Source organism: Streptomyces sp. NPDC048521, assembly GCF_043199855.1.
In the GTDB taxonomy this organism is placed as follows: domain Bacteria; phylum Actinomycetota; class Actinomycetes; order Streptomycetales; family Streptomycetaceae; genus Streptomyces.
This window is the reverse complement of record NZ_JBICWR010000007.1, coordinates 1-112,349: the sequence shown is the minus strand read 5'-3', so window position 1 is coordinate 112,349 and position 112,349 is coordinate 1. Positions and strand designations below refer to the sequence as shown.

107 protein-coding genes, 1 pseudogene and 1 riboswitch (1 of these 109 running past the window's edge) are annotated in these 112,349 nt (G+C 72.2%); of the genes and pseudogenes, 58 read left to right on the top strand and 50 right to left on the bottom strand.

Features of this window, described 5'->3' with window-relative positions; genetic code table 11:
- The 13 genes from ACGFRF_RS18485 to ACGFRF_RS18425 all read left to right on the top strand — a co-directional run.
- Nucleotides 1-154: the 3' end of a carbohydrate ABC transporter permease gene (locus ACGFRF_RS18485; protein ID WP_393741087.1), read on the top strand. It extends 782 nt beyond the left edge of the window; only the last 154 of its 936 coding nucleotides appear in the window; its start codon lies beyond the left edge, outside the window; the stop codon is at nt 152-154.
- Complete coding sequence (locus ACGFRF_RS18480) at nt 151-1,035, top strand: carbohydrate ABC transporter permease (RefSeq protein ID WP_393741085.1); 885 nt, start codon at nt 151-153, stop codon at nt 1,033-1,035. Before ACGFRF_RS18485 ends, ACGFRF_RS18480 begins: the two co-directional genes overlap by 4 nt.
- On the top strand, nt 1,032-1,340 hold the full coding sequence (locus tag ACGFRF_RS18475; protein WP_393741083.1) for a hypothetical protein: 309 nt from the start codon (nt 1,032-1,034) through the stop codon (nt 1,338-1,340). Before ACGFRF_RS18480 ends, ACGFRF_RS18475 begins: the two co-directional genes overlap by 4 nt.
- A complete protein-coding gene (locus ACGFRF_RS18470) occupies nt 1,337-2,479 on the top strand; it encodes a Gfo/Idh/MocA family protein (RefSeq protein WP_393741081.1) in 1,143 nt (380 codons plus the stop codon). Before ACGFRF_RS18475 ends, ACGFRF_RS18470 begins: the two co-directional genes overlap by 4 nt.
- On the top strand, nt 2,476-3,321 hold the full coding sequence (locus ACGFRF_RS18465; RefSeq protein ID WP_393741079.1) for a PmoA family protein: 846 nt from the start codon (nt 2,476-2,478) through the stop codon (nt 3,319-3,321). The genes ACGFRF_RS18470 and ACGFRF_RS18465 overlap by 4 nt, the downstream gene beginning before the upstream one ends.
- Nucleotides 3,318-4,826 (top strand): glycoside hydrolase 43 family protein, encoded by a 1,509-nt coding sequence (locus tag ACGFRF_RS18460; protein ID WP_393741077.1) that lies wholly within the window; start codon nt 3,318-3,320, stop codon nt 4,824-4,826. The genes ACGFRF_RS18465 and ACGFRF_RS18460 overlap by 4 nt, the downstream gene beginning before the upstream one ends.
- A 102-nt stretch (nt 4,827-4,928) precedes the next feature.
- Nucleotides 4,929-6,266 (top strand): ABC transporter substrate-binding protein, encoded by a 1,338-nt coding sequence (locus tag ACGFRF_RS18455; RefSeq protein WP_393741075.1) that lies wholly within the window; start codon nt 4,929-4,931, stop codon nt 6,264-6,266.
- Between the two features lie 104 nt (nt 6,267-6,370).
- Entirely contained in the window at nt 6,371-7,168 is a 798-nt protein-coding gene (locus ACGFRF_RS18450) for a rhamnogalacturonan acetylesterase (RefSeq protein ID WP_393741073.1), read from the top strand.
- Between the two features lie 25 nt (nt 7,169-7,193).
- Nucleotides 7,194-8,510: a polysaccharide lyase family 1 protein gene (locus ACGFRF_RS18445; protein WP_393741071.1), complete on the top strand. Its 1,317-nt coding sequence runs from the start codon at nt 7,194-7,196 to the stop codon at nt 8,508-8,510.
- A 73-nt stretch (nt 8,511-8,583) separates the two neighbouring features.
- Nucleotides 8,584-9,705 carry a pectinesterase family protein gene (locus ACGFRF_RS18440; protein ID WP_393741069.1) on the top strand — a complete coding sequence of 374 codons (1,122 nt, stop codon included), beginning with the start codon at nt 8,584-8,586 and terminating at the stop codon, nt 9,703-9,705.
- A 315-nt stretch (nt 9,706-10,020) separates the two neighbouring features.
- A complete protein-coding gene (locus tag ACGFRF_RS18435) occupies nt 10,021-10,818 on the top strand; it encodes an HAD family acid phosphatase (protein ID WP_393741067.1) in 798 nt (265 codons plus the stop codon).
- Between the two features lie 145 nt (nt 10,819-10,963).
- Nucleotides 10,964-11,893, top strand: coding sequence for an EamA family transporter (locus tag ACGFRF_RS18430; RefSeq protein ID WP_393741065.1), 930 nt, complete (start codon nt 10,964-10,966; stop codon nt 11,891-11,893).
- A 440-nt stretch (nt 11,894-12,333) separates the two neighbouring features.
- Nucleotides 12,334-13,782 carry an NCS2 family permease gene (locus tag ACGFRF_RS18425; protein ID WP_393741063.1) on the top strand — a complete coding sequence of 483 codons (1,449 nt, stop codon included), beginning with the start codon at nt 12,334-12,336 and terminating at the stop codon, nt 13,780-13,782.
- A gap of 99 nt (nt 13,783-13,881) precedes the next feature.
- Here the strand turns inward: ACGFRF_RS18425 and ACGFRF_RS18420 are convergent, their stop codons facing one another.
- The 3 genes from ACGFRF_RS18420 to ACGFRF_RS18410 all read right to left on the bottom strand — a co-directional run bounded on the left by ACGFRF_RS18420 (nt 13,882) and on the right by ACGFRF_RS18410 (nt 16,728).
- Entirely contained in the window at nt 13,882-15,339 is a 1,458-nt protein-coding gene (locus ACGFRF_RS18420; RefSeq protein WP_393741061.1) for a peptidoglycan D,D-transpeptidase FtsI family protein, read from the bottom strand.
- 122 nt (nt 15,340-15,461) lie between these two features.
- Nucleotides 15,462-15,932, bottom strand: a complete 471-nt coding sequence (locus tag ACGFRF_RS18415) for a GNAT family N-acetyltransferase (protein ID WP_393741059.1) — start codon at nt 15,930-15,932, stop codon at nt 15,462-15,464.
- A 22-nt stretch (nt 15,933-15,954) separates the two neighbouring features.
- Nucleotides 15,955-16,728, bottom strand: coding sequence for an IclR family transcriptional regulator (locus ACGFRF_RS18410; protein WP_393741057.1), 774 nt, complete (start codon nt 16,726-16,728; stop codon nt 15,955-15,957).
- A 156-nt stretch (nt 16,729-16,884) separates the two neighbouring features.
- Here ACGFRF_RS18410 and ACGFRF_RS18405 point away from each other — a divergent pair, with 156 nt between their 5' ends.
- A complete protein-coding gene (locus ACGFRF_RS18405; protein ID WP_393741055.1) occupies nt 16,885-18,414 on the top strand; it encodes an aldehyde dehydrogenase (NADP(+)) in 1,530 nt (509 codons plus the stop codon).
- Nucleotides 18,415-18,518: 104 nt separating this feature from the next.
- The gene (locus ACGFRF_RS18400; RefSeq protein WP_393741053.1) at nt 18,519-19,127 is read left to right on the top strand and encodes a DUF1349 domain-containing protein; all 609 of its coding nucleotides are present in this window, start codon (nt 18,519-18,521) and stop codon (nt 19,125-19,127) included.
- On the opposite strand, the gene ACGFRF_RS18395 is transcribed toward ACGFRF_RS18400, so the two are convergent.
- Nucleotides 19,087-20,472: an MFS transporter gene (locus tag ACGFRF_RS18395; protein WP_393741051.1), complete on the bottom strand. Its 1,386-nt coding sequence runs from the start codon at nt 20,470-20,472 to the stop codon at nt 19,087-19,089. The two genes, ACGFRF_RS18400 and ACGFRF_RS18395, sit on opposite strands and share 41 nt — an antisense overlap.
- Before the next feature lie 70 nt (nt 20,473-20,542).
- Between ACGFRF_RS18395 and ACGFRF_RS18390 the strand changes: the two genes are divergently transcribed.
- From ACGFRF_RS18390 to ACGFRF_RS18380, 3 genes are all read left to right on the top strand, one after another.
- The gene (locus tag ACGFRF_RS18390) at nt 20,543-21,508 is read left to right on the top strand and encodes a GlxA family transcriptional regulator (RefSeq protein WP_393741049.1); all 966 of its coding nucleotides are present in this window, start codon (nt 20,543-20,545) and stop codon (nt 21,506-21,508) included.
- Nucleotides 21,509-21,605: 97 nt separating this feature from the next.
- Complete coding sequence (locus ACGFRF_RS18385; protein WP_393741047.1) at nt 21,606-22,334, top strand: DsbA family oxidoreductase; 729 nt, start codon at nt 21,606-21,608, stop codon at nt 22,332-22,334.
- A gap of 96 nt (nt 22,335-22,430) precedes the next feature.
- A complete protein-coding gene (locus ACGFRF_RS18380; RefSeq protein ID WP_393741045.1) occupies nt 22,431-23,492 on the top strand; it encodes an aminotransferase class V-fold PLP-dependent enzyme in 1,062 nt (353 codons plus the stop codon).
- Between the two features lie 62 nt (nt 23,493-23,554).
- Here ACGFRF_RS18380 and thpD read toward each other — a convergent pair whose 3' ends face one another.
- The 5 genes from thpD to ACGFRF_RS18355 all read right to left on the bottom strand — a co-directional run bounded on the left by thpD (nt 23,555) and on the right by ACGFRF_RS18355 (nt 28,146).
- Nucleotides 23,555-24,448, bottom strand: a complete 894-nt coding sequence (gene thpD, locus ACGFRF_RS18375) for an ectoine hydroxylase (RefSeq protein ID WP_393741043.1) — start codon at nt 24,446-24,448, stop codon at nt 23,555-23,557.
- 6 nt (nt 24,449-24,454) lie between these two features.
- Entirely contained in the window at nt 24,455-24,859 is a 405-nt protein-coding gene (locus ACGFRF_RS18370) for an ectoine synthase (RefSeq protein WP_393741041.1), read from the bottom strand.
- A gap of 34 nt (nt 24,860-24,893) precedes the next feature.
- Nucleotides 24,894-26,165: a diaminobutyrate--2-oxoglutarate transaminase gene (ectB, locus tag ACGFRF_RS18365; protein ID WP_393741039.1), complete on the bottom strand. Its 1,272-nt coding sequence runs from the start codon at nt 26,163-26,165 to the stop codon at nt 24,894-24,896.
- A gap of 13 nt (nt 26,166-26,178) precedes the next feature.
- Nucleotides 26,179-26,697: a diaminobutyrate acetyltransferase gene (ectA, locus tag ACGFRF_RS18360; protein WP_393741037.1), complete on the bottom strand. Its 519-nt coding sequence runs from the start codon at nt 26,695-26,697 to the stop codon at nt 26,179-26,181.
- Between the two features lie 348 nt (nt 26,698-27,045).
- Nucleotides 27,046-28,146, bottom strand: coding sequence for a pyridoxal-phosphate-dependent aminotransferase family protein (locus ACGFRF_RS18355; protein WP_393741035.1), 1,101 nt, complete (start codon nt 28,144-28,146; stop codon nt 27,046-27,048).
- Between the two features lie 138 nt (nt 28,147-28,284).
- On the opposite strand from ACGFRF_RS18355, the gene ACGFRF_RS18350 reads away from it, so the two are divergent.
- The 5 genes from ACGFRF_RS18350 to ACGFRF_RS18330 all read left to right on the top strand — a co-directional run bounded on the left by ACGFRF_RS18350 (nt 28,285) and on the right by ACGFRF_RS18330 (nt 32,918).
- The gene (locus ACGFRF_RS18350; RefSeq protein WP_393741033.1) at nt 28,285-29,133 is read left to right on the top strand and encodes a transporter substrate-binding domain-containing protein; all 849 of its coding nucleotides are present in this window, start codon (nt 28,285-28,287) and stop codon (nt 29,131-29,133) included.
- Nucleotides 29,130-29,963, top strand: a complete 834-nt coding sequence (locus ACGFRF_RS18345; protein ID WP_393741031.1) for an amino acid ABC transporter permease — start codon at nt 29,130-29,132, stop codon at nt 29,961-29,963. Before ACGFRF_RS18350 ends, ACGFRF_RS18345 begins: the two co-directional genes overlap by 4 nt.
- A complete protein-coding gene (locus tag ACGFRF_RS18340; protein ID WP_393741029.1) occupies nt 29,960-30,754 on the top strand; it encodes an amino acid ABC transporter ATP-binding protein in 795 nt (264 codons plus the stop codon). The genes ACGFRF_RS18345 and ACGFRF_RS18340 overlap by 4 nt, the downstream gene beginning before the upstream one ends.
- Nucleotides 30,755-30,772: 18 nt before the next feature.
- On the top strand, nt 30,773-31,864 hold the full coding sequence (locus tag ACGFRF_RS18335) for an amidohydrolase family protein (protein WP_393741027.1): 1,092 nt from the start codon (nt 30,773-30,775) through the stop codon (nt 31,862-31,864).
- 145 nt (nt 31,865-32,009) lie between these two features.
- Nucleotides 32,010-32,918 carry an SCO1860 family LAETG-anchored protein gene (locus ACGFRF_RS18330; RefSeq protein WP_393741025.1) on the top strand — a complete coding sequence of 303 codons (909 nt, stop codon included), beginning with the start codon at nt 32,010-32,012 and terminating at the stop codon, nt 32,916-32,918.
- 148 nt (nt 32,919-33,066) lie between these two features.
- Here ACGFRF_RS18330 and ACGFRF_RS18325 read toward each other — a convergent pair whose 3' ends face one another.
- On the bottom strand, nt 33,067-33,660 hold the full coding sequence (locus ACGFRF_RS18325) for an NADPH-dependent FMN reductase (protein WP_393741023.1): 594 nt from the start codon (nt 33,658-33,660) through the stop codon (nt 33,067-33,069).
- A gap of 113 nt (nt 33,661-33,773) precedes the next feature.
- On the opposite strand from ACGFRF_RS18325, the gene ACGFRF_RS18320 reads away from it, so the two are divergent.
- Entirely contained in the window at nt 33,774-34,610 is an 837-nt protein-coding gene (locus ACGFRF_RS18320) for a helix-turn-helix domain-containing protein (protein WP_393741021.1), read from the top strand.
- A 211-nt stretch (nt 34,611-34,821) separates the two neighbouring features.
- On the opposite strand, the gene cobC is transcribed toward ACGFRF_RS18320, so the two are convergent.
- The 6 genes from cobC to cobM are packed head-to-tail and all read right to left on the bottom strand — an operon-like array spanning nt 34,822 to nt 41,169.
- Nucleotides 34,822-35,886, bottom strand: coding sequence for an Rv2231c family pyridoxal phosphate-dependent protein CobC (gene cobC / locus ACGFRF_RS18315; protein WP_393741019.1), 1,065 nt, complete (start codon nt 35,884-35,886; stop codon nt 34,822-34,824).
- A complete protein-coding gene (locus ACGFRF_RS18310; protein WP_393741017.1) occupies nt 35,876-36,808 on the bottom strand; it encodes a sirohydrochlorin chelatase in 933 nt (310 codons plus the stop codon). The genes cobC and ACGFRF_RS18310 overlap by 11 nt, the downstream gene beginning before the upstream one ends.
- Nucleotides 36,805-37,392, bottom strand: coding sequence for a precorrin-8X methylmutase (locus ACGFRF_RS18305; protein WP_393741015.1), 588 nt, complete (start codon nt 37,390-37,392; stop codon nt 36,805-36,807). The genes ACGFRF_RS18310 and ACGFRF_RS18305 overlap by 4 nt, the downstream gene beginning before the upstream one ends.
- Complete coding sequence (gene cobJ, locus ACGFRF_RS18300) at nt 37,389-39,083, bottom strand: precorrin-3B C(17)-methyltransferase (protein WP_393741013.1); 1,695 nt, start codon at nt 39,081-39,083, stop codon at nt 37,389-37,391. Before cobJ ends, ACGFRF_RS18305 begins: the two co-directional genes overlap by 4 nt.
- Nucleotides 39,080-40,354 (bottom strand): precorrin-6y C5,15-methyltransferase (decarboxylating) subunit CbiE, encoded by a 1,275-nt coding sequence (cbiE, locus tag ACGFRF_RS18295; RefSeq protein ID WP_393741011.1) that lies wholly within the window; start codon nt 40,352-40,354, stop codon nt 39,080-39,082. Before cbiE ends, cobJ begins: the two co-directional genes overlap by 4 nt.
- The gene (gene cobM, locus ACGFRF_RS18290; RefSeq protein ID WP_393741009.1) at nt 40,351-41,169 is read right to left on the bottom strand and encodes a precorrin-4 C(11)-methyltransferase; all 819 of its coding nucleotides are present in this window, start codon (nt 41,167-41,169) and stop codon (nt 40,351-40,353) included. Before cobM ends, cbiE begins: the two co-directional genes overlap by 4 nt.
- A 117-nt stretch (nt 41,170-41,286) precedes the next feature.
- Between cobM and ACGFRF_RS18285 the strand changes: the two genes are divergently transcribed.
- Nucleotides 41,287-42,015, top strand: coding sequence for a ZIP family metal transporter (locus ACGFRF_RS18285; protein ID WP_393741007.1), 729 nt, complete (start codon nt 41,287-41,289; stop codon nt 42,013-42,015).
- Nucleotides 42,016-42,029: 14 nt separating this feature from the next.
- On the opposite strand, the gene cobI is transcribed toward ACGFRF_RS18285, so the two are convergent.
- The 10 genes from cobI to ACGFRF_RS18235 form a co-directional block, all read right to left on the bottom strand.
- On the bottom strand, nt 42,030-42,761 hold the full coding sequence (cobI, locus tag ACGFRF_RS18280) for a precorrin-2 C(20)-methyltransferase (protein WP_393741005.1): 732 nt from the start codon (nt 42,759-42,761) through the stop codon (nt 42,030-42,032).
- Entirely contained in the window at nt 42,758-44,191 is a 1,434-nt protein-coding gene (locus tag ACGFRF_RS18275) for a cobyrinate a,c-diamide synthase (protein ID WP_393741003.1), read from the bottom strand. Before ACGFRF_RS18275 ends, cobI begins: the two co-directional genes overlap by 4 nt.
- The gene (gene cobO / locus ACGFRF_RS18270) at nt 44,188-44,787 is read right to left on the bottom strand and encodes a cob(I)yrinic acid a,c-diamide adenosyltransferase (protein WP_393741001.1); all 600 of its coding nucleotides are present in this window, start codon (nt 44,785-44,787) and stop codon (nt 44,188-44,190) included. The genes ACGFRF_RS18275 and cobO overlap by 4 nt, the downstream gene beginning before the upstream one ends.
- Nucleotides 44,787-46,787, bottom strand: a complete 2,001-nt coding sequence (locus ACGFRF_RS18265; RefSeq protein ID WP_393740999.1) for a putative cobaltochelatase — start codon at nt 46,785-46,787, stop codon at nt 44,787-44,789. Before ACGFRF_RS18265 ends, cobO begins: the two co-directional genes overlap by 1 nt.
- Nucleotides 46,784-50,434: a cobaltochelatase subunit CobN gene (gene cobN / locus ACGFRF_RS18260; RefSeq protein WP_393740997.1), complete on the bottom strand. Its 3,651-nt coding sequence runs from the start codon at nt 50,432-50,434 to the stop codon at nt 46,784-46,786. Before cobN ends, ACGFRF_RS18265 begins: the two co-directional genes overlap by 4 nt.
- Entirely contained in the window at nt 50,431-51,972 is a 1,542-nt protein-coding gene (locus ACGFRF_RS18255; RefSeq protein WP_393740995.1) for a cobyric acid synthase, read from the bottom strand. Before ACGFRF_RS18255 ends, cobN begins: the two co-directional genes overlap by 4 nt.
- Nucleotides 51,969-52,913 carry a cobalamin biosynthesis protein gene (locus ACGFRF_RS18250; protein ID WP_393740993.1) on the bottom strand — a complete coding sequence of 315 codons (945 nt, stop codon included), beginning with the start codon at nt 52,911-52,913 and terminating at the stop codon, nt 51,969-51,971. Before ACGFRF_RS18250 ends, ACGFRF_RS18255 begins: the two co-directional genes overlap by 4 nt.
- Before the next feature lie 97 nt (nt 52,914-53,010).
- Nucleotides 53,011-53,153: riboswitch (cobalamin riboswitch) on the bottom strand.
- 170 nt (nt 53,154-53,323) lie between these two features.
- Complete coding sequence (locus ACGFRF_RS18245; protein WP_393740991.1) at nt 53,324-53,551, bottom strand: hypothetical protein; 228 nt, start codon at nt 53,549-53,551, stop codon at nt 53,324-53,326.
- Nucleotides 53,552-53,581: 30 nt separating this feature from the next.
- Nucleotides 53,582-54,835 carry an anion permease gene (locus tag ACGFRF_RS18240; RefSeq protein WP_393740989.1) on the bottom strand — a complete coding sequence of 418 codons (1,254 nt, stop codon included), beginning with the start codon at nt 54,833-54,835 and terminating at the stop codon, nt 53,582-53,584.
- Nucleotides 54,836-54,923: 88 nt separating this feature from the next.
- Nucleotides 54,924-55,778, bottom strand: a complete 855-nt coding sequence (locus ACGFRF_RS18235; RefSeq protein ID WP_393740987.1) for a lysozyme — start codon at nt 55,776-55,778, stop codon at nt 54,924-54,926.
- A 501-nt stretch (nt 55,779-56,279) separates the two neighbouring features.
- Between ACGFRF_RS18235 and ACGFRF_RS18230 the strand changes: the two genes are divergently transcribed.
- The 3 genes from ACGFRF_RS18230 to ACGFRF_RS18220 all read left to right on the top strand — a co-directional run bounded on the left by ACGFRF_RS18230 (nt 56,280) and on the right by ACGFRF_RS18220 (nt 59,905).
- On the top strand, nt 56,280-56,948 hold the full coding sequence (locus ACGFRF_RS18230) for a class II aldolase/adducin family protein (RefSeq protein ID WP_393741525.1): 669 nt from the start codon (nt 56,280-56,282) through the stop codon (nt 56,946-56,948).
- 241 nt (nt 56,949-57,189) lie between these two features.
- Nucleotides 57,190-58,317, top strand: coding sequence for an alpha/beta hydrolase (locus ACGFRF_RS18225; RefSeq protein WP_393740985.1), 1,128 nt, complete (start codon nt 57,190-57,192; stop codon nt 58,315-58,317).
- Between the two features lie 319 nt (nt 58,318-58,636).
- Nucleotides 58,637-59,905, top strand: a complete 1,269-nt coding sequence (locus ACGFRF_RS18220; protein WP_393740983.1) for a hypothetical protein — start codon at nt 58,637-58,639, stop codon at nt 59,903-59,905.
- Nucleotides 59,906-59,945: 40 nt separating this feature from the next.
- Here the strand turns inward: ACGFRF_RS18220 and ACGFRF_RS18215 are convergent, their stop codons facing one another.
- Nucleotides 59,946-60,359, bottom strand: coding sequence for a VOC family protein (locus ACGFRF_RS18215; protein ID WP_393740982.1), 414 nt, complete (start codon nt 60,357-60,359; stop codon nt 59,946-59,948).
- A 480-nt stretch (nt 60,360-60,839) separates the two neighbouring features.
- Here ACGFRF_RS18215 and ACGFRF_RS18210 point away from each other — a divergent pair, with 480 nt between their 5' ends.
- The 4 genes from ACGFRF_RS18210 to ACGFRF_RS18195 all read left to right on the top strand — a co-directional run bounded on the left by ACGFRF_RS18210 (nt 60,840) and on the right by ACGFRF_RS18195 (nt 64,730).
- Nucleotides 60,840-61,502: a hypothetical protein gene (locus ACGFRF_RS18210; protein ID WP_393740980.1), complete on the top strand. Its 663-nt coding sequence runs from the start codon at nt 60,840-60,842 to the stop codon at nt 61,500-61,502.
- A gap of 118 nt (nt 61,503-61,620) precedes the next feature.
- Nucleotides 61,621-63,219: a ribosomal protection-like ABC-F family protein gene (gene abc-f, locus ACGFRF_RS18205; protein ID WP_393740978.1), complete on the top strand. Its 1,599-nt coding sequence runs from the start codon at nt 61,621-61,623 to the stop codon at nt 63,217-63,219.
- Between the two features lie 335 nt (nt 63,220-63,554).
- Nucleotides 63,555-63,776: a helix-turn-helix domain-containing protein gene (locus ACGFRF_RS18200; RefSeq protein WP_010355597.1), complete on the top strand. Its 222-nt coding sequence runs from the start codon at nt 63,555-63,557 to the stop codon at nt 63,774-63,776.
- Between the two features lie 150 nt (nt 63,777-63,926).
- Nucleotides 63,927-64,730 carry an enoyl-CoA hydratase/isomerase family protein gene (locus tag ACGFRF_RS18195; protein ID WP_393740976.1) on the top strand — a complete coding sequence of 268 codons (804 nt, stop codon included), beginning with the start codon at nt 63,927-63,929 and terminating at the stop codon, nt 64,728-64,730.
- 114 nt (nt 64,731-64,844) lie between these two features.
- Here ACGFRF_RS18195 and ACGFRF_RS18190 read toward each other — a convergent pair whose 3' ends face one another.
- Entirely contained in the window at nt 64,845-65,570 is a 726-nt protein-coding gene (locus tag ACGFRF_RS18190; RefSeq protein WP_393740974.1) for a nucleopolyhedrovirus P10 family protein, read from the bottom strand.
- A gap of 86 nt (nt 65,571-65,656) precedes the next feature.
- Between ACGFRF_RS18190 and ACGFRF_RS18185 the strand changes: the two genes are divergently transcribed.
- From ACGFRF_RS18185 to amaP, 5 genes are read left to right on the top strand one after another with little or no spacing between them, the layout of a single operon-like run.
- A complete protein-coding gene (locus ACGFRF_RS18185) occupies nt 65,657-66,130 on the top strand; it encodes an Asp23/Gls24 family envelope stress response protein (RefSeq protein WP_393740972.1) in 474 nt (157 codons plus the stop codon).
- Nucleotides 66,131-66,177: 47 nt separating this feature from the next.
- Nucleotides 66,178-66,372, top strand: a complete 195-nt coding sequence (locus tag ACGFRF_RS18180; protein WP_393740970.1) for a hypothetical protein — start codon at nt 66,178-66,180, stop codon at nt 66,370-66,372.
- Complete coding sequence (locus ACGFRF_RS18175) at nt 66,369-66,752, top strand: hypothetical protein (protein WP_393740968.1); 384 nt, start codon at nt 66,369-66,371, stop codon at nt 66,750-66,752. Before ACGFRF_RS18180 ends, ACGFRF_RS18175 begins: the two co-directional genes overlap by 4 nt.
- Nucleotides 66,749-67,387: a DUF6286 domain-containing protein gene (locus ACGFRF_RS18170; RefSeq protein WP_393740966.1), complete on the top strand. Its 639-nt coding sequence runs from the start codon at nt 66,749-66,751 to the stop codon at nt 67,385-67,387. The genes ACGFRF_RS18175 and ACGFRF_RS18170 overlap by 4 nt, the downstream gene beginning before the upstream one ends.
- The gene (gene amaP / locus ACGFRF_RS18165) at nt 67,384-67,974 is read left to right on the top strand and encodes an alkaline shock response membrane anchor protein AmaP (protein WP_393740964.1); all 591 of its coding nucleotides are present in this window, start codon (nt 67,384-67,386) and stop codon (nt 67,972-67,974) included. The genes ACGFRF_RS18170 and amaP overlap by 4 nt, the downstream gene beginning before the upstream one ends.
- 46 nt (nt 67,975-68,020) lie before the next feature.
- Here amaP and ACGFRF_RS18160 read toward each other — a convergent pair whose 3' ends face one another.
- From ACGFRF_RS18160 to ACGFRF_RS18140, 5 genes are all read right to left on the bottom strand, one after another.
- A complete protein-coding gene (locus ACGFRF_RS18160; protein ID WP_393740962.1) occupies nt 68,021-68,776 on the bottom strand; it encodes an SDR family oxidoreductase in 756 nt (251 codons plus the stop codon).
- 4 nt (nt 68,777-68,780) lie between these two features.
- Nucleotides 68,781-70,565, bottom strand: coding sequence for a glycoside hydrolase family 15 protein (locus ACGFRF_RS18155; RefSeq protein ID WP_393740960.1), 1,785 nt, complete (start codon nt 70,563-70,565; stop codon nt 68,781-68,783).
- An 82-nt stretch (nt 70,566-70,647) separates the two neighbouring features.
- Nucleotides 70,648-71,445: an SURF1 family protein gene (locus ACGFRF_RS18150; RefSeq protein ID WP_393740959.1), complete on the bottom strand. Its 798-nt coding sequence runs from the start codon at nt 71,443-71,445 to the stop codon at nt 70,648-70,650.
- Nucleotides 71,446-71,494: 49 nt separating this feature from the next.
- Nucleotides 71,495-71,728, bottom strand: coding sequence for a hypothetical protein (locus ACGFRF_RS18145; RefSeq protein WP_190018425.1), 234 nt, complete (start codon nt 71,726-71,728; stop codon nt 71,495-71,497).
- Between the two features lie 178 nt (nt 71,729-71,906).
- Complete coding sequence (locus tag ACGFRF_RS18140) at nt 71,907-72,890, bottom strand: DEDDh family exonuclease (RefSeq protein ID WP_393740958.1); 984 nt, start codon at nt 72,888-72,890, stop codon at nt 71,907-71,909.
- A 472-nt stretch (nt 72,891-73,362) separates the two neighbouring features.
- Here ACGFRF_RS18140 and ACGFRF_RS18135 point away from each other — a divergent pair, with 472 nt between their 5' ends.
- Together ACGFRF_RS18135 and ACGFRF_RS18130 are read left to right on the top strand one after the other, a co-directional pair.
- Nucleotides 73,363-74,073: a VIT family protein gene (locus ACGFRF_RS18135; protein ID WP_393740957.1), complete on the top strand. Its 711-nt coding sequence runs from the start codon at nt 73,363-73,365 to the stop codon at nt 74,071-74,073.
- Between the two features lie 114 nt (nt 74,074-74,187).
- Nucleotides 74,188-75,237 (top strand): zinc-dependent alcohol dehydrogenase family protein, encoded by a 1,050-nt coding sequence (locus tag ACGFRF_RS18130; RefSeq protein WP_393740956.1) that lies wholly within the window; start codon nt 74,188-74,190, stop codon nt 75,235-75,237.
- A gap of 9 nt (nt 75,238-75,246) precedes the next feature.
- Here the strand turns inward: ACGFRF_RS18130 and ACGFRF_RS18125 are convergent.
- The 4 genes and pseudogenes from ACGFRF_RS18125 to ACGFRF_RS18110 all read right to left on the bottom strand — a co-directional run.
- Nucleotides 75,247-75,585: pseudogene (locus ACGFRF_RS18125) on the bottom strand (hypothetical protein); the annotation flags it as partial.
- 100 nt (nt 75,586-75,685) lie between these two features.
- Nucleotides 75,686-77,062: a CoA transferase gene (locus ACGFRF_RS18120; protein ID WP_393740955.1), complete on the bottom strand. Its 1,377-nt coding sequence runs from the start codon at nt 77,060-77,062 to the stop codon at nt 75,686-75,688.
- 73 nt (nt 77,063-77,135) lie between these two features.
- Nucleotides 77,136-78,659: a S8 family serine peptidase gene (locus tag ACGFRF_RS18115; protein WP_393740954.1), complete on the bottom strand. Its 1,524-nt coding sequence runs from the start codon at nt 78,657-78,659 to the stop codon at nt 77,136-77,138.
- Between the two features lie 78 nt (nt 78,660-78,737).
- Nucleotides 78,738-80,264, bottom strand: coding sequence for a S8 family serine peptidase (locus ACGFRF_RS18110; protein ID WP_393740953.1), 1,527 nt, complete (start codon nt 80,262-80,264; stop codon nt 78,738-78,740).
- 282 nt (nt 80,265-80,546) lie between these two features.
- Between ACGFRF_RS18110 and ACGFRF_RS18105 the strand changes: the two genes are divergently transcribed.
- From ACGFRF_RS18105 to moaA, 3 genes are all read left to right on the top strand, one after another.
- On the top strand, nt 80,547-80,903 hold the full coding sequence (locus ACGFRF_RS18105; RefSeq protein WP_393740952.1) for a DUF485 domain-containing protein: 357 nt from the start codon (nt 80,547-80,549) through the stop codon (nt 80,901-80,903).
- Nucleotides 80,900-82,525: a cation acetate symporter gene (locus tag ACGFRF_RS18100; protein WP_393740951.1), complete on the top strand. Its 1,626-nt coding sequence runs from the start codon at nt 80,900-80,902 to the stop codon at nt 82,523-82,525. The genes ACGFRF_RS18105 and ACGFRF_RS18100 overlap by 4 nt, the downstream gene beginning before the upstream one ends.
- Before the next feature lie 171 nt (nt 82,526-82,696).
- Complete coding sequence (gene moaA / locus ACGFRF_RS18095) at nt 82,697-83,686, top strand: GTP 3',8-cyclase MoaA (protein WP_393741523.1); 990 nt, start codon at nt 82,697-82,699, stop codon at nt 83,684-83,686.
- A gap of 27 nt (nt 83,687-83,713) precedes the next feature.
- On the opposite strand, the gene ACGFRF_RS18090 is transcribed toward moaA, so the two are convergent.
- Together ACGFRF_RS18090 and ACGFRF_RS18085 are read right to left on the bottom strand one after the other, a co-directional pair.
- Nucleotides 83,714-83,929 (bottom strand): hypothetical protein, encoded by a 216-nt coding sequence (locus tag ACGFRF_RS18090; protein WP_393740949.1) that lies wholly within the window; start codon nt 83,927-83,929, stop codon nt 83,714-83,716.
- Between the two features lie 244 nt (nt 83,930-84,173).
- A complete protein-coding gene (locus ACGFRF_RS18085; protein ID WP_393740947.1) occupies nt 84,174-84,569 on the bottom strand; it encodes a DUF3099 domain-containing protein in 396 nt (131 codons plus the stop codon).
- 254 nt (nt 84,570-84,823) lie between these two features.
- Between ACGFRF_RS18085 and ACGFRF_RS18080 the strand changes: the two genes are divergently transcribed.
- Nucleotides 84,824-85,105, top strand: a complete 282-nt coding sequence (locus ACGFRF_RS18080) for a GlsB/YeaQ/YmgE family stress response membrane protein (protein ID WP_393740945.1) — start codon at nt 84,824-84,826, stop codon at nt 85,103-85,105.
- Between the two features lie 112 nt (nt 85,106-85,217).
- Here the strand turns inward: ACGFRF_RS18080 and tyrS are convergent, their stop codons facing one another.
- The 3 genes from tyrS to ACGFRF_RS18065 are packed head-to-tail and all read right to left on the bottom strand — an operon-like array spanning nt 85,218 to nt 89,457.
- A complete protein-coding gene (gene tyrS, locus ACGFRF_RS18075) occupies nt 85,218-86,486 on the bottom strand; it encodes a tyrosine--tRNA ligase (protein WP_393740943.1) in 1,269 nt (422 codons plus the stop codon).
- A 56-nt stretch (nt 86,487-86,542) separates the two neighbouring features.
- Nucleotides 86,543-87,937: a metallopeptidase TldD-related protein gene (locus tag ACGFRF_RS18070; RefSeq protein WP_393740941.1), complete on the bottom strand. Its 1,395-nt coding sequence runs from the start codon at nt 87,935-87,937 to the stop codon at nt 86,543-86,545.
- On the bottom strand, nt 87,934-89,457 hold the full coding sequence (locus tag ACGFRF_RS18065; protein WP_393740939.1) for a TldD/PmbA family protein: 1,524 nt from the start codon (nt 89,455-89,457) through the stop codon (nt 87,934-87,936). The genes ACGFRF_RS18070 and ACGFRF_RS18065 overlap by 4 nt, the downstream gene beginning before the upstream one ends.
- A 250-nt stretch (nt 89,458-89,707) precedes the next feature.
- Between ACGFRF_RS18065 and fabG the strand changes: the two genes are divergently transcribed.
- From fabG to ACGFRF_RS18050, 3 genes are all read left to right on the top strand, one after another.
- The gene (gene fabG, locus ACGFRF_RS18060) at nt 89,708-90,412 is read left to right on the top strand and encodes a 3-oxoacyl-[acyl-carrier-protein] reductase (protein WP_393740938.1); all 705 of its coding nucleotides are present in this window, start codon (nt 89,708-89,710) and stop codon (nt 90,410-90,412) included.
- Between the two features lie 5 nt (nt 90,413-90,417).
- A complete protein-coding gene (fabI, locus tag ACGFRF_RS18055; protein WP_393740936.1) occupies nt 90,418-91,185 on the top strand; it encodes an enoyl-ACP reductase FabI in 768 nt (255 codons plus the stop codon).
- Nucleotides 91,186-91,343: 158 nt separating this feature from the next.
- Nucleotides 91,344-91,694: a hypothetical protein gene (locus ACGFRF_RS18050; RefSeq protein WP_393740934.1), complete on the top strand. Its 351-nt coding sequence runs from the start codon at nt 91,344-91,346 to the stop codon at nt 91,692-91,694.
- Here the strand turns inward: ACGFRF_RS18050 and ACGFRF_RS18045 are convergent.
- Nucleotides 91,672-92,364 (bottom strand): FadR/GntR family transcriptional regulator, encoded by a 693-nt coding sequence (locus tag ACGFRF_RS18045; RefSeq protein WP_393740932.1) that lies wholly within the window; start codon nt 92,362-92,364, stop codon nt 91,672-91,674. The genes ACGFRF_RS18050 and ACGFRF_RS18045 overlap by 23 nt on opposite strands.
- Before the next feature lie 70 nt (nt 92,365-92,434).
- On the opposite strand from ACGFRF_RS18045, the gene ACGFRF_RS18040 reads away from it, so the two are divergent.
- The 4 genes from ACGFRF_RS18040 to ACGFRF_RS18025 all read left to right on the top strand — a co-directional run bounded on the left by ACGFRF_RS18040 (nt 92,435) and on the right by ACGFRF_RS18025 (nt 94,911).
- Nucleotides 92,435-93,766, top strand: a complete 1,332-nt coding sequence (locus ACGFRF_RS18040) for a CynX/NimT family MFS transporter (RefSeq protein ID WP_393740930.1) — start codon at nt 92,435-92,437, stop codon at nt 93,764-93,766.
- Between the two features lie 50 nt (nt 93,767-93,816).
- Entirely contained in the window at nt 93,817-93,936 is a 120-nt protein-coding gene (locus tag ACGFRF_RS18035) for an SGM_5486 family transporter-associated protein (RefSeq protein WP_356823294.1), read from the top strand.
- A gap of 171 nt (nt 93,937-94,107) precedes the next feature.
- A complete protein-coding gene (locus ACGFRF_RS18030) occupies nt 94,108-94,314 on the top strand; it encodes a hypothetical protein (protein ID WP_393740927.1) in 207 nt (68 codons plus the stop codon).
- A gap of 78 nt (nt 94,315-94,392) precedes the next feature.
- Nucleotides 94,393-94,911 carry a SixA phosphatase family protein gene (locus ACGFRF_RS18025; protein WP_393740926.1) on the top strand — a complete coding sequence of 173 codons (519 nt, stop codon included), beginning with the start codon at nt 94,393-94,395 and terminating at the stop codon, nt 94,909-94,911.
- A 69-nt stretch (nt 94,912-94,980) separates the two neighbouring features.
- Here ACGFRF_RS18025 and serB read toward each other — a convergent pair whose 3' ends face one another.
- Both serB and ACGFRF_RS18015 read right to left on the bottom strand, forming a co-directional pair.
- The gene (serB, locus tag ACGFRF_RS18020) at nt 94,981-96,204 is read right to left on the bottom strand and encodes a phosphoserine phosphatase SerB (RefSeq protein ID WP_393740924.1); all 1,224 of its coding nucleotides are present in this window, start codon (nt 96,202-96,204) and stop codon (nt 94,981-94,983) included.
- A gap of 453 nt (nt 96,205-96,657) precedes the next feature.
- On the bottom strand, nt 96,658-98,520 hold the full coding sequence (locus ACGFRF_RS18015) for a streptophobe family protein (RefSeq protein ID WP_393740922.1): 1,863 nt from the start codon (nt 98,518-98,520) through the stop codon (nt 96,658-96,660).
- A 241-nt stretch (nt 98,521-98,761) separates the two neighbouring features.
- On the opposite strand from ACGFRF_RS18015, the gene ACGFRF_RS18010 reads away from it, so the two are divergent.
- On the top strand, nt 98,762-101,368 hold the full coding sequence (locus ACGFRF_RS18010) for an FHA domain-containing protein (protein ID WP_393740920.1): 2,607 nt from the start codon (nt 98,762-98,764) through the stop codon (nt 101,366-101,368).
- Between the two features lie 76 nt (nt 101,369-101,444).
- On the opposite strand, the gene ACGFRF_RS18005 is transcribed toward ACGFRF_RS18010, so the two are convergent.
- Nucleotides 101,445-102,209 carry a transglycosylase SLT domain-containing protein gene (locus ACGFRF_RS18005; RefSeq protein ID WP_393740918.1) on the bottom strand — a complete coding sequence of 255 codons (765 nt, stop codon included), beginning with the start codon at nt 102,207-102,209 and terminating at the stop codon, nt 101,445-101,447.
- 1,218 nt (nt 102,210-103,427) lie between these two features.
- Here ACGFRF_RS18005 and ACGFRF_RS18000 point away from each other — a divergent pair.
- From ACGFRF_RS18000 to chpE, 3 genes are all read left to right on the top strand, one after another.
- Nucleotides 103,428-104,573, top strand: a complete 1,146-nt coding sequence (locus ACGFRF_RS18000) for a GAF domain-containing sensor histidine kinase (RefSeq protein ID WP_393740916.1) — start codon at nt 103,428-103,430, stop codon at nt 104,571-104,573.
- Nucleotides 104,566-105,207: a response regulator gene (locus ACGFRF_RS17995; protein WP_393740914.1), complete on the top strand. Its 642-nt coding sequence runs from the start codon at nt 104,566-104,568 to the stop codon at nt 105,205-105,207. Before ACGFRF_RS18000 ends, ACGFRF_RS17995 begins: the two co-directional genes overlap by 8 nt.
- 170 nt (nt 105,208-105,377) lie before the next feature.
- Nucleotides 105,378-105,623 (top strand): chaplin ChpE, encoded by a 246-nt coding sequence (chpE, locus tag ACGFRF_RS17990; protein ID WP_393740912.1) that lies wholly within the window; start codon nt 105,378-105,380, stop codon nt 105,621-105,623.
- Nucleotides 105,624-105,761: 138 nt separating this feature from the next.
- Here chpE and ACGFRF_RS17985 read toward each other — a convergent pair whose 3' ends face one another.
- Nucleotides 105,762-106,550 carry a hypothetical protein gene (locus ACGFRF_RS17985; RefSeq protein ID WP_393740910.1) on the bottom strand — a complete coding sequence of 263 codons (789 nt, stop codon included), beginning with the start codon at nt 106,548-106,550 and terminating at the stop codon, nt 105,762-105,764.
- A gap of 149 nt (nt 106,551-106,699) precedes the next feature.
- Here ACGFRF_RS17985 and ACGFRF_RS17980 point away from each other — a divergent pair, with 149 nt between their 5' ends.
- The 3 genes from ACGFRF_RS17980 to ACGFRF_RS17970 all read left to right on the top strand — a co-directional run bounded on the left by ACGFRF_RS17980 (nt 106,700) and on the right by ACGFRF_RS17970 (nt 109,066).
- Nucleotides 106,700-107,497, top strand: a complete 798-nt coding sequence (locus tag ACGFRF_RS17980) for an ABC transporter ATP-binding protein (protein ID WP_393740908.1) — start codon at nt 106,700-106,702, stop codon at nt 107,495-107,497.
- Between the two features lie 69 nt (nt 107,498-107,566).
- The gene (locus ACGFRF_RS17975) at nt 107,567-107,998 is read left to right on the top strand and encodes an NfeD family protein (RefSeq protein WP_393740906.1); all 432 of its coding nucleotides are present in this window, start codon (nt 107,567-107,569) and stop codon (nt 107,996-107,998) included.
- A gap of 111 nt (nt 107,999-108,109) precedes the next feature.
- Nucleotides 108,110-109,066, top strand: coding sequence for an SPFH domain-containing protein (locus ACGFRF_RS17970; protein WP_393740904.1), 957 nt, complete (start codon nt 108,110-108,112; stop codon nt 109,064-109,066).
- 111 nt (nt 109,067-109,177) lie between these two features.
- Here ACGFRF_RS17970 and ACGFRF_RS17965 read toward each other — a convergent pair whose 3' ends face one another.
- From ACGFRF_RS17965 to ACGFRF_RS17955, 3 genes are all read right to left on the bottom strand, one after another.
- Nucleotides 109,178-109,684 (bottom strand): HNH endonuclease, encoded by a 507-nt coding sequence (locus ACGFRF_RS17965; RefSeq protein WP_393740902.1) that lies wholly within the window; start codon nt 109,682-109,684, stop codon nt 109,178-109,180.
- 167 nt (nt 109,685-109,851) lie between these two features.
- The gene (locus ACGFRF_RS17960; RefSeq protein WP_393740900.1) at nt 109,852-110,391 is read right to left on the bottom strand and encodes a YbhB/YbcL family Raf kinase inhibitor-like protein; all 540 of its coding nucleotides are present in this window, start codon (nt 110,389-110,391) and stop codon (nt 109,852-109,854) included.
- Nucleotides 110,392-110,435: 44 nt separating this feature from the next.
- A complete protein-coding gene (locus ACGFRF_RS17955) occupies nt 110,436-111,218 on the bottom strand; it encodes a sporulation protein (RefSeq protein ID WP_393740898.1) in 783 nt (260 codons plus the stop codon).
- 100 nt (nt 111,219-111,318) lie between these two features.
- On the opposite strand from ACGFRF_RS17955, the gene ACGFRF_RS17950 reads away from it, so the two are divergent.
- Nucleotides 111,319-111,969 (top strand): DNA-3-methyladenine glycosylase, encoded by a 651-nt coding sequence (locus ACGFRF_RS17950; protein WP_393740896.1) that lies wholly within the window; start codon nt 111,319-111,321, stop codon nt 111,967-111,969.
- The last annotated feature ends 380 nt before the right edge of the window (nt 111,970-112,349 follow it).

Here is a 112,349-nt window from a genome sequence, read left to right as displayed (position 1 = left end):
GACCACGACGCTCCCGCTCTACATCGCCAACACCAGCGTCGACGCCCACAACTTCGGCTACGCCTCCGCCCTGACCACGGTGGCGTTCGTGATCCTGCTCTTCTGCTCGATCGTCTATCTGCGGCTGAGCAAGTTCGGAGGTGAGACCAAGTGATCACCGAGATCGCTCCCGCGCCCGAGCGTGTGGTGTCCGAGCCCGCCCGGCCACGCAAGAAGCGCCGTGCCTGGGACGAGGTCCCGCGCTGGCAGATCTACCTCCCCCTGGGGATCTACCTCCTGTTCACCCTGATCCCCTTCTACTGGATCCTCCTCTTCGCCCTCCGCCCGGCCGGCTCCACCTCGCTCGTGCCGTGGCCGATGACCTTCGACCACTTCCAGAAGGTATGGACCGAGCGCAGCTTCGGCACCTACTTCGCCAACAGCGTCTACGTCGGCCTCGCCACCCTGGTGCTGACCACGCTCGTCGCCCTGGCCGGCGGCTACGCGCTCGCCCGCTTCGACTTCCGGGCCAAGCGCGGCTTCATGCTGGCCCTGCTGTGCTCCCAGTTCGTGCCGGGCGCACTGCTGCTGGTGCCGCTCTTCCAGATCTTCGCCAAGCTGTCGATGATCAACTCCCTCGGCAGTGTGATCATCGCCGAGACCGTCTTCCAGTTGCCGCTGTCGATGATCCTGATCAGCGGCTTCATCCGGAACGTGCCCTACTCCCTGGAGGAGGCCGCCTGGGTGGACGGCTGCAACCGGCTCACCGCTTTCAGGATCGTCGTCCTGCCGCTGCTGCGGCCCGGTCTGATCGCCGTCGGCTCCTTCGCCTTCGTGCACGCCTGGAACCACTTCCTGTTCGCCCTGATGTTTCTGTCCGACCAGAGCAAGCAGACCATCCCGGTCGGCCTCAACACCCTGATGAGCGCCGACAGCGTCGACCTGGGTGCCCTGGCCGCGGGCGGCATCGTCGCGGCCGTACCCGTGGTGATCGTGTTCGCCTTCATCCAGAAGTGGCTGATCACCGGCTTCAGCGCGGGGGCGGTGAAGGGATGAGACGCCGTCCCGTCAGCAGGGTCGTCCTTCGCCCTCCCGACCTGCGCGCCGCCTACGACCGCCTCCCCGTCCGGCGACCCGGCGCCCGGTCCCGGCTCGCCGGCCACGGCGAGGCGATGCTCACCGGCGCCGGCGACTCGGCCACCGGCGACCACGGCAGGCTCCGGGCCACCCCGCAGCCGGGCAGCGGGCGCGATCTGACGGCGGGCACCGGCCGGCCGCCCACCCCGCACGCAAGGACCGACAGCACCGCGCCGGCCGACCGGGAGACGGCGTGCGGCGCGGGTGCGGGGAGGATCCCGTGAGCGTACCCATCGTCCTGACGGGCGCGCGCGGTCACGGCCGCCGGCACCTCGACAACATCCGCCGGCTCCAGGCCCGGGGGCTGGTCCGGCTGGCCGGGATCTGCGAGCTGACCCCGCTGTCCGCCGAGGAGATCCCGGACGGCCTGGACAGGCCCGAGCAGTCCGCCGACCTCGGTGCGCTGCTCGACCGCACGGGCGCCCGGGTCGCCGTGATCTGCACGCCGATCCCCACCCACACCGACCTGGCCCTCACCGCCGCCGGGCGGGGCGTGCACATCCTGCTGGAGAAGCCGCCGGCGCCGTCGTACGCCGAGTACCGGCGCATGGCCGACGGGGTGGCGGAGGCCGGCGTGGTCTGCCAGATCGGCTTCCAGTCGCTGGGCTCGCACGCCGTGCCGGCCATCCGGCGGCTGATCGCCGAGGGCGCGATCGGCGAACTCGCCGGGGTCGGCGGGGCCGGGGCCTGGGCGCGCCCCGAGGCCTACTACCGGCGGGCGCCCTGGGCGGGCCGGCGGCGCCTGAACGGCGTCGACGTGGTCGACGGCGTCCTCACCAACCCCCTCGCGCACGCCGTCGCCACCGCTCTCGCCCTGCTCGGCACGACCCGCGCCGAGGACGTCACCGGCATCGAGACCGAACTGCTGCGCGCCAACGACATCGAGTCCGACGACACCTCCTGCGTCCGGGTCGGCACCCCGCACGGCCCGGTCACGGTCGCCGCGACCCTGTGCGCCGAGGAGCCGGGGGAGCCGTACGTCGTGCTGCACGGCGAGAGCGGGCGGATCACCTTCTGGTACAAGCAGGACCGGGTGCTGGTCCAGCGGGCCGGGCACGGCCCGGAGGAGACCGGGTACGGCCGCACCGACCTGCTGGAGAACCTGGTCGAGCACCTGGCCGGCGGCGCACGGCTGCTGGTACCGCCGGACGAGACCGGCGCCTTCATGAAGGTCGTCGAGGCCGTCCGGACCGCCCCCGACCCGGCCCCGCTCCCCGCGCACGCCTGGCGGCTGCTGCCCGCCGAACAACGCCGGGTCGTGCCCGGCATCGACGGCCTGGTCGCGGCCGCCGCCGACACCCTGGCCCTCTACTCCGAACTGGGCGCCGCCTGGGCCCTGCCGAAAGAGGTGAGCACGCGATGACCTCCCACGACAGCCCGGTCCTGCGGGTGGCGGGCCGCCCGGTCGGCCGGTACGTCACCCGGCCCGAGCCGCCCGTCCGCCTCTCCCCGCGCCCCTATCTGCACCCCGTCACCACCCTGGCCGGCACGGCGGTCACCGAGGCGGCCCCCGCCGACCACGCACACCACCTCGGCGTCGGTGTCGCCGTCCCCGACGTCGAGGGGCACAACTTCTGGGGCGGGCGCACCTTCGTCCGGGGCCGGGGTCCCACCGAGCTGGACAATCACGGCACCCAGCGGCACGCCTCCTTCCAGCTGCGCGACCCCGACGGCTTCGTGGAGGAACTGCGCTGGGTCGCCGCCGGGAAGGAGCTGCTGCGCGAGCGCCGTACGGTCGCGGCCACCGGACTGACCGGCACCGCCTGGGCGCTGGACTTCACGTTCTCCCTGACGAACGTCTCCGCCGGCCCGCTGACCCTCGGCAGCCCCGCCACCAACGGGCGCCCCGGCGCGGCCTACGGCGGCTTCTTCTGGCGGGCCCGCAAGGAGGACTCGGTGCCGGACGTCTACACGGCCGACCGCGAGGGGGAGGCCGAGGTGCACGGCAGCCGCGCCGACTGGATCGCGCTCGCCGGGGCCGGCTGGACGCTGGTCTTCGCCGGGGCCACCGAGGAGACCCGACGGGACCCGTGGTTCGTACGGGCCACCGAGTACCCCGGGGTCGGGTCGTCGCTGGCGTCCGCGCAGCGCCTGCCGGTCGAGCCCGGCGCGACCGTGGTGCGCCGCGTGGTCACGGTGGTCGCCGACGGGCGTCCGGACCGCGGGGAAGCGGCCGCGCTGGTCGGGAAGGCGGTGAGCCGGTGAGGGACGAGACGTACCAGAACCCGGTCCTGAACGCCGACTGGTCGGACCCGGACGTCGTCCGCGTCGGCGACGACTTCTACCTCACCGCCTCCAGCTTCGGCCGCGTCCCCGGCCTGCCGTTGCTGCACTCGCGCGACCTCGTGGGCTGGACCCTCGTCGGCCACGCGCTCGAACGCCTGGAACCCGAGGAGGAGTTCCGCACACCCCGGCACGACTGCGGGGTCTGGGCACCGTCCATCCGTCACCACGACGACCGTTTCTGGATCTTCTGGGGCGACCCCGACCAGGGCATCTTCCAGATCAACGCCCCCGAGGTCCGCGGCCCCTGGACCCGCCCGCACCTGCTCAAGGCGGGCAAAGGCCTGATCGACCCGTGCCCGTTGTGGGACGACGAGACCGGCGACGCCTACCTCGTGCACGCCTGGGCCAGGTCCCGCTCCGGCATCAAGAACCGGCTCACCGGCCACCGGATGCACCCCGACGGCACCTCGCTGCTCGACGAGGGCAAGGTGATCGTCGACGGGGACCGCATCCCCGGCTGGTTCACCCTCGAAGGACCCAAGCTCTACCGGCACGACGGCTGGTTCTGGATCCTGGCGCCCGCCGGGGGAGTGGAGACCGGCTGGCAGGGCGCCTTCCGCTCGCGCGGCTTCTTCGGGCCGTACGAGGAGCGGATCGTCCTGGAGCAGAAGGACACCGAGGTCAACGGGCCGCACCAGGGCGGCTGGGTGCGCACCGCGGCCGGCGAGGACTGGTTCCTGCACTTCCAGCAGCGGGGCGCCTACGGCAGGGTCGTCCACCTCCAGCCGATGCGCTGGGGTGCCGACGGCTGGCCGGTCCTCGGCGACGAGGGCGCCCCCGTCGCCGTACACCGCAAGCCGGACCTGCCGGCGCAGCCTCCCGCCGCTCCCGCCACCGACGACGACTTCCCCGGCGGACGCTACGGCCGCCAGTGGCAGTGGACCGCCAACCCGGGCGACGGCTGGGCCACCCAGCACTCCGGGGACGGGCTGCGGCTGACCTGCGTCCGCTCGGCCGACGCCCACGACCCGAGGAAACTCCCCCACGTCCTCACCCAGCGGCTGCCCGGCCTGCCCTGCACGGTCGAGGTCGAGCTGCGCCTGGACGGCACCGAGCCGGGGGCGCGGGCGGGGCTCGTGGTGCTCGGGGACGCCTTCGGCTGGATCGGCCTCGAGCGTGCGGCCGACGGGACGGTCCACCTCGTGCACCGGTTCGCGGAGGCGGTCGCCGAGAGGGAGCGGGACGCGGGCGCGCCCTGTCCCGCGCCGGAGGGACGGGCCCGGCTGCGGATCGAGGCCGGGGCCGGCGCGCGCTGCCGGTTCTCGTACGACGTCGGGGACGGCTTCCGCACCTCCGCACCCGTCTTCGCGGCCACCCCCTGGCGCTGGGTCGGCGCCCTGCTCGGCCTGTTCGCCGTCGCGCCCGAGGGACCGGGGCAGGCCGGGGCGGCGACCTTCACCCGGTTCCGCATCGGCCCTGGGTGACCCTCCCCGCACACGTGTGGGAAGGCCTCCGGCGCACCTGCCGGGCAAGCGCTTGCCCACAGCTCCACCACTCCGTTGGATCCAGAAGAAGAGAGCCGACCGATGAAGAGCAGCATTCCGAGAAGCAGGCGCGCCGTCACGGCCGTCGCCCTGGGCTCCGTCCTCGCGCTGGCCGCCACCGCCTGCGGCGACGACGGCAGCGGCGGCGCGGGGGACAAGGGGGGCGAGGGCTCCGGCAAGGGCACGATCACCTTCTGGGACAACAACGGCGGTGTCCGCACCGACATCTGGAAGCGGATCATCGCCGACTTCGAGCAGAAGTACCCGGACATCAAGGTCAGGTACGTCGGCATCCCGGCGGCGAGCGCCCAGTCCAAGTACGACACCGCGATCCAGGGCGGCGGCCTGCCCGACGTGGGCGGCGTGGGCACCGCGATGCTCGCCGAGGTCGCCGCACAGGGCGCGCTGGAGCCCCTGGACTCCCGGCTGGAGAAGAGTCCGCTGAACGGCAAGCTGAGTCGGAACCTGCTCGACGTGAGCAAGGCGGCCGGTGGTGGGGACACCCTGTACCAGGTGCCGACCTCGGCCAACAACGGCACGCTCTGGTACCGGACCGATCTGTTCAAGAAGGCCGGCCTGGACGCGCCGACCACCTGGTCGACGTTCTACGAGGCCGCCGACAAGCTGACGAACACGGGCAAGAACGAGTTCGGCTTCACCATCCGCGGCGGCGAGGGGTCCATCGCCCCGGCCCTCGACGCGGTGTACGGCCAGACCGGCATCACCTCGTTCTGGAACGGCGACAAGACCACCGTCAACGATCCGAAGAACGTTGCCGCGCTGGAGAAGTACGTCGCGCTGTACAAGAAAAACACCCCGTCCGCCGACGTCAACAACGACTTCACCAAGATGGTCGCGCAGTGGGACAGCGGCACCATCGGCATGCTGAGCCACAACCTCGGGTCCTACCAGGACCATCTGAAGGCGCTGGGCAAGGAGAAGTTCCGGGGCATCCCCAACCCCACCCTGGACGACGGCACCCGGGTGCAGGTGTCCAACCCGGTGGACGGGCTGAGCCTGTTCAAGTCGGGCAAGAACAAGGCCGCCGCCTGGAAGTTCATCGAGTTCGCCGTCTCCGCCGCGGAGAACTCCAAGTTCAACGAGTCGGCGGGGCAGGTGCCGGCGAACACGGACGCGGCCGAGGACGCCTGGATCCAGTCGGCCGAGCCGACCAAGCTGGCGGCCGAGGCGCTCAACGGGGGCAACACGAAGATCGTGCAACTGCCGTACTACCTGCCGGACTGGAACACGATCTCCAAGTCCGACAACGAGCCGAACTTCCAGAAGGTGCTGCTCGGGAAGCTGAGCGCGAAGGACTTCCTGGACACGCTCGCGGACCAGCTGAACACGGCGCAGGCCGACTGGAAGAAGAACCACTGAGAACTCCCGTGGTTCGGGTGCGCGGGGCGCTGCGGGTCCGGTGGTGGCCGGTCGCGCGGCTCCCCGCGCCCTGGATCGATCTCGGCGCTCGAAAGGCACAGATCGTGTCCCTTACGCGTAGACAAGTCGGGTTGGCCGCCGCGGTCGCCGCTCCGCTCGCTCTCGCCGCCACCGGTACCGCGCAAGCCGCCCGGCGTTCCCGGACGCTCTACATCGCCGGTGACTCCACCGCCGCGCAGAAATACGCCGACGCGGCTCCCGAGACCGGATGGGGAACGGCGCTCCCCTTCTTTCTGCGGAAGGAGGTCGCCGTCGCCAACCATGCCGTCAACGGGCGCAGTTCGAAGAGCTTCGTGGAGGAAGGGCGGCTCGACGGCGTCCTCTGCGTGATCCGGCCCGGGGACCTCCTGCTGATCCAGTTCGCGCACAACGACGAGAAGGCCACCGATCCCGCCCGGTACACCGAGCCCTGGACGACGTACCAGGACTTTCTGCGGCTGTACCTCGACGGTGCCCGGGCGCGCGGGGCGCGGCCCGTGCTCGCCACCCCGGTGGAGCGGCGCCGGTTCGACGCCGAGGGCAACGCCGTGCCGACCCATGGTGACTACCCGGCCGCCATGCGGGCGCTGGCGAAGGAGGAAGGGGTCGCGCTGCTCGACGTCGAGGCGCTGTCGCTCGCGTTGTGGCAGCTGCTCGGGGTGGAGGAGACGAAGACCTACTTCAACTGGACCGCCACGGAGCAGGACAACACGCACTTCAATCCGCCGGGCGCCATCGCGGTGGCCCGGCTGGTCGCGCGGGAGTTGCTGCGCACCCGGCTGCCGGCCCGGCATGACGTCGTACGGCTGCACGAGGACGTCCCGACGTCCTGGATCACCTGGCCGCCCGCCCCGGAATCCTGACCTTCTGCATGAGGAGAGCCGCACAGTGCGTACACAGATATGTCATGGCCGTGTCATAGGTGCCCTCGTGGGCGGTACGGCCCTCGTCCTCGCCGTAACCGGCACCGCCTTCGCGCACTCCGCCCACCGAACCGGCCTCGACCGGCAGGTGCTGCCCGCGAAGGACGGCTGGGCCGCCTACGGCACCGGAACGACCGGCGGTGCCGCCGCCGACTCCGCGCACGTCTACACCGTCACCACCTGGGAGCAGTTCAAGGCCGCCCTCGCGGACGGCGGCAGCGCCCCGAGGATCATCAGAGTGAAGGGGACGATCGACGCCGACGGGCCGGGGTGCGACTCCTTCGCCGTGCCCGGGTACGACTTCGCCACCTACCTGCAGACCTACGACCCGGCGGTGTGGGGCCGTACCAAGACCCTCGACGCCGAGCCAGACGACAGCCCCGAGGGCCTGCGTCGCGCCTCCGCCGCCCGCCAGGACGCCTTCATCAAGGCGAACGTCCCGGCCGGCACCACCATCGTCGGCATCGGGAAGGACGCCGGCTTCAAGGGCGCCAGCCTGCAGATCAAAGGCGTCGACAACGTCATCGTCCGCAACCTGAGCTTCGAGAGCCCCCTGGACTGCTTCCCGCAGTGGGACCCGACCGACACCGCCGACGGCAACTGGAACTCCGAGTACGACAGCGCCGTCGTCCACGGCTCGACGCACGTGTGGATGGACCACAACACCTTCACCGACGGCGACCACCCCGACAGCACCCTGCCGCACCACTTCGGGCGCATCTTCCAGCAGCACGACGGCGAACTCGACATCGTCAAGGGCGCGGACTACGTCACCGCCTCCTGGAACGTCTTCGAGGACCACGACAAGACGATCCTGATCGGCAACAGCGACAGCGCCTCGACGGCCGCCGTGGACCGTGGGCACCTGAAGGTCACCTTCCACCACAACCTGTTCCGCGACCTGGTCGAGCGCGCACCCCGCGTCCGCTTCGGACAGGTGGACTCCTACAACAACCACTTCGTCGCCGGCGAGGGCTACTCCTACAGCTACGGCATCGGCATGGAGTCCCGACTCGTCGCCCAGCACAACGCCTTCACACTGCCGGACGGGGTGAAGGCCGGCTCCGTCCTGAAGAAGTGGAAGGAGGCGCCGGTCACCGCCGACGACAACTACGTCAACGGCGTGCCGACCGATCTGATCGCCGTCCACAACGCCGAGGTGCCCCAAGAGATCCTCCAGTCCGGTGCCGGCTGGACGCCCGCCCTGCGCGCCGAGGTCGACCCCGCGCGGGCCGTACCGGGCCTCGTCGCCCACCGCGCGGGCGCCGGTCGCCTGTGCTGAACCGGCACGGGGCCGGGGCGAGTCCCCGGCCCCTCCTCCTCTCCCACGACCCGCACCGCGAAGGAGCACGCCCATGCCCTCGCCCCACCTCCCCGTGACCAGACGGCGTTTCCTCGTGGCGAGCGCCGGGGCCGCCGCCGCGCTCGGCCTCGCCTCCGCCCCCGCGCGGGCCGCCGGGCGACCGCGCCCGTTCGGCCGCTACGGGTCACCGGACCGCCGCCTCACCCCGCAGACCCTGTACGTCGACCCGCGCGGCCACGGCGACTTCACCTCCGTGCAGGCCGCCGTGGCCGCCGCCACCGGCACCGGCCGGACGCTGGTCCTCGCCCCCGGTACCTACCGGGAGACGGTCGCCGTCGACGTCAGCCGCCAGGAGATGACCTGGATCGGCGCCTGCGAGGACCCCCGGGGCGTCGTGATCGTCCACGACAACGCGGCCGGCACCCCCAAGCCCGGCGGCGGCACCCACGGCACCTCCGGCTCGGCCACCACGACCGTGCAGGCCGACGGCTTCACCGCCCACCGGATCACCTTCGCCAACGACTGGCTGCGCGCCGACCACCCCGACATCAGCGGCACCCAGGCCGTCGCCCTGAAGGTGCAGGGCGACCGCAGCGCCTTCCTGCACTGCCGCTTCCTCGGCCACCAGGACACCCTGTACGCCTACTCCACGGCCCTCGGCACCTTCGCCCGCCAGTACTTCGCCCACTGCTACGTGGAGGGGGACGTCGACTTCGTCTTCGGCCGGGCCACGGCGGTGTACGAGCACTGCCACTTCCACACCCTGGACCGGACGGACCTGGCCGCGGCGCCCTACGGCTTCGTCTTCGCGCCCTCCACGGCCGTCGCCAACCCGCGGGGCTACCTGGTCACGCGCAGCCGCGTCACCAGCGAGGCACCGGACGCCGCCTACAAACTGGCCCGGCCCTGGGTGCCCAGCTCCGACCCCACCGCCCGCCCGATGCTCACCGTCCGCGACACCTGGCTCGGCCCGGGCATCGACGCCGTCGCGCCCTACACCGACATGTCGACCGCCCACCCCTGGCAGAACCATCGGTTCGCCGAGTACCGTAACACCGGTCCCGGCGCAGTCGTCACGGTCGCCGAGAACCGGCCCCAACTCCCCGACGAACAGGCCGGGTCGGCGACCAGGGAGGCCTACCTCGGAGACTGGGACCCGCGGAAGGGGTGGTGATGCTCCGCGGACGTACGCCGCTCGGCGGAGCCGCGGCCGGTCTCGCCGGCCTGGTGTCCGGCGCCTTGCCGGGGACCTTGGTGTCACCCGTAGGTGAACTCGCCCGTCCGCGGTAGCAGTTCCGGCCCCAGGGGGACCGGGTCAAGGGAACGCCATGTCCGAGTCAGGGCAGGGCAATGCTCCGGGCCGGTACGAGCCGCGCCTGAAACACGGCACGCGTATCGATCGGATAACAGGCCTCGCGGTGCGGTTGTGATGCGCGTAGACAGTGCGTGACCTGGTACATCACTTCCATCCACCAGATCCGGAGAATTCATGCGGAAGTCCCTCGGAGCGGCCGCCGTCGGCGCCGCCTGCGCCCTCGCCGGGGCCGCGCTGTACGGCGCGGGCGCGGCCACCGCCGGCCAGTCGACGGCGAACTCCACCCACGAGCCCTACAACATCGGGCTGTTGGTGAAGGACATCGACACCTACTACGGCACCACCACCGACAGCAACGGCGTCTACCAGGCGTCCCCGGACAGCCCGTACGCCAAGGACCTGGCGCGTATCGACGCCGACGCCCGCAGCTTCATCGACAAGGCGGCCGACAAGGCGCACCGTCACGGTGAGAAGCCGGCCGTCGTCTTCGACATCGACGACACCCTGCTGCTCAGCCTTGACTACGAGAAGCGCTACAACTACACGTACAACGCCACCACGTGGGCCGACTACGTGAACCGCGCCGACCGCCCCGCCGTCTTCGGCAGCCCCGAGCTGGTCCGGTACGCCGAGTCCAAGGGCGTCGAGGTCTTCTACAACTCCGGTCTCAGCGAGGCGCAGCGCTCCGCCGCCGTGGAGAACCTGAAGAAGGTCGGCGCCGATGTGAACCTCGACGCCGCCCACATGTTCCTCAAGGACAAGGCCGACCCGCCGGCCTACCTGAGCGACTGCGCCACCCCGGGCACCTGGAACTGCACGACCGTGCAGTACAAGTCGGGAACCCGCGAGCACATCGAGGACGACCTCGGGTACGAGATCATCGCCAACTTCGGCGACCAGTACTCGGACCTGGACGGCGGCCACGCCGACCGTACCTACAAGCTGCCGAACCCGACGTACTTCGTCAGCTGAGCACTTCCGGGCCGGCGGCGAGCAGTCGCCGGTACGCGGCCCCCGTCACCGGCAGCACCCGGCCGTGGCGGGGGCCGGCTGCTCATGGTCGGTGGAGAGCACGGGCCGTCGAGCGCTGCGCGGGTGACGGCAGCCGGGAGTTTCGGTGGTTTTCGTGCGCGCGCGGCAACCTCTCGACGGCGCCGGGCACCTGGAGCGGATGGGTGCATTCCTCGCGCTGGCTTCCGCCGCCTGTTACGGCCTCGTCGACTTCGCCGGCGGGGTGCTGTCCCGCCGGGTGCACTTCGCCGTGGTCACCTTCCTCGGGCAGGTGGGCGGCCTGCTCTTCGCCGTCACGCTCGCCCTGCTGACACCCGCGGCGGCGGTGCGGCCCGCGGACGTGCTGTGGGGAGCGCTGTCCGGTGCCGGCAGCGCCGCGGCCATGCACTTCCTCAACCGCGGCCTGAGCCGGGGTGCCATGACCGTCGTCGTACCCGTGAGCGCCGTCACCGGGGTGGCCCTGTCCGTCGTGTGCGGTGTGCTCTTCCTGCACGACCGGCCGAGCCCGCCGGCCTGGCTGGGCATCGGCGTCACCGTGCCCGCCCTGTGGCTGGTCTCCGGGGGTGGAACGGGACACGACGGCCCGGCGGCCCCGGGGTCGCGAACGGCGGACGGTCCGGCGGCCTCGGGGCGGCGGTCGACGGACGGCCTGGCGGCGAGCCTGGGGGTGGCCGTCCAGTATCTGGGGCTCGCCCAGGCGGATCCGGCGAGCGGTCTGTGGCCCGTGGCGGCCGGCCGGCTCGCCGCCGTCCTCCTTCTGCTGCCGAGCGCCGGGCGGCACGCCGCCCGCTTCCGGCAGCCCGCCGGTCGCCTCGCCCAGGCCGTCCTGATCGGCGCGGGAGCGGCGCTCGGCCTGATCCTCTACCTCTGGTCGACCCGGCAGCAGATCCTCGCCGTCGCGGTCGTCCTGGCCTCCCTGTACCCGGCCGTGCCGACGATCCTCGGGCTCGCCGTCCTGCACGAGAAGGTGACCCGGACACAGGCGGCCGGCCTGGCGGGGGCGGCCGCCGCCGTCGTGCTGCTCAGCCTCGGTTGAGGGCCCGGTCGAGGTCCCGGCTCACGAGTCGTGCCGCTGCCGCCGTGCGGGGCGAAGCCGCCGGTCACCGCGTACGCGTCGCCGTCGGCCGTACCCGTCATGGTGTAGCCGTCGTCCGCGGCGTCCCGGCCGCCGCGCTCGTGGTGGTACTGCCCGGCGAAGACCCACTGGCCCGCCCCACAGCGCCTGCAGCGCGTCCGCCGCCAGGTCGTCGGTGGCATCGGCGTCGCCGGTCAACAGATGGGCGAGCCGGGCGCGATTCCCCGACATCGGACAACCGTGCACCAGGGCGAGGTGCGGAACTGTATCAGCGGTGGATCGAACGCCGTATGGAAGCTCGAACCCGATTCCGTAACACGGGGAAAACCTGAAACAGGTGGGACGAGGGAACAATCCAGCCAGCATCCGCGCACGATCGTCAGGCACCGAGGAGTGGGACCATGTCCGAGACGCAGAAGGTGGATCAGCGTCCGAGCGCCGCGCCACCCGCCCGCAACGGCGTCGACCGGTACTTCAGGATCTCCGAACGGGGATCCAGCTTCGGCCGGGAGATACGCGGCGGCTTCGCCACGTTCTTCACCATGGCCTACATCCTCGTCCTGAATCCGATCATCCTGGGCAGCGCCAAGGACAAGTTCGGCCACTCCCTCGACACCGGGCAACTCGTCACCGCCACCGCGCTGGTGGCCTGCGTGATGACGGTCGTCATGGGCGTCGGCGGCAACCTCCCGCTCGCGATCGCCGCCGGCCTCGGCCTCAACGCCGTCGTCGCCTTCCAACTCGCCCCGCTGATGAGCTGGTCGGACGCGATGGGCCTGGTCGTCCTCGAGGGCCTGGTCATCTGCCTCCTGGTCCTCACCGGCCTGCGAAAAGCGATCATGAACGCGATCCCGCAGCAGCTGAAGCAGGCGATCGGCGTCGGCATCGGCCTGTTCATCGCCTTCATCGGCTTCGTCGACGCCGGGTTCGTCAGCCGTGTCCCGGACGCCGCGCACACCACCGTGCCCGTGCAACTCGGCGCCGTCGGGCGCCTCACCGGCTGGCCCGTCCTCGTCTTCTGTCTCGGCGTGCTGCTCACCATCGCGCTGCTCGCCCGCAAGGTGAAGGGCGCGCTCCTCATCAGCATCGTGACGATGACCGTCGTCGCGATCGTCATCGACGCCGTCGCCGACATCAAGAGCTGGGGCCTGACCACCCCCAAGGTCCCGGACGAGATCGTCGCGGCCCCGGACTTCGGGCTCGTCGGTCACCTCAGCCTGTTCGGCGGCTTCGCCGAGGCCGGCGTGCTCACCGCCGTCCTGCTCGTCTTCACCCTGATCCTGTCGGACTTCTTCGACGCCATGGGCACCATCGTCGGCATCACCGCCGAGGCCGGACTGCTGGACGACAAGGGGCAGGTGCCCGGCATCGGCCGCGTCCTGTTCATCGACGGGGCCGCCGCCGTCGCCGGCGGTCTGGGCTCCGCCTCCTCCAACACCGCCTACATCGAGTCCGCGGCCGGCGTCGGCGAGGGCGCTCGCACCGGCTTCGCCAACCTCGTCACCGGCGGCCTCTTCGGCCTCGCCCTCTTCCTCACCCCGCTGCTCACCATCGTCCCGCTGCAGGCGGCGGCGCCCGCGCTGATCGCGGTGGGCTTCCTGATGATGACCCACGTCAAGCACATCGACTGGGACAGGTACGAGATCGCCGTCCCGGCGTTCCTCACCATCGCCGCGATGCCGTTCACGTACTCCATCACCGACGGCATCGGCGCGGGCTTCGTGTCCTACGTCGTCGTCAAGACGGTCCTGGGCAAGGCCAAGGAGGTCAACTGGTTGCTGTGGGGGGTCTCGGCGCTGTTCCTGGTGTACTTCGCGATCGATCCGGTGGAGCAGATTCTGGGCGTCTGAGCATCGGGAAGGGCGGCGCGCCCCGAAGCGGCGCGGGGCACCGCGCGACCAGCCCCCGCCGGGCCGCACCCGGCGTCACACCTGGCCGCGCAGCCACCCTCAGCCCTTCAGCGCCGCTTCCATCATCGCCCGCGCCACCGGCGCCGCCAGCCCGTTGCCGCTGACCTCCGAACGCGCCGCGTCCGACTGTTCGACCATCACCGCGACGGCGATCTCCTTGCCGCTGCTGTCGGACTTGCCGTACGAGGTGAACCAGGCGTACGGCGTCTTGCTGTTGTTCTCGCCATGCTGGGCGGTACCGGTCTTGCCGCCGACGGTCACCCCGTCGATCAGCGCGTTCGTGCCCGTTCCGTCCTTGACCACCGTCTCCATGGCCGACCGCAGTTGCTCGGCGGTCGAGGAGCTGACGATCCGCTGGGTGTCCGCGCTGTCGTCGTAGTCCTTCAGCACCTCACCGCCGCTGTCGGTGATCTGCGACACCATATGCGGCGAGACCAGCTTGCCGCCGTTGGCTATGGCGGCGGACACCATGGCCATCTGGAGCGGGGTCGCGGTGACGTCGAACTGGCCGATGCCGGACAGCGCGGTCTGCGCCTCGTCCATGCCGGAGGGGTACACGCTGGCGTAGGCCCGCACCGGCACGTCCTGTTCCTGGTTGTCGAAGCCGAACTTCTCGGCCATGGCCTTGACCTTGTCCTGCCCCAGCTGGACGGCCATATGACCGAAGACGTTGTTGCACGAGTACCGCAGGGCGACCCGGATCGAGGCGTTCTCGCACGGCGCCGACTTGCTCTCGTTCGGCAGCTCGCGCACCGTGCCCGGCATGATGTAGGGATCCGGGCTGTCGGTGGGCTCGTCCACGTTCTCGTACAGCCCGTCCTCCAGCGCTGCCGCCGCCACGACCAGCTTGAACGTCGAGCCCGGCGGCAGCGGCTGACGCAGCGCGCGGTTGGTGAGCGGCTTGTCCTTGTCCGCGTTGAGCGCCTTCCAGGCCGTCCCGGCCGTGTTGGCGTCGGTCAGCGAGGAGGGGTCGTAGGACGGCGTCGACACCGCCGCGAGGATCTTGCCGGTCCTGGGGTCGATCGCGACGGCCCCGCCCTTGTTGCCACCGAGCGCGCGGTACGCCGCCTTCTGCACGGCCGGGTCGATCGTCGTGAGCACGTTGCCCGGATCGGCACGCCGGCCCGTGAGGGTGTCCATCACGCTCTTCAGCCGGGGGTCCGTGCCGTTGAGCAGGTCCGTGTAGATGCCCTCCAGCTGGGTGGGCGCGTAGGCCTGCGAGGCGTAGCCGGTCACCGCCGCGTACAGCGTGCCGTCCTTGTACGTCCGCTTGTACGCGAGGTCGCCGCCCTTCGTCCGCGCCGAGCCGGTGATCGCGTTCCCGGCCACGATGATGTTCCCGAGCGGCCGCGAGTACGTCTCGATCGCGTTGCGCCGGTTGTCCTTGTCGTCCGCGAGGGCCTTGCCGTCGTAGAACTGCACCCATGTCGCCCTGACCAGCAGAGCGAGCACGAGCAGCAGCGCGAAGACGGACGCCCGCCTGATCGTCTTGTTCATCCCGTTCGGAAGACGAGCGAAACGGGGGCGATCGTTCCCGAACGCCCGGCTTTCTCATCGAGTGCTCAGGAAACCGGCCTCGTACGCGCCGGGTGCTGTTCCGGGGAGGACCCTCGGAGGACTCAGGCCTCCAGGATCAGGACGACCTCCTCGATCTCCCGGCCCCGCGCGTTCGCGTAGCCCCGGGCCCGGACCGACTCGCGGAACCCGCACTTGCCCAGCACGCGCAGCGAGGCGGCGTTGTCGGCCGCCGCCCGCGCGTACAGCGGCCGTTCGGGCACCTCCGCGAGCAGGGCCCGCAAGGCGGCCGTCGCCACGCCCCGGCCCCAGTACGCGCGGTCGATCCAGTACGTCACCTCGCGCTCGCCGGCCACACCGTAGACCGCCGCGTTGCCGGCCACGACTCCGTCGGCCAGAACCGTGCGCAGCACGTCGGAGGAGCTCCGCAGGCGCTGCCAGTAGGCCGCGAAGGCCTCCCGGTCGTACAGGCCCTCAGGGCCGAACGCGGCCATCCGGACAGCCTCCGGATCGGTCATCTGCCGGAAGAACACCGGCAGGTCACTGTCCTGTACGGCGCGCAGCGCGATCTCCACGGACCCGAGCCTACGCCCGCCCTCACAGTCTCCGCGTCGCCAGCGTCAGCCGGTCCCGTGCGTCGAACAGCGCGTCCTTGATCAGCTGCTCGTGGGCGGGGGTCAGCCGGGCCACCGGGACCGAGCAGCTGATGGCGTCGCGGGCGGGCGTGCGGTACGGGATGGCCACGCCGAAGCAGCGCAGGCCCAGCGTGTTCTCCTCGCGGTCGACCGCGAAGCCCTGCTCGCGGATCTGGTCCAGCTCCTCGATGAGCTTCTCGCGGTCGGTGATCGTGTGCTCGGTGAGGGCCGGCAGGGTCTCCGGCAGCAGCTTGCGCACCTGCTCGTCGGTATAGGTGGCGAGGATCGCCTTGCCGAGCGAGGTGGAGTGGGCCGGGAGCCGGCGCCCGACGCGGGTGAAGGGGCGCAGGTAGTGCTGGGACTGGCGGGTGGCCAGGTAGACGACGTTGGTGCCGTCGAGCCGGGCCAGGTGGATGGTCTCCGTGGTGTCGTCGGACAGCCGGTCCAGGGTCGGACGCGCGGCGGCCACCACCTCGTCGCCGTCGATGTACGAGGTGCCCACGAGCAGCGCCCGCACCCCGATGCCGTACCGGGTGCCGGTCGCGTCCGTCTCCACCCAGCCCAGCTCCACCAGCGTGCGCAGCAGCATGTACAGGCTGGACTTGGGGTACCCCACGGCCTCCTGGACCGCCGCGAGCGAGTGCATACCGGGCCGGCCGGCGAAGTACTCCAGCAGTTCAACGGTCCGTACCGCGGACTTGACCTGCGCCCCGCCGCCTGTGTCGCCTGCCGTCATCGCCCTTGACCCCTTCGTTCGCCCAGGACCTGGATATTTGAGGACCCAGATATATAGTCTCCGAGCAGCGAATTCATCATCAGAGACAGTGTTCAGTATATCGAACGCGACTGATGGGTGACCGACATATTGCGGCATCACTGGGAGGGACCCGCGGTGGCAGCAGCACCAGTCTGGAGTGTCGACCCGCGCACCGGGAAGCAGCGTGAACAGGTTGCGGTGGAGGCCACAGCCCAGGAGGTGGACGCGGCGGTACGGGCGGCCCACGCCGTCCGTGGCGCCCTCGCGGACCGCGCGGTCCGCTCCGCGTTCCTGCGCTCGGCCGCCGACGGCCTGGACGCGGCCAAGGACGGCCTGGTCGAGACCGCCGACGCCGAGACCGCGCTCGGTCCGGTCCGGCTGACCGGGGAACTCGCGCGTACCTCCTACCAGTTGCGCGCCTTCGCGGACATCGTCGACGAGGGCGCCTTCCTCGACGTCATCATCAACCACCCCGACGACACCGCGACCCCGCCCGTCCCGGACCTGCGCCGTTACAAGGTCCCGCTCGGCGTCGTCGCCGTCTACTCCGCCTCCAACTTCCCCTTCGCCTTCTCCGTCGCCGGCGGCGACACCGCGAGCGCGCTGGCCGCGGGCTGCCCCGTCGTCGTCAAGGCCCACCCCGACCACCCCGCGCTGTCGGAGCTGGTCGCCAAGGTGCTGCGCCGGGCCGCCGCCCACCACGACATCCCCGAGGCCGTCGTCGGGCTCGTGCACGGCTTCGAGGCGGGCGTCGAGCTGATCAAGCACCCGCTGGTCGCCGCGGCGGGCTTCACCGGTTCCGTACGGGGCGGGCGGGCCCTCTTCGACGCGGCCGCCGCGCGTCCGGTGCCGATCCCGTTCCACGGTGAGCTGGGCTCGCTGAACCCGGTGCTGGTCACCGAGGCGGCAGCGGCCGAGCGGGCGGAGGAGATCGGCGGCGGGCTCGCCGGATCGATGACCCTCGGCACCGGCCAGTTCTGCGTCAAGCCGGGGCTGGTGCTGGTGCCGTCCGGCGCGGGCGGCGACCGGCTGGTGAAGTCGCTGACCGACGCGGTCAGCGACACCGACGCCGGGGTCCTGCTCGACCACCGTATGCGGGACAACTTCATCGCCGGGGTGCGGGAGCGCGCCGGCCTGGAGGGCGTGGAGTCCCCGGTGACCCCGGGCGCGGGCGGCGAGCACACGGTCAGCCCCGGGTTCCTGACGGTGCCGGCGAGCCGGCTGGCCGAGGAGGGGGCGTACGACCTGCTGCTGGAGGAGTGCTTCGGGCCGGTCACCGTGGTGGTCCGCTACGACGACGAGGGTGAGGCGACGGCGGTGCTGTCACGGCTGCCGGGCAACCTGACGGCGACGGTGCAGCTGTCCTCCGAGGAGGCGGCCGGTGAGGGCCGGGGCGCGGACATCCTCGCCGAACTCACCCCGCTGGCCGGGCGTGTGCTGGTGAACGGCTGGCCGACGGGGGTGGCCGTGGCGCCGGCCCAGCACCACGGCGGGCCGTATCCCGCGACGACCTCCACGTCCACGTCTGTGGGCGGTACGGCTGTCGAGCGGTGGCTGCGGCCGGTCGCCTACCAGAACGCGCCCGCGGCACTGCTGCCGCAGGAACTGCGCGACGAGAATCCGCTGGGGCTCCCCAGGCGGTTCAACGGGGTCCTGGAGCGGTAGCGCGGCAGGCGGTGGGGGTGTGTCGGCGGCTGCGGGCCGGTGGTGGCCGCGCGCGCAGCTCCCCCGCCCCCTTGGGTAGGTGCGGGTCCTGCGAGGATGGGTCGATGGACGTGGAACTTCCCGAACTGCCCTTCCCCCTCCGGACGTACGGGCCGGACGGGCACTGGGCCTACGAGGACGGTGTGCTGACCGGGTGGGCGGGACCCCGGCAGGATCGGTTCGTCACGCCCACCGGGGAGGCGCTGGAACCCGCCTCCGACGCGCCCCGGCTGCTCGGGGCGCCCGAAGGGGACTTCCAGTTGATCGCGCGGGTCACGGTGGGGTTCCGTGCCGCCTTCGACGCCGGAGTCCTGTACGTCCACGTCGGCGAGCGGGCCTGGGCCAAGCTCTGTCTGGAGTACTCCCCGGATGTGCCCACCGTCTGCACGGTGGTCACCCGGGGACACTCCGACGACGCCAACTCCTTCACGGTGGACGGGGGTTCGGTGTGGCTGCGGATCAGCCGGACCGGTCGGGCCTTCGCCTTCCACGCCTCCCGGGACGGCGCGCGCTGGACCTTCGTCCGGCTCTTCACCCTGGGCGAGGAGAAGGAGACCGGTGCCGCGCTGGTCGGGTTCATGACCCAGTCACCGCTGGGGGAGGGCTGCGTGGTCACCTACGACCACATCGAGTTCAGGGCCGACTGGCCGAGCGACCTGCGAGACGGCAGCTGAGGACGAAGGTCAGGACGAACAGGGCCGCGCCCAGCACCAGGCTCGCCCGCATCCCGGTGTCGAAACCGCCGTCCACCAGCGCGCCGAACACCGCGATCCCGAGTCCGCCGGCCACCTGCCGTGCCGCGTTCAGCACTCCGGCCGCCAGCCCCGCCCGCTCGGCCGGCACGGCGTCCATCATCACGGCCGTCAGCGGCGGGACGGTCAGCGCGCAGCCCAGGGCCATCGGGACGAGCAGGACCGCCACCACCGGGGCGGGCGTGCCAGAACCGACGGACAGCAGGCCCAGCAGGCCGGCCACGGCCACGGCCTGGCCGACCAGCATCGGCAGGCGCGGTCCGTAGCGGCCGGCGAGCTTTCCGGACACCACGTTGGTCACCGCGATCAGCCCGGACATCGGCAGGAACAGCAGTCCGGTGTACAGCGCCGAACGGCCCTGCACCTGCTGGAAGAAGAGGGAGAAGAGGAACACCCCGCCGTAGAAGGCGACGCTGCACGCCGCCCCGGTCGCCACGGCCGCCCGTACCGCCCGGTCCCGGAACAGCCCGATCGGGACGACCGGGTGCGACCGCCGTCCCTCGATCCGTACGAACAGGACGGCGGCCGCCACCGCCACGACGAAGGCCGCCAGGCCCGTCGCACCGCCCTCGATGACCGCGAACGTCACGCACGTCAGCGTGATCACGGCCGTCAGCTGGCCCGGCAGGTCCAGCGGCGCCGGCCGGCGCTCGGAGCGCGGCGTGCGCAGCAGCAGGGCCAGGGCGATAGCGCCCAGCGGCAGGTTGATGAAGAAGATCCCCCGCCAGTCCCACGCCGTGGTCAGCGCACCGCCCGCCACCGGGCCCAGTGCCACCGCGACCGAGCCGCCGGCCGCCCACAGCGCCACCGCCTTCGCCCGTTGGGCCGGATCGGTGTACGCCTGCCGGACCAGGGACAGCGAGGCGGGCAGGACGACGGCCGCCGCCACGCCCTGCACCACGCGCGCCCCGATCAGCGCCGGGAGGGTCGGCGCCAGGCCGCAGGCCGCCGAGGCGAGTGTGAAGACGGTGGTGCCGAGGGCGTACGCCCGGCTCGCCCCGGCCCGGTCGGAGAAGGCGCCCGTGGAGAGCATCAGGGCGGCGAAGGCGAGGGTGTAGGCGTCCACCACCCACTGCAGTCCGGACATCCCGCCGCCGAGCGAGGAGTCGATGGCCGGCAGGGCCACGTTCACCACGGAGGCGTCGAGGGTGATCAGCGCGAAGCCCAGCAGGGCGGCCGTCAGGGTACGGGCCGGCCGGTGCGGGGACCCCGACTCCCGGCTTTCCGAGCCCACTTCAGGTTCGTCGAGGGTCTCGTTCGTTGGCATGCTCCCATCCTGCGGATCGTTCCCGGCCTACAGTAGTGGCCTGAATGCCATGCACCCGGAGGTTCTGGCCATGCTCCGTGTCGCGGTCGTCGCGTCGCCGCCCGTGTCGATGTTCAACCTCGCCATCCCCGAGCTGCTCTTCGACAAGGTCGAGGTCGGCGGACGGCCCGGCTACGAGGTGGTGATCTGCGCGCCCGACCCCGGGCCCGTGCCCACCACCGGGAGCCTCGACCTGCATGTGCCGCACGGACTGGAGGCGCTGCGGGACGCGGACACGGTGATCGTGGCGGGCACCGGCCGGCCCTCCGCACCGGACCCGCGGGTGCTGGACGCGCTCCGCGAGGTCGCCGACGCGGGGGTGCGCATCGCCTCCATCTGCACCGGTGCCTTCTCGCTCGCCGAGGCCGGTCTGCTCAAGGGCCGCAAGGCCACCACCTACTGGGCGCACGCAGAGGAACTGCGCCGCCGGCACCCCGACGTCGAGGTCCAGGGCGATGTCCTCTACGCCCAGGACGGCCAGTTCCTGACCTCCTCCGGCTACGCGGCCGGCATCGACCTGTGCCTGCACCTCATCCGCACCGACTACGGCGCCGCCGTCGCCAACGAGGTCGCCCGGCTCGCCCTGGTGGCCCCGGTCCGCCCCGGCGGCCAGACCCAGTTCACCCAGACCCCGCTGCCGCCCGAGCGCGGCACCGCCTGCGCCGACACCCGCGGCTGGGCCATGCGCAACCTGGACAAGCCACTCACCCTCACCGACCTGGCCCGGCACGCGGGCGTCTCGGTGCGCACCCTCACCCGGCGCTTCCACGCCGAGAGCGGGGTCAGCCCGCTGCAGTGGCTGCTGCACCAGCGCATCGAGCGCGCCAAGGAACTCCTGGAGACCACCACCCTGCCCATGGACCAGGTGGCCGCCGCCTGCGGGCTCGGCACCGCCGACTCGCTCCGCGCCCACCTGGTCCGCCGCACCGGTCTCACCCCGAGCGCCTACCGCGCCCAGTTCAGCCGGCACCCCACCGGCCCGCAGGCGGTGGCGTGACCTCGGTGACCGGGGAATGGAACGCGCTGATTGAAGGTTCACGTACTGGTCGCCGGGGAGAGTCCCCGTGCCCGGACGAGCTGGAGAGAGCCGAAGAATGCGCGTCGAGATCTGGAGCGACATCGCCTGCCCCTGGTGCTACGTGGGCAAGGCCCGCTTCGAGAAGGCGCTGGCTGCCTTCCCGCACCGCGACGAGGTCGAGGTCGTGCACCGCTCCTTCGAGCTGGACCCGGGCCGCCCCAAGGGCGATGTGCAGCCGGTGATCACCATGCTGACCAGGAAGTACGGCATGAGCCAGGCGCAGGCCCAGGCCGGCGAGGACAACCTGGGCGCCCAGGCCGCCGCCGAGGGCCTGGACTACCGCACCCGGGACCGCGACCACGGCAACACCTTCGACATGCACCGCCTGCTGCACTTCGCCAAGGAGCACGGCAGGCAGGACGCGCTGATCCAGATCCTGTACCGGGCCAACTTCGCCGAGGAGCGGTCCGTCTTCACCGAGGGCGACGAACGCCTGGTGGAGCTGGCCGTCGAGGCCGGACTCGACGCCGGCCAGGTCCGGAAGGTGCTCGCCGACCCGGACGCCTACGCCGACGAGGTCCGCGCCGACGAGCGCGAGGCCGCCGAGCTCGGCGCGAACGGCGTGCCGTTCTTCGTCCTCGACCGCACCTACGGCGTCTCCGGCGCCCAGCCCGCCGAGGTCTTCACCCAGGCGCTGACCCAGGCCTGGGGCGAGCGCTCCCCGCTGAAGCTGGTCACCCAGGGGGACCAGGGGGACGGGACGGCCTGTGGGCCGGACGGGTGCGCGGTCCCGCAGCAGGGCTGAAAAGCGCAGGTCGGCGCGGACGTATAAGGATCCCTGAGCGGAACCATGTAAAAATTCGCGATGGACGGGGACTTCAGCGGGCCGCACAGTGGTCCCATGAACACCACGGAGACGTTCGAGAGCCTCGTCCGCGCCGAGTTCACCCCGAAGAGCACCTACCTCAACACCGCGAGCAACGGCCTGCTGCCCGCCCGCACCGTCGCCGCCCTGCACGAGGCGGCGCTGCTGCGGGCCGAGGGCCGGCCGCTGACCCCGCTGTACGAGGACGTGGAGAGCTGCCGGGCCGCGTACGCGCGGCTGGCGGGCGTTCCGGCCGGCCGCGTGGCGGCGGGCGCCTCGGTCGCCGCGCACACCGGCGTGATCGCCGCCGCGCTGCCCGCCGGCGCCGAGGTCCTGACCGCCGAGGACGACTTCACCTCCGTGCTCAACCCGTTCCACGTCCGGGGCGACCTCAAGGTCCGTACGGTCCCGCTGGAGCGGATCGCCGAGTCCGTCCGCCCGGGCACGGCGCTCGTCGCGGTCAGCGCGGCCCAGTCCGCCGACGGCCGGGTCGCCGACCTGCCCGCCCTGCGCGAGGCCGCCCGCGCCCACGGCGCGCGCACCTACGTCGACTTCTCCCAGGCCGCGGGCTGGCTGCCGATGGACGCGGACGCCTATGACTACACCGCCAGCGTCGCCTTCAAGTGGCTGCTCGGCCCGCACGGTGCGGCCTTCCTCACGGTCCCCGAGGACTTCGGCGGGCTGACGCCGGTGCTCGCGGGCTGGGTGGCGGCCGAGAAGCCGTGGGACAGCTGTTACGGACCGGTCCAGGAACTCGCCCGTTCCGCACGGCGGTTCGACCTCACCCACGCGCTGTTCACCTTCGCGGGCCTGCGCCGGTCTCTCGACCTCGTGGAGGAACTCGGCGTCGCGGCGATCCACGCGCACGACGTGGCCCTCGCCGACCGGTTCCGGGCGGGACTCGCCGACCTCGGCCACGAGCCGGTGCCCGCACCGGGCTCGGCGATCGTCTCGGTGCCCGGGCTCGGCTCCCGGCAACCCGGGCTGAGCGAGGCGGGCATCGAGGTCTCCAACCGCGCGGGCAACCTGCGCGCGGCCTTCCACCTCTACAACACGGCGGCGGACGTCGACCGCCTGCTGGAGGCGCTGTCCGGCTGACATGACCGGGCCGGGGCCTCCCGTCCCACAGGAGGAGGCCCCGGCCCGGTGGTCTCGGGCGGCTACCTCACCGGCGTGAAGTCCCGCGCCCCGATGAACTCCGGCCGGCGCACCGGCGCCGCGAACGGCTCCACCGCCGTGTTCTCCACGCTGTTGAACACGATGAAGACGTTGCTGCGCGGGTACGGCGTGATGTTGTCGCCGGAGCCGTGCATGCAGTTGCAGTCGAACCAGGTCGCCGAGCCGGCCTTTCCGGTGAACAGGCGGATGCCGTGCGCGCTCGCCAGCTCGGTCAGCGCCTCGTCGGACGGCGTGCCCGCGTCCTGCATCTGCAGCGACTTCTTGTAGTTGTCCTCGGGCGTGGCCCCGGCACAGCCCAGGAACGTCCTGTGCGAGCCCGGCATGATCATCAGCCCGCCGTTGGTGTCGAGGTTCTCGGTCAGCGCGATCGAGACGGACACCGTGCGCATGTTCGGCAGGCCGTCCTCGGCGTGCCAGGTCTCGAAGTCCGAGTGCCAGTAGAAGCCGCTCGCGCCGAATCCCGGCTTGACGTTGATCCGTGACTGGTGGACGTACACGTCCGAGCCGAGGATCTGCCGGGCCCGGCCGACCACCCGCGGATCGCGCACCAGGTTCGCGAACACCTCGCTGATCCGGTGCACCTCGAAGACCGAGCGGATCTCCTTCGACTTCGGCTCGACGATGGAGCGCTCGTCGGCGCGGATCGCCGGGTCGGTGACCAGCCGGTCCAGCTCACGCCGGTACACCTCGACCTCGTCCGGGGTGATCAGCTGGTCGACGGCGAGGAAGCCGTCCCGCTCGTACGCCTGGAGATCGGCGGTCGGGATCGGGCCCGGGGTGTCCGGGGCGCCCCAGACGACCGGGTCCTGGCGGGGGACGGTCACCTCGGTGGTGCCGCGGGTCGGGTAGAGGTCCTTCACAGTGGCCGTGGTCATGGGCTCTCACACCTCCTCGGGCTCGGTGAGCAGCGGGTAGACGCCGTTGTCGTCGTGGTCCTCCCGGCCGGTCACGGGCGGGTTGAACACGCAGATGCAGTGGAAGTCCTCCTTGACGCGCAGCGTGTGCCGCTCGTGCCCGTCGAGGAGGTACATGGTGCCGGGGGTGATCGTGTACGTCTTCCCGGCCTCGTGGTCGGTCAGTTCGGCCTCGCCCTGGGTGCAGACGACGGCCTCGACGTGGTTGGCGTACCACATCGACGTCTGGGTCCCGGCGTACAGGATGGTCTCGTGCAGGGAGAAGCCGACCCGCTCCTTGGCGAGGACGATCCGCTTGCTCTCCCAGGTGCCGGACTTCGCCTTGACGTGCCGGTCGGTGCCTTCGATGTCCTTGAACGATCGGACGATCACGGTGCTGTTCTTCCTCCTGGCAGTAGGGAACTGGTCAGACGGTCTCGCGGACGGCCCGCGCGAGGACGCTCAGGCCCTCGTCCAGCTCGTCGGGGGTGACGGTCAGGGCGGGCAGCAGCTTGACGACCTCGCCCTCCGGGCCGGACGTCTCGATGAGCAGCCCCAGCTCGAAGGCGCGCCGGGCGACCTTCGAGGCCCGGTCCTTCGCGTGGAACTCCAGGCCCCACACGAGCCCGCGTCCGCGGTACTCCCGCACATCGGCCAGGTTCTCCTCGGTGATGGAGATCAGGGCCTGCTCGACCTGCTCGCCGCGGGTGCGCGTCTGCTTCTCCATGGCCGAGCCGTCGGTCCAGTACGTCTCCAGGGCCGCGGTGGCCGTGACGAACGCGGGGTTGTTGCCGCGGAAGGTGCCGTTGTGCTCGCCGGGCTCCCAGACGTCCAGCTCGGGCTTGAACAGGCACAACGACATCGGCAGCCCGTACCCGCTGATCGACTTGGACACGGTGACGATGTCCGGGGTGATCCCCGCCTCCTCGAAGGAGAAGAAGGCGCCCGTGCGACCGCAGCCCATCTGGATGTCGTCGACGATCAGCAGCATGTCCTGCCGCTCGCACAACTCCTTGAGCGCGCGCAGCCATTCGGGCCGGGCGACGTTGATGCCGCCCTCGCCCTGCACGGTCTCCACGATGACGGCGGCCGGCTTGTTGAGGCCGGAGCCCTGGTCCTCCAGCAGCCGCTCGAACCACAGGAAGTCCGGGACCGTGCCGTCGAAGTAGTTGTCGAACGGCATCGGGGTGCCGTGCACCAGCGGGATGCCGGCGCCGGCCCGCTTGAAGGCGTTGCCGGTGACGGCGAGGGAGCCCAGGGACATCCCGTGGAAGGCGTTCGTGAACGACACGATCGCCTCCCGGCCCTTCACCTTCCGGGCCAGCTTCAGCGCCGACTCCACGGCGTTGGTGCCCGTCGGCCCCGGGAACATGACCTTGTACGGCAGGTCGCGCGGGCGCAGCACCAGGTCCTGGAAGGCCTGCAGGAAGGACCGCTTGGCCGTGGTCGACATGTCCAGGCCGTGGGTGACCCCGTCCCGTGACAGGTAGTCGATCAACGCCCGTTTCAGTACGGGATTGTTGTGGCCGTAGTTGAGTGAGCCGGCACCGGCGAAGAAGTCGAGGTACGCGTGTCCGTCCTCGTCGTACATCCGGCTGCCCTGCGCGCGGTCGAAGACGGTGGGCCAGCCGCGGCAGTAGCTGCGCACCTCGGACTCGAGGGTCTCGAAGACGCTGAGGTCGGGCTGGGTGATGGTCACGGTGAATCGCTCCTCAGTGGGCGGTGAAGTCGGTCAGCGGGCCGATGCGGTACAGGACTTCCGGGTCGTGCGGGCCGTCCGGGAACAGGTCGGCGGGGAACAGCACCTCACGCGTGACCCGCGCGCCGTGCCGGGCGGCGAACGAGGTGAACAGGCGCTCGGAGGCGGTGTTGCCGGGGGTGATGGTCGTCTCGACGTCGGTGATGCCGCGCTCCGCGGTGAGCCGTGCGGTCAGCCCGTCCAGCAGCGTCGCGGCGACGCCGAGGCCGCGGTGGGCGACGTCCACCGCCACCTGCCAGACGAGCAGGGTGCGCGGGCGGTCCGGCCGCACGTAGCCGGTGACGAATCCGACCGGCTCCCCGCCCGCACCGCGCGCCACCGCGGAGGTGCCGGCGAAGTCCCGACACCACAGCAGATAGCTGTACGAGGAGTTCAGGTCGAGGGTTTTCGAGTCCTTGGCGAGACGCCAGAGCGCGGCTCCGTCGGTCATCGCCGGTCGGTCGATGAGCAGGTCTGCTGGTGCGGCAGTCATGCGGCACGAATTTAGCGAGGCGAATTCGGAAATGCACGGGCGCCGTCGCTGTGCTGCGCAGTGGGCTATGCGAAATGCCTGAATTGCCCCACACCATATTCGGACAAAAGTATTCTGGTGTGGGGTCTGTCACAGCACGGAAACCGCCGGAAACGTGCCGGAAAACTTCCCCGTTTAGCTTTGCAAAAAGCGGGCAGAAGAAGACGGGAAGCTATCGTCCGAAGAATTGGCGGGAATTGTGAAACTAAATTGAATTCGTATTCCCGTGGTTCCGTCGATTCGTTCACGCAGAATGTCGGCGGGTCCGTCGTGCCGGGAGGAAATACGGGGGGCGCAGCCCCCGGCCACCTAACGCCAGGCGGCGTCCACCGCCCGGCCGGCCGCCGCCACGTCCACGGCCACGCCCGCTTCGGTCAGCGCGGCGCCCAGTGCCGCCAGGGACCCCCGCACCGCACCCGGTGTGGCGTCGGCCCCGTAGTGGTTGACCCGGATCATCTCCTTGGCCAGCGCACCCCCACCGGCGGCCAGCGGCAACGCCGGGTCGCCCGCCAGGGCCCGCGCCACCAGCTCGGAGGCCACCACCCCCGACGGCACCCGCAGGGTCGTGGCCACCGGCGCGGCGTCCGCGGCCTCGTGCACATAAGGCTCCAGCCCGCCGCCCAGCGCCACCGCACCCGCCCGCGCGGCCAGCGCGGCGCGCCGGTGCCGGTCCATCACCGTCTCCAGGCCGGCCGACTCGATGCGCTCCAGGCACGCCTCCAACGCCAGCATCTCCAGCTGTGCGGGGGCGTGCGGCAGCACCGTGCGGCCGGCGTCGATCCAGCGCTCCTTCCAGTCGAGCAGGGAGAGGTAGGAGCGGCGCGGCGCGTTCGGGTTCGCCGCCATCCGGGCCCACGCCCGCTCGCTCACCGAGATCGCCGACACACCGGCCGGGCCGCCCATCGCCTTCTGCGCCCCGATCACGCACAGGTCCACGCCCCACGCGTCCGGCAGCACCGGCTCGGCGCCCACCGAGGCGACCGCGTCCAGGTAGAACAGCGCGCCCTGCTCCCGCACCACCTCGCCGATCTCCGCGACCGGATTGGTGTTGCCGGTCGCCGCCTCCGCGTGCACCAGCGACACGAAGTCGATCTCCGGGTGCTCGGCGAACGCCTCCCGGATCTGCTCGGCGGTCACCGCCGTGTGGAAGGGGACGGAGATGTCGTACACGGTCGCCCCGGAGTCCCGCAGCCAGTTGCCGAAGGTCTGCCCGTACGGCCCGGTGATCACGTTCAGGGCCACCGTGCCCGGACCGGCCGCCGCGCGGATGGCGCCCTCCAGCGGCAGCAGCGCCTCGCCCTGCGTGATCAGGACGTCCTGCCGGGTGTCCAGCAACCGGGCCACGCCGTCCTCGATGGCGGCGAAGCGCTCGGCACTCAGCGGGGGCAGGTCGAGGAAGGGGTGGGTCACGGCGGTGCTCTCTTCGCTCTCGGAGGGTCGACTCCATCGATCTTAGGTCGAAGGGCTCCCTGGCCATCGGTTTGATTTGAGAGACTCAAACACTTCCTTATAATCGGAACCCACTGTTCCCCCACTGGAGATCTCCCCATGAAAACGCTCGTCGGGCGCCGGACCCGCCTCCTGGCCGCCACCACCGCGACCGCCGCACTCGTGCTCGTCGCGGCCGGCTGCTCCTCCAGCGACTCGGGGAGCGGCAAGACCACCGTCAAGGGCGTCCACCTCGCCAAGGCCGGTCAGCTGACCACCTGCACCCACCTGCCGTACCCGCCGTTCCAGTCGGAGATCGACGGCAAGGTGCAGGGCTTCGACGTCTCCCTCATCGACCTCGTCGCGGACGACCTCGGCGTCAAGCAGCAGATCCTCGACACGCCGTTCGAGAACTTCAAGACCGGCGCCTTCCTGAACTCCGGCCAGTGCGACCTGGCCGCCGCCGGCATGACCATCACCGCCGAGCGCAAGAAGAACGTCGACTTCTCCGACCCGTACTTCGAGGCCACCCAGGCCGTCCTGGTCGACAAGAACAGCGGTGTCGATTCCCTCGCCGACGTCAAGGCCAAGGGCAAGAAGCTCGGCGCCCAGGCGCAGACCACCGGCGAGGACTACGTCAAGGGCAAGGGCTACGACCCGATCTCCTTCGAGTCCTCCGACGCCGTCCTCAACGGCCTGCGCACCGGCCAGGTCCAGGCCGTCGTCATCGACTACCCGGTCGTCCAGGGCTGGCTGAAGGACAAGGCCAACGCGGACAAGTTCAAGGTCGTCGACAACCTCAAGACCGGTGAGCAGTACGGCTTCACCGTGAAGAAGGGCAACAAGGCGCTGCTCGACGCCATCAACAAGGCACTCAAGGACGCCAAGGCCGACGGCACCTACAAGAAGATCTACGAGCAGTGGATCGGCCCGTACAACGCCACTGTCGCGTCTCCCTCGGCCTCATGACCGATACGGACGCACGACTCCAGCCGAGGAAAAAGGGACTGACCCGGCGTCAGAAGCGCAGCCTCTCCCGAGGTGTGCAGTACACCGTCTTCGTCGCCGCCGTGATCGCCTTCGCGGTCGCGGCGGACTGGGGCCGGCTGCAGAACCAGTTCGCCCAGGCCGACATCGCGAAGCAGATGTTCCCGGACGTCATCACGCTGGCGCTCAAGAACACCGTGCTGTACACGCTGTCCGGCTTCGTCGTCGGCCTCGTGCTCGGCATGGTCGTCGCGCTGATGCGGCTGTCCTCCGTAGGCCCGTACCGCTGGTTGGCGAGCGTCTACATCGAGATCTTCCGCGGCCTGCCCGCCCTGCTGATCTTCATCTTCGTCGGCGTGGCCGTCCCGCTCGCGTTCCCGGGCACGGAGATCCCGGGCGGGACGTACGGCAAGGTCGCCATCGCGCTCGGCCTGGTCTCGGCCGCCTACATGGCGGAGACCATCCGCGCCGGCATCCAGGCCGTGCCCAAGGGGCAGACCGAGGCCGCCCGTTCGCTCGGCTTCTCGCCCGCGAAGGCCATGATCTCGATCATCATCCCGCAGGCCTTCCGGATCATCCTGCCGCCGCTCACCAACGAACTCGTCCTGCTCTTCAAGGACTCCTCGCTGGTGCTGTTCCTCGGCGTCACCCTGGAGGAGCGGGAACTGTCCAAGTTCGGCCGCGACCTGGCCAGTACGACCGCCAACTCCACGCCGATCCTGGTCGCGGGCCTGTGCTACCTGCTGGTCACGATCCCGCTGAGCTATGTCGTCCGCCGTATGGAGTCCAAGGCCCAGGAGGCGATCCGGTGAGCCGCCCGGAGATCGAAGTACGCGGACTGCACAAGTCCTTCGGCGACAACGAGGTGCTGCGCGGCATCGACCTGGAGATCGGCCAGGGCGAGGTCGTCTGTGTCATCGGCCCCTCCGGCTCCGGCAAGTCGACCCTGCTGCGCTGCGTGAACCTGCTGGAGGAGCCCACCAAGGGCCAGGTCTTCGTCGGCGGGACCGAGATCACCGACCCCGACGTCGACATCGACGCCGTGCGCCGCCGCATCGGCATGGTCTTCCAGCAGTTCAACCTCTTCCCGCACCTGAACGTCACCGAGAACCTCACGCTGCCCCAGCGCCGGGTCCTCGGGCGGGACAAGGCGACGGCCGCGAGGACCGCCGCCGAGAACCTCGCCCGCGTCGGCCTCTCGGAGAAGGCGGACGCCTACCCGTCCTCCCTCTCCGGCGGACAGCAGCAGCGCGTGGCCATCGCCCGCGCCCTCGCCATGGGCCCCGAGGTGATGCTCTTCGACGAGCCGACCTCCGCGCTCGACCCGGAGCTGGTCGGGGACGTCCTCGCGGTGATGCGCAGGCTCGCCGAGGAGGGCATGACGATGATGGTCGTCACGCACGAGATGACCTTCGCCCGCGAGGTCGCCGACCGGGTCGTCTTCATGGACGGCGGCGTGATCGTCGAGGACGGCCGCCCCGGCCAGGTCATCGGCGACCCGCAGCACGAACGCACCCGGCACTTCCTCTCCCGCCTGCTCGACCCGGCGATGGCCGAGGTCGAGGAGGAGACCTCCGACCAGGTGGGGAAGGACGAGCCGTAGGTCGTTAAGGTGCGGTGCATGAGCGATGGCGCGGTGCTGCACGTGAAGGGCCGGGTCCTGACCGGGCCCGAGGACGTCCGGGACGAGCTGTGGGTGGTCGGGGGGCGGATCTCCTACGACCGCCCCGCCGGCGCCCGCGACATCACCACCGTCGAGGGCTGGGCGCTGCCCGGCCTGGTCGACGCGCACTGTCACGTCGGCCTCGGCGCCGAGGGCCCGGTCGACGCGGCCACCGCCGAGAAGCAGGCGCTCACCGACCGGGAGGCGGGCACCCTGCTGCTCCGCGACGCGGGCTCGCCCTCGGACACCCGCTGGGTCGACGACCGCGAGGACCTCCCGAAGATCATCCGGGCCGGCCGGCACATCGCCCGCACCCGCCGCTACATCCGCAACTACGCCTGGGAGATCGAACCGGAGGACCTGGTCGCCCACGTCGCCCAGGAGGCCCGGCGCGGCGACGGCTGGGTCAAGCTGGTCGGCGACTGGATCGACCGCGACCTCGGCGACCTGTCCCCCTGCTGGCCCCGCGAGGCGGTGGAGGCGGCCATCGCCGAGGCCCACCGGCTCGGCGCCCGCGTCACCGCGCACTGCTTCGCCGAGAGCTCCCTGCGCGACCTGGTCGAGGCGGGCATCGACTGCATCGAGCACGCCACGGGCCTCACCGAGGACCTGATCCCGCTGTTCGCCGAGCGGGGCGTCGCCATCGTCCCGACCCTCGTCAACATCGCCACCTTCCCGCGGCTCGCGGCCGGCGGCGACTCCCGGTACCCCCGCTGGTCCGCCCACATGCGCCGGCTGCACGAGCGCCGCTACGACACCGTGCGTGGCGCCTACGACGCCGGCATCCCCGTCTACGTCGGCACGGACGCCGGCGGCACACTGGCCCACGGCCTGGTCGCGGCGGAGGTGGCGGAACTGGTGACCGCCGGCATCCCGCCGGTGCAGGCGGTGTCCGCGACGAGCTGGGGCGCCCGCGCCTGGCTGGGCCGGCCCGGCCTGGAGGAGGGGGCGCCGGCCGACCTGGTGGTCTACGAGGGCGATCCACGGGTGGACGTACGGGTGCTGGCGGCGCCGCGCCGGGTGGTGCTGAACGGGATCGTGGTCGAGTAAGGGAACGCCTGTGCCCGGTGATTCGAAGAGGCGTGCGGAATCTTCACGTTTGAGTGAAGTGACCCTGGATCGCTGACCGTTCACCCACAGTGCGTACAAGGTTGACGGGTCCCAAGCCTGTTCCGTCTGGGGGGGTCCCACCGCCTTGAACAGCAACAACTTCCGCATGTCCGCACGCCGTCTCGCCGCCGTGGCGACGGTCACCGCCCTCACCGCGGCACCCGCGGTCCTGGGCGCGGGCGCCGCGCACGCGACCGGTGACCACGGCCGCGCCTCCGCCGTCGTCCTGCGCACCGGGCTCGACGTGTCCCTGCTCGACAAGACCGTGGACGTCCCGCTCGCGGTCTCCCTCAACGAGGTGCAGGCACCGCAGAGCGCCGACAGGACCGCGCTGTCCGCCCGGCTCGACGGTGTGGCCGGCGGCAAGCCCTTCACCGTGCTCGGTGCCGATGTCGCCCAGTCCCGGGCCACGGTCACCGACCGGCGTGCCGAGGGCTCGGTCCGGCTGGTCCACGCCAGGCTGCACGTCCCCGGCCTGCCCCTGCTGTCCCTGATCGAGGCCGACACGGTCACCGCCAAGGCGACCTGCGAGGTCGGCAAGGCACCGGTCGCCGCCGCGAACGTCCTCGGCGCCGTCACCGTCCTCGGCAAGCGCGTCACGCTGACCGCCGGCGGCCCGACCGAGGTGAAGGTGCCCGGCGTCGGCGAGGTCCGTCTCGACCTCGCCCAGCGGCGCACCACGACCCGCACGGCCGCCGCGACCGCCCTCGAACTCAAGATCTCCATCAACCCGTTGAAGCTCAACGTGGCCGACGTGGAGGGCACCGTCACCCTGGCCAAGGCCACCTGCGAGTCCCCGATGGCCCCGCCCACCGAGCGGCCCGTGCCGAGCCACGATCCGGCCGCCGACGTCCGTCCGCAGGGCGCCCCGGCCCAGGCCGACCTCGCCGAGACAGGCGGCAGCTCGGCCACCCCGTACATCGCGGGCGGCGCGCTGGCGCTGCTGCTGGTCGGCGGGGGAGTGGTGACGGTGGCACGACGCCGGAAGGGCTGACGCCGGATCCGCGCTCGCGGCCGGGGCGGTGGTGCGGCACCGCCGTCCCCGGTGGCCGGTGGCCGGTGGCCGGTGACGGCGGCGTACCGGCGGCCCTCGACCGGACACCGGCTGCCCGGCCCGGTGCCCGGCGCCCGCACGGCCGCCGTCATCCCGGGTACGGAGCGGCCGCTCGGCCCGCCCGGAGCGTGCTCGCCCACCAGGACAACTGCTCGAGCAGGGTCTTGGCGTACCCGGGGGCCCCGGCGTCGAGCGGCCGGCCGTCCTGCCACGCCGTGAAGTAGTTCGGGAAGGCCAGACCGTCCCGGACGGTCACCGCGTGCAGCTCCGTCAGCACGTTCTCCAGGTGCAGCACGGCGTGCCGGCCGCCCGCCGCGCCACCGTAGCTGACGAAGGCGACGGGCTTGGCCGTCCACTGGGTGAAGTGCCAGTCGATGGCCGCCTTCAGCGAGGCGGGGTAGCTGTGGTTGTACTCGGGTGTGACGACGACGAACGCATCGGCTTCCGCCAGGGCCGAGGTCAGCCGCGCCATCCCCGCCGGACGCGGATAGTCGTCACCGGCGTACTTCGGCGAGGCCGCCGGCAGCGCCAGCGGGATGTCGACCTCGGCCAGGTCGACGACGTCCACCTCGAACCCGCCGTGCAGCCGGGCCTGTTCGGCCACCCATGAGCCCACGACCGGCCCGAACCGGCCTTCCCGGACGCTTCCCACAATGATCAGCAACTTGTTCGTCTTCTCCATGCCGACCACGATCGGGCGTCCGGCGCCGGGCAACCAGGCCGGGCTCAGGCTGGCCCCCGCAGGGCCACGCTGAGCACTCCGCACGCCGCGGGGCACCGGCCTATCCTCACCCCATGGGCACACCGCTGGGGGACTTCATCCGGGCCAAGCGCGACAGTATCCAACCGGAGACGCTGGGCCTGCCGGAGCGCGGCCGCCGCCGCTCACCGGGCCTGCGCCGGCTGGACCTCGCCGCGCGGGCGGGTATCAGCGTCGAATACCTCACCCGCATCGAGCAGGGCAGGGACCGCAACCCTTCGGTGGCCGTGGTGAACGCCCTCGCCGACGCGCTCAGTCTCGACGCCGCGGAACGCAACCACGTGCGCTACCTCGCGAAGATCACCGGCGGCGAGTGCATCGCCCGCACCAGGCCGGCCCCGCCCCAGCGAGACGTCCGGCCCCAGGTCCTGCACACGCTCCGCCTGCTGGAGCCGGGCATCGCCGTGGTGACGAACCGGCTCGGCGACCTCCTCGCCCACACCAGCGGCTACGAGACGCTGACCGGCGGCAGCGGACTGCTCGACGGCGACGCCCCGAACCTCACGCGGTACGTCTTCACGGACCCCCGAGCGCGGACGTTCTTCGCCGACTGGGACGAGATCGCCGACGAGCAGGCCTTCGACCTGTGGCTCGGACCGTCCATCGAGAACTCCGAGTGGCTCACCGCGGAACTCGCCCCCACGGCCGGCCCCGACCTCACCCGCCGGCTGAACCGCCATGTGGTGCCGCGCCGGGGCGTTCTCCGGCTCAACCACCCGGCGGGCCCCGAACTCCGCCTGCACCGCGAGCTGCTGGACATCCCGGCCGACGCCCAGCAACTCGTGGTCCTCCTCCCGGCCGACGACCGGACGGCCGAAGCCATCGACGAACTCCGTGACCACCGGAGGGGCCGGCTCCGGGCGATCTCGTAGCAAGCCCGGAAGGCGACCTGCCCGGCGGACCGTCCGGGGCGGGTCCGCAAGGCGTCCTGCTCGGCGGTGGTGAGGCCCGGCGGCTGCGCGAGGACGACCCGGTGACCTGGGAAGGCCCGCCGGACACCACGCAGCGCGGGCACCCGTCCCGGGCGGGTTCGGAAGGCGGCCTGCCCGGCGGACCGGCCCGGGTGGGTGGTGGGTCAGACCGTCACGGCAGTGCGGCCGACAGCGCCCGGAGGAATCCGTCCACCGTGCCCCGGTCCCGCACCGCGACCCGCACCCACTGCGCACCGAGCCCCGGAAACGTGTCCCCACGGCGCACGGCGTAGCCGAGGTCGCGCAATCGCCGTCGTACAGCGGCGGCACCCGGCATGCCGACGAGCACGAACGGTCCCTCCGCCGGCTGCACCACCCGTACGCCACGACCGGCGAGCGCGGCCAGCCCCGCGACCAGGTGGGCCCGGTCCCCGGCGATGCGATGCGCCGCGTGCCCCGCCTCCGCCAGCGCCCGTGGCGCCACACACGCCTGTGCCGCGGCCAGCGCGGGCGTCGACACCGGCCACAACGGCTGGGCCCGCTCCAGCGCGGCGATGATCTCGGGGCCGGCCAGCACGTACCCGATGCGCAGCCCCGCCAGCCCCCACGTCTTGGTCAGGCTGCGCAGCACGACGAGACCGGGCACGTCGGTCCGCCCGGCCAGCGCCTCCCGCTCACCCGGCACCGCGTCCATGAACGCCTCGTCGACCACCAGCACCCGACCGGGGCGGGCGAGTTCGGCGAGCACGTGGGCCGGATGCAGCACCGACGTCGGGTTCGTCGGATTCCCGACGATCACCAGGTCCGCGTGCTGCGGTACCGCCGCCGGATCCAGCCGGAAGCCGTCCTCCGCCCGCAGCAGCACCCGGTCCACCGTGTGCCCGGCGTCCCGCAGCGCGGCCTCCGGCTCGGTGAACTGCGGGTGCACCACGACCGGATGACGGACCTTCAGTGCGCGGGCGAGGAGCACGAACGCCTCCGCCGCGCCCGCCGTCAGCAGCACCCGCTCCACCGGCAGCCCGTGCCGCGCCGCCACCGCCGCCCGCGCCGCCCGCCCGTCCGGGTAGGCCGCGAGGGACGACAGCGAGGCGGCGATCTCCTCGCGCAGCCACGGCGGAGGCGTGTCGGCACGGACGTTGACGGCGAGGTCGACCAGCGCGGCCCCGTCGTCGCGCACCTCGGCGTCCCCGTGATGACGAAGGTCGGGCCCGGCGCCCCCGGTGTCCTCAGTGCGCATGGCTGTGCGAGTGCCCCCCGTGATGGTGGTGCCCGTGCCCGTGGTGGTGGCCGTCGTCGTCCGGATGGAAGTGCGGCTGCTGCGGCAGCCCCACCTTGTCCTCGAAGCCCGGCAGCGCGATCCGGTACACGCAGGAGTCGCAGTTCATGCGCAGATCACCCCTGACGGCTTCCTCGTACCGCTCCAGCACCAGGTCCAGCAGCTCCGGCTCGGGCCCGATGACGTCGGCCGACCGTACGTCGATCTCCGGGTGCGCGGCCGCCCAGCCCTCGGTCTGCTGCCGCACCCGGTCCGGCAGGATGCCGGTGAACAGGAAGTAGGGCAGGACGACGATCCGCCGCGCCCCCAGCTTCGCGCACCGGTCCAGGCCGCTCGGCACGTCCGGCGCCGCCAGCGACACGAACGCCGTCTCCACACCGGCGTACCCACGGCCCTCCCACAGCAGCCGCGCCGCCTTGTGCACCTCGGCGTTGGCGTCCGGGTCCGTCGAACCCCGGCCCACCAGCAGCACGGTGACGTCCGACCGGTCCCCGGGGCCGCGCCCCGCGGAACCGAGCGCCTCGTCCAGCCGCCGCTCCAGGACGCTCAGCAGCGCCGGATGCGGGCCGAGCGGGCGGCCGTAGGTGTACGAGACGCCCGGGTGCCGTTCCTTCTCGCGGGCCAGCGCCGCCGGGATGTCGCCCTTGGCGTGCCCGGCGGACACCAGCATCAGCGGCACGGCCGCGAACCGGCGTACGCCCTGCTCGACCAGCTCGGTGACGGCCTCGCCCAGCGGTGGCGGGGACAGCTCGATGAAGCCGCCCGCGACGGGCAGGTCGGGCCGGCGGCGCCCCAGTTCCCGTACGAAGGCGCGGAACGCCTCGGCTCCGGCGTCGTCACGGGTGCCGTGGCCGGCGATGAGCAGGGCGGGCGGGGTGGTCACGAGGTCTCCTCAGCCGAAGTGGGGTGGTACAGCAGGGCGTTGAGCGCGGCGGCGGCGACCGCCGAGCCGCCCTTCTCGGACACGTTGCTCACGGCGGGCAGCCCGCTGTCCCGCAACGCGGCCTTGGACTCGGCCGCGCCGACGAAGCCGACGGGCAGGCCGATGACGAGTGCGGGGGAGGCGTCCAGGGTCAGCAGCTCCTCCAGGGCGGTCGGAGCATTGCCGATCACCCAGAGGGCGCCCGGGCCCACCTGCTGGTACGCGAGCCGTATCGCGTGCGCCGAACGGGTCAGCCCCGGACCGGCCACGGCGTCCTTCAGCCGGCAGACGGTCTCACGGCGGGTGATCCCGGCGGCCACCATCTCGACGTCGACGACCACGGGCGCCCCGGCGTGCAGCGCGGCGTGCGCCTTCGCCAACTCGCCCTCGTCCATGACGAGATCGGTCGCGTACTCCAGGTCGGCGGCGGAGTGGATGACCCGCTCCACCACCGCCCGGGTCAGCGGCGGGAAGTGCGAGGTGTCCAGGCGGGCGCGCAGCCGGCGGTAGGACTCCTGCTCGATCGGGTGGACCACTCGGTTCACTTGGCGCCCTCCTGAGGGGTGTCCTGCCAGCGGTAGCCGCGCGGGGTCACCATGCGCCCCGCGACGTTGCGGGTCGCGGTGTTGCCCACGGTCACGACCGTCATCATGTCGACCGTCGCCGGGTCCAGAGCGGCGAGGGTGGTGACCCGGCCGGACTCGTCCGACCGCGAGGCGTTGCGGACGACACCGACCGGCGTGGCCGGCTCCCGGTGCTCGGCGAGGATGCCGAGCGCCTTGGGCAGCTGCCAGTCACGGCCCCGCGACCGGGGGTTGTAGAAGGTCACCACGAGGTCCGCCTCGGCCGCCGCCCGCACCCGGCGCTCGATGACCTCCCACGGCGTGTGCAGATCGGACAGGCTGATGGACACATGGTCGTGGCCCAGCGGCGCGCCCAGGATCGCCGCGGCGGCCAGCGCGGCCGTCACCCCGGGCACCCCGACCACGTCGATGTCGTCGGAGGCCTCGGCGAGCGCCGGCGAGGCCATGGCGTACACACCCGCGTCCCCGCTGCCGATCAACGCCACCGCGTGCCCGCGCCGGGCCTCCGCGACGGCCGTACGCGCCCGTTGCTCCTCCGCGCCGAGCCCCGACTCCAGCACCCGGGTGCCCGGCCGCAGCAGATCGCGGATCTGGTCCACGTACTGGTCGAGCCCGACCAGCACCGAGGCGCGCCGCAGCTCGGCCGCCGCCCGCGGGGTGAGCAGGTCCCGCGCGCCGGGCCCGAGTCCGACGACCGCGAGCCGCCCGCGCCCCGGACGCCGTACGACGGCGCAGGTCGCCATGGCGGGCTGTGCAGCCGACTTCCGCTTGGGGACGAGGAGTTCACCGCCGCGGACCAGCGCCGCCGCCTCCGCGACCGACGGGGTGCCGACGGCCGCGAGAGGGGCGTCGGACGGGTTGGGCACCTCGACGGCCGCCAGCTCCTCGGCCGAGTACGTCACCAGGGGCACCCCGAGCCGGGCGGCGGCCGCGACGATGCCGGGCTCCTCCGCCTTGGCGTCCACGGTGGCCAGTTCGGCCACGGACCGCTGCGAGAGCCCCGCCTCGCGCAGCGCCTCGTCGATCAGCCCGAGGACCTCCTCGGCCGGCGCGCCCCTGGACGCGCCGACCCCGACCACCAGGGAGGGCGGCCTGAGCAGCACCTCACGCTCGCCCGGTTCCACGGCCCGGTCGGTGAGCCGGATCCGGTACGAGCCCTCGGCCGAGGCCGGCAGCGGCGGCAGCGGCCACGGCACCTCCGCGTCCAGCACAACCGGTTCGCCGTCCAGCAGGGCGCGCGAGACCACGGCGACCGAACCCTCGTACGGCAGCCCGAGCGTGTCCAGGCCCGGCAGTCCGGCGCAGTCCGTCGCGGTCGTCACCACGGGCTCCGCACCGAGCACCTCCCCGACCTCGCGGGCGAGGTCGTTGGCGCCACCGCCGTGCCCGCCGACCAGCGAGACCGCGAACCGGCCGCCCTCGTCCACGCACACCACACCCGGGTCGGCCGTCTTGTCGCCGAGCAGCGGCGCGAGCAGCCGTACCACCGCCCCCGTCGCCAGGAAGCACACCAGCTGCTCGCACTCCGCGAACGCGGCCCGCACGGCCTCCCCGACGGGACCCTCGTACACCCGGGTACGGTCCGGCCACGCCGCGGCCAGCCGGTCCCGCGCCGCCGCCCCCGCCGCGGTGGCGGAAATGAGGCCGATCACAGGGCAACTCCTTCACTAGGCTCCGGGGTTCTGACACCCCAGAGCAGAAACACAGGATTGGTGGCCGCCAGCCGGGTCACGTCCCCCGGCAGCGGCGCCAGTCGCGACGACTGCAGCAGCACCCCGTCGCAGCCGAACCCGGCGGCCGTGAGCGCCTCGCGCGCCGCCGGCACCCGGTCCAGCGCGGCCATGGCGACGACCACGGTCCGCCGCGCCCGCCGCGCGCACGCGCCGACGATCGCGGGCAGCTCACGCCCCCCGCCGCCGATGAACACGGAGTCCGGGTCGTCGAGCGGGCCGAGCGCGGCCGGTGCCTCCCCCCGCACCACGGCCACGTCGACGCCGTGGGCCCGCGCGTTGGCGCGGACGCGCTCCACCCCGTCCGGGGTCTTCTCGACGGCGACCACGGCCGCGCCGAGCCGGGCGCACTCCACCGCCACCGAACCCGAGCCGGCACCCACGTCCCAGACCAGGTCGCCCGGGCGCGGCCCCAGCCGGGCCAGGGCCAGCGCCCGCACCTCGAACTTGGTGATCATCGAGTCCCGGTGCGCGAACTCTCCCTCGTCCAGCGCCCACCGCTCCGGCCGCGCCGGAACCCCGGCGACCGTACGCACCCCACCCGGCGTCCGCGCCAAGTCCAGGCACAGCACCACGCTCACCGCGGTGCCCCAGTCCCGGGCCGCCGCCTCGGCGGGCGTCACCCGCTCCACCCGCTCCCGCTCCGGGTCACCGAGCGCGCTCGCCACGACGAGGACACGCCCACCGGGCAGCCCGCCGCCCGGCTCGGCGGGTCCGGCCCACGGCCCGGCGAGGGCGGCGCCCAGCTCGGCGGGTCCGGCCCCCGGCCCGGTGAGGACGGCCACCTTGGGGTGCGCCCGGCAGACGTTCACCGCCGTCCGCGGATCCCGGCCGTGCGCGCTGACCACGACCGCGTCGTCCCAGGGCAGCCCGATCCGCGCGAACGCCGCGGCCACCGAGGACACTCCCGGCCGCACGTCCAGCAGCCCGGCACCGAAGCGCTCGGCCAGCGCCCGCACGATCCCGAAGAACCCGGGGTCCCCGGAGGCCAGCACGACCACCGGCAACTCCTTGCCGACGTACTCCGCGACCCTGTCCAGGGCGGGCGCCAGCGGACCGAGCACCACCGGCTCGGCGCCCTCGGGCAGCCGTACGGCGTCCAGATGACGGCGCCCGCCGACCACCAGCGCGGCCCCGGCGAGCACGCCGTCCGGGACGGGCGCCCCCGTCCCCGCGCCGACGACCGTGATCAACTGTTCGCCCCTCGCTCGCGCAGCGCCCGCCGGGCCTCCGGGTCGGCCTTGCGGTACCCGTGGAAGTGCCCCGGGTGGTACAGGTGCGAGCGGGTGCCGTGCGCGTCCAGCGCCGGGCCGACCAGGAAGAGCGTGTGCTTCCAGAGCTTGTGCTCCTTCACCGTCTCCTCCAGCGTGCCGATCGTGCACTTCGCGATCAGCTCCTCCGGCCAGGTCGCCTGGTAGGCGACGACCACCGGGGTGCTGGTCGGGTAGCCGCCCTCCAGCAGCTCCCGCACCAGCTGCCCGCTGCGCGCCGCCGACAGGAAGATCGCCATGGTCGTGCCGTGCCGGGCGAACTCGCGGACCTCCTCACCGGGCGGCATCGGCGTCTTGCCGCCGCCCAGACGGGTCAGCACGACGGACTGCGCGACCTCGGGGATCGTCAGCTCGCGCCGGGCGAGCGCGGCCACCGCCGAGAACGACGACACCCCGGGCACGACCTCCGTCGCGATCCCCATCTCCGCGCACCGGTCCAGCTGCTCCTGGGTGCCGCCCCACAACGCAGGGTCGCCGGAGTGGATGCGGGCGACCTGCAGTCCCTCGGCGTGGGCACGCCGGTAGACGGCGACGACGTCCTCCAGGGACATGGCCGCCGAGTCCAGGATCTCCGCGTCCTCGCGCGCGTGCTCGAGGACCTCCGCCTGGACCAGGCTGGCCGCCCAGATCACCACGTCCGCCTCGGCGATCGCGCGCGCGGCACGGAACGTCAGCAGATCGGCGGCGCCGGGGCCGGCACCGACGAACGTCACCTTGCCGGTGGGGGCATCGGCCATGGGAAGGGTCCTCTCGTACGGGAACGCAACTCGGAAGCGGGTGAAATGTCAGGGTGTGCGGGAGTTCGTGCGGCGCCGGATGTGCGCGAAGGCGCCTGGATCGGATAGCAAGTGCCTATGGCGGTCTTCGTCGCGCTCGGCGCGTTCCTGATGACGCTGGCCGGCGGCTGGACGGCACAGCGCGTGACCGACCGCAGGCATCTCGTCCTCGGCCTGGCCGGCGGACTGATGCTCGGCGTGGTCGGCCTCGACCTGCTGCCCGAGGCGCTCGAGGCGGCGGGCCGCGAGGTCTTCGGCGTACCCGCGGCCCTGCTGCTGTTCGTGGTCGGGTTCCTCTTCGCCCACCTGGTGGAACGTCTGCTCGCCGCCCGTCAGGCCGCGCACGGCGCGGAGGAGCACGGGCACCGGGCGCCGGAGGTGGGCCTGACGGCGGCCGCCGCGATGGTGGGCCACAGCGCCATGGACGGCGTGGCGATCGGCGCGGCCTTCCAGGTGGGCGGCGGCATGGGTGCGTCCGTAGCGCTCGCCGTGATCGCGCACGACTTCGCCGACGGCTTCAACACCTTCACCCTCACGACCCTGTACGGCAACGCGCGCCGCCGGGCGATCGGGATGCTGGTCGCCGACGCCTGCGCACCCCTGCTGGGCGCGCTGTCGACCGTCTTCTTCCACATCCCGGAGCCGGTGCTCGGCGGTTATCTCGGCCTCTTCGGCGGCGTACTGCTCTACCTCGCCGCCGCCGAGATCCTCCCCGAGGCCCACCACGAGCACCCCGCCCGGTCCACCCTGCTGTGCACGGTCGCGGGCGCGGCGTTCATCTGGCTGGTGGTCGGCGTCTCCGGCTGACCGCGGGCCCGGCGTCACAGCTTCCCGCCCCGCCCGCCGTCCCGCCGCGGCGGCGCGATCAGCGTCGACAGGTACGGCAGCGGCGTCCCGTCCAGCTCCGCGGCCGCATGCACCGACTCCTCCGGCAGCCCCAGCGCCGACCCCCACACCGCGTCCCCGAGCCGCCCGGTCTCCTCGAGCGCCTCGGCGACCTCGGCGGCCTGCCGCCCGAACTTGTACGCCACGACGGTCCCCGGCCCGGCCAGCGCCTCCTTCAGCACCGCCGACCCGGCCGTGACCGGGACGAGCGTCAGCGGCTCGGTGCCCTCGGTCAGCACCGCACCCGACCGCGCCGCGAGATCCTGCATGGCGGTGATCCCGGGCACGGTCTCCACGACGACGCCCGGCACCAGCTCGGCGATGGTCTGCGCGAGATACGTGAACGTCGAGTACACGTTGGGGTCGCCGATGGTCGCGAACGCCACGGAACCCCGGCGCCTCAGCAGCTCGGCGACCCGCTCCCCGGCCGCGTCCCAGGCCGCCTCCCGCCGCGCCCGGTCGGTCCGCTCGTTCAGCGCGAACACCACCCGGACGACCTTGTCCTCGGGCACGTAGTGCAGCACGGTCGCCTCGGCCCGCCCCCGTTCCCCGGTGTCCATGACGGGTACGACGACGACGTCGGCCGAACGCAGCGCGTTGACCCCCTTGACGGTCACCAGCTCGGGATCACCGGGACCGACCCCGACTCCGACCAGCCTGCTGCTCATGACGTCCGGCACCTCTCCACGAACCGACGGGCGACACCGGGCTCGGACGCCCAGTGCGTGTGCAGATAACTCGCGTGCACGCCCTGCTGTACGAAACCTTCGACCCGCCGCACGGGGACCCGCACGCCCCAGGCGGGAGCGGCGCCGGCACCCGGCTCGACGACCGTGCGGTGGAACTCGTGCCCCCGCATCCGCGTCCCGGCCGGCGCCAGCACACTGTCGCCGACGGCCACGGCGTCCCGGTAACCGAGGGTCAGCCGTTCGGTCATCCGCGCGGTGGCGTCCAGCACCCCGCACATCGGGCGCCCGTCCAGCTCCCGGCACAGGTACAGCAGCCCGGCGCACTCGGCTGCCACGGGCGCGCCGGAGACCGCCAGATCGGCGACGGCCTTGCGCAACGGCTCGTTGGCGGACAACTCGGCGGCGTACACCTCGGGGAACCCGCCGCCGATGACCAGGCCGGCCGTTCCTTCGGGCAGTCGCTCGTCCCGCAGGGGGTCGAAGGTGACGACTTCCGCCCCGGCGGCGGCGAGCAGCTCGGTGTGCTCGGCGTAGGAGAAGGTGAACGCGGGACCGCCGGCGACGGCGACCACAGGGGCTCGCCTCTCGGCCGGCGGTTCCGGGCGGTCGGTGTGCGGCCGGTCCGGCCCGGCGCCCGGCCTCTCGGCAGACCGAGTCGGGTGGTGGGTGAGCGAGGCGGGGGTCCAGGGGGCGGAGCCACCTGGGAGGGCACCCGCAGTACGGGCGAGCCCTTCCAGCGCGGCCAGGTCACATCCCTGAGCCACCTGCGCCGCCATGGCCTCGACGGCCTCCACCGCAGCAGCCTGCCGCTCGGCGACCGGCACCAACCCCAGATGCCGAGAGGGCGTATCCACCTGAGCGACCCGCCGCAAGGCACCCAGGACCGGCACACCCGACGAGTCCAGCGCCTCCCGCAGCAACTCCTCATGCCGGTCCGACCCCACCTTGTTCAGGATCACGCCCCCGACCCGCACCTGCGGATCCCACGACGCGAACCCGTGCACCAGCGCCGCCACCGACCGCGACTGCGACGACGCGTCCACGACGAGCACCACCGGCGCCCGCAACAACTTGGCGACATGGGCCGTGGACGCGAGTTCCCCCTCGCCCGCCGCCCCGTCGTACAGCCCCATCACACCCTCGACCACGGCGAGGTCACATCCCCGGGCGCCGTGCAGGAACAGCGGGGCGACCAGCTCCGGCCCGCACAGATACGCGTCGAGGTTGCGCCCCACCCGCCCGGTCGCGAGCGCGTGGTACCCGGGGTCGATGTAGTCCGGCCCGACCTTGTGCGGGGACACGGCGAGCCCCCGCGCGGTGAACGCGGCCATCAGCCCCGTGGCGACGGTGGTCTTGCCGCTGCCCGAGGACGGCGCGGCGATGACCAGCCGAGGCACCGACGAGCTCACCACTCGATGCCCTTCTGGCCCTTCTGCCCCACGTCCATGGGGTGCTTGACCTTCGACATGTCGGTGACGAGGTCGGCGAAGTCCACGAGCTTCTCCGGCGCGTTCCGCCCGGTGATCACCACGTGCTGGGTGCCCGGCCGGTTCCGCAGCACGTCGACGACCTCGTCCGTGTCGACCCATCCCCAGTGCATGGGGTACGCGAACTCGTCCAGCACGTACAACCGGTACGTCTCGGCCGCCAGGTCCCGCTTGACCTGCTCCCAGCCCTCCCGGGCCTTCTCCTCGTTGTCCAGCTGCGCGTCGCGCTGCACCCAGGACCAGCCCTCGCCCATCTTGTGCCAGTCGACGGTCCCGCCCTGCCCGGAGGCACCGAGCACCCGCAGCGCGTTCTCCTCGCCGACCTTCCACTTCGCGGACTTGACGAACTGGAACACCCCGATCGGCCACCCCTGGTTCCAGGCGCGCAGCGCCAGCCCGAACGCGGCGGTGGACTTGCCCTTGCCGACCCCGGTGTGCACGACGACCAGCGGACGGTTCCGGCGCTGACGGGTCGTCAGCCCGTCGTCCGGTACGACGTTCGGCTGTCCCTGCGGCATTACGCGGCCCTCCTCGACGTCCCCTGCACATCCCTGACCAGCCCGGCGATCGAGTCGGCCCGCAGCTCGTCCAGCGTGACGGCCGTACCGCCCAGCTCACCCGCCAGCTGCCCGGCGAGCCCGAGCCGCACCGGCCCCGACTCGCAGTCCACGACCACCGAGGCGACCTGCTCGGCCGCGAACAGCCGCGCGGCCCGCCCGGCCAGCGCGACCGGCTCCGGGCCGCCGGTGGCCCGCCCGTCGGTCACCACCACGACCAGCGCCCGCCGCGCCGGATCCCGCAGCCGCTCCACCCGCAGCACCTCGTGCGCCTTCAGCAGCCCGGCCGCGAGCGGCGTACGACCGCCCGTCGGCAGCGACTGAAGCCGGACGGCGGCCGCGTCGACGGACGAGGTAGGCGGCAGCGCGACATCGGCGGCAGAGCCCCGGAAGGTCACCAGACCCACCTTGTCCCGCCGCTGGTAGGCGTCCAGCAGCAGCGACAGCACCGCACCCTTCACCGCACTCATCCGCTGCCGTGCCGCCATCGACCCCGAGGCGTCCACCACGAACAGCACGAGGTTCCCCTCGCGCCCCTCCCGGGTCGCCTGCCGCAGATCGTCCCGGCGGATCACCAGCCCCGGCCCGGACCGGCCGCGCGCCCGCTGGTGCGGGGCGGCGGCCTGCACGGTCGCCGCCAGGTGCAGCTTGGTCAGCGCACCCCGGGGACGCCGGGCCCCGGTCGTGCGCCCGTGCTCGGTCCGGGCCCGCGAGCGCCGCCCGGCGGCACCCTCCCCGATGCCGGGCACGCTCAGCATCCTGGTCCGGAAGGGCTCGGCGGCCCGCGCGGCGGCCTGCTCACCCGCACCGGCGGGCTGCGGGCTCCCGCCCTCACCGGATTCCGGCCGGGCCGCGGTGTCCCCGCCCTGCGGACCGGCATCCGGCTCCGGCTGCCCGCCGCCCCCGCCGGGGCCGCCGGGACCGGGATCGTCGTCGCCGTCCCCGTCGTCCCCGGAGTACTGCTCCAGCGTCTCGTCCAGCTTGTCCTCGTCCAGCCCCGGCGCGTCGAACGGGTTGCGCCGGCGCCGGTGCGGCAGCGCGAGCAGCGCGGCCTGCCGCACGTCCTCGGCGAGCACGTCGGTCCGCCCGGCCCACGCGGCCAGTGCCGTCGCCGTGCGCGCCATCACGATGTCGGCCCGCATGCCGTCCACCTCGAAGGCCGCGCAGGTCGCCGCGATCTGCCGCAGCGCCCCGTCGCCCAGCCGCACCTGCGGCAGCAACTGCCGTGCCGCGGCGATCCGGTGCCGTACGGCGGCCTCCTCGTGCGCCCACCGGGCGGCGAAGCCGTCGGGATCGTCGTCGTAGGCCAGCCTGCGCCGCACGACCTCCACCCGCTGGTCGGGTTCCCGGGAGGCCGCGACCTCCACGGTCAGCCCGAAGCGGTCCAGCAACTGCGGCCGCAGCTCGCCCTCTTCGGGGTTCATGGTGCCGACGAGCAGGAAGCGGGCCGCGTGCCGCACGGAGACGCCCTCGCGCTCCACGTACGAGGCGCCCATCGCCGCCGCGTCCAGCAGCAGGTCGACCAGGTGGTCGTGGAGGAGGTTGACCTCGTCCACGTACAGGATGCCGCGGTGCGCGTCGGCCAGCAGGCCCGGCTCGAACGCCTTCACCCCCTCCGCGAGCGCCCGCTCGATGTCGAGGGCGCCGACCAGCCGGTCCTCGGAGGCGCCGACGGGCAGCTCGACCATGCGGGCAGGGCGCGCCGTACCGGCTCCCGGCTCGTGCGGCCCGTCCGGGCAGGACGGATCCGGTGCCGCCGGGTCACAGGAGAACCGGCAGCCGGGAACGACGGCCACCTCGGGCAACAGAGCCGAGAGAGCGCGCACGGCCGTGGACTTGGCGGTGCCCTTCTCGCCGCGCACCAGCACACCGCCGACCGCCGGCGAGACGGCGTTCAGCAGCAGCGCGAGCCGCAGGTCGTCCTGGCCGACAACGGCCGTGAAAGGGAAGGGGGTGGTCACTGGTCGCCCTCCAAGTCGCCTTCCAGCTCCAGGTAGGTGGCGCGCAGCCGCTCCAGCGTCTCCGCGTCCGGCTCGGCCCACAGCCCGCGGTCCGCCGCCTCCAGCAGCCGCTCGGTGATCCCGCGCAGCGCCCACGGGTTGGACTTCTTCATGAAGTCCCGGTTCTCCGGGTCGAAGACGTACTCCGCGCTGAGCTTCTCGTACATCCAGTCGTCGACCACGCCGGCCGTCGCGTCGTAGCCGAACAGGTAGTCCACGGTCGCGGCCATCTCGAACGCGCCCTTGTAGCCGTGCCGGCGCATGGCCGCCATCCAGCGCGGGTTGACGACACGGGCACGGAAGACCCGGTGGGTCTCCTCGCCCAGCGTGCGGGTCCTCACCTGGTCCGGTACGGCACTGTCACCCACGTACGCCTCGGGGTTGGCGCCGGTCAGGTGCCGGACCATGGCGACCATGCCGCCGTGGTACTGGAAGTAGTCGTCCGCGTCGACCAGGTCGTGCTCGCGGGTGTCGACGTTCTTCGCGGCGACCGCGATGCGCTTGAACGCGGTCTCCATGTCACCGCGTGCCGCCCGCCCGTCGAGCCCGCGCCCGTACGCGTAGCCGCCCCACACCGCGTACACCTCGGCCAGGTCGGCGTCGGAGCGCCAGTTGCGGGCGTCGATCAGCGGCAGCAGACCGGCGCCGTACGCGCCCGGCTTCGAGCCGAAGATCCGGGCCGTCGCGCGCCGCCGGTCACCGTGCTCGGCGGTGTCCTCGTCGGCGTGCGCCTTGACGAAGTTCCGCTCGGCCGGCTCGTCCAGCTCCGCCACCGCCCGCACCGCGTCGTCGATCAGCCCGACCACGTGCGGGAACGCGTCCCGGAAGAAACCGGAGATCCGGACCGTGACGTCGATGCGCGGCCGGCCCAGTTCGGCCAGGGGGACCACCTCGAAACCGGTCACCCGGCGCGAGGCGTCGTCCCACACCGGGCGGCAGCCCAGCAGCGCCAGGATCTCGGCGATGTCGTCGCCCTGCGTGCGCATCGCCGACGTGCCCCACACCGTGAGACCCACCGACCTCGGGTACTCGCCCGTGTCCTGCAGGTACCGCTGCACCAGGGAGTCGGCGAGCGACTGGCCGACCTCCCAGCTCAGCCGGGAGGGGATGGCCTTGGGGTCGACGGAGTAGAAGTTGCGGCCCGTAGGCAGCACGTTGACCAGACCGCGGGTCGGCGAACCCGACGGGCCCGCCGGGACGTAACCGCCGTCCAGCGCCCGCAGGATGTGCCCGATCTCGTCGGTGGTCCGCGCCAGCCGCGGTACGACCTCGCCGCAGGCGAACTCCACCACGGCGACCGCGTCCGGCAGTTCGGCTCCGAGTACGTCACGGACGAGCGCCGGGGCCGCCGTGACCTCCCAGGCTCGCAACTCCATCCCCTCCGCGATCCGCCGGCACAGCTGCTCCAGCAGGTCGATCGCGTCGGACGCCGTCCGCGCCGGACCGTCCACCAGGTCCGTCAGCTCCACCGGCGCCTTCACCGCCGCACCCGGCTCGGCCAGCAGCTCCTTCTCGTCCAGCCCGAAATGAGCCGCCAGCGAGGCCCGCAGACCCGGCAGCGCATGGGCCTGGCCGCCCCACACCTGCGAGGCGCGCAGCACGGCGAGGACGAGGTTCACACGCGGCTCGCCGACCGGCCCGCCGCCCAGGACGTGCAGGCCGTCGCGGATCTGCACGTCCTTGATCTCGCACAGATAGCCGTCGATGTGCATGACGAACTCGTCGAACGCGTCGTCGTCCGGCTGCTCGTCCACGTGCAGGTCGTGGTGCAGCTCGGCCGCCTTGACGAGGGTCCAGATCTGGGCGCGGACGGCCGGGGCCTTCGCCGGGTCCAGGTCGGAGACGAGCGCGTACTCGTCCAGCAACTGCTCCAGCTTGGCCAGGTCGCCGTAGGTGTCGGCGCGGGCCATCGGCGGCACCAGGTGGTCGACCACCGTGGCGTGCCCGCGCCGCTTGGCCTGGGTGCCCTCGCCCGGGTCGTTGACGATGAACGGGTAGACCAGCGGCAGCTCGCCGAGGACCGCGTCCGGTGCGCAACCGCCGCTGAGGCCCAGTCCCTTGCCGGGCAGCCACTCCATCGTGCCGTGCTTGCCCATGTGCACGATCGCGTCCGCGCCGAAACTGCTGTCCAGCCAGCGGTAGGCCGCCATGTAGTGGTGGGAGGGCGGCATGTCGGGGTCGTGGTAGATCGCGATCGGGTTCTCGCCGAAGCCGCGCGGCGGCTGGATCATCACGACGACGTTCCCGAACCGGAGGCAGGCCAGCACGATGTCGTCGCCGTCCACGTACAGGCTGCCCGGCGGCTCGCCCCAGGCGTCCAGCATCGCCTCTCGCAGCTCGGGGTCGAGCGTGTCGAACCACGCCCGGTAGTCCGCGAGGGGCACGCGCGCGGGCGCCGCCGCCAGCTGCTCCTCCGTCAGCCATTCCACGTCGTGACCGCCGGCCTCGATCAGCCGGTGGATCAACTCGTCACCACCGGAGGGGTACGCGGTGAGCGAGTACCCGGCGTCACGCAGCGCGTCCAGCACCCGCACCGCCGACGCGGGCGTGTCCAGGCCGACCGCGTTGCCGACCCGCGAGTGCTTGGTCGGGTAGGCGGTGAAGACCAGGGCGATCTTCTTCTCGGCGTTCGGCTTGTGCTTCAGCCGCGCGTGCCGCAGGGCGATCCCGGCCACCCGGGAGGCCCGCTCCGGATCGGCGACGTACACCGGGACCTCGTCGGGGCCCTGCTCCTTGAAGGAGAACGGCACGGTGATCAGACGGCCGTCGAACTCGGGGATCGCGACCTGCATCGCCGCGTCCATGGGGGACAGGGCCGCGTCGGACTCCTGCCACGCGTCCCGCGAGGAGGTGAGGCAGAGCCCTTGCAGCACGGGGATGTCGAGGTCGGCGAGCGCGCCGATGTCCCAGGACTCCTCGTCGCCGCCCGCCGACGCCTGCGAGGCGTGCGTGCCGCCGGCCGCGAGGACGGTGGCCACCAGGGCGTCGGCCTTCCCCAGCAGCTCGTACAGCCCGGCGTCCGCGCCGCGCAGCGACCCGCAGTACACCGGCAGGGCGTTGGCGCCCTTCGCCTCGATCGCCTCGCACAGCGTGTCCACGAAGGCGGTGTTGCCGCTCAGCTCGTGCGCCCGGTAGAACAACACGCCCACCGTCGGGCGGCCGTCCCGCAGCTCGTACCCGCCGTGCACGCCGTACTCCGGCATCTTGCGCGGCTCGTCGAAGCCCTCACCGGTCAGCAGCACGGTGTCGGACAGGAACCGGGACAGCTCCAGCAGGTTCGCGGGCCCGCCCTCGACCAGGTACTTCAGCGCCTCCGCGACCACTCCGGCCGGCACGGACGACTCGGCCATCAGCTCCGCGTCGGGGACGGCCTCGCCGCCCAGCAGCACGGTCGGCACACCGGACGCCTTCAGCGCGGCCAGCCCGTCCTCCCAGGCGCGCTTGCCGCCCAGCAGCCGTACGACGGCGAGGTCCGCGCCCTCGATCAGGCCCGGCAGCTCCTCGGTGACGTCGACCCGGGTCGGGTTCCCGATCCGGTACCCGGCGCCGGAGGCCCGGGCCGCCAGCAGATCCGTGTCGGCGGTCGACAACAACAACACTGTGCTCATGCGGGCGCTCCCGGTGGGATGAAAGGCAGTCCTTGCGGCGCGCCCGACTCGATGAGCCGCCAGAGCGCGTCCGTGTCCGCGTGCTGTTCGATCAGGTCGCCGAGCCGGTCGAGCTGCTCCTCGCGCAGCGCGGCGAAGGACGTGTCCGGGGCCGGTACGAAGCGGCGGCCCGCGGCGGCGGCCACCTCGCGCAGGAAGGCCCGCCGGAAACCGTCCGACTCCAGCGAGCCGTGCCAGTGGGTGCCCCAGGTCTGGCCGACCCGGCAGCCGTCCAGGAAGGGCTCGCCGCCCAGGACGTCGGCGACCCCGTGATGGATCTCGTACCCCTCGACCCGCTCGCCGAGGGCCTCCCCGGCGGGCCGGGTGAGGGTCTTCTCGCGGGCGAACCGCACCCGCACCGGAAGCAGGCCGAGCCCGGGGACCTCGCCGGCCCGCGACTCGACCTCGTCCTCGATGTGCTCGCCGAGGATCTGGAAGCCGCCGCAGATGCCGAGGACGGGCCTGTGCCGGGCGGCCCTGCGCACGAGGGCATCGGCAAGTCCCCGCTCCCGCAGCCACTGAAGCGCCCGTACGGTCCCGCGCGTGCCCGGGATCACCACGAGGTCGGCGTCCGCCAGTTCCTCCGGACGGTCCACGAACCGCACCACGACACCCGGCTCGGCGGCCAGCGCGTCCACGTCCGTGAAGTTGGACATCAGCGGGATCGCGCAGACGGCGACCCGCAGCACGTCCTCGCCGGCCGGGGGAGCGACGGCCGACTCCCGGACGGGGCCCCGCGACACCCTCTCCCACGCTCGGCTGCGCTCGCGCGGGGGGACCCCCATCCCGTCCTCCTCGTCGATGCCGAGCCCGTGCCGGAAGGGCAGAACGCCGTAGGTGCGCCGCCCGGTGAGGCCCTGGAGCATGTCCAAGCCCGGTTCGAGCAGGCCGACATCACCCCGGAACTTGTTCACCAGGAACCCGGCGATCAGCTCCTGGTCCTCCGGCGACAGCAGGGCGACCGTGCCGAAGAAGGAGGCGAACACGCCCCCGCGGTCGATGTCCCCGACCACCAGCACGGGCAGCCGCGCGTTGCGGGCGATGCCCATGTTGACGATGTCGGTCCGCCGCAGGTTGATCTCGGCCGGGCTCCCCGCCCCCTCACAGATCACCGCGTCATACGTGCCCCGCAACTCGGCCAGACAGTCCAGCACCGTGCCGAGCAGCCGCTGCTGCCGCCCACCGTGGTAGCCGCGCGCGCTCAACTCGCCCACCGGCTTGCCCAGCAGCACCACCTGGCTGCTCTGCTCGCCGCCCGGCTTGAGCAGCACCGGGTTCATCAGCGCGGTCGGCTCGACCCGGCAGGCCTGGGCCTGCATGGCCTGCGCCCGCCCGATCTCGGCGCCCTCCTTCGTCACGAACGAATTGAGGGACATGTTCTGCGCCTTGAACGGCGCGACCTTCACGCCCTGGCGCACCAGCCACCGGCAGATCCCGGCCGTCACGACGCTCTTGCCGGCGTCGGAGGTGGTGCCGGCGACGAGGAGACCCCCGCTCACTTCCCACGTCCCTTCACGAGTCGGCGCGCGGCGACCGTGACGCCGAGCGCGAGCAGGCCGACACGGCGGGAGAGCCGTACGGCCCGGTCGATGTCGGTGACCCGGACGGCGCGCCCGGTCCCGCCGTTGAGCACGGGGCGGTGCTCGACCCGGCCGCCGTAGGAGAGCGTCCCGCCCAGGCGCACCCCGAGGGCGCCCGCGAAGGAGGCCTCCACGGGCCCGGCGTTGGGGCTCGGATGCCGGGACGCGTCGGCCCGCCAGGCCCGTACCGCGCCCCGCGGGTCGGGGCCGGCGAGCACGGCGAGGACGGCGGTCAGCCGGGCCCCCGGCCAGCCGGCGAGGTCGTCGAGGCGGGCGGAGGCCCAGCCGTAGCGCCGGAACCGGGGCGACTTGTGACCGACCATCGCGTCGAGGGTGTTGACCGCCCGGAACCCGAGCAGCCCCGGCACCCCGCCCACGGCACCCCACACCAGCGCGCCCACGACCGCGTCGGAGGTGTTCTCGGCGACCGACTCGACCACGGCCCGGGCGATCCCGTCGGCGTCCAGCGCCTGCGGGTCCCGGCCGCACAGGTGGGGCAGCCGCGCGCGGGCCGCCTCGACGTCCCCGGCCTCCAGGGCACGCCCGACGGTGCGGGCCTCCCGGGCGAGCGAGGTGCCGCCGACGACCGCCCAGGTGACGGCCGCGGTCAGCGCGACGGAGGCGGTGGGGGAGGGGCGTACGGCGCGTACGGCCAGCGCGCCGAGGGCGACGGCGCCACCGGCGCACACGGCGGTGTGCAGCGTGCCCCAGCCGCGGTGGTCGTGCCACAACGCGCGTTCCACGGCCGCTGCCACCCGCCCGAACGCGGCGACCGGATGCCCGCGGCGGGGATCGCCGAGGAGCAGGTCACCGAGAAGGCCGGCGGCGGCGCCGTACGCGTAGGAGCGATCGGCACCCATCGGCTCAGCCGGCCGTGGGTACAGGAGCGGGCCTGGTACTGGTCCTTCGGCAGCCGAGCATGGCGATCTGTGTCCTCACTCAGGGTGTCCGCGCCCTGGTTCGACGTGATTCGGCGGTGAGAGTTCCTGGCTCCCGGGGGTTCTTCCCCGGTGACAGTGGCGGGACCGCGCCGGATTCGCACCGGCTTCCTCTCTTGCCGCCGTACATGGCCTGGGCAGTCCACCACGCGCCCGGAACGGCCGTCAACTTGCCGTTGACCTGCAGGGGGAGAGTGTGCCGATCCCCACACCGTGAGGCGTGCGGGCATGCCGGAGGCTCCCCTCCGCACCAGTGGGAGGGGAGCCTCGAGGCGCTCGGTCGGGCCGTGGCGGACGGATGCCGGGTCAGGCCGTCGACGAAGGGTGCCAGGTCAGGCTTTCGCCACGATCAGGTAGAAGCCGTACGCCACCGCCGCCGCGCAGGCCGCGAAGCAGACGTAGGCGCCGGTGACGGCCAGGGCCGCGGAGCCGCCCTGGGCCGCGGCCTTCTCGCGCCGCGACAGACCGTTGATGCCGAGGGTGAACAGGGCTACCAGGCCCACCGTGAACACGAGGCTGACGCCGAAGACGGAGCCGAGGGCCGCCCAGTCGATCTTCATGATGCTTCCTTGGTGAACGGGTGCTCGGGGTCAGACCGCGGCGGCCGGCGGGACCGCCGGGGCAGCGGGGGCCGGGTCGGCGACCGGGGCCGGGATGGTGGCCGTCAGGTCCTCGGTGATCGCGCCCGCCGGGGGCGGGGTCACGGCGGCGATGGCGGTGGTCACCACGCCGGCCGGTTCCTCGGTCTCGGCGACGACGTTCGTGTGGTCGACGACCTCGCGGCGGGAGATCTTCCAGATCGCGGCGCTCGCGGCGACCAGGAAGACGGCGACGGCGGCGGTGCCCCAGTCGCCCAGGTCCGTGACGGACTCGGCGCCCGCGCCCACCAGCGCGGCGGCCGGCAGGGTCAGCGCCCAGGCGACGAACATGCGGCCCGCGGTCGACCAGCGGACCACTCCGCCCTTGCGGCCCAGGCCCGCGCCCATCACCGAGCCGGAGACGACGTGCGTGGTGGAGAGGGAGAAGCCGAGGTGGGAGGAGGCCAGGATGGCGGTCGCGGCGCTGGTCTGGGCGGCGAAGCCCTGGCGCGGCTCCAGATCGGTCAGGCCCTTGCCCATGGTGCGGATGATGCGCCAGCCGCCGATGTAGGTGCCGAGCGCGATGGCCAGGCCGGCGGAGAGGATCACCCAGACGGGAGGGTTCGAGCCGGGGGCGATGGAGCCGCCCGCGATGAGGGCGAGGGTGATGATGCCCATCGTCTTCTGGGCGTCGTTGGTGCCGTGGGCGAGGGAGACCAGGCCGGCGGAGGCGATCTGGCCGGCGCGGTAGCCCTTGCGGGTGGCCTCGCCGTCGGCGGTGCCGCCGATGCCGTAGGAGAAGCGGGTGGCCAGCACCGAGGCGAGGCCCGCCACGATCGGCGCGGCCACCGCCGGGAGCAGCACCTTGGTGACCAGCACGTCACCGTGGACGGCGCCGAAGCCCGCGGAGGCGACGGTGGCGCCGACCAGGCCGCCCAGCAGGGCGTGCGAGGAGCTGGACGGCAGGCCCACCAGCCAGGTCAGCAGGTTCCAGAGGATCGCGCCGACCAGGGCGGCGAAGATGACCTCGGGACGGATGCCGGTCTCGTCGACGAGACCCTTGGAGATCGTGTTCGCGACCTCCACCGAGAGAAAGGCGCCCACAAGGTTGAGGGCGGCGGACATGGTCACCGCGATCTTGGGCTTCAGGGCGCCTGTGGAGATCGTGGTGGCCATCGCGTTCGCGGTGTCGTGGAAACCGTTCGTGAAATCGAACGCGAGTGCGGTTACTACCACAATCGCGAGGATCAGCGAGAAGCTTTCCATTTACCCAGGCAATCGTTCGAGGTCGTTGGCTGGATGAACGTAGGCAACCTGGGTGAACGGAAGATGAACTGAGGCGGGCATGAGGGTGTCAGTAACGAGCGGAAGAGGTTCCGTTTGTCCCCCTGGGCCCAGGCGCCCCTTGGCCACCGAGTCCCGCGAAGGTCCGCAGCCGGGCCGGCGGGCCGTTGAAGAGATTCTGGTCACCCGGCAGCCTGCCCTTGGTGCCGTACTGCCAGAACGTCCAGTACCGCCAGCCGCCCGGCAGCCTCCCGGGCCGTGAGGTGCCGTGACGGGCGATCCACAGGGCGTGGGAGGAGGAGAAGGCGCGGCTGTTGCCGGTGCAGAGCTTCCACCAATGGGTCGTCGTGTAGATCACCGGGCGGCGGCCGGTCTTGCGCTTGATCTCGTTGCTGAAGGACCGGATCCAGCGGATCATCCGCTTCTTGCCCAACCCGTAGCACTTGTGCTGCCGGTCGTAGGGGTTGTACTCGATGTCCAGCGCGGGCGGCAGTGTCCAGCCGTCCGCCCGCCAGTCTCCGCCGTGCCGCACGAAGTACGCGGCCTGCCGGGCGCCGGAGGACTCGTCAGGGAGCGCGAAGTGGTACGCGCCCCGGATCAGGCCGGACCGGCGCGCGCCGCCGTACTGCTGGGAGAAGCGGGGATTGCGGTAGTGCGTGGACTCCGTCGCCTTCACGTAGACGAACCGGGCGCCCCGCGCCCGGGTGGCCGGCCAGTCGATCCGCTTCTGGTGGGACGACACGTCGTGCCCCCGGGGCAGCCACGCGGCCGCGGCCGGTGGCCGTGCCGCCGGAGGCCCTGCCTGCGAACCTCCCTCTTCCACAGGGCCCGCCGACGCGGTCGCGCTGCCCGCGAGGGCGAGCGCCGCGGTGGCCGCCGCGAGGACACCGATGCGGCGACGGGGAACGGTGCGGTCACGGGCCATGCGTCGTCTCCCCGGAGTAGTGGGCCAAGGATCGCCGGGCGGGCAAGAGAGAACATTGAAAGGTCTGGCGATCACCGGATCGGCGCCGCTTCGCGGTGATTCGCGACAACATCCGCCCGTTCGGAGGCACGCCCTCCGGTTCCGCCGAGCCCCACCCCGTACCGCCCCGGCTGGCAGGATCACCGCATGGCCGAGCGACGACGCGACACATCACCGGACGCGACAGACAGCGAGCCGACGCCCGGGGGCGAGACGGTGCCCGATCGGGGAGCGGGAGCGGGCGGGAACGCCCCGCGCACCGAGGCGGCGGGTGGGGCAGCGGAGCCGGTGCCGGTCCCGGTGGCGGGTGGGGCGCGGGAGCCCGGGTTCGGCCGGGTGGCGGGAGCGGTCGGGGGCGGTGAGGCCGGTGAGGTGCCGCGCGGTGAGGCGGCGGGTGGGGCAGCGGAACCGGAGCCGGGCCCGGCGGCGGGTGGGGCTGGGAGCGGGGCGGGCGGTGAGGCGGTGTCCGGTCGGCGGGCGGGAGCGGACGGGGACGTGGCGCTGGTCTGGGCGGCGTTGGTCGCGACGGCGCGCCGGACCGTCGCCGACGGGCTGGTCGTCGGCACCTCCGGCAACGTCTCCGCACGCGTCGGGGACCTCGTGCTGGTCACCCCGTCGGGCGTCCCCTACGACCGGCTCACCCCGGACGACATCACCGGCGTCGACCTCACCGGACGCCAGGTGCTCGGCACCCTGGTACCGACCAGCGAGCTGCCCATGCACCTCGCCGTCTACCGCACCACCGACGCCGGCGCGGTCGTCCACACCCACGCCGTCCACGCCACCGCGGTCTCCACGCTCGTGCCCGAACTCCCGCCGGTCCACTACATGACCGGCGCCCTCGGCGGACCCGTCCGCGTCGCCCCCTACGCGACCTACGGCACCGAGGAACTGGCCGAGAACATGCTCCGCGCCCTCGCCGACCGCTCCGGCTGCCTGCTGCAGAACCACGGCACCCTCACCTACGGCGCCGGCCTCGACCAGGCCTACGACCGCACAGCCCAGCTGGAATGGATGTGCCGCCTGTGGCTGACGGCGTCCTGCGTGCCGGGCCTGACGCCGTCCCTGCTGACGGAGGAACAACTGGCCGAGGCCGGGGCACGCTTGAAGGGGTACGGCCAACGGAGGTGACCCCTTGTCCCGCAGTCCCCGGCTCCGCCCGCTTCCCGATCCGCCGACCGGCGTGCGCGGTCCGCTGCCCCCGCCGCTCTCCGCGATCCGCCGCCTCGCGACTCCGCTCGCCCTCATCCGCCGCCACGGCATTCAGTCACGACGCACCGGGCCGGCGGTGCCGAATCCGCCCGCACTCCGGTGGGCCTCCCGCGCCGCCCTTCCGCTGGCCGGTGGCCGGAACCACCCCGACACTGGAGCAGTGCGCCCAGCCAAAGCGACCGCCGCAGCACTCACCGCCGTCCTCGCCGCCGGCATGGCATCCGTGGCCGCCGGCCGGCTGGCCAGCGACGCCGCGCTGAAGGCGCCCGCCGGCCGCCCGCTGCCCACCGAGCCGCGGCTCACCGTGCACGGCACGGAGGCCGGCCGGATCGCGCTCACCCGCGACCTGGCCTCCCTGCGCCCCGGCACCTACGGTCTGTCCGGCGACGGCTCCCACGCCGTCGTCGGGCCCGTCCTGGAGGCGGCCGCGCACACGGCCGACACCGTCGTACGCCGCCTGGACCGCGTCACGCACGGCACCCTCGCCCCCGGCGACGCCGTGTGGCTCACCCCCAACCTCTACGTCGGCAACCCGAGCGCCGCCCTCGGCCTCGACCACGCCGACGTCGACGTGCCCGGCGAACTCGGCGCCCTGCCCGCCTGGTTCCTGCCCGGCCACCGGGAGACCTGGGTGATCGCCGTGCACGGCCTCGGCGCCACCCGCGAGCACGCCATGAACGTCATGGGATTCCTGCACAGCCGCCGCCTGCCGGTCCTCGCGCTCGCCTACCGCGGCGACCTCGGCGCCCCCCGCCCGCCGGACGGACTGAACCACCTCGGCGAGACCGAGTGGCGGGACGTGGACGCGGCGATCCGCTACGCCGTCCGCTACGGCGCCCGCCGGGTCGTCCTCCTCGGCTGGTCCACCGGCGCCACCATGGCCCTGCGCGCCGCCGAGCACTCCGCCGTCCGCGAGCGCGTCGCCGGGCTGATCCTGGACTCGCCGGTGCTCAACTGGGAGGCCACGCTGCGCGCCCTCGCCCGGGCCCGGCACACCCCGCAGCAACTGCTGCCGCTCGCGGTGCGGGCCGCACAGGGCCGGGCCGGACTGCACGCCGACCGGGCCGCCGAGATCACCGACCCCGGCCGGCTCGCCGTACCCACCCTGATCATCCACGGCCCGGACGACCGGGTGGCGCCGTGGGAGTACTCCCGCCGCCTCGCCCGTCACCGCGCCGACCTGGTGTCCCTGCACACCGTCCCGGACGCCCCGCACGCGGCGATGTGGAACGCGGACCCGAAGGAGTACGAGGAGCGCCTGCGCCGCTTCCTGACCCCGCTGATGTGAGGGCCGGCCGACCCGGGCCCCGACCGGTCCCGGCCATTCCGTTTAAGGCTGTACGGCTGGCCTGATCACGCCTGCTCGGCCCGCGCCGGACGCCGTGCGTTGGCCAGCCCCGTCGCCCGCCGTGACATTCCGTTTGGGTTTTCGGACCGTCAACCGGAAGACTGCACCCGTGACGTCCCGTATCCCGCGCGACTCCAGGCTTCGACTCGTCCGACCGCGACCCCTGGCCGCCGCCCCCAGAGCTGTGAACCAGCGGCGCCCACGCCGCCCCGCACCCCGGCCGCCGGAGGGCACCCCCGCCCCCGCCGAACTGGCCAGAATGGCACGCGTCCGCCTGGCCGGCCCGGTCCGCGTCGCCCGCTGGGCCGACGCCGCCCTCGGACCCGGCAGCGACGGCGCCACCGCCGACGGCAAGGCCACCCTCTCCGACGCGACCGCCGAACGGGCCGCCGCCGACCTGGGGCTGAGTGCCGCTCAGGTCCGCGCCGACTGGGACACCGCCCGCCTCGCCGGACTCGTCGAGGTGCACGGCGACAGCGCCCGCCCCGGCTGGCGGCTGCGCGCCTGGGACCGCGACGACAGCGCCGTGCTGCGCGGCTGGGTCGCCCTCTTCGACGCCTGGTCGCTCGCCCACCCCGAACCGGAGGGGCTCGAGCCGGCCGCCGTCGCCGAGGTCGTCTCGGCCATGCCCCAGGTGCTCTCCTTCCTCCAGCTGTCCGCCGGGCCCGTCCCGGTCGAGCAGCTGCTCGACCTGCTCCAGCAGCGGGTCACCGAACTGCGCACCGAGCGCTGCGAGGTCTCCTACGAGCCCGGCACCGAGCGGTCCGCCGGGTCCCCGAGCCCGGCCGACCCCGGCCCCGCCGCGGACGCCCCGCTCGCGCCCCTGCTCGACTGGGCCCTGCACGCCCTGGCCTCCGTCGGCGCCCTGACCTACGGCGACGGCCAGGCCACGCTCACCCCGCTGGGCAGCTGGGCGGTCTGGGTCAAGCTGGAGCAGATCTGCGTGGCCGCGCAGAGTCCCGCCGGGAACATCGAGCAGTCGGCCGAGGACATGCTCCGCGGCTGCGCCCAGCTCCGCCCCAACGCGGCCCGCGCCGAGTACCGCGCCTGGCTCGCCGCCCGCCCCGTCGGCGGCGCCGTCACCCAGCTGATCGACGCCGCCCGCGGCGAGGACGCCCTGCTGCGCGGCCTGGCCTTCGAGGCCCTGCGCGTCGTCGGTGCCCCCGCCGAGCCCGACGTCCGGGCCGTCCTGGACGAGCCGGCGCTCAGGCCGTACGCCCTGCTGTGGATCGCCGAGCACGACGGCGTCGACCCGGAGGACGCCCACGAGGCCCTCACCCGCGAGGAGGCCACCTGGCTGTGGGTGGACACCGCCGCGGCCGTCGCCGACCACGGTGAGGCGCCGATGCTGGTCCGGCACCTGGAGTCCGCGGTGCAGCCCACCGTTCCCCAGCTGCTCGACGAGGTCCGCGCCGTCGGGCACCCGCGCACCGTGCAGGTCCTGGTCGCCCTCGCCGCCGCGCACCCCGACCCGGCCCTGGCCAAGGCCGTGCGCCGGGCCGCCTTCCAGGTGCACACCGGCAGATGAGCACACCGGGGGACAGCCGGCGCGCCCCCGGAGGCGGGGCTCAGGAACCGATCTCGGGGGCGTACGTGCCGAAACTCCAGATGGTGCCCTCGGCGTCCCGGGCCAGGTAGTCCCGCGAGCCGTAGTCCTGGTCCGTCGGGGGCATCAGGATCTCCACCCCGTGCTCCACGGCCCGCTGGTGGTGGGCGTCCACGTCGTCCACGACGACGTACACGCCGGCGGGTCCCGCGTCCTTCATCGCCGCGTCGAAGAGGCCGCCGCGGCCCTTGGAGCCGATCATCACCGCGCCGTTGCCCTGCACCAGCTCGGCGTGCATCACCTTGCCGTCCTCGGTCTCGTACACCGACAGCTCGGTGAAGCCGAGGGCCTCGGTCAGCTGCCTGAGCGCCGCCCGCGCGTCCGCGTACAGCAGCGTGGGGTAGATGCTCGGCCGTCCCGCGCCCGTGCCTGCCATGCCGATCACTCCTTCGTGCGTCGGTTCCGTGGCGTGCCGTTCAGTCTCGCAGCCCCCACTGACACCGGCTCAGCGGAACGTGTCGCACTGCTTCGAGCCGCCCGTCCGGTACCCCTGCCGGAACCTCCGCTGCCGCTGCCGCTGCCGCTGCCGCGCCCGACCGTGCGGCCGCGTCTGCGGGTCGACTCGTCCGGCGTGGTCGCCGCGCGCCGCGCCCACACGCCCGCGTATCTCGCGGGTGTCCAGATTCGCGTCGTACCACCGCACGCGTCACCGCCTTCCGCCCGCGCCGTCGCGCTCACCGTCCCGAGCCCGCCGCCGTCCCTGCCCGCCCCACCGTCCCCGCCCCCGGCCCGACACCCGAACGGGCGACTTCGCGAGGTCGGCCCGGCCCCGGCACCCGGCCCCCACCACCGGCCCTCACTACGCTCGGCGCCTGATCCATGGCCGTGGGCAGCGAAGGGGGAGACCACCGTTCCCGTGCGCGTTCGCCGAGCCGTCGGCCTCCTCCTGGCGTTCTGCCTCCTCGGCGCGGCCCATCACCTTCGGCCCGTCCCCTACGGTGACCGTCTCGTCCACTCCGCGCGCGGGGAGCGGCAGCCGCATGCCGGCGGCACCTGGACCCCGCGCGTGCGGGGGACCGCCGTGGTCGCCTACGACACCCGCACCGGCGCGCCGCGGTGGCGCTACGCCCGCGCGGGGCACCGACCGGTTGCCGTGGTGCACGCGCGCGTGCAGGTGATCGCGCTCTGGGACGACGGGCTGCTCACCGACACCGACGGCCGCTCGGTGCGCTGGCACCGCGCCCTGCCCGACGCGGCCGAGTGGCTCCCGGGCCAGGGCGGCACCGGCGTCCTGCGCCCCCTCGGGCGCGGCATCCTCGCCGTCGTCACCCCGCGCCGCGTCACCGCGTACCGCACCTCCGACGGCGATCTGCGCTGGGTGCTGCCCGCCCGGAAGGGCTGCGTGTTCCGGCCGGAGCACGCCCTGCGCCGCGCCCCGGCCCTGCTCGTCGCCCAGCCGTGCGCGGACGCGGCATGGACGGAGCAGCTCGTCGCCCTGGACCACCTGGGGCGGATCACCCCCGACCGCACACCCCTGGGCAACGATCTTCCGCGGCGCGGCCCGAACGCGCGCACGTAGAAAAACCGCTTGCACGACCCCGTTAGACTTGTCCCATGGCCATTCTCCTCGCGCATTAGACGGCGGGAACGTCCTCAGCCGCCCACCCGTCAATCCCTGTACGCCCTGGAGTCTGTCCTTGATCTCCGCCTCCGGTATCGAGCTGCGCGCCGGTGCGCGCGTCCTCATCGAGAACGCCACCTTCCGTGTCGCCAAGGGCGACCGCATCGGCCTCGTCGGCCGCAACGGCGCGGGCAAGACCACCCTCACCAAGTGCCTGGCCGGCGAGGGCATCCCGGCCGGCGGCACGATCACCCGCTCCGGCGAGGTCGGCTACCTCCCGCAGGACCCGCGCACCGGCGACCTCGACGTCCTCGCCCGCGACCGCGTCCTGTCCGCGCGCGGCCTCGACGTGCTGATCCGCAAGATGCGCGAGAACGAGGAGCGCATCGCGAACGGCAAGGGCGCCACCCGCGAGAAGGCCCTCAGGCAGTACGAGCGCCAGGAGACGGAGTTCCTCACCAAGGGCGGGTACGCCGCCGAGGCGGAGGCCGCCACCATCGCCGCCGCGCTCAACCTGCCCGACCGCGTGCTCGGCCAGCCCCTGCACACCCTCTCCGGTGGTCAGCGGCGCCGTATCGAGCTGGCCCGCATCCTGTTCTCCGACGCGGACACGCTGCTCCTCGACGAGCCGACCAACCACCTCGACGCGGACTCGATCATCTGGCTGCGGGACTACCTGAAGACCTACCGCGGCGGCTTCATCGTGATCTCCCACGACGTCGACCTGGTCGAGACGGTCGTGAACAAGGTGTTCTACCTGGACGCGAACCGGTCCACGATCGACATCTACAACATGGGCTGGAAGCTGTACCAGCAGCAGCGCGAGGCCGACGAGAAGCGCCGCAAGCGGGAGCGCGCCAACGCCGAGAAGAAGGCCGCCGCGCTCAACGCGCAGGCCGACAAGATGCGCGCCAAGGCCACCAAGACCGTCGCCGCGCAGAACATGGCCCGCCGGGCCGAGAAGCTGCTCTCGGGCCTCGAGGACATCCGGATGTCCGACAAGGTCGCCAAACTCCGCTTCCCCGACCCCGCGCCCTGCGGCAGGACCCCGCTGACGGCCGAGAGCCTGTCGAAGTCGTACGGCTCGCTGGAGATCTTCACCGACGTCGACCTCGCCATCGACAAGGGCTCGCGGGTCGTCATCCTCGGCCTCAACGGCGCCGGCAAGACCACCCTGCTGCGTCTGCTCGCGGGCGTGGAGCAGCCGGACACCGGCCAGGTCGTCCCCGGCCACGGCCTGAAGCTCGGCTACTACGCGCAGGAGCACGAGACCCTGGACGCCGACCGCACGGTCCTGGAGAACATGCGCTCGGCCGCCCCCGACATGGACCTGGTCGAGGTTCGCAAGGTGCTGGGCTCGTTCCTGTTCTCCGGCGACGACGTCGACAAGCCCGCGGGCGTCCTCTCCGGCGGTGAGAAGACCCGTCTCGCCCTGGCCACCCTGGTGGTCTCCTCGGCGAACGTGCTCCTCCTCGACGAGCCGACCAACAACCTCGACCCCGCGAGCCGCGAGGAGATCCTCGGCGCTCTGCGCACCTACAAGGGCGCCGTCGTCCTCGTCACCCACGACGAGGGTGCCGTCGAGGCGCTCCAGCCGGAGCGGATCATCCTGCTGCCGGACGGTGTCGAGGACCTGTGGGGCTCCGACTACGCGGATCTCGTCGCCCTGGCGTGATCGAAAGCCTGATCCACTGCGTATGGATCATTCGGCCGATCAGTGATCCATCATCTGTGTGAGATCTCCTCGTATCGGGGTGTGTCCTACACGGATTTCCCGGCCGATCCCTTGGCAGCCAAGGGATCGGCCGTTTCGCGTCCCTGACCTGGCACTTCGTGAATCCACCCGTTCGGCCCCCTGCACCGGACTCCCCGGAATCTCTGATTCCCCTTGTGGGGATGCGCTCCTGTCGTCACAACGATGTCTCACGGACCTTGCCGAATGGGTGGCCATCACGCCCCGGAGGGGTGATCATGAGGAGACCAGAGCGCACTTCCCATGAGGAGGCACGGGTGGCCGAGACTCTGAAGAAGGGCAGCCGGGTGACCGGCGCCGCGCGCGACAAGCTCGCGGCAGACCTGAAGAAGAAGTACGACTCCGGTGCGAGCATCCGGGCGCTGGCCGAGGAGACCGGCCGCTCGTATGGCTTCGTACACCGGATGCTCAGCGAGTCGGGCGTCACGCTGCGTGGGCGTGGCGGAGCGACCCGGGGCAAGAAGGCCGCTACGTCCTGACTCCGGGCGGCCCATCGGCTTCGATGGTGGCCACCCGGTCGGCGGTCCCCTCAGTGCCTTGAGGACCTGGGGGTGCCTCTCGACCGGCCGGGTGGTTACTGTGCAGTCACTTAGCTCTGCTCTGCTGACCGCACCCATCGGAGGCGCCCCATGGCTTCGCCCGACCAGGACCTCGCTGCCGTACTCGACAAGGACGGCGTACGGCTCACCGTCGACGACACGCTCGCCACGGTGACGCTCACCAACCCGGCCAAGCGCAACGCGCAGAGCCCCGCCCTGTGGCGGGCGCTCACGGAGGCCGGACGGCTGTTGCCGGGCTCCGTCCGCGTCGTCGTGCTGCGTGGCGAGGGCGCATCCTTCTCCGCCGGGCTGGACCGGCAGATGTTCACCCCGGAGGGGATCCCGGGCGAGCCGACCTTCACCGATCTCGCGCGCCGTGACGACGCCGGGCTCGACGCGACCATCGCCGAATTCCAGGAGGCGTTCACCTGGTGGCGGCGCAACGACCTCGTGTCCATCGCCGCCGTCCAGGGGCATGCCATCGGTGCCGGATTCCAGCTCGCGCTCGCCTGCGACCTCAGGGTCGTCGCCGACGACGTGCAGTTCGCCATGCGCGAGACCAGCCTGGGCATCGTCCCGGACCTGACCGGCACGCACCCGCTGGTCGGTCTCGTCGGGTACGCCCGCGCGCTCGAGATCTGTGTGACCGGGCGGTTCGTCGGGGCCCAGGAGGCGGTGACGAGCGGGCTGGCCAACCTCGCCGTGCCCGCGGCCGAACTCGACGCCGCGGCACGGGACCTGGCGGCGGCGCTGCTCGCCGCGCCGCGGGACGCGGTCGTGGAGACCAAGGCGTTGCTGCGGGGCGCCCTCGACCGCACGTACGACGACCAGCGTGCCGCGGAGCGGGCTGCTCAGGCCCGGCGGCTGCGGGATCTGGCCGGCGTGGGCGAATGAGCGCTGCGCCGGGCAACCGCCCGGCGCCGGTCGCCGTGCCCACCCGATCCGCCTGTGGAACGACTGCCCACGGCGAGCGGGGCGGGTGAGGTGAGGCTGCTCGGGACGGAGCGGTCAGTTCACCGCCGTGATCAGCACCGACACCGTCGGGTGGTCCTCCAGCGATTCCCGTACGGCCTCGCGGACCCGCCGGGCCACGTCCACGGCCCGGTGGTCCGCGCTCGTGGCCAGTTCCACGCGCACGTGCCGGTGCGGCAGAGCGGCCACCGCCACGCGCTCCTGCAGGTGCACCGCCCGGCCGAGGCCGCCGAGCGACCCCGTCAGTCCGGTCACCCCGGCGACGGCCAGCGCGGCCGCGGCCACCCGGGCCTCGTCCGGGTCCGTCGCCTCCCGGGCGGGCGTCGACTGCGGCGCGCGTACCGCCGTGGTGGCCCCACCCTCCGGCTCCAGCAGGTCCGTCACCCGCAGGTCCACCTCCGTCACGGCGAGACCGAGCCGCTCCGTCGCGGCCGTGGCCAGCGTCAGCCGGAGCCGGGACGCCAGCGCGGGCAGCGGCTCGGCGGCCGTCGCCACGAAGTCCGCCGTCACCCGCAGCGCACCGGGCGGCAGCGCCCCCGGCGGACCCGGTACGACGGGCTCCTGCGTCTCCTCCGGATCGGCGAGCGCGATCCGCAGCGCGCCCAGCCGCACCTGCGGTAGCCCGTCCCTCGCCGCGCGCCCCAGCACCGCCGCCGCCGCGCCTTCCGCGATCCACGCGCCGTCGCGCGGTCCACCGAGCGGCAGCAGCCTGCCCAGTGCCACCTGCTGCCGTACTGCTTGTGTCCACCGGTCCGCCGTCATTACTCCAGCTTGCCGTATCCGTGGCGCGAAGTCGGGCAACCTTGCTTACGGTGGTCGTAGGACGACGACCGAAGGGACGTGCGGCGATGACCGACATGACGACGACCCCAGAGGGCGGCCCCGAACCTCAGGTCTCGACTCGCAAGGCCACCCGGCGCGGCGGAGGCGATCCGGCGACCCGGGGGCGGACGACCATCGCCGACGGCGTCGTGGAGAAGATCGCCGGCCTCGCCGCCCGGGATGTCCTCGGCGTCCACGCCATGGGCAGCGGACTCTCCCGCACCTTCGGCGCGATGCGCGACCGGGTGCCCGGCGGCGGCAAATCGGTGACCCGGGGCGTGAAGGCCGAGGTCGGCGAGGTGCAGACCGCGCTCGACCTGGAGATCGTGGTGGATTACGGCGTGGCCATCTCCGACGTGGCCCACGCGGTGCGGGAGAACGTGATCGGCGCGGTGGAGCGCATGACCGGGCTCGAGGTCGTCGAGGTGAACATCGCCGTGAGCGATGTCAAGCTCCCGGAAGAGGAGGAGGAAGAGGAGCCGGCACCCCGGATCCAGTGAGCCGACGGCACCGGACACCGCACGCCTGACGAGCTGAGGAGCGCAGCATGAATATGGCCATGATCGGCATGGTCGCCGGAATGGCGCTGGGTTTCGCCGGCTATTTCGGCGGTTTCGGTGCCTTCCTGCTGGTGGCGGCCCTGGGTGCCGTCGGGTTCGTCGTCGGCCGGTTGCTGGAGGGCGACTGGGAACTGGATGACTTCTTCCGCACCCGCGGTGACCGGCGCGGCCGGCAGCGGTGACCGCCGTGAGCGAGGAGACCGGCACGGTAGGCCGGCCCGTGGCCGTCGTGCCGCCCGGCGAGCGGGGCGCCACCCGGATCGCCGACCGGGTCGTCACGAAGATCGCGACCCAGGCCGCACGCGAGGCGCTCGCCCCGCTGCCCGCCGGCGCCGCGGCGCCGCACGCCACGGTCGTCGTCCACCACGAGACGGTCCGCGTCCGGGTGCACGTCGACCTCGGGTACCCCTGCGACATCGGCGCCCGCTGTGCCGTCGTGCGTCGCCACGTCACGGAGCGCGTAGGAACGTTGGTGGACATGGCGGTGCGGGAGGTCGCCGTCCAGGTCGAGCGGCTGCACCTGGCACCGGCCCCCGGCGCGGCCCACGGGAGGACGGCATGAGCGAGCCCCGGCCGCCCGAGGACACCACCCAACGGCTGCCCGTCCTCGACGGCGACAAGACCCCCGACGCCCCACCGCCCCCGCTGCCCGGGAGCAGCGGCCGCTTCTGGTCGGCGCGCCGCGTCCCGGCGGGCATCGTGGCCCTGCTCCTGCTGGCCGGTGCGGGCGTCTTCCTGTACGACATCGCCGCCGTACGTGCCCACCGCCCCGCGATGCGCTGGCGGCGCGTCCTCGCCCGGCAGCTCACCGAACGGCCCCTGGACGACACCTGGGTGCTGGTCGGGGCGGGCGTCGCCGCCGCCCTCGGCCTGTGGCTGCTCGTGCTCGCCGGCACACCGGGCCTGCGCGGTCTGCTGCCCATGCGGCGCCCGCGCCCGGAGGTCCGCGCCGGACTGAGGCGTGAGGCGGCCGCCCTGGTGCTGCGCGACCGGGCGATGCAGATCTCCGGCGTGCAGGCGGCACAGGTGCGGATGCGCCGGAGGAAGGCGCTCGTCCGGGCGGTCTCGCACTTCCGCGACCTCGACGACGTACACACCGACCTGGACGCGGCGCTCACCGACGCGCTCCCCGGACTCGGGCTGGCCCGCCCGCCCGCGCTGTCGGTGCGCGTCCGACGGCCCGGACGGAAGGGATGAGGCAGATGCACAGGGGCCGCGTGAACCGCGTAGTGATCGGCCTGGTGGGGCTGTTGCTGCTCGCGCTGGGCGGCGCGGTGCTGGCCGTGGGCCTGGGCGTACGGCCGCCGCGCTGGTGGCTGCACACCGGCCCGCACGACGTCCTGCTCAGCGAGGCCGAGCGCACCCGCTGGGCGGACGCCGGCTGGTGGTGGCCGGCGGTCATCGCCGCCCTGGCCCTCCTTGTGCTGCTCGCCCTGTGGTGGCTGGTGGCGATCCTGCGCCGGCGCCGCCTGGCCGAGGTGCTGGTCGACACCGGCGACGGCGCGGGCGCCCTGCTGCGCACCAGGGCCCTGGAGGCGGCCCTGGCGCAGGAGGCGGCCCAGCAGGAGGGCGTGGCCCACACCGAGATCCGGCTGACGGGCCGTCGTACGGCACCGGCGGCCCGCGTCGGCCTGCGGCTGGAGCCCGAGGTGGACCCCGCGACGGCCCTGCACGACTTCACCGCCCGGTCCCTGAGGCACGCACGGGAGTCGGCGGGCCTGGCGGCACTTCCGGCGGAGGTGCGGCTGAGGGCGGTCCGGCATCGTGCGGAGAGGGTGACGTGACAGGCGACGGCGAGGACGCCGACCTGACCCTGACGAGGAACCGCCCTCAGAACCCGTGCCTCATCCCCCCGTCGACGGGCACCATGATCCCGGTCAAGTAGGAAGCGGCCGGAGACAGCAGGAACGCCGCCACTCGCCCGAACTCCTCCGGCGCCCCGTACCGCCGCAACGGAATCCGCGACTCGTTGGCCGCCCGAGTGGCCGCCGGATCCGCGGACAACCCGTCCAGCTCGCGCACGCGATCCGTGTCGATACGGGCCGGCAGCAGCCCGACCACGCGGATCCCGCGCGGCCCCAGCTCGTCCGCGATCGACTTGGCGAACCCGGCGAGGCCGGGCCGCAGCCCGTTGGAGACGGTCAGCCCGGGGAGCGGCTCGTGCACCGACCCCGACAGCACGAACCCGATGACACCGCCCTCCGCCAATTCCGCCGCCGCCGCGCGAGCGAGCCGTACCGCCCCGAGGAACACCGACTCGAACGCGTCCCGCCACTGCTCGTCGGTGTTGTCGGCGACGAATCCGGGTGGCGGTCCGCCCACGCTCACCAGCACCCCGTGGAAGCCGCCGAAGTGCTCCCGGGCGGCCGCGATCAGCCGCTCGGCCGCCTGCGCGTCGGCGTTGTCCACGGCCATGCCCACCGCGTTCGGGCCCAGTTCGGCGGCGGCGTCGGCGACCCGCTTCTCGTCCCGGCCGGTGATGACCACCTTCGCCCCGTCGGCGACGAGTTCCCGCGCGGCCGCGTTGCCCAGCCCGCGCGTCGCTCCGGTGACGACGTACACCCGGTCCTTCAGTCCAAGATCCATGGCCCTATCCTGCCTCGTCGGCCCCGAACAGCGTGAGGGCGGTGTTCACCAGGGCGATGTGGCTGAAGGCCTGCGGATAGTTGCCCAGCTGACAGCCCAGGTCCGGGTCGTACTCCTCGGCCAGCAGGCCCACGTCGTTGACGAGGCCCACCAGTCGTTCGAACAACTCCCGGGCCTCGTCCCCGCGGCCCGTCACATGCAGGGCCTGCGCGAGCCAGAAGGAGCAGGCCAGGAAGGCGCCCTCGCCGCCGGGCATCCCGTCCACGCCGACCGCGTCGGTGTCGTACCGGCGCAGGAGACCGCCGTGGTCGAGGTCCGCGCGGATCGCGTCGACCGTGCCGAGCACCCGCGGATCGTCGGGCGGCAGGAAGCCGACGCGGGGGATGAGCAGCAGGGCGGCGTCCAGCTCGCGCGAGCCGTAGTACTGGGTGAACGTGTTGCGTTCGGGATCGAAGCCCTTGTCGCACACCTCCCGGTGCACCTCGTCACGCATCGCCCACCAGCCGTCCAGATCGCCGTGCAGCTCCGGGTACTTCTCCAGGGTCCGTACGGCGCGGTCGGCGGCCACCCACACCATCACCTTCGAGTGCACGAACTGGCGCCGGCCGCCGCGCACCTCCCACAGGCTCTCGTCGGGCTGCCGCCAGGCCGACTCGAGGAACTCCATCAGCGAGCGCTGCAGCGACCACATGTGCGGCTTGGTGGGCAGGCCGGCGGCGCGGGCCAGGGACAGCGAGTCCATGACCTCGCCGTACACGTCCAGCTGGAGCTGCTCGACGGCGCTGTTGCCGACCCGTACGGGCGCGGAGCCGGCGAAACCGGGCAGCCAGGGCAGTTCCCACTCCGGCAGCCGTCGCTCGCCCGCCACTCCGTACATGATCTGCAGGTCCGCCGGGTCTCCCGCGACCGCGCGCAGCAGCCAGTCGCGCCAGGCCTCGGCCTCCGTGTGGTAGCCCGCGGACAGCAGGGCGCCGAGGGTGAGGGTGGAGTCGCGCAGCCAGCAGTAGCGGTAGTCCCAGTTGCGCACACCCTCCAGTTCCTCGGGCAGCGAGGTGGTGGCCGCTGCGACGATCCCGCCGGTCGGGGCGTAGGTGAGCGCCTTGAGAGTGATCAGGGACCGTACGACGACGTCCCGGTACGGCCCGTCGTACCGGCAGCGTCCCGCCCAGCGCCGCCAGTCCCGGATGCTGGTGCTCAGTGCCTCGTACGGGTCGATCAGCGGTGGGCGCCGCTCGTGCGAGGGGTGCCAGGTGAGCACGAACGCCACCCGCTCGCCTTCCGCGACGGTGAACTCGGAGTGGGTTCCGAAGTCCTCGCCCCAGGTGCGTACGGCCGGCTCGGAGCGCAGCCACACCGAGTCCGGGCCCGCGATGGCCACCCGGTGGCCGTCCGAGCGGCGCACCCACGGCATGATCGAGCCGTAGTCGAAGCGCAGGCGCAGGGCACTGTGGACGGTGACCCGGCCGCTGATCCCTTCGACGATGCGGACGACGTCGGGGGCGCGTTCGCGCTGCGGCATCAGGTCGATGACGCGCACCGTGCCGTCGGCGGTCTCCCACTCGGTGTCCAGGACGAGGGTGTCGGACCGGTAGGCGCGGCGGGTGCAGGTGTCCGCTCCCTTGGGGGCGATCCGCCAGTGGCCGTGGTCCTCGTCGCCCAGGAGTCTTGCGAAGCAGGCGCCGGAGTCGAAGCGGGGCAGGCACAGCCAGTCGATCGAGCCGTCCTTGCCGACGAGGGCGGCGGTCTGTTCGTCGCCGATGAGGGCGTAGTCCTCGATGCGCGCGTTCACGGGGTCCGGTTTCCCGGCGGATCAGGAGGCCAATCAGGTGGTGCGCCGGGGGAGTGACGCTTCCACGGCGGCCGGGGCCCGCTCAGACCGTGGCGGGTTCGCTCTCCTCCGGCGTGCGCTCCGCCGCGGTCTCCTCCCGGTCGCGGATCTCGCGCCGGACGAGGAACCACCAGCCGACCGGAACCGCCGCCGCGAACAGCCACCACTGGATCATGTACGCGTAGTTCAGCGGCGCGTCCTCGCTGCCGGGGTCGGAGATCTGCTCCGGGGAGCCGCCCTTGGGCGCGGGCGCCGTCTGCTCGACATAGCCACCGAGCACCTGCGCGCCGAGCCGCCGCGCCTCCTCCGCGCTGTTGATCAGCATGATCTGCCGGTCCGGGAGGCCCTTGACGTTCTTGATGCCGCTCGCCGCGGTCGTCTCGTCGGCCTTCAGCCGCCCGGTCAGGGTGGTGCGGCCGGCAGGCGGTGCGGGAATTTTCGGGAAGGCGGTCTGCACGCCGTTCGCGGGGATCCAGCCGCGGTTGACGAGGAGCACCTTGCCGTCGGTGAGGACGAACGGGGTGAGGACGTGGAAGCCGACCTCGCCGTCGGAGCTGGTCCGGCGCCGGACCACGACCTCCCTGGCGGTGTCGAAGGTGCCGGTCGCGGTGACCGTGCGGTACTTCTCGGCGCGGGTCACCGTGTGCCCGACAGAGGTCAGCCGCTCCACCGGGACCGGCTCGGCGTGCAGCGCGCTGGAGACGAGGTCGTTGCGGGCGGTGCGCTCCTCGTACCGGTGCTGCTGCCAGAAGCCCAACTTGATCATCGTCGGGATCAGTGCGATCGCGACGAGCGTGAGGATCACCCACTGGCGGGACAACAGGAAGCGGTAGCGGTGCACCCCACGACGGTACCTCCGAGCCGTGGGGTGCGATCAGGCGGGTACCGGGTCACACCCGGTCCACGACTCCCGTCCTCCCCTCCGCCCGGGCGCAGTGGGCGCCGCAGTACCAGTGGCCCTCCACCTCGACGCCCTGCCCGATGATCTGCACCCGGCAGTGCTCGCAGAGGGGGGCCATGCGATGGATCGCACAGGAAAAGCAGTCGAACACATGTACTGCGCCCTGCGCGTGGACCTCGAAGGTCATTCCGTAGTCATTGCCGCAAACTTCACATGTCGCCATGCGCCACAGGGTGGGCCGTCGTCGGGGTACGGGCGAGCGGTCACCGGGTGAGTCGTACGCCAATCACCCTTTCGTACGATCACCTGCCGGTCTGGCATCGGATGCCCGTGCGGGGGCAGGGGGCGGTTGTGTGACGCCAGGGCCTCCGCACGGGCACTCGTCGAAGGCCCCCGCACGGTCACTCGTCGGCGGGCTCCACATCCCCGAGCAACTGCCCGAAGGCCGCCTCGTCCACGATCGGCGTACCGAACTGCCGCGCCTTGACCGTCTTGGACGTGCCCGAGTCGGGGTCGTTGGTCACCAGCAGGCTGGTCAGCCGGGAGATGCTGGAGGCCACGTGCAACCCGGCCTCGGCCGCCCGGTCCTCCAGCAGCTCCCGCTCCGTGGAGGTGTCGCCGGAGAACGCCACCCGCATGCCCTGCTTGAGGCGTTTGCCCTCTTCGTACCGTCCGGGGTTGGGGTGGGGGCAGGCGGGCCGCTTCCGGGACGGGCGCCAACCGCCGGGCCGGTAGCCGCCGTAGCCGCCGGACGACTGCCGGGGCACGGGCCGGTCCGACCACTCCGTCAGCGGCCGGCACTCCAGCAGGGGCAGCCGTACGCCGCCCGCCGCCGCCGCGCGCAGACTGGGCCGGAACGCCTCCGCCAGCACGCGCGCGTCGTCCAGCGCGTGGTGCGCCCGCTGTTGCACGACCCCGAAGTGCGCCGCGAGCGACTCCAGTTTGAAGTTGGGCAGCGGCAGGCCCAGCTCCTTCGACAGGGCGATGGTGCACAGCCGCTGACGCACCGGGGCCTCGCGGCGCACGCGCGCGTACTCGCGCGCGATCATCTGCCAGTCGAAGACGGCGTTGTGCGCGACCAGCACCCGGCCGTCCAGGCGGGCGGCGAACTCCTCGGCGACGTCCGCGAACAGCGGCGCCCCTTCGAGCACCTCGCTCGTCAGACCGTGTATCCACACCGGTCCCGGATCGCGCTCCGGGTTGACCAGCGTGTACCAGTGGTCCTCGACCTCGCCGCGTGCGTCCAGCCGGTAGACGGCCGCCGAGATGATCCGGTCGTCCCGGGCCAGGCCGGTGGTCTCCACGTCAACGACCGCGTATCCCTGGGGATACGCGGCCGGCCACTGGGTGGGGGAGGACACTGCGGTCGCACGGTCTTCGAGCATGGTCACTGAGGATACGGGCCACGACCGACAGCCCCCTTACTCAGGTGCCGGCCGCGGGGCCGCGGGCCCGTCCTGCCGCTCGGCCGCCGCACACGCGTGCGCGTGTCCAGCCGTACACACGCGCGCGTGTCGCTCATGCTCCGTGGCGCGGTGCCGACGGGGCCGGCGCCAACTCCCGTGTCCCCGCGCGCCCTCACGTGGTGCAGGTGGTGGTCCGTCAGAAGGAGGCCGCCGAACTCGAAGCGGAAGCTCCGGTCCTGCGCAAGGGCTCCGCCCCGGCCGCGGCCGGTCCGCGCGTCGAGGGCGCCGACCACGACCCGGCTCGAGGAGCGGTCGCCGCGGCAGGCCCGTTCGCGCGTGAACGGCGCCGAAGTCCACGCACGCGTGGGACGGGAGCGCCGGCATCCCACCGCTCGTCTCGGGTGAGCGTCGGTACGGCACGGGTCCACCCGATGGTGCGATCCTCCCTGCTGTGACGGAACCCACCCACAACGAGGCCCACGGGGGCGCGCTCGGCTCGCGGCTGAACTGGCTGCGAGCCGCGGTGCTGGGCGCGAACGACGGCATCGTCTCCACCGCGGGACTCGTCGTCGGCGTGGCCGGCGCGACCGAGAGCCGGGCCGCCCTGCTCACCGCCGGACTGGCCGGCCTGCTCGCCGGATCGATGTCCATGGCGGCCGGCGAGTACGTCTCCGTCTCCACCCAGCGCGACTCCGAGATGGCCGCGCTGGCCATGGAGAGACGGGAGCTGAAGGAGCAGCCGGAGGCCGAACTGGAGGAGCTGACCGAACTGCTGGAGGCGCGTGGACTGTCCCGGGGGGTGGCCCGGGAGGCCGCCGAGCAGCTCACCGCGCGGGACGCGCTGCGGGCCCACGCGCGCGTGGAGCTGGGCATCGACCCGGACGAGCTGGCCAACCCCTGGCACGCGGCCTGGGCGAGCTTCCTGGCGTTCACCGTGGGCGCGCTGCTGCCCCTGCTGGCCATGGTCCTGCCCCCGGCCGCCTGGCGGCTCGCGGTCACCGTCGTCTCCGTCCTGGCCGCCCTGGTCCTCACCGGCTGGAGCAGCGCCCGCCTCGGCGCGGCGAACCCCGAACGCGCGGTCCTGCGCAACGTGGCGGGCGGGGCGCTGGCGATGGCGGTCACGTACGCGGCGGGCAGCCTGCTGGCGGCGGCGGGGATCTGACCTGCGGACGGGCACCCTCGGCGCGCGGCCCGCCGCGGCCGCGGCGTACCGTGAAGTGCGCTCGACCACCCCCCGGGCGCACGCACGACACCCCGCACGAGAAGGACCCTCGCCATGCGCGCCACCACCATCCACGCCCCGTACGACATGCGCGTGGAGGACGTGCCCGAGCCCGTGGTGCAGCTCCCCACCGACGCCGTGGTGCGGGTGCTGCGCGCCTGCATCTGCGGCAGCGACCTGTGGGCCTACCGGGGCGAGGCGGCCCGTCAGCCGGGGCAGCGCATCGGCCACGAGTTCCTCGGTGTCGTGGAGGAGACCGGCTCCGAGGTGGGCACCGTGCGGCGCGGCGATCTCGTGGTCGCGCCCTTCATGTGGTCCGACGGGGTCTGCGACTACTGCCGCGAGGGCCTGACGACGTCCTGCGAGCACGGCGGCTTCTGGGGCTCCGTCGGCTACGACGGCGGCCAGGGCGAGGCCGTGCGCGTGCCGTTCGCCGACGGCACCCTCGTCCGGCTGCCCAAGGAGGCGGCCTCCGACGACCACCTGCTGTCCGCCCTGCTGACCCTCTCCGACGTCCTCGGTACCGGCCACCATGCCGCCCTCGGCGCGGGCGCCCGCCCCGGCGCCACTGTCGCCGTGGTCGGTGACGGCGCCGTCGGCCTGTGCGCGGTGCTGGCCGCCGGTCGGCTGGGCGCCGAGCGGATCATCGCGCTGGGCCGGCACGAGGTCCGCACCGACATCGCGCGCCGCTTCGGCGCCACCGACGTGGTCGCCGAGCGCGGGGACGCGGCCGTCGAGGCCGTCCGGGAACTCACCCGCGGCCAGGGCGCGCACGCCGTCGTCGAGGCGGTCGGCACCGAGCAGTCCATGCGGACGGCCGTGAACATCACGCGGGACGGCGGCGCGATCGGCTTCGTGGGTGTGCCCCACGGCAGCGGCACCGGCCTGGACCTCGGCGTCATGTTCGACCGGAACCTCGCCCTGCGCGGCGGTGTCGCCCCGGTCCGCGCCTACATCCCCGACCTGCTGCCCGACGTCCTCGACGGCACGATCGACCCCTCACCGGTGTTCGACATGACCGTCGGCATCGAGGGCGTCCCGGACGGCTACAAGGCGATGGACGAGCGCACCGCCCTCAAGGTGCTCGTCACCAACGACCGCTGACCGGCTGGGGCCGGCGGCGCTCGCGAACGACGCCCGGCTGCGCGGCCGTTCGGGCGGGGCGCCGGGCAGGCGCCGGGCGAGCCGGTGCACGAACAGCTCACCGAGGGGTACGCACAGGGCCGCGAAGAGCACGGTGCGCAGCAGGGCTGTGCCGCCCACCCCCGGAGCGGCGGCCTCTACGGTGCCGTGCAGCGCAGCGGACGGCCCGAGCAGCGGGAGCAGGGTGCCCGAAGCCACCAGGACCAGGACGGCCACGGCCCGGCCGGTGCCGGTCCGCCCGGCCGTACCGGTGCGCCGGGCGGTGCCGCCGGCGTCGGTCGTCTCGGCGGCCGGTCGTATCACGGCCACCCTGTGATCTTCGCCGGCCGCCGCAGAACCGGGCAAGTCCGGGAAAAGAACGGGCGCAACGGTATTCCGCCCCTACGTACGTTTCCGGCCGGGCGCGCGTTCACCGCCAGACGGCCGGGTCCGAACCCCAGGGCACCGCGGGCCGCGCCCAGTTTGCCGGGCCGCCCGCGAAGGACACGGGCGGCAGGGCGTGCCGCAGCCGGCCGAGCGGGCCGTCCGTCTCGGCCAGCCAGGCCCCGGGGCCCTCGTACGGCGTCCCCGTGGCCGGCTCCGGCCGGATACCGTCCGTCAGCCAGTGGGCGGTCCGGGCGAGCGCCAGTCGTACGCACCGGCTGTGTCCGTCGTACGACTGCTCGGTCAGCGCCCGCAGCACGGCCGCCGCCAGCAGATAGCCGGTGCCGTGGTCCAGGGCCTGCGCGGGCAGCGCGCCCGGCTCCCCGGCCGAGCCCTCGGTCGCCGCGATGCCGGTCGCGACCTGCACCAGGCTGTCGAAGCCACGCCGCCCGCCCCAGGGCCCGTACGCGCCCCACGCCGAGACCTGTGCGACGACCAGGCCGGGGCGGCGCGCGATCAGTGCCTCGGGGGAGAGCCCGAACCGGTCGAGGGCGCCCGGCCGGTAGCCGGTGACCACGACGTCCGCCGAGCCGAGCAACTCCTCGAACCCGCCCCGGTCGGTGCCGAGATCGAGAGTCGCCGACCGCTTCCCGAAGCCCGTGTCGGCCTGCTGGTCCGGCAGTTCGGGCAGCCACGGGGCGTCCACGCGCAGGACGTCCGCGCCGAGCAGGGCGAGGGTGCGGGTGGCGACCGGGCCCGCCAGGACCCGGGTCAGGTCGAGGACGCGCAGTCCGGCGGCGGGCAGCAGGGGAGCGGTGGTGGAGTCCAGCGGCGGAAGCACGCGCGCGGGAGCCGTGTCCAGCCGCGCCCGCTCGACCAGCGGCCGGGCGGCCACCGCGGCGGCCTGCTCGTGCGCTCCCCACTCCTGCGGGGTACGCAGGGCGACGGCGAGGCCGCCGGCGCCGTACACGGCCTCCTCCGCCTCCAGGGCGGGCAGTTCGGCGAACCGTGCGGCCACCTCTGCCACCGAGAGGGCCTCCGGCAGGCCCAGCGCACGGAGCAACCGGGCCCGGTGGTGCGGGTAGTTGGCGTGCGTGCGCAGCCAGCCGTCGGCCGTCCGCCAGAACCGCGACAGCGGCGCGAAGGACACCGGTGCCCGGCCGTCGATCCGGAGCAGACGCTCGCTGTGGAAGGCGGCCGCGACCGCGCCGTCGTCGACCCGGACGCCGGGCAGCTCGCCGAGCCCGGCGCGTCGGGCCGCCAGCTCCGCGGCCGCCAGCGCACACGCGCCGACGCACGCGCGGGCGAGCTGCCGTACGGGAAGGCGCGCCTCGAGCGCGCCTTCCCGCGCCACGGTGGTGACCCGTGCGAGGTGGGCGGGATCGCCACCCAGAGCGGACCAGGCGAACTTGATGTCAGTCATGACTGCACTATGCAGTATTGACTGAATCAATATATTGAGCTGGGCCCGGACGGGGCGGGTTCGGGGCCGGGGTCTACTTCGTCACCGCGGCCAGTGCGTCCGTCGTGCCCCAGCCGTAGAAGCCGTTGTAGTTCTTCGACCCCTCGCACACGGCGTCGACCTTGCCGTCGCCGTTGATGTCGTACGGGTCCGTGCACGGCGTGGCGTTGGCCTGCGCGTACAGCAGTGCCTTCACCAGGGCCGCGGGGGCGTGCGGATGGGTGGACTTGATCAATGCGGCGACGCCGGCGACGTGCGGGGTCGCCATCGACGTACCGGCCATGTACCCCCACCTGCCGCCCGGCAGCGGGCCCAGGATGAGGCCGCTGGTCGCCGGGGGCTCCGGCTTCTGGTAGGCCGTCGAGTCACCGCCGGGCGCGGCGATGTCGATCACTCCGAGGCCGTAGTTGGAGAAGGACGACTTCAGGCCCTTCGCGCCGGTCGACGCGACGGTCACCACGCCCGGCAGCTGGGTCGGTATGTCGTAGCACTCGTGCGGGTCGATCACCCGGTCCGACGGGGTGCCGTCGTTCGGGGAGACCGGGTCGGTGATCGAGTCGGACGCGAGGTCGTAGCTCTCGTTGCCGGCCGCCGCGACGTTGACCGTGCCCTTCTTCTCCGCGTACCGCGAGGCCCGGGTGATGGCGTCCACGAGCGCCTTCTGGTCCGGGTCGGTGGTGCAGTTGAAGTACCACGGATCGGTGTAGTAGCTGTTGTTGGTCACGTCGACGTGGTGCTCGGCCGCCCACACGAAGCCGCACACCACGGACTCCGTGTAGAAGTACCCGTCCGGGTTGGCGACCTTGATGCCCGCCACCTTGACGCCCGGTGCCACGCCCGTGACGCCCACGCCGTTCTTGGCGGCCGCGATCTCGCCCGCCACGTGGGTGCCGTGCGGGCTCTCCGACGCGCTCGGACGCCAGCCGCCGTCCGTCGTGTCCGGCTTGCCCGACACGCAGTTGGCGGACGCGTCACGGTCGAAGTTCGGCGCGATGTCCGGGTGGGTGTCGTCGACGCCCGTGTCGATGACGGCGACGGTCACGTCCCGGCTGCCCAGGGTCTTCTCGTGCGCCTTGTCCGCCTTGATGGCCGGCAGGTCCCACTGGAGCGGCTCCAGCGGGTCCTGGCCGCCGGCCGCTTGGGTGCCGGCCTCGCCGACCTCCTCGGCGCTCAGCACCTTCGGCGTGCCCACGTCGGTGGTGGACTGGGCGGGCAGCGGCGCGTTGCGCGTGGCCCCGGCCGAGTCCACCCCGTGCACGGTGCGGATCCGCTGGGCGAAGCCGGGGTTGGCCGAGTGGACGACGATCACGCCGATCCGGTCGTACGCGATCACCACCGAACCCCCGGCCTCGGCGATCGCCTTCCGCACGTGCGAGGAGACGCCGTGACCGGGAGGGACGTTGACGACATAGCTGAGCGCGGGGCCCTCGGCGGTGGCCGCCGGAGCGTTGTCCGCGGCGGAGGCGGTCACGTCGGGCAGGAACGCGAGTGCCGTCGCCAGGGCCATCCCGGCCGGGATCGCGAGGGCGCGGCGGTAGCGCGACTTGGGCGCTGTCATGGGTCAGTTCTCTCCAGTTCGTTCGCGGTACGAGCGTGCCGTGCGGGAAGTCCTCGTGGGGTGCCGTTCGCCTGACTGCTACTTGACTGCGCGCAGCGCGTCGACGATGCCGAAGCCGTAGAAGCCGTTGACGCGCGTGCCCCCGGCGCAGGTCGCGTCCACGACCCCGTCGCCGTCACCGTCGTAGGGGCCGGCCGGGCAGCTCGGGTTGTCCGCCTGGGCCTTCAGCAGGCGCTGCAGCTGGGCCGGAGTGGCGTGCGGGTGGGTCGACTTCAGCAGCGCGGCCACCGCGGCCACGTGCGGGGAGGCCATCGACGTGCCCTGGAGGAAGCCGTACTGGTTGTTCGGCAGCGTGGACAGGATGCGGCCGTTCTTCGACGGCGTGTCCGGGATCTGGTACTTGTCGCCGCCCGGCCCCGCCACGTCGACGACCCCCCGCCCGTAGCTGGAGTAGTACGACTTGGTGCCCTTCACCCCCACCGCGCTCACGGTCACCACACCGGGCAGCTGGGTCGGTATGTCGTAGCACTCGTGCGGGTCGACCGTGCGGGTCCGCGGCGTCGAGTCGTCGGGGCTGGAGTCGTCCACGATCGCGTCCGCGTCCAGGTCGTCGTTGGAGTTGCCCGCCGAGGCCACATTGAGCGTGCCCTTGCGCTGGGCGTACAGCTGGGCCCTGTTGACCGCATCGACAATGGCACGTTGATCGGGGTCGTCCATGCAGTTGTACAGCCACGGATCAACGTAGTAGCTGTTGTTGGTGATCTCGATGCCGTGGTCGGCGGCGAACACGAACGCGCAGACCACGCTCTCCGGGAAGAACAGCGAGTTCGCGTCCGGCTGGGCCACCGTGATGCTCGCGACCTTCACGCCCGGCGCCACACCGGCCACGCCCGTCCCGTTGCGGGCCGCGGCTATCTCACCGGCCACATGGGTGCCGTGGTAGTGGTCGGCGTCCACCGGCCGCCACGCGCCGTACGTCGTGTCCGCCTTGCCGCTCACACAGTTCGCCGACTGGGAGGCGGAGAAGTTGGGCGCTATGTCCGGGTGGGTGTCGTCGACGCCCGTGTCGATCACGCCGACGGTCACGTTCCGGCTGCCCGGGTCGATCCGCGCGGCCCGGTCGGCGCCGATCGCCCGCAGGTCCCACTGGTCCGCCTCCAGCGGCTCCTCGCCCGCGGCGGCGCCCTGAGCGAGCTTCGCGGCCTCCGCCCCGGACAGGACCTGCACCGCGCCCTCGTCCGTCGTCCCCGCCGCGCTCAGCGCCGCCGTACGGGTGGCACCCGCCGACTCCACCCCGCGCACCGCCCGGATCCGCGACCCGAAGTCCGGGTTCGCGGAGTGGACGACGATCACACCTATCCTGTCGTAACCGGCCACGACAGTGCCGCCGTTGCGCGTGATCTCCCGCCGCACGGACTCGATCGTGCGGCGGTCCGTCCGGGTGTTGACCACGTACGCGAGGTTCGGGCCGTCCGTCGCCCGCGCCGCCGTTGCCTTCGTGGGTGCGGCGGAGGCCGCCGTCGGCAGGAAGCCGAGCGAGGCGGTCAGCGACAGCACGACCGGCACGGCGAGCGCGAGCCGGCGTCTGGAACGCAGATGAACCATGGGATCTCCACATCATCCGGATACGAAACCGCCCGAGACACAAGTGGTGCTCGGGCAGGAACATGACGGTGGTGCAGGCCGAAGCTATCTTCCGCGCCTCATCTCCGAAAGAGCCCGGCGGACTTGAACCGCTCCGCGCGTGACGCCGTGACCGTGGACGGAGGGCCCAGCAGGATCGTGGCCCCCGCCGAGATCACGCACGGAAGCCGAGAGACGACTGACGGTAACGTGATCCCCGTCCTGTGAGGCCGGACAGCCCATGTCCGTGACGCGAGGAGACCCGTGGCTACCGAGACACCGCCACCCGCGAAACCCCAAGCTTCCCTTCCCTCCACCGAGGAGTTCACCGAGGTGCAGCAGAGCGCGGAGTTCGGTGAACTGCGCCGCGCCAACCGCTCCTTCGCCTTCCCGCTGACCATCGCCTTCATCGCCTGGTACCTGCTGTACGTCCTGCTGTCCAACTACGCGGGCGGCTTCATGGGCACCAAGGTGGCCGGCAACATCAACGTGGCCCTCGTCCTGGGCCTCGCCCAGTTCCTCACCACCTTCCTCATCGCCTGGTGGTACGCGCGGCACGCCGCCGCCAAGCTCGACCCCAAGGCGGAGGCCATCAAGTCCCGGATGGAGGGCGGCGCATGACCCCCGTACCGCACACCCTGCTGGCCGCCGGCGAGGCGAGCGAGCACCGGACGCTGATCATCACCCTGTTCGCGGTGTTCGTCGCCGCGACCCTCGTCATCACCGTCTGGGCGGGCCGCCAGACCAAGGACGCCGCCGACTTCTACGCCGGCGGACGGCAGTTCACCGGCTTCCAGAACGGCCTCGCCGTCTCCGGCGACTACATGTCCGCCGCGTCCTTCCTCGGTATCGCCGGCGCCATCGCCCTCTTCGGTTACGACGGGTTCCTGTACTCCATCGGCTTCCTGGTCGCCTGGCTGGTCGCCCTCCTCCTGGTCGCCGAGCCGCTGCGCAACTCCGGCCGCTACACGATGGGCGACGTGCTGGCCTACCGGATGCGCCAGCGCCCCGTCCGTACGGCCGCCGGCACCTCCACGATCGTCGTCTCGATCTTCTACCTGCTGGCCCAGATGGCAGGCGCCGGCGTCCTCGTCTCGCTCCTGCTGGGCATCACCAGCGACGGCGGCAAGATCGGCATCGTCGCCCTGGTCGGCGTCCTGATGATCGTGTACGTCACCATCGGCGGCATGAAGGGCACCACCTGGGTGCAGATGGTCAAGGCGGTGCTGCTGATCATCGGCGCCCTGCTGCTGACCTTCCTGGTGCTGCTCAAGTTCGACTTCAACATCTCGGACCTGCTCGGCAAGGCCGCCGACAACAGCGGCAAGGGCGCGGCGTTCCTGGAGCCCGGACTCAAGTACGGCGCCACCGGCACCACGAAGCTGGACTTCATCTCGCTCGGCATCGCCCTGGTCCTCGGCACCGCGGGCCTGCCGCACATCCTGATCCGCTTCTACACCGTCCCCACCGCCAAGGCCGCCCGCAAGTCCGTGATCTGGGCGATCGGCCTGATCGGCGCCTTCTACCTGATGACCCTCGCCCTCGGCTTCGGCGCCGCCGCGCTGATCAAACCGGACGAGATCATCGCCTCCAACAAGGCGGGCAACACCGCGGCCCCCCTCCTCGCCCTCCACCTCGGGGGAGTGGACTCCAACTGGGGCGCCGTCCTGCTCGCCACCATCTCGGCGGTCGCCTTCGCCACCATCCTCGCGGTCGTCGCCGGCCTCACCCTGGCCTCGTCCTCCTCCTTCGCCCACGACATCTACGCGAACGTCATCAGGAAGGGACAGGCCACCGAGAAGCAGGAGATCGGCGCCGCCCGCTGGGCCACCGTCGGCATCGGCGCGGTCTCGATCGTCCTCGGCGCCCTCGCCCGCGACCTGAACGTGGCCGGCCTGGTCGCCCTCGCCTTCGCCGTCGCGGCCTCCGCCAACCTGCCGACCATCCTCTACAGCCTGTTCTGGAAGCGGTTCACCACCACGGGCGCCCTGTGGTCGATCTACGGCGGCCTGGTCACCGCTGTCGGCCTGGTCCTGTTCTCCCCGGTCGTGTCCGGCAAGCCGACCTCGATGTTCCCGGACGTCGACTTCCACTGGTTCCCGTTGGAGAACCCCGGCATCATCTCCATCCCGGTCGGCTTCCTGCTGGGCGCCGTGGGAACCCTGCTGTCGAAGGAGGTCCCGGACGCCGGGAAGTACGCCGAACTGGAGGTGCGGTCCCTGACCGGCACCGGAGCGCACTGACCTTCGTACGGACGGCCGCGTCGTCGAGGACTGTACGGTCCTACGACGCGGCCGCGTCGTACCTCGTGGGATCGGGCCGCTGTCGATGTCAGTGGTGTCACGTAGGCTCGCAGGTGACGGACGACTCACTGGTGACCCAGAATGAGTGATCGGAAGAGGGAGGGGGCCCACGTGCTCATCGACACCTACGGCCGAGTGGCCACCGACCTGAGGGTCTCGCTGACCGACAGGTGCAATCTGCGCTGCACCTACTGCATGCCCGAGGAGGGCCTGCAGTGGCTGGCCAAGCCCGACCTGCTCACGGACGACGAGATCGTCCGCCTCATCGACATCGCGGTCCGCACGCTCGGCATCGAGGAGGTCCGCTTCACCGGCGGCGAACCCCTGCTGCGCCCGGGCCTGGTCGGCATCGTCGAACGCGTCGCGGCCCTCGCCCCGCGCCCCCAGATGTCCCTCACCACCAACGGCATCGGCCTCAAGCGCACCGCGACGGCCCTGAAGGCGGCGGGCCTGGACCGGGTCAACGTCTCCCTGGACACCCTGCGCCCGGACGTCTTCAAGACCCTCACCCGCCGGGACCGCCACAAGGACGTCCTCGAAGGCCTGCAGGCCGCCCGTGAGGCCGGCCTCGCCCCGGTCAAGGTCAACTCGGTCCTGATGCCGGGCCTCAACGACGACGAGGCCCCCGACCTGCTGGCCTGGGCCGTGGAGCACGACTACGAACTGCGGTTCATCGAGCAGATGCCGCTGGACGCCCAGCACGGCTGGAAACGCGAGGGCATGGTCACGGCCGGGGACATCCTGGCCTCCCTGCGCACCCGCTTCGACCTCGCACCCGAGGGCGCGGACGAGCGGGGCTCGGCACCGGCGGAGCGCTGGCTGGTCGACGGCGGCCCGCACCGGGTCGGCGTGATCGCCTCGGTCACCCGCCCGTTCTGCGCGGCCTGCGACCGCACCCGACTGACCGCCGACGGTCAGATACGGACCTGTCTGTTCGCCACGGAGGAGACCGATCTGCGCGCGGCCCTGCGCTCCGGCGCCCCCGACGAGGAGATCGCCCGGATCTGGCGCCTGGCGATGTGGGGGAAGAAGGCGGGAGCGGGCCTGGACGACCCGTCGTTCGTTCAGCCGGACCGACCCATGTCCGCGATCGGCGGCTGAACCCGCGGTCCGCGGCCGACCACGGCCTCAGAGGCCCTGCTGCTCCCACTCCCTCAGCGGCACGACGTCCTTGAGGAAGCCCCGGACACCCAGGAACTGCGAAAGATGCTCCCGGTGCTCCTCGCACGCGAGCCACGTCTTGCGCCGCTCCGGCGTGTGGATCTTCGGGTTGTTCCAGGCCAGCACCCACACGGCGGCGGCGTGGCAGCCCTTGGCGGAGCAGATCGGGGTCTCGTCACTCACAGGTTCGTCTCGAGTTCGGCTCAGGGAAACGGGCGCAGACAAGGCGACGCCGGGCAGCCACGGGGGGAGCTGCCCGGCGTCGGTCCGTCGCTCCGACGGGGGATGCGGAGCGCGTACGCAGTATGTCACGGGTAACCCGTCGCCCGGCACCGGAACTGCACGATTGATCTGAGCTTTTCTTGAGCTCGGCGCATGGCCGCATTCCGCTTTCCGCTTTCGCTCCCTCGGCCGCGCATCGCCCGGGTCATGCCGGACGGGGCGGCTCACCGCGCACTCCGGCCGCCGGATTCGTCGGCACGTCCTCCGCCGCGGGTCCCGCCGGCCCGTCGTCGGCGCGCGGCGGCGTGATCATCGGGCGCATCGGTGTGGTGACGAACGTCGAGGGGAGGGACGGCGGTCGCTCCCGGCCCGCGTTCGCGACCACCACGGCGATATAGGGCAGGAGCGCACCGGCCACCAAGGCGACGATGGCGACGTGCCGTTCCACGTTCCACAGCGTGGCCGCGAGAATCACCGACACGGTGCGGATCGACATCGAGATGACATACCTGCGCTGCCGGCCCCGTACATCCTCGGCGAGTCCCGTCCGGGCACCGGTGATCCGGAACACCTGGACGCTGCCCCCGTGCTGTTTCCGCATCACATTTCACCATCCGCCCGCATCGGACTCTTCACCGGCACCGCCCCCGCACCGTCGTCCACGCCCGGCGGGGAACCGGTCCGGGACAGCTCCCACGTTACGCCGAGCCCGTGCCGCCCACGAGACCGGGTCGCCCTCTGCCCCGGCGCGACGCACCCGGCTCCGCCGCGCACGGGGGAACCCGACGTGCACCGTACGGCGGACCGACCGACACTGACCGTAATGCTCACGTCGAGCCGTACGAGGAGGCAGCCATGGGCTGGTTGTGGGCGATCATCGTGGGATTCGTGCTGGGTCTGCTCGCCAAGGCGATCATCCCGGGCAAGCAACACAGCCCCCTGTGGCTGACCACCATCTGCGGCATCCTCGGCGCCATCGTGGGCAACGCCGTGGCCCGCGCCGTCGGCGTGGAGGAGACCCGCGGCATCGACTGGAGCCGGCACATCTTCCAGCTCGTGGCCGCGATCATCATCGTGGCCGCCGTCGACGCCCTCTACATGGCGACGCTCGGCAAGAGGAAGCACATGCGGGCCTGAGCCGGAGCGCCCCGACAAGGGCGCGGGGCCGCATCGACACGCGGCGCGGCCCCGCGGCCGTGACACGCCACGACGCAGCCGTAGCCGCAGATCACCCCACGCCCCGACGGCGCTAGGCGGGCACGACCTCCACCGCGGCGAGGTTCTTCTTGCCCCGCCGCAGCACCAGCCACCGCCCGTGGATCAGGTCCTCCGGCGCCGCGACGGCGTCCTCGGAGGCGACCTTCACGTTGTTCACGTAGGCCCCGCCCTCCTTGACCGTCCGCCGCGCGGCGGACTTGCTGGCCACGAGGCCGACCTCGGCGAACAGGTCGGTGACCGGTCCCAGCTCGGCGACCCGGATGTGCGGCACCTCCGACAGCGCCGCCGCCAGCGTCCCGCCGTCCAGCTCCGCCAGCTCACCCTGACCGAACAGCGCCTTGGACGCGGCGATCACCGCGGCCGTCTGGTCGGCGCCGTGCACCAGCGTCGTCAGCTCCTCGGCGAGCGCGCGCTGCGCGGCCCGGGCCTGCGGACGCTCCTCGGTCTGCCGCTCCAGCTCCTCGATCTCCTCACGGGACCTGAAGCTGAAGATGCGCAGGAACTTCGAGACGTCCCGGTCGTCCGCGTTGACCCAGAACTGGTAGAACGCGTACGGCGTGGTCATCTCGGGGTCGAGCCAGACGGTGCCGGACTCGGTCTTGCCGAACTTGGTCCCGTCCGCCTTGGTGATCAGCGGCGTGCCCAGCGCGTGCACCACGGCGTCCGGCTCGACCCGGTGGATCAGGTCCGTGCCCGACGTGAGGTTGCCCCACTGGTCGCTGCCACCGGTCTGCAGCGTGCAGCCGTAGCGCCGGTACAGCTCCAGGAAGTCCATGCCCTGCAGGATCTGGTAGCTGAACTCCGTGTAGCTGATGCCCGCGTCGGAGTTGAGGCGCCGGGCGACGGCCTCCTTGGCGATCATCTTGTTGACCCGGAAGTACTTGCCGATGTCCCGCAGGAACTCGATGGCCGACAGTCCCTGGGTCCAGTCCAGGTTGTTGACCATGATCGCCGCGTTCGGTCCCTCGAAGTCGAGCAGCGGCTCGATCTGCGCCCGCAGCCGCTCGACCCAGCCGGCGACGACCTCGGGGGAGTTCAGCGTGCGCTCCGCGTTCGGCTTCGGGTCACCGATCAGCCCCGTGGCGCCGCCGACCAGGCCCAGCGGACGGTTGCCCGCCTGCTGGATCCGCCGCATGGTCAGGATCTGCACCAGGTTGCCGAGGTGCAGACTGGGCGCGGTCGGGTCGAAGCCGCAATAGAACGTGACGGGGCCGTCCGCGAACGCCTTGCGCAGTGCGTCCTCGTCCGTGGAGAGGGCGATGAGCCCGCGCCACTTCAGCTCGTCGACGATGTCCGTCACGGTTCTCGTGTCTCCTTGATGATCTTCGGGCAGTCGGGTGACAGCCGACTACGAGGTTATACGCCCTGGCTGACAGAACTCATGTTGAAATCGGGGATCCGCAGCGCGGGCATCGCGGCCCGGGTGAACCAGTCGCTCCACTCCCGCGGCAGCGTCTTCTCCGTGCGGCCGGCCTCCGTGGCCCGGCCCAGCAGGTCCACCGGCGACTCGTTGAACCGGAAGTTGTTCACCTGCCCGGTCACCTCGCCGTCCTCCACGAGGTAGACGCCGTCCCGGGTCAGGCCGGTGAGCAGCAGCGTCGCCGGGTCGACCTCGCGGATGTACCACAGGCAGGTCAGCAGCAGCCCGCGCCCGGTGCTGGCGACCATCTCCTCCAGCGAGCGGTCGTCCCCGCCGTCCAGGATCAGGTTGCCGAGCACCGGGGCGACCGGCAGCCCGGTCAGGCCCGCGCTGTGCCGGGTGGTCGTCAGGTGCGTGAGCACCCCCTCGTCGACCCACTCGGTGGCGTGCGTCGGCAGCCCGTTGTCGAACACCGACTGGTCCCCGCCGGAGGAGTGGGCGACCACGAAGGGCGGGCACTCCAGACCGGGCTCGTTCGGGTCGCTGCGCAGGGTGAGCGGCAGCTCGGACAGCTTTTCGCCGACCCGGGTGCCGCCGCCGGGCTTGGAGAACACCGTCCGCCCCTCGGCCGCGTCCCGCCCCGAGGCCGACCACAGCTGGTAGATCAGCAGGTCCGCGACCGCGGTCGGCGGCAGCAGCGTCTCGTACCGGCCCGCGGGCAGATCCACGCGCCGCTCCGCCCAGCCGAGCCGCACGGCCAGCTCGGCGTCCATGGCGCCCGGGTCGACGTCCTTGAAGTCCCGCGTGGACCGGCCCGCCCACGCCGAGCGCGTACGGTCCGGGGACTTGGCGTTCAGCTCCAGCGTGCCGGTGGGCTGGTCGTGCCGCAGGCGCAGCCCGGTCGACGTGCCCAGGTACGTCGAGACCAGCTCGTGGTTGGCGAAGCCGTACAGCTCCCGGCCGCCCGCACGCGCGCGTGCGAAGGCGTCGCCGAGCGCCGGGGCGAAGTCGGCGAACACGGCGGAGGAGGTCTCGGCGGGGGCGTCCGTGAAGTCCGGGGACTGCGGCACACCGCCGACCAGGGGCTGCGCGTCCTCGGCGGGCCCGGCTCCGCGCGCGGCGGCCTCCGCGGCCCGCACCAGCGGCTCCAGCTCCTGCGCGGTGACCGCCGACCGCGAGACGACACCGGAGGCGGTGCCCTCCTTGCCGTCCACCGTCGCGATCACGGTGAGGGTACGGCCGCGGGTCACACCGTTCGTGGTGAGCGCGTTGCCGGCCCAGCGCAGGTTGGCGGTCGAGTGCTCGTCCGCGATGACGACACAGCCGTCGGCCCGGGACAGCGCCAGGGCCTGCTCGACGACCTCGTGCGGCTTGTTGGTGCGGGCGCTCATCGACCGGCCTCCTGCGTGGTGTTGAGGATGTTGACGCTCTTGAAGAGGGCGGAGGGGCACCCGTGCGACACGGCGGCCACCTGCCCCGGCTGTGCCTTGCCGCAGTTGAAGGCACCGCCGAGGACATAGGTCTGCGGGCCGCCGACGGCCGCCATGGACCCCCAGAAGTCGGTGGTCGTGGCCTGGTAGGCGACGTCCTTCAGCTGCCCGGTGATCCGCCCGTTCTCGATCTTGAAGAAGCGCTGACCGGTGAACTGGAAGTTGTACCGCTGCATGTCGATCGACCAGGACCGGTCGCCGACGACGTAGATGCCCCGGTCGACACCCCCGATCAGATCCTCGGTGGACAGCCCGGCGGGGTCCGGCTGCAGGGACACATTGGCCATGCGCTGCACCGGAACGTGCGCCGGCGAGTCGGCGTACGCGCACCCGTTGGACCGCTCGAACCCGGTCAGCCGGGCGATCCGCCGGTCCAGCTGGTAGCCCACCAGCGTGCCGTCCTTCACCAGGTCCCAGGACTGCGCCTCGACGCCCTCGTCGTCGTAGCCGACGGTCGCGAGGCCGTGCTCGGCGGTGCGGTCGCCGGTGACGTTCATCAGCTCGGAGCCGTACCTCAGCTTGCCCAGCTGGTCGAAGGTGGCGAAGGAGGTGCCGGCGTAGGCGGCCTCGTAGCCGAGGGCGCGGTCCAGCTCGGTGGCGTGCCCGATGGACTCGTGGATGGTCAGCCACAGGTTGGACGGGTCGACCACCAGGTCGTACAGGCCCGGCTCCACGCTCGGCGCCCGCATCTTCTCGGCCAGCAGCTCCGGCATCCGCTCCAGCTCGGCGTCCCAGTCCCAGCCGGTTCCGGTCAGGTACTCCCAGCCGCGTCCGACCGGCGGTGCGATGGTCCGCATCGAGTCGAACTCGCCGCTCGACTCGTCCACCGACACGGCCGTCAGCTGCGGATGCAGCCGCACCCGCTGCTGGGTCGTCACCGTCCCGGCGGTGTCGGCGTAGAACTTGTTCTCGTGCACCGTGAGCAGCGAGGCGTCGACGTGGTTGACGCCGTTCGCGGCCAGCAGCCGCGCGCTCCACTCCGCCAGCAGCGCGGCCTTCTCCTCGTCCGGCACCGAGAACGGGTCGATCTCGTACGACGAGATCCACGTCCGGTCCGCGTGCACCGGCTCGTCGGCCAGCTCCACGCGCTCCTCGGAGCCCGCCGCCCCGATCACCTGGGCCGAGAGCTTCGCCATCGCCACCGCCTGCGAGGCGACCCGCGCGGCGGCGTCCATGGTCAGGTCGACCCCGGACGCGAAGCCCCACGTACCGCCGTGCACGACCCGGACCGCGTACCCGAGGTCGGTGGTGTCCGACGACCCCGCGGGCTTGGCGTCCCGCAGCCGCCAGGAGGCGCTGCGCACCCGCTCGAACCGGAAGTCCGCGTGCTCGGCCCCCAGCGCACGCGCGCGTGCGAGCGCGGCGTCGGCGAGGGCCCGTAGGGGAAGTGCCGTGAAGGCTTCGTCGATGGAATGAGGCACCGAGGTCTCCCTGCTGTCGTGGCCTGTCGGCTCCGATCATGTCGCGGGACCGGCCCTGCGGACCACACCTTTCGTTCGCCCGGACCGGCCCGTTCTGTAGGGACCCGACAGCGGCCGCCCCCCGCCACTGTCGGTGCCCGATTGCCCACGGCAGGGGCGCTACCGATAGGTTTTCGATGAAGCCGCCTGCCATCCAGGTGTTCGGGCGGGTTGTCCGACCGCATCAGACCGCTATCGAAAGGGTGATCCGTTGAGCCGCTCGGTTCTCGTCACCGGAGGCAACCGGGGCATCGGCCTCGCCATCGCCCGCGCATTCGCCGACGCCGGCGACAAGGTCGCGATCACGTACCGCTCGGGTGAGCCGCCGGCCGGCTTCCTCGCCGTCAAGTGCGACATCACCGACCCGGAGCAGGTGGAGCAGGCCTACAAGGAGATCGAGGACCAGCACGGTCCGGTCGAGGTCCTGATCGCCAACGCCGGCGTCACCAAGGACCAGCTCCTGATGCGCATGTCCGAGGAGGACTTCACCTCGGTCATCGACACCAACCTCACCGGCACCTTCCGCGTCGTCAAGCGCGCCAACCGCGGCATGCTGCGCGCCAAGAAGGGCCGCGTCATCCTGATCTCGTCCGTGGTCGGCCTGCTCGGCTCGGCGGGTCAGGCCAACTACGCCGCATCCAAGGCCGCCCTGGTCGGCTTCGCGCGCTCCCTCGCCCGTGAGCTGGGCTCGCGCAACCTCACCTTCAACGTCGTCGCGCCCGGCTTCGTCGACACCGACATGACCAAGGCGCTCACCGACGAGCAGCGCCACAACATCGTGTCCCAGGTGCCGCTCGGTCGTTATGCGCAGCCGGAGGAGATCGCCGCGACGGTGCGGTTCCTCGCCTCGGACGACGCCTCGTACATCACTGGAGCCGTCATCCCCGTTGACGGCGGACTGGGAATGGGTCACTGATCACCATGAGCGGAATCCTCGAGGGCAAGCGCATCCTGATCACGGGTGTGCTGATGGAGTCCTCCATCGCCTTCCACGTCGCCAAGCTCGCCCAGGAGCAGGGCGCCGAGATCATTCTGACCGCCTTCCCGCGGCCCACGCTGACCGAGCGCATCGCCAAGAAGCTGCCGAAGCCGACCAAGGTCATCGAGCTGGACGTGACGAACGAGGAGCACCTCGGGCGGCTGGCCGACGTCGTCGGCGAGGAGCTGGGCGGTCTCGACGGCATCGTCCACTCCATCGGTTTCGCCCCGCAGGACGCGCTCGGCGGCAACTTCCTCAACACGCCGTTCGAGTCGGTCGCCACCGCCATGCACGTCTCGGCGTTCTCCCTCAAGTCGCTGACCATGGCCTGCCTGCCGCTGATGCAGAACGGCGGCTCGGTCGTCGGCCTCACCTTCGACGCCCAGTACGCCTGGCCGCAGTACGACTGGATGGGCCCGGCCAAGGCCGCCCTGGAGGCCACCAACCGCTACATGGCGCGCGACCTGGGCAAGCAGAACATCCGCTGCAACCTCATCTCCGCGGGCCCGATCGGCTCCATGGCCGCCAAGTCCATCCCGGGCTTCAGCGAGCTGGCCTCCGTCTGGGACACCCGCTCGCCGCTGGAGTGGGACCTGAAGGACCCGGAGCCGGCCGGCAAGGGCGTCGTCGCCCTGCTGAGCGACTGGTTCCCGAAGACCACGGGCGAGATCATCCACGTCGACGGTGGTCTGCACGCCATCGGCGCGTGACCTTCCCCTGACGCCGGCGCCCCGTTCCCCGCAGCACGCGAGGGCGGGGCGTCACTCGTTCGGCGTACCCGATCGGGCAGGGCGAGGAGCCGACCGCGCACCCTGGATTACGCGGCACCTCGCGATTCCCTCCGCAGCCCGGGCGAGGAGGTCCCCTTGTGCGCCTGTCCCGCAGCCTGGCCCCGGTGACCGTGGCCCTGGCCCTCGTGCTCTGCCTGCCGTACGACGCGATGTCGCACGTCCGCGCGGGTGACGGAAAGCCGCCCGCGCCGAGACTGTTCGGCGCCGCCTGCCGCACGACCGTCAGCGGCTCCCATGTGGTGGCCTACTGCCACAATCCCTATGTCGACACGGACCGCGTGCGGCTGCACATCGAGTGCGCCCGCTGGTGGGACATCGACACCGACAGCGCTCCGGTGGACGCCGGGCCCGCCATGACCGTACGGCTCACCGGCCGGTGCTGGAAGGACGTCGCATCGGCCTGGGTCAGCCACCAGAAGGCGCGCTGAACCGGTCCGGCCGGCACAGGAACGGATAGCTCGCCGCCTCGGCCGCTGCCGCCGCCGCGTCCCCGGCGCGGATCGCGTCCACCAGCCGCGTGTGGTCCATGCACGTCTCCGGCGTCAGCTCCGCGCCCACGTCCGCGCGCAGCCAGTCCCGCAGCACCTCCGACAGGTCGGCGTACATCGCCGTCATGACGTCGTTGTGGGAGGCGGCCACGACGGCCAGGTGGAAGGTCGCGTCGACCGTCACGAAGGCTTCCGCCTCGCCCGTCTCCCAGGCCTCCTCGCGCCGTACCAGCAGCGCGTCGAGCTGCTTGAGGTCCCGCTCGGTACGGCGCTCGGCGGCCAGCTTCGCCGCCGCCGACTCCAGGGTGGAGCGCAGCTCGGCGACGTGCCGCGGGTCGGCGTCGGCGAAACGGCGGTGCATCACGCCGGCCAGTTCGCTCGTCGCCACGACATAGGTGCCGGAGCCCTGGCGGATGTCCAGCAGACCGTTGTGCGCGAGCGCGCGGACCGCCTCGCGGACGGTGTTGCGGGCGACACCGAGCTGCTCGACCAGCTCCGGTTCGGTCGGAATGCGCGAGCCCACCGGCCACTCGCCGGAGGTGATCTGATTGCGCAGTTCGGCGATGACCTGCTCGGACAGCGCCGAACGGCGCGGGTGGCTCAGGGGCATGGCACACCTTCGCACGACGGGCCCGGGCCTGGACGTCCCGGGAATGGACAGCCAATCATCCCATGATTCTATGATGTGTGTCATGGCTAGTGAGGAAACCCGGACAGTGGAGACCCGTACGGCGATGTCACCGACCGAACGCGGTACGGCCGCCGCGGCGAGCACGCCCGAGACGCCGCCCGGCGCGGGCCGCACGCGCGCGTGGGCGACCCGGCTGGTCGTCGTCGGCATCATGCTGTCCGCGCTGAACCTCCGCCCGGCCATCACGAGCCTCGGCGCGCTCCTGGAGGAGGTCCGCGACGGGCTCGGCATGAGCGGCGGCGTGGCCGGCCTGCTCACCTCCGTGCCCCCGCTGTGCTTCGCGGTCTTCGGCGTCACCGCGCCCCGCCTGGCCCGCCGGTTCGGACCGTCCGCCGTGGTGTGCGCCGGCATGGCCGCCATCGCCGCGGGCCTGCTGATACGCCCGTACGTCGGCGGCACGGCCGGATTCCTGGCCGCCAGCGCACTCGCCCTGATGGGCATCGCCGTCAGCAACGTCCTGATGCCGGTCATCGTCAAGCGCTGGTTCCCCGACCGGGTCGGCTCCATGACCGGCCTGTACTCGATGGCCCTCGCCCTCGGCACCTCCCTCGCCGCCGCGGTGACCGTCCCCCTGACCGACGCGCTGGGCGGCAGCTGGCAGTCCGGTCTCGCCGTCTGGGCGAGCATCGCCGCGGCCGCCGTACTGCCGTGGCTGCCACTCGTGCGCGACCGCGGCGACGCACCCGCCCAGCAGCGGGAGCAGGCGCGCGGCACGGCGGAACAGCAGGCCCCGCTGCGCATCACCCGGAGCCGCACCGCATGGGCGCTCGCCGTCTTCTTCGGCCTCCAGGCCACCGCCGCCTACATCACCATGGGCTGGATGCCGCAGATCTTCCGGGACGCCGGGGTCCCGGCGGGCACCGCGGGCGTCCTGCTCGCCGTCACCATGGTGATGGGCGTGCCGCTGGCCTTCGTCATCCCGCGGGTCGCCACCCGGCTGCCCCACCAGGGGCCGATCGCGCTGGTGCTGGGCGTCTGCGGCCTCGCCGGATACGCCGGCCTGTACGTCGCGCCGGCCGGCGGCGCCTGGGCCTGGGCCCTGCTGCTGGGCGTCTCCAACTGCGCCTTCCCACTGGCGCTGACGATGGTCGGCATGCGGGCCCGCAGCGGCCCGGGCGTGGCCCAGCTGTCCGCCTTCGCGCAGAGCACCGGCTACCTGATCTCCATTCCCGGCCCGCTGCTGGTCGGCGTGCTCTACCAGCACAGCGGCGGCTGGGGGCTGCCGATCGCCCTCATGGCGGGCCTGATGGTGCCGCAGATCCTGGTCGGCCTTCTGGCGGGCCGCGACCGCACGGTCGAGGACGAGGCGGCCGCGGCCTGACCGGCCGACCCCGGCGGAGCCCTGTGGACGAAGGGTGCGAGACTGGGCGCATGCAGCCTGTGCTCGACCCGAACCCGCAGAACGGCCAGAAGAAGATGCTGCTCGTCTTCGGCTCGTTCTTCGCCATCTTCGTGATCATCGCCGTCATCGCGATCATCGCGTCCCCCTGACGGCCCCCACCCGCAGGCGGACGGTGGGGCTGGCCCCCCATCCCCTAGGGGGTCAGGGTCAGGGTCAAGTGGGTGGACTTCCGGATGGGTTGGCGGCCCCCCGGTCCGTAGCTTCGAGATGTGACCGCACGAGGCGGTCACGGACCCGCTCGAAGACCCACGGAGGCGATCATGCCGGCCCGCACCCACTCCCGGCCCCACCCGGCGACCACGGGCGGCGTCGACATCCGGCTGCCCTGGTGGGCCCTCGCCCTGCCCGCGCTCGCGTTCGTCGCGCTGCTCGCTCTGATACTGAGCCCCTCGGACGCCCACGCGGCGAGCGGCGACCCGGCGATCACCCGCCTTTTCGAGCGCGCCCAGCAGTTCCTCGCGCGCTGACGGGGAGCCCCTTCACGGGGTGAATCCGCATGTCAACTCCCTGCGCCGCATGGCCTGTTTCATGCGAAGCTGGATCTCATGAGCGCCGCTGAACCTCGCAGGATCGTCCTCTTCCGGCATGCGAAAGCCGACTGGCCCCAGGTGTCCGACCATGAGCGACCGCTCGCCGAGCGGGGCCGCAAGGACGCCGCAGTCGCCGGACGCAAGCTGGCCGACACCGGCATCACCTTCGACCAGGCCCTGTGCTCCACCGCGACCCGGACCCGCGAGACCTGGAAGCTCGCCGTCCACGAACTGGCGCACCGGCCGAAAACCGTCTACGAGGAGCGGGTCTACGAAGCCTCGCCCGGCGAGCTGATCGCCGTGCTCAACGAGATCCCGGACGACGTGCGGAACGTGATCCTGATCGGCCACAACCCGGGCGTGCACGGACTGGCCGACATCCTGGCCGGCCAGTCGGAGGGCGACGCCCTCGATCGGATGAACCGCCGCGGCTTCCCCGCCGCCGCCTTCGCCCTGCTGTCCTTCGAGGGCCCCTGGAAGGGCCTGGAGCCGGGTGTGGCCACGCTCACCGACTACTGGGCACCCTCCGAGTGACGGCACGCACGGCGGAGGGCCCGCCACCGCAGCGGTGCCGGGCCCTCGCCGTGTCCGCGTACCGAGGGATCAGCCCTCGTCGTGCGTGTCGGCCGCCTCGACCTCTTCACGGGTGACGCCGAGGAGGTACAGGACCGTGTCGAGGAAGGGAAAGTTCACCGCCGTGTGCGCCGCCTCACGGACCACGGGCTTGGCGTTGAAGGCGACGCCGAGACCGGCCGCGTTCAGCATGTCCAGATCGTTGGCACCGTCACCGATCGCCACCGTCTGCGACAGCGGCACCCCGGCCTCCGCCGCGAACCGGCGCAGCAGCCGCGCCTTGCCCGCGCGGTCCACGATCTCACCGGTGACCCGGCCGGTCAGCTTGCCGTCGACGATCTCCAACGTGTTGGCCTGGGCGAAGTCGAGCCCCAGCCGCTCCCGCAGATCGTCCGTGACCTGGGTGAAGCCACCGGAGACGACACCCACCTGGTAGCCCAGCCGCTTCAGGGTGCGGATCAGGGTACGGGCGCCCGGGGTCAGCCGGACCTCGTTGCGCACCTTCTCCACGACCGAGGCGTCCAGCCCCTTCAGCAGGGCCACGCGCGCGTGCAGCGACTGCTCGAAGTCCAGCTCCCCCCGCATCGCCGCCGCCGTCACCTCGGCGACCTCGTCCTCGCAGCCGGCGTGCGCGGCGAACAGCTCGATGACCTCGTCCTGGATGAGTGTCGAGTCCACGTCCATGACCACCAGCCGCTGGGCGCGCCGGTGCAGGCCCGCCGAGACGACCGCGACGTCGACACCCAGTGCCGCCGCGTCCGAGGCCAGGGCCGTGCGCAGCGGCTCGGTCTCCACGCCGGAGACGGCGAACTCGACCGCCGTCACCGGGTACTTGGCGAGCCGGAAGATACGGTCGATGTTGCCGCCGGCCTTCGCGATCCGGGCGGCGATGGCGGCCGTCGACTCGGCGGTGAGCGGATGCCCGAGAACGGTCACCAGGGACCGGCCGAGGCCGCGCGGACGGTTGTCGCCGTGCCCCGAGATGATCTCCGCCTGCATCTTCATCGACTCGGCCCAGCTGTGCACGGTGGCCCGCAGGTCACCCTCGAGAGCGGCCGGCGGCTGGGTGACCAGCGCGCACAGCACCAGGCGGCCCCGGGTCACGACCTGCTCGATGTCGACCACGTCGACGAAGTAGGCGGCGAGGGTGTCGAAGAGGCCCGCCGTGATGCCCGGCCTGTCCTTGCCGAAGATCTTGACGAGGAGAGTGGGGACCTCGGGGGTCTGCGAAGCGGAGGTCTGCGAAGCGCTCATGGTGTCACCACCGTATCCGGCACCCAGTGCCTCCCGCCGCCGAGGTCCGCCTGACGGACATGGAACAATGGGTGACGGGCCGGTGCCGGGAATCTTGCCGCCGGGAGACGCGCACCCACGCGCCCGACCCGTACCGCCTTGCTCCACCACGACTGTGCCACGGGACGCACCGGAAGGCAGGTCCAGGGAGCCGACCGGGAGGGCCCCGCGAAGAGGCCTGACCCGGAGAAGGCCCCTGAACACGATCACCGACTCACTTCAGCGCGCGGCGGCTCCGCCCATGGTGTCTGCGCTTTCCCTGCCGTGTGGTGGCTTCGCTCAGCGTGTCTGCGTTTTCTCTGCCGTGTGGTGGCTCCGCCGATGATGTTCCCGCTTTGCCCCCGTGCGGTGGCTCCGCCGATGGTGTTTGCGCTTCGCCCGCCGTGCGGCGGCTTCGCCCGCGGCGCTTCCGTCTCACCCGCCGTGCTTCGGCCGCCCCGGTGGAGGCGGTGGAGGCGGTGGAGGCGGTGGAGGCGGTGGAGGCGGGGGCGGTGGCCACGCGGAGTCGTCCGAGCCCGGCGGGTGATCGCCTGAGCGAGGCGCGGGACGCTTCCGCGGTGGCGGGGGAGTCGAGCCGAGCGGCCCCGCGATGGTGGGGGCGCCGTACACGTCGTCCCCGGCGGAGGTGGGGGCGCCGTACACGTCGTCCCCGGCGGCGGACGGCGACGTGTCCCGTGGCTCCTCCGGCACCTGGAGGTAGGGATTGGTACCGGGATTCGGCGGCCGGTAGGGCCGACCCGGCGCATAGGGCCCGGCACTCGCACCACCGGCCCCAGAGGCCACGCCGCCCACGCCTCCACCCCCGCCCCCGGCCTCCACCGGGTACCCCGAGCCCTCAGCCCGGCCCCCTTCCCGCTCCCGCTCCGGTGCGGCCCCCGCCCCGCTCCCGGCCGCCCACACCGCTCGTGTCCCGGCCGTTCCGGTCGCCCAGGCCGCCAGTGCTCCCGTGGCTCCCGCTGCCGCACCCCACACGGCGCCCAGCAGCAGGGCCGTGCCGAGGTGGCCGTGCAGGTCGACGCCCGCGCCGAAGGCGTCGAAGCCGAGGACGGACAGGGAGGCGTCCACGGACACGTCCGTCAGCCAGGCGAGCAGGGGCAGGGCGAGCGCGGTCGTGATCCCCAGCCGCACCGCGCACCGGCCGGCCAGGCCGAGGGCGCTGTCGGCGGACCGGACCACGGGCGTCCGTACCGCCGTCACCACCCCGGCCAGCAGCATCGTCAGCGCGGCCGCCACCGCCAGCAGCCACACCCGTCCGTCCAGCTCGGCCAGCCGGCCCAGCGTCACGGGCTGGTCGGACCGCCCGCTGAGGAGCTGGTCCAGCGGATGGGGGAGCAGCGTGCCGAGGACGCCGGTGGCCCGGCCGTCCCAGGGGACGAACAGACCGAGCGGGAGGCCGAGCCACACCCCGTTCGGCGCGCCGAGCAGGGCCGCGCCGGCGATCCGCCGCGGGTGGTCGTCGCCGATCGCCGCGTATCCCGCCGCCGCCAGCCCGGCCGTCACGGCCAGCAGCAGTACGGCGACGAGCGCGGACGCGGCCGGCCGGACCACCCGGTGCACGACGGCCCAGCCGGGCGGCAGCGGAGCACGGCGGGCGGCGAGCAGCGCGATCACCAGGACGCCGGCGCACCAGCCGAGTCCGCCGAGGAGCGTGGCCGAGGTGTCCACGGTGAAACCGACCGCCGCCTTGGCGTCGATCAGGTCACCGATCCGGTCCGGGAGCAACCCGCCCACGTCCCCGAGGCCGGGGATGCTCAGCCCGCCGTCGCCCTCGCCGCTCCCGCCCGGCAGCCGGTCCAGGCCGAGCGAGCCGCCGTCGATGGTGATGACGTCGTGCCCCGCCCACGCCAGGCCACCGAGCATGGCCACGAAGAGCACGACCACCGTGCCCGCGCGCGCGAGGAGTTCGGCGGGCGCGATCACAACTCCGGCCGTACGCAGGGACCGTAGGAAGAACCACGACAGCAGCAGCGCGCCGACCAGGCTGACCCCGAGTGGCGTGATCTCGATGGTGGTGTGGGCCTCGGCGCCTTTCAGTCCGAAGGCGGACACATCGCCCGACGGTGCGACCGAACCACCGGCCCCGAGCGCCACAACGGCCGCCGTCATGGGCCCCAGTGAGCCCGACGCGTCGGCCCGCAACAGGTGCAGACCGAGCGCGGCGGTACCCGCCATGCCGATCAACGCCCAGCTCACCGCGGCGGTCGCGGACAGCACCATGTCCGTCCAGGGCAACCTCGTACCGTGGCGCGCGGTCCCGACGCCCGTGGCAGCGCTCATGGCAGACCCCCCGATCCGCGGCGCGGCACCGCAGCCGCGCTTGTCCCCCTCGCGGGGGATTACCACTCTCCGGCCCGGTTTCAACCCCGTCAACGGGGCGAGTTGAAGCGCGTACCGGCGCCCTTGGAAAGGCCCGGGTTTCGGTCAGAGGGCCGAGCCTGAAATAGTTCCCCACGATGTTCGACATCCCTAGACTCCCTGCGACGGGGGTAACTCGGGGGACAACTCAGTGGGGCATGGAGTGCCGGAACTCGTACTGGAATCAAATGGACGGACCTGGACGCTCGACCCGTCCAGGCCCTACACCCTGGGCCGCGATCCGCAGGGTGACATCGTCTTCGACGACGCCAGGGTCTCCTGGCGGCATGCCACGGTCAGCTTCAACGGCCGCAGTTGGGTCATCGAGGACCACGGCAGCACCAACGGCACGTTCGTGCAGGGCCGGCGGATCCAGCACATGGAGCTCGGCCCCGGCTCGTCGCTGAACCTGGGCAACGCGACGGACGGTCCGCTGTTGAACCTGTCCGCGGCCGCGACCCCGGTCGGCGGCCCGGGCCCGCAGCCGCAGGCGGCGGCGCCGTACGCGGCCCAGGGCGCCGGCGCGCCCGGCTGGGCCCAGCAGCAGGTCGCGCCGCAGCCGGCCGTGCCGCACCAGGCACCCGCACACCAGGCACCCGCACACCAGGCACCCGTGCACCAGGCGCCGCAGCCCGGCTGGCAGCAGCCGCAGCAGGCAACCGCGTTCCCGCAGCAGGCCGGTCCCGCCGATCAGTACGTGCAGAAGACGCCCGGTGGTGGCGCGGGGGCGCCGCCGGTCTACGGCGACCGCAGCCCGACCACGTTCCACCAGTTCGCGCTCGGTCGCGTGATGCGCATCGGTCGTGCCCTGGAGAACGACCTGGTCGTCTCCGACCTGCAGGTCTCCCGGCACCACGCCGAGTTCCACGCCACGCCCGACGGCCGCTTCGAGATCCGTGACCTCGGCTCGCACAACGGCACCTACGTCAACGGCCAGCCGATCGCCAAGGGCGGCTCGGCGCTGCTCGGCCCGAGCGACATCGTCGGCGTCGGCCACTCCACCTTCCGGATCGTCGGCGACCGGCTCGAGGAGTTCGTCGACACCGGTGAGGTCTCCTTCTCCGCACGCCATCTGACCGTCACGGTCGACGGCGGCAAGCAGATCCTGAAGGACGTCTCCTTCGGTGTCCCGGAGAAGTCGCTGATCGCGGTGATCGGCCCGTCCGGTTCCGGCAAGTCGACCCTGCTCAAGGCGCTCACCGGCTACCGGCCCGCAAACCAGGGCGAGGTCCTCTACGACAACCGGAACCTGTACAAGCAGTTCGCCGAGCTGCGCCAGCGCATCGGACTGGTCCCGCAGGACGACATCCTGCACAAGGAGCTGACCGTCAAGAAGGCCCTGAAGTACGCGGCCAAACTGCGCTTCCCGGCCGACACCACCGCCCAGGAGCGCGACGCCCGCATCGACGAGGTGCTGCGCGAGCTGAAGCTGGACATCCACAAGGACAAGAAGGTCACGTCCCTGTCCGGCGGCCAGCGCAAGCGCGTCTCGGTGGCCCTGGAGCTGCTGACCAAGCCGTCGCTGATCTTCCTGGACGAGCCGACCTCCGGCCTCGACCCGGGCATGGACCGCGACGTCATGCAGTTGCTGCGCGGCCTCGCCGACGACGGCCGTACGGTCCTGGTCGTCACCCACTCGGTGGCCGAGCTGGCGCTGTGCGACAAGCTGCTGGTCATGGCGCCCGGCGGTGCGGTCGCCTACTTCGGTCCGCCGGAGGAGGCGCTGAACTTCTTCGGCTACGACAGCTGGGCCGACGTCTTCTCCGCCTTCGAGAACTACCGCGACTACGACTGGGCAGGTCGCTGGAAGGGCTCGCAGCACTACCAGATGTACGCCGCGGACATCGACGCGGTCGCCCCGCAGTCCGTACACATGCCCCCGCCGCAGGCCATCAGGCCGCCCAAGCCGCAGGGCTGGGGCTCGCAGCTGATGACCCTGATCCGGCGCTACGTGGCGGTCATCGCCTCGGACAAGGGCTTCCTGGCGCTGACGGTGATCCTGCCGGCGGTGCTCGGCGCGGTCAGCCTGCTGATCGACTCCGACAAGGGCCTGCTGGTGAACCCGGTCAACCAGAAGACCGGCGTGCCCGTCCCGAACGGCACGGCGACCACCGTGCTGCTGATCCTCGCCGTCGGCGCGTGCTTCGCGGGTGCCGCGAACTCCGTCCGTGAGCTGATCAAGGAACGGGTCATCTACGAGCGGGAGCGTGCGACCGGCCTGTCCCGCTCTGCGTACCTGATGTCCAAGGTGGTCGTGCTCGGCGCCATCACGGTGCTGCAGGGCCTGATGGTCGGCCTGATCGGCTTCTCCAGCCGCGAGATCCCCGACGAGGGGCTCGTGCTGGGCGGCTCCACCCTCTTCGAGCTGTGCCTGCCGATCATGGCGCTGGGCTTCACCTCGATGATGTTCGGCCTGGTGATCTCCTCGCTGGTGAAGACCGCCGAGAAGACCATGCCGCTGCTGGTGATGTTCGCGATCATCCAGGTCGTCTTCACCGGCTGCCTCTTCACCCTGCACGGCACGCTCGGCGTGAACGAGTTCTCGTACCTGATGCCGTCCCGCTGGGCGGTGGCCGCGGCCGGCACCACGCTGGACTTCAACAACATCGCGCCGAACACCGACGACCCGACCAGCACCGACCCGCTGTGGGACCACGCGGCCTCGGCCTGGGGTCTGGACATGGTCGCGCTGATCGCGCTCGGTGTGGTCTGCGGCTTCTTCGTGGCCCGCTTCCTGCGCCGCCACGAGCCGGAGGTCATGCGGAAGTAACCGCACGCGACGCGAAGGGCGGCACCCCACCGGGGGGTGCCGCCCTTCCGCGTTACGTCAGAGGTCCGCGCCGACCTCAGTACGCGCTGTTGACGTTGTCGATCGAGCCGTACCGGTCGGCCGCGTAGTTGGCGGCGGCGGTGATGTTGGCGACCGGGTCGTAGATGTTCCACGAGGTCCCGGGGACGTGGTACGTCTTGAACGTCGGCGGGATGACCTGCAGCAGGCCCTTCGACGGAATGCCGTTGATCGCGTTGATGTCCCAGTTGTTGATGGCCTGGGGGTTGCCGGAGGACTCACGCATGATGTTCTTGTGCAGGCCGTGGTAGCTGCCGGGGATGCCCTTGGCCTTCATGATGTCCAGGGCCTCGCGGATCCAGCCGTCCAGGTTGTTCGCGTACGTCTTGGCGGCGACCGGCTGCATCGCGACACGCTGCGCGGAACGGCTCGCGGCGGCCTTGACGGCGCGCTCCTGCGCGGCCTTCTTGGCGGCGGCGGCCAGGGCGGCCTTCTGCTTCGCGGCGGCCTCGGCGGCCTTCTGCGCGGCGGCCTTCTTGGCGGCGGCCTGGTCCGCGGCCTTCTTCTGCGCCGCGAAGGTGTCGAGCTTGACCGTCTCGGTGGCGAGCTGGTCGGTCACCGTGCCCTTGACGTTCTGCAAGGCGGTGCCGGCGGCGACCTGGGCGGTCGTGGCCGGGGCGCCGGTGGTGACGGTCTCGGCGCTGCTGGGGACGGCCGAGAAGGCGAGGGCGGCGGTGCCGAAGGCAGCGACACCGGCGACGGCGATCTTGTGCTGCTTGGTCAGGGCACGACTATAAGATCGGTTGAGGATGTTCTTGGGCATGGCTGATGGACCTCTTCGTGTAGCGCGGAGGTCGCTCCTGCGTCCGCCGGGGGAATCGGCTCCTCCCGCACGAACGCCGAGGGCCGGAACCCACGGCGTCTGAGCGACGAGAGCAATTCTTAGCTGGCGCAAAATGCGCAGGCAAAGGTGTGACGTACTATCCCCGATAGTGGATCAGGGAAGGGCAAAACGGGACAGACAGGGCCGTCTTTCCCGTTCATGCGGGGCTGGTTTATCTCCTATGCCCTTTCGTACGTGATGTGCGCCCTATGCGCGGGCTCACATCGGACACACAGCGGTCTCACCGCCAGTTGCCGTAGCAATGCTCTGGGTGAGGGCTCTTAGCCGCTCGGGCGCGATGCTCGTCGCCGACTCGTGCCACCGGCAGAGCCCGCGCATCCTCACCCCACAGGCACGGCCGGTCGCAGCCCGTCCGGCGACCGACTCCGGCATCGGCAGACGCGGGGCCTCCGGCTCGTGCGGTCCCCACCACCCGCACCCCGCGCTCGGGCGTGACCACCAGATCCGCCGCCCTCCGGCCGCCCGCACCACACCGTCCGACCCCCACGGCCCGCCCGCTCGTCGTCCCCACGGCGATCACGGGGCCGCCCGCCCGTCTCCCGCCACCACGTGCCGGGGATGTGCTCCGCGCCTTTCCCGATCGGCCCGCACCACACCGTCCGGTCCCACCGCCGACTCCACGCCCCCCCCGCGCGCTCAGCGGCTCCTGCGGCAGCGGTCGGGCTCCGCCCGCCACCCCACCTCCCTCCGCGCATGCCCGCCCGCACGCGCGCGCGTAGTGTCCGCCCGTCCGGTTCCCGCAGCTCCACCACCCACCGCCCGTCGCTCCCGCGCGCGGGCAGGTGCACCACCACACACGCGCCCGCGGCGACCGGCAGGTCCGTCCGCATGTCGCCCGGAGCGACCCATCGGACACGCGGCCCCGGCCCGCCACCGAGAGCGCGGCGGAGAGCCGGCCGACGGCCACCTTCGTCGCGCCGTACGCACCCCACGTCCGGTACACCTCCACCGCTGCGTCCGAACCCACGGCGCCACCCCGTCCGCCTCGGAAGCGGGCCGTGGGGCGGGGGGTCCCTTCGGTGTACGCCGTGCGCCCGGGACAGGGGGACCTACACCACCCGCCCTAGGCCCAGCGGCCCAGTCCCCGCCGCCACAGGTCCGATCCTCGGTGTCACACCCCGCCGGTACCGTGAGGACATGAGTCAAGGCCCCCGGTCCGGCCTCGCCGCGGTCAGTTCCGCGCTGCTGGCCATGAGCAGGCATCTGGAGGTGCGCGACGTCCTCAAGACGATCGTCGCCTCCGCCCGCGAGCTGCTCCACGCGCAGTACGCCGCCCTCGGCGTGCCCGACGACCACGGCGGCTTCTCCCAGTTCGTCGTGGACGGTGTCAGCGACGCCCAGTGGAAGGCCATCGGCCCGCTGCCCCGCCAGCACGGCATCCTCGCCGCGATGCTGCACGACGCGCGCCCCGAGCGCCTCGCCGACGTGCGCAAGGACCCCCGCTTCGAGGGCTGGCCGTCCGCCCACCCCGACCTGGCCGACTTCCTGGGCCTGCCGATTCGCGACGGCGACGAGGTCCTCGGCGCGCTGTTCCTCGCCAACAAGGACTGCGCCAAGCCGAAAGGCAGTTGCGGCTTCACGGAGGAGGACGAGGAACTGCTCGCCATCCTCGCGCAGCACGCCGCCATCGCCCTCACCAACGCCCGCCTGTACGAGCGCAGCCGCGAGCTGACCATCGCCGAGGAACGCTCCCGCCTCGCCCATGAACTGCACGACGCGGTCAGCCAGAAGCTGTTCTCCCTGCGGCTGACCGCTCAGGCGGCGGCCGCCCTCGTCGACCGCGACCCCGCCCGCGCCAAGGGCGAACTCCACCAGGTGGCCGCGCTCGCCGCCGAGGCCGCCGACGAACTGCGCGCCGCCGTGGTGGAGCTGCGGCCCGCCGCCCTGGACGAGGACGGCCTGATCGCCACCCTGCGCACCCAGATACAGGTCCTCGACCGCGCCCACACCGCGCGTGTGACCTTCACCAGCAACGGCTTCCGCGCCCTGCCCGCCGCCCAGGAGGAGGCCGTGCTGCGAGTCGCCCAGGAGGCCCTGCACAACGCCCTGCGCCACTCCGGCGCTCCACACGTCGACGTGAGCGTGCAGCGGCGCGGCGGCGGGGCCGTCCTGCGCGTCACCGACGACGGCAGCGGCTTCGACCCGAAGACGGTCCGCCGCGCCGGACGCCACCTGGGCCTGGTCTCCATGCGGGACCGGGCGAGCGGGGTCGGCGGCACGCTGACCGTGGAATCGGCGCCCGGCAAGGGCACCACGATCGAGATGGAGGTCCCCGGTGGGTGAAGCGATCAAGGTGCTGCTGGTCGACGACCACCAGGTCGTCCGCAGGGGCCTGCGCACCTTCCTGGAGGTGCAGGACGACATAGAGGTGGTCGGTGAGGCCGCCGACGGCGCCGAGGGAGTCGACCGCGCCGAGGAACTGCGTCCCGACGTCGTCCTCATGGACGTCAAGATGCCGGGCATGGACGGCATCGACGCCCTGCGCAAGCTCCGCGAACTCGACAACCCCGCACGCGTGCTGATCGTCACCAGCTTCACCGAGCAGCGCACGGTCGTCCCCGCCCTGCGCGCGGGCGCCGCCGGGTACGTCTACAAGGACGTGGACCCCGACGCCCTCGCCGGCGCCATCCGCTCCGTGCACGCCGGCCACGTCCTGCTCCAGCCCGAGGTCGCCGGCGCCCTGCTCTCCCAGGAGGAGGGCAACACCGGCCACGGCAGAGGGGGTTCGCTCACCGAGCGGGAGCGCGAGGTGCTCGGTCTGATCGCGGACGGCCGCTCCAACCGGGAGATAGCCCGTGCCCTCGTCCTGTCCGAGAAGACCGTCAAGACGCACGTCTCCAACATCCTGATGAAACTCGACCTCGCCGACCGCACACAGGCCGCGCTGTGGGCCGTACGCCACGGTGTGACCAGCTGAGACGCTCTGCGCAGGGATTCACTCACGGCAAGGCGGAGGGTTCCGTTCCGGACTGAGATTCATACCGTCGTGGGAATGTCACCCGGATGGCGCATCCTCCGGCGATCTCCGCCGTTCTCCAGTGCGTGCCGCGGCGAACCGCCGTGGTGAACGCCTAGGAGGGGTTGAACGTGAAGAACCTGAAGAAGGCAGCGGCCGTGACGATGCTGGCCGGTGGCCTGGTGGCCGCCGGTGCGGGGATGGCCTCCGCCACGGACGGTGCCTGGGCCGGCGGTGAGGCCCACGGCTCCCCGGGTGTCGTCTCCGGCAACGTCGTCCAGGCCCCGGTGCACATCCCGGTGAACGCGGTCGGCAACAGCGTGAACGTCATCGGTGTGCTGAACCCGGCCTTCGGCAACCTCGGCCTCAACCACTGAGGTCCCCTCTCGGCGCCGGTCGGGCGGGGAACAGCCCGTCCGGCGCACGAGGCGAGGCGGCCCAGGGCCGATGCGGGGGCCTGGGAGCGGCAGCTGCCCGCTACGCCCACGGCAGCACCGGGACCGGACGGCCGACGCTCACCGCACTCCCCGCTCCCGCTCCTCCACGACGGCGTTGTACGCCGCCACCTGCGCCCGTCGAGCCGTCCGCTCGACCGGCCGCAACGCCTCGGACCGCGCGGCCATCTCGGCGGAGCTGACCGCACCCCCGTGCCCGCGGTCGTACGCCAGTGACACCAGCAGCGCCATCCGCTGCGCCAGCTCCAACACCCGCACCGCGCGCGGTGGGTATCCCGGCGCCAGCACCTCCCGCCCCCGCTCGGCCCGCGCCCGGTACGCGTCGATCGCCGCCTCCGCCACCGGACCCGACCCGGCGACATCCAGCTTCGACAGCACCTCGGTCGCCTCCCGCAGCGCCTGCGCCAGCTCCCGTTCCGCCTCGCCCAGCGAGGGCACATCGGCCGGCGGCGCCTCCCGCACCGGCAGCACATGCCAGACCACCTCGGCATGCACATCACCCTCGGGCCCGGCCTCGTACACCTCCGGCACCAGCCCGAACGCGGCGCCGTGGCAGACCACCGCCTCCTCGGCCTCCAGCGCCCGAGCGTTGAACTCCGGCGGCCCGCTCAGCCCCAGCGGATGACCGGGCGCCGGCAGCGCGACCCGCAGACCGGCCACCCCCAGCGCCCGCAACCGGCCCAGCGCCAGCGTGAGCCCGACCGGCGCCGACTCACCCGGCAGCCCCTCCACCCGGTGCACCGCGTCCTCGCCGACGATGGCGAGTACGGCGTCATCCGGAGAGACAAGTCCGGCCAAAAGGGCATTTCCCCAAGCGGCAAGGCGTCCTGAGCGCGGTTCCGAGAGCATGCCCCCACCCTAAGGACCGGACCGATGGAATGGAGCGGGGCACTCGTGGCGTAGATTTCATAAGGGCTGCGCCACCGGCGCGGCGGACCGAGCCACAGGCGTACGCGACAGCCGAGACCGGCCACACTGCAAGGGGAGACAACGCGCTCATGAGCGATGTTCTGGAGCTTCAGGACGTATCCGTGGTCCGCGAGGGCCGGGCTCTGGTGGACCAGGTCTCCTGGTCGGTGAAGGAGGGCGAGCGCTGGGTCATCCTCGGCCCCAACGGCGCCGGCAAGACCACCCTCCTGAACGTCGCCTCCAGCTACCTCTACCCCAGCAAGGGCAACGCCACCATCCTCGGCGAGACCCTCGGCAAGCCCGGCACCGACGTCTTCGAGCTGCGCCCCCGCATCGGCATGGCCGGCATCGCCCTGGCCGACAAGCTCCCCAAGCGCCAGACGGTCCTGCAGACGGTCCTCACCGCCGCCTACGGCATGACCGCCGGCTGGCAGGAGGAGTACGAGGACGTCGACGAGCAGCGCGCCCGCGCCTTCCTCGACCGCCTCGGCATGAGCGAGTACCTCGACCGGAAGTTCGGCACCCTCTCCGAGGGCGAGCGCAAGCGCACCCTGATCGCCCGCGCCCTGATGACCGACCCCGAGCTGCTCCTCCTCGACGAGCCCGCCGCCGGCCTCGACCTCGGTGGCCGCGAGGACCTCGTCCGGCGCCTCGGCCGGCTCGCCCGCGATCCCATCGCCCCCTCGATGATCATGGTCACGCACCACGTCGAGGAGATCGCCCCCGGCTTCACCCACGTCCTCATGATCCGCCAGGGCAAGGTCCTCGCCGCGGGCCCCATCGAACTCGAACTGACCTCCCGCAACCTCTCCCTCTGCTTCGGCCTCCCGCTCGTCGTCGAGCAGGTCGGCGACCGCTGGACCGCCCAGGGCCTGCCCCTGTCCTGACCCGGCCCGAGCCGCCCCGCTCCCTTTCGCGCCCTGTCCGCCGCCCGACCGCGGTCCTACCATGACCATGTGAACGACATCGACGCATGGGTGTGGTGGCTCGTCGGCGCGGCGGCGCTCGGAATCCCGCTCGTGGTCACCGCGATGCCGGAGTTCGGCATGCTCGCGGTGGGAGCCGTCGCGGCCGCGGTCGCCGCCGGCCTGGGCTTCGACGCCGTGATCCAGGTCCTCGTGTTCGTCGTCGTCTCCGTCGCCCTCATCGCCGTCGTCCGGCCCATCGCGGCCCGCCACGGCAACCAACGACCCCGACTCGCCACCGGCGTCGAGGCGTTGAAGGGAAAGCAGGCCGTCGTACTCGAGCGGGTCGACGGCTCCGGCGGCCGTATCAAACTCGCCGGAGAGGTCTGGTCCGCCCGCGCCCTGGACACCGGCCGCGCCTACGAAGTCGGCCAGGAGGTGGACGTCGTGGACATCGAAGGGGCCACCGCGATCGTCATCTGAGGGATACGGCCCACGTCTTGGGCGACTGTCTGTCAGACTCGACCAGCAAGATCTTCTACAACCACGAGATCTGCCCAAGGTGCCGAGGCGGAGAGGGGTACGGGGAACACGATGGAACCGGTCATCATCGTACTGATCATTCTGGTGGTGTTGGTCTTCATCGCCCTGATCAAGACCATCCAGGTCATCCCACAGGCCAGCGCCGCCATCGTCGAGCGCTTCGGCCGCTACACACGGACACTGAACGCGGGCCTGAACATCGTGGTCCCGTTCATCGACACCATCCGCAACCGCATCGACCTGCGCGAACAGGTCGTGCCTTTCCCGCCCCAGCCGGTGATCACCCAGGACAACCTGGTCGTGAACATCGACACCGTCATCTACTACCAGGTGACCGACGCACGGGCTGCCACCTACGAAGTCGCCAGCTACATCCAGGCCATCGAGCAGCTCACCGTCACCACGCTGCGCAACATCATCGGCGGCATGGACCTCGAGCGCACCCTGACCTCCCGCGAAGAGATCAACGCGGCCCTGCGCGGCGTCCTCGACGAGGCCACCGGCAAGTGGGGCATCCGCGTCAACCGCGTCGAACTCAAGGCCATCGAACCGCCCACGTCCATTCAGGACTCGATGGAGAAGCAGATGCGCGCCGACCGTGACAAGCGCGCCGCGATCCTCACCGCCGAAGGTACGCGCCAGGCGGCCATCCTCACCGCCGAGGGCGAGAAGCAGTCCCAGATCCTGCGCGCCGAGGGTGAGGCCAAGGCGGCGGCCCTGCGCGCCGAGGGTGAGGCGCAAGCGGTCCGCACGGTCTTCGAGGCCATCCACGCCGGCGACCCGGACCAGAAGCTCCTGTCCTACCAGTACCTGCAGATGCTGCCGAAGATCGCCGAAGGCGACGCCAACAAGCTCTGGATCGTCCCCAGCGAGATCGGCGACGCCCTCAAGGGCCTCTCCGGCGCGATGGGCAACTTCGGCCCGATGGGCGGCGGTTCGGGCAACAACGGCTCCTCGGGCAACGGGGGTTCCGGATCGGAACGCCGCGAGAAGCCGCAGATCGACTGACAGGCCATCACGGCGCCAGGTCATCCCGCGCCCCTGCCCAAGGGGCGCGGGGATCTGCGCGAGCAGCCCAGGACAACGCGCAGCCGTCGAGGAACAGTTCCCGGCAGCAGCCTAAGCCGCTTCCCCAGCGAGCCACTCGGGAAGCGCGGCGAAATCCTCCTGGCCCAGAGCCAGGAGCATCGCATCAGCCGGAGTCGGCTCGAAAGGCTCCCGCAGCAGAGCCATACCCGCCTCCTCCGGCGTCCGGTTCGCCTTCCGGTGATTGTCCTCCGCGCACGCGGCCACCGTGTTCAGCCACGTGTCCTGCCCACCCTGCGACCGCGGCAGCACATGGTCCACGGTCGTCGCCCTGCGCCCGCAGTACGCGCACCGGTGCCGGTCCCGGACCAGCACACCCCGCCTCGACCACGGCGCTTGTCTTCGGAACGGCACCCGTACGTATCTGCACAGCCTGATCACCCGGGGCGCGGGTATGTCCACATCGGCACCGCGCATACGCAGTTCGGGATGGGCCTGCTCGACGACGGCCTTGTCCTGGAGCACCAGGACAACGGCTCGGTTCAAAGTCACCGTCGACAGCGGCTCGAAGCTCGCGTTCAGCACCAGCGTGTCACGCATCCAGCCCACCTCCCGTGTGCACCTGCCCACCCCCGGCGGGCTTGGATCAACTCTGGACGGGCGCGCCGAGATGGACAACGCAATAAAAACTGCCCGCCTCTGATCACTTCCAAGACCAGAGGCGGGCAAACGTTCAATGAACCCTCGGCTGAATCCGCGCGCCGCGGTCAGCCTTTCGCGGGGTTCTCGTACTCACCGATGAGCTGGGCGCGCGCGATCGTGTGGAACCGCAGGTTGAAACCGACGACAGCCGGCGAGGCGTCCGCGTCCGGACCGAGCTTCTCCTGGTCCACGGCGTACACCGTGAAGACATACCGGTGCGGCCCGTCCCCGGGCGGCGGAGCGGCACCGCCGAAGTCCTTCGTCCCGTAGTCGTTCCGCGCGTGCACGGCCCCCTCGGGCAGCCCCTCGAACTTTCCGCCGCCCGCGCCCGCCGGCAACTCCGTCACCGAGGCCGGGATGTCGAACAGAACCCAGTGCCAGAACCCGCTGCCGGTCGGCGCGTCGGGGTCGTAGCAGGTCACGGCGAAGCTCTTGGTCTCCGCGGGGAAACCCTCCCACCGCAGATGGGGCGAGGTGTTGCCCTCCGCGTGGACCTGGTCGCTCTTGAGCGTCCCACCCTCCTCGATGTGCTCGCTCGTCACCGTGAACGACGGCACGGGCGGATGGAAGTCGTGGGGGAGCGGCCGCCGCTTGAGCTCGGTCACCTGGGTACCTCCTGATCGATGACGGGAACCAGCAGTACCCGAGCCTAGAACCAGTTGCGCTTGCTGCCGACCTCGGACAGCCACTGGTTGAGGTAAGCCGCCCAGTCGGTCCCCTGGAAGTCGTTCAGACCCACTTGGAAGGACCGGAAGGTGTCCGAGCCCTCGCTGAACAGACCCGGCTTCTTGTCCATCTCCAGCACGACGTCCATGGCGTGCTCGTCGGCGACGAAGCTCAGCTCCACCTGGTTCAGGCCCCGGTACTGCGACGGAGGGAAGAACTCGATCTCCTGGTAGAACGGCAGCTTCTGCCGCGTACCCCGGATGTGGCCGCGCTCCATGTCCGCGTTCTTGAAGCGGAAGCCCAGCTGGATGAACGCGTCGAGGATCGCCTTCTGCGCCGGCAGCGGGTGCACGTTGATCGGGTCCAGGTCACCGGAGTCCACGGCCCGCGCGATCTCCAGCTCGGTCGTCACACCGATGTTCATCCCGCGCAGCGCCTGCCCGTCGATCATCGTGATCGGCGTCTCCCAGGGGATCTCCAGCCCGAACGGCACCGCGTGCACGGCACCGGCCTGCAGCTCGAAGGCGCCACCGAGCCGCACCTTCGTGAACTCGATGTCCTGCTTGTACTCCTGGTCGCCGCTCTCCACCTCGACCTTGGCCTGCAAGCCCACGGACAGACCCTCGATCTGCTGGTTCACGGACCCGCCCTGGATCCGCACCTCACCCTGGACGACACCACCGGGGACGACGTTGACCTCCGTCAGCACCGTCTCGACGGAGGCGCCACCGGCCCCGAGGCTCGCGAGCAGCTTCTTGAACGCCATGACTCTCCCTTTGCGAATGGACCCTCGACCCGTACAAACGCGATCCGCCCCCGGCCGGTTCCGCCGGCAGGGTGACCCGTCTGGACTACCCTCGGACGGCATGATCGCGCCCCCGGACCGTACGCCACTGCCCCGAGACTTCTTCGACCGCCCGGTCCTGGAGGTCGCCCCCGACCTCCTCGGGCGCATCCTGGTCCGGACGACCCCCGACGGCCCGATCGCCCTCCGTCTCACGGAGGTCGAGGCGTACGACGGCCCCAACGACCCCGGCTCCCACGCTTACCGAGGCCCTACGGCCCGCAACGCCGTGATGTTCGGTCCGCCCGGACACGTGTACGTCTACTTCACCTACGGCATGTGGCACTGCATGAATCTCGTCTGCGGTCCGGAGGGCAGGGCGAGCGCCGTCCTGCTCCGCGCCGGGGAGGTCGTTGAAGGCGCCGAGCTGGCTCGCAAGCGTCGTCTTTCGGCCCGCAATGACAAGGAACTGGCCAAGGGCCCGGCCCGGCTGGCCACGGCCCTGGAGGTCGACCGGGCTCTGGACGGCACGGACGCGTGCACCTCAGGGGAGACACCGCTGAGGATGCTGACCGGCACCCCCGTCCCCTCCGACCAGGTACGCAGCGGCCCACGCACCGGGGTGGCCGGCGACGGCGGGAGCGGCGACCTCCATCCCTGGCGCTTCTGGGTGGCCGACGACCCGACGGTGAGCCCCTACCGAGCGCACGTGCCGAGGCGCCGACGAAGTTGACGCGCCCCCCGAAGGTGCGTAACGTATCCCGAGCCGCTGAACCGGGTACGGCGATCGCCTGCAGCCGGAGCGGCCAACCCACTACCTAGCTCCAACCCCTCAAAGGGGTCGATTCTGGCGCGCTCGCGTGCCCGAATTCGAACTCGCGAGACTCGATTATGAGTCGCCGAGGAAATCGGCTAACGTAGTGAATGTCGAAAGGCCGACGGGCGAAAGCCCAAAGCCCCGAGACAATCCCGCCGACCGGGAATCGGACGCCGAAAGGATCTGATAGAGTCGGAAACACCGAAGGGAAGCGCCCGGAGGAAAGCCCGAGAGGGTGAGTACGAAGGAAGCGACCGTTCCTTGAGAACTCAACAGCGTGCCAAAAGTCAACGCCA

What these genes read in the sequence shown, in the direction of transcription:
- ACGFRF_RS18140 (WP_393740958.1), bottom strand. Translation starts at nt 72,890, where the DNA reads ATGCTCGAAGACCGTGCGACCGCAGTGTCCTCCCCCACCCAGTGGCCG.
- ACGFRF_RS18110 (WP_393740953.1), bottom strand. Translation starts at nt 80,264, where the DNA reads ATGGTTCATCTGCGTTCCAGACGCCGGCTCGCGCTCGCCGTGCCGGTC.
- amaP (WP_393740964.1), top strand. Translation starts at nt 67,384, where the DNA reads ATGAGGCAGATGCACAGGGGCCGCGTGAACCGCGTAGTGATCGGCCTG.
- ACGFRF_RS18395 (WP_393741051.1), bottom strand. Translation starts at nt 20,472, where the DNA reads ATGCCAACGAACGAGACCCTCGACGAACCTGAAGTGGGCTCGGAAAGC.
- ACGFRF_RS17985 (WP_393740910.1), bottom strand. Translation starts at nt 106,550, where the DNA reads ATGCTCTCGGAACCGCGCTCAGGACGCCTTGCCGCTTGGGGAAATGCC.
- ACGFRF_RS18320 (WP_393741021.1), top strand. Translation starts at nt 33,774, where the DNA reads ATGGGCACACCGCTGGGGGACTTCATCCGGGCCAAGCGCGACAGTATC.
- ACGFRF_RS18100 (WP_393740951.1), top strand. Translation starts at nt 80,900, where the DNA reads ATGACCCCCGTACCGCACACCCTGCTGGCCGCCGGCGAGGCGAGCGAG.
- ACGFRF_RS18235 (WP_393740987.1), bottom strand. Translation starts at nt 55,778, where the DNA reads ATGGCCCGTGACCGCACCGTTCCCCGTCGCCGCATCGGTGTCCTCGCG.
- ACGFRF_RS17980 (WP_393740908.1), top strand. Translation starts at nt 106,700, where the DNA reads ATGAGCGATGTTCTGGAGCTTCAGGACGTATCCGTGGTCCGCGAGGGC.
- cobI (WP_393741005.1), bottom strand. Translation starts at nt 42,761, where the DNA reads ATGAGCAGCAGGCTGGTCGGAGTCGGGGTCGGTCCCGGTGATCCCGAG.
- ectA (WP_393741037.1), bottom strand. Translation starts at nt 26,697, where the DNA reads ATGACTGCCGCACCAGCAGACCTGCTCATCGACCGACCGGCGATGACC.
- ACGFRF_RS18215 (WP_393740982.1), bottom strand. Translation starts at nt 60,359, where the DNA reads ATGGCAGGCACGGGCGCGGGACGGCCGAGCATCTACCCCACGCTGCTG.
- ACGFRF_RS18390 (WP_393741049.1), top strand. Translation starts at nt 20,543, where the DNA reads ATGCTCCGTGTCGCGGTCGTCGCGTCGCCGCCCGTGTCGATGTTCAAC.
- ACGFRF_RS18425 (WP_393741063.1), top strand. Translation starts at nt 12,334, where the DNA reads ATGTCCGAGACGCAGAAGGTGGATCAGCGTCCGAGCGCCGCGCCACCC.
- ACGFRF_RS18440 (WP_393741069.1), top strand. Translation starts at nt 8,584, where the DNA reads ATGCCCTCGCCCCACCTCCCCGTGACCAGACGGCGTTTCCTCGTGGCG.
- ACGFRF_RS18385 (WP_393741047.1), top strand. Translation starts at nt 21,606, where the DNA reads ATGCGCGTCGAGATCTGGAGCGACATCGCCTGCCCCTGGTGCTACGTG.
- ACGFRF_RS18000 (WP_393740916.1), top strand. Translation starts at nt 103,428, where the DNA reads ATGAGTCAAGGCCCCCGGTCCGGCCTCGCCGCGGTCAGTTCCGCGCTG.
- ACGFRF_RS18410 (WP_393741057.1), bottom strand. Translation starts at nt 16,728, where the DNA reads ATGACGGCAGGCGACACAGGCGGCGGGGCGCAGGTCAAGTCCGCGGTA.
- ACGFRF_RS18035 (WP_356823294.1), top strand. Translation starts at nt 93,817, where the DNA reads ATGCAGCCTGTGCTCGACCCGAACCCGCAGAACGGCCAGAAGAAGATG.
- ACGFRF_RS18400 (WP_393741053.1), top strand. Translation starts at nt 18,519, where the DNA reads ATGGACGTGGAACTTCCCGAACTGCCCTTCCCCCTCCGGACGTACGGG.
- ACGFRF_RS18180 (WP_393740970.1), top strand. Translation starts at nt 66,178, where the DNA reads ATGAATATGGCCATGATCGGCATGGTCGCCGGAATGGCGCTGGGTTTC.
- ACGFRF_RS18170 (WP_393740966.1), top strand. Translation starts at nt 66,749, where the DNA reads ATGAGCGAGCCCCGGCCGCCCGAGGACACCACCCAACGGCTGCCCGTC.
- ACGFRF_RS18325 (WP_393741023.1), bottom strand. Translation starts at nt 33,660, where the DNA reads ATGGAGAAGACGAACAAGTTGCTGATCATTGTGGGAAGCGTCCGGGAA.
- ACGFRF_RS18085 (WP_393740947.1), bottom strand. Translation starts at nt 84,569, where the DNA reads ATGCGGAAACAGCACGGGGGCAGCGTCCAGGTGTTCCGGATCACCGGT.
- cobN (WP_393740997.1), bottom strand. Translation starts at nt 50,434, where the DNA reads ATGAGCACAGTGTTGTTGTTGTCGACCGCCGACACGGATCTGCTGGCG.
- ACGFRF_RS18015 (WP_393740922.1), bottom strand. Translation starts at nt 98,520, where the DNA reads ATGAGCGCTGCCACGGGCGTCGGGACCGCGCGCCACGGTACGAGGTTG.
- ACGFRF_RS18080 (WP_393740945.1), top strand. Translation starts at nt 84,824, where the DNA reads ATGGGCTGGTTGTGGGCGATCATCGTGGGATTCGTGCTGGGTCTGCTC.
- fabI (WP_393740936.1), top strand. Translation starts at nt 90,418, where the DNA reads ATGAGCGGAATCCTCGAGGGCAAGCGCATCCTGATCACGGGTGTGCTG.
- ACGFRF_RS18030 (WP_393740927.1), top strand. Translation starts at nt 94,108, where the DNA reads ATGCCGGCCCGCACCCACTCCCGGCCCCACCCGGCGACCACGGGCGGC.
- ACGFRF_RS17950 (WP_393740896.1), top strand. Translation starts at nt 111,319, where the DNA reads ATGATCGCGCCCCCGGACCGTACGCCACTGCCCCGAGACTTCTTCGAC.
- ACGFRF_RS18145 (WP_190018425.1), bottom strand. Translation starts at nt 71,728, where the DNA reads ATGGCGACATGTGAAGTTTGCGGCAATGACTACGGAATGACCTTCGAG.
- ACGFRF_RS18160 (WP_393740962.1), bottom strand. Translation starts at nt 68,776, where the DNA reads ATGGATCTTGGACTGAAGGACCGGGTGTACGTCGTCACCGGAGCGACG.
- ACGFRF_RS18005 (WP_393740918.1), bottom strand. Translation starts at nt 102,209, where the DNA reads ATGCCCAAGAACATCCTCAACCGATCTTATAGTCGTGCCCTGACCAAG.
- ACGFRF_RS18350 (WP_393741033.1), top strand. Translation starts at nt 28,285, where the DNA reads ATGAAAACGCTCGTCGGGCGCCGGACCCGCCTCCTGGCCGCCACCACC.
- ACGFRF_RS18190 (WP_393740974.1), bottom strand. Translation starts at nt 65,570, where the DNA reads ATGACGGCGGACCGGTGGACACAAGCAGTACGGCAGCAGGTGGCACTG.
- ACGFRF_RS18380 (WP_393741045.1), top strand. Translation starts at nt 22,431, where the DNA reads ATGAACACCACGGAGACGTTCGAGAGCCTCGTCCGCGCCGAGTTCACC.
- ACGFRF_RS18475 (WP_393741083.1), top strand. Translation starts at nt 1,032, where the DNA reads ATGAGACGCCGTCCCGTCAGCAGGGTCGTCCTTCGCCCTCCCGACCTG.
- ACGFRF_RS18240 (WP_393740989.1), bottom strand. Translation starts at nt 54,835, where the DNA reads ATGGAAAGCTTCTCGCTGATCCTCGCGATTGTGGTAGTAACCGCACTC.
- ACGFRF_RS18070 (WP_393740941.1), bottom strand. Translation starts at nt 87,937, where the DNA reads ATGAGCGCCCGCACCAACAAGCCGCACGAGGTCGTCGAGCAGGCCCTG.
- ACGFRF_RS17970 (WP_393740904.1), top strand. Translation starts at nt 108,110, where the DNA reads ATGGAACCGGTCATCATCGTACTGATCATTCTGGTGGTGTTGGTCTTC.
- ACGFRF_RS18185 (WP_393740972.1), top strand. Translation starts at nt 65,657, where the DNA reads ATGACCGACATGACGACGACCCCAGAGGGCGGCCCCGAACCTCAGGTC.
- ACGFRF_RS18025 (WP_393740926.1), top strand. Translation starts at nt 94,393, where the DNA reads ATGAGCGCCGCTGAACCTCGCAGGATCGTCCTCTTCCGGCATGCGAAA.
- ACGFRF_RS18435 (WP_393741067.1), top strand. Translation starts at nt 10,021, where the DNA reads ATGCGGAAGTCCCTCGGAGCGGCCGCCGTCGGCGCCGCCTGCGCCCTC.
- ACGFRF_RS18335 (WP_393741027.1), top strand. Translation starts at nt 30,773, where the DNA reads ATGAGCGATGGCGCGGTGCTGCACGTGAAGGGCCGGGTCCTGACCGGG.
- ACGFRF_RS18455 (WP_393741075.1), top strand. Translation starts at nt 4,929, where the DNA reads ATGAAGAGCAGCATTCCGAGAAGCAGGCGCGCCGTCACGGCCGTCGCC.
- serB (WP_393740924.1), bottom strand. Translation starts at nt 96,204, where the DNA reads ATGAGCGCTTCGCAGACCTCCGCTTCGCAGACCCCCGAGGTCCCCACT.
- ACGFRF_RS18040 (WP_393740930.1), top strand. Translation starts at nt 92,435, where the DNA reads ATGATGTGTGTCATGGCTAGTGAGGAAACCCGGACAGTGGAGACCCGT.
- cobC (WP_393741019.1), bottom strand. Translation starts at nt 35,886, where the DNA reads ATGCGCACTGAGGACACCGGGGGCGCCGGGCCCGACCTTCGTCATCAC.
- ACGFRF_RS18345 (WP_393741031.1), top strand. Translation starts at nt 29,130, where the DNA reads ATGACCGATACGGACGCACGACTCCAGCCGAGGAAAAAGGGACTGACC.
- thpD (WP_393741043.1), bottom strand. Translation starts at nt 24,448, where the DNA reads ATGACCACGGCCACTGTGAAGGACCTCTACCCGACCCGCGGCACCACC.
- ACGFRF_RS18220 (WP_393740983.1), top strand. Translation starts at nt 58,637, where the DNA reads ATGGCACGCGTCCGCCTGGCCGGCCCGGTCCGCGTCGCCCGCTGGGCC.
- ACGFRF_RS18195 (WP_393740976.1), top strand. Translation starts at nt 63,927, where the DNA reads ATGGCTTCGCCCGACCAGGACCTCGCTGCCGTACTCGACAAGGACGGC.
- ACGFRF_RS18285 (WP_393741007.1), top strand. Translation starts at nt 41,287, where the DNA reads ATGGCGGTCTTCGTCGCGCTCGGCGCGTTCCTGATGACGCTGGCCGGC.
- ACGFRF_RS18115 (WP_393740954.1), bottom strand. Translation starts at nt 78,659, where the DNA reads ATGACAGCGCCCAAGTCGCGCTACCGCCGCGCCCTCGCGATCCCGGCC.
- cobM (WP_393741009.1), bottom strand. Translation starts at nt 41,169, where the DNA reads ATGGCCGATGCCCCCACCGGCAAGGTGACGTTCGTCGGTGCCGGCCCC.
- ACGFRF_RS18045 (WP_393740932.1), bottom strand. Translation starts at nt 92,364, where the DNA reads ATGCCCCTGAGCCACCCGCGCCGTTCGGCGCTGTCCGAGCAGGTCATC.
- ACGFRF_RS18130 (WP_393740956.1), top strand. Translation starts at nt 74,188, where the DNA reads ATGCGCGCCACCACCATCCACGCCCCGTACGACATGCGCGTGGAGGAC.
- ACGFRF_RS18245 (WP_393740991.1), bottom strand. Translation starts at nt 53,551, where the DNA reads ATGAAGATCGACTGGGCGGCCCTCGGCTCCGTCTTCGGCGTCAGCCTC.
- ACGFRF_RS18465 (WP_393741079.1), top strand. Translation starts at nt 2,476, where the DNA reads ATGACCTCCCACGACAGCCCGGTCCTGCGGGTGGCGGGCCGCCCGGTC.
- ACGFRF_RS18120 (WP_393740955.1), bottom strand. Translation starts at nt 77,062, where the DNA reads ATGACTGACATCAAGTTCGCCTGGTCCGCTCTGGGTGGCGATCCCGCC.
- ACGFRF_RS18250 (WP_393740993.1), bottom strand. Translation starts at nt 52,913, where the DNA reads ATGGGTGCCGATCGCTCCTACGCGTACGGCGCCGCCGCCGGCCTTCTC.
- cobO (WP_393741001.1), bottom strand. Translation starts at nt 44,787, where the DNA reads ATGCCGCAGGGACAGCCGAACGTCGTACCGGACGACGGGCTGACGACC.
- ACGFRF_RS18420 (WP_393741061.1), bottom strand. Translation starts at nt 15,339, where the DNA reads ATGAACAAGACGATCAGGCGGGCGTCCGTCTTCGCGCTGCTGCTCGTG.
- ACGFRF_RS17955 (WP_393740898.1), bottom strand. Translation starts at nt 111,218, where the DNA reads ATGGCGTTCAAGAAGCTGCTCGCGAGCCTCGGGGCCGGTGGCGCCTCC.
- ACGFRF_RS17965 (WP_393740902.1), bottom strand. Translation starts at nt 109,684, where the DNA reads ATGCGTGACACGCTGGTGCTGAACGCGAGCTTCGAGCCGCTGTCGACG.